General features: G+C 70.5%; 115 protein-coding genes, 1 tRNA gene, 2 rRNA genes and 5 pseudogenes. 62 read left to right on the top strand and 61 right to left on the bottom strand.

The window, feature by feature from the left end; genetic code table 11:
* Positions 1–422 precede the first annotated feature (422 nt).
* Both BMW88_RS44480 and BMW88_RS21910 read right to left on the bottom strand, forming a co-directional pair.
* Positions 423–578 (bottom strand): AraC family transcriptional regulator, encoded by a 156-nt coding sequence (locus tag BMW88_RS44480; RefSeq protein WP_143116200.1) that lies wholly within the window; start codon positions 576–578, stop codon positions 423–425.
* Between the two features lie 146 nt (positions 579–724).
* Complete coding sequence (locus tag BMW88_RS21910) at positions 725–955, bottom strand: AraC family transcriptional regulator ligand-binding domain-containing protein (RefSeq protein ID WP_089953425.1); 231 nt, start codon at positions 953–955, stop codon at positions 725–727.
* Between the two features lie 322 nt (positions 956–1277).
* Here BMW88_RS21910 and BMW88_RS21905 point away from each other — a divergent pair, with 322 nt between their 5' ends.
* A complete protein-coding gene (locus BMW88_RS21905; RefSeq protein ID WP_089953423.1) occupies positions 1278–4034 on the top strand; it encodes an ATP-binding protein in 2757 nt (918 codons plus the stop codon).
* On the opposite strand, the gene BMW88_RS21900 is transcribed toward BMW88_RS21905, so the two are convergent.
* Positions 3988–4407 carry a ferritin-like domain-containing protein gene (locus BMW88_RS21900; RefSeq protein WP_177221226.1) on the bottom strand — a complete coding sequence of 140 codons (420 nt, stop codon included), beginning with the start codon at positions 4405–4407 and terminating at the stop codon, positions 3988–3990. The two genes, BMW88_RS21905 and BMW88_RS21900, sit on opposite strands and share 47 nt — an antisense overlap.
* 429 nt (positions 4408–4836) lie before the next feature.
* Here BMW88_RS21900 and BMW88_RS21895 point away from each other — a divergent pair, with 429 nt between their 5' ends.
* The 4 genes from BMW88_RS21895 (at position 4837) to BMW88_RS41030 (ending at position 7343) form a co-directional block, all read left to right on the top strand.
* On the top strand, positions 4837–5142 hold the full coding sequence (locus BMW88_RS21895; RefSeq protein WP_089953420.1) for a putative quinol monooxygenase: 306 nt from the start codon (positions 4837–4839) through the stop codon (positions 5140–5142).
* Positions 5143–5220: 78 nt separating this feature from the next.
* Positions 5221–6159 carry an alpha/beta hydrolase gene (locus BMW88_RS21890; RefSeq protein WP_245777964.1) on the top strand — a complete coding sequence of 313 codons (939 nt, stop codon included), beginning with the start codon at positions 5221–5223 and terminating at the stop codon, positions 6157–6159.
* Entirely contained in the window at positions 6156–6779 is a 624-nt protein-coding gene (locus BMW88_RS21885; protein ID WP_089953417.1) for a class I SAM-dependent methyltransferase, read from the top strand. Before BMW88_RS21890 ends, BMW88_RS21885 begins: the two co-directional genes overlap by 4 nt.
* 204 nt (positions 6780–6983) lie before the next feature.
* Positions 6984–7343, top strand: a complete 360-nt coding sequence (locus BMW88_RS41030) for a hypothetical protein (RefSeq protein ID WP_143116182.1) — start codon at positions 6984–6986, stop codon at positions 7341–7343.
* Between the two features lie 418 nt (positions 7344–7761).
* Here BMW88_RS41030 and BMW88_RS41990 read toward each other — a convergent pair whose 3' ends face one another.
* The 3 genes and pseudogenes from BMW88_RS41990 to BMW88_RS44470 all read right to left on the bottom strand — a co-directional run.
* Entirely contained in the window at positions 7762–8211 is a 450-nt protein-coding gene (locus BMW88_RS41990; RefSeq protein WP_177221225.1) for an HAD family hydrolase, read from the bottom strand.
* Between the two features lie 119 nt (positions 8212–8330).
* A pseudogene (locus tag BMW88_RS44475) lies at positions 8331–8471 on the bottom strand (LppA family lipoprotein); the annotation flags it as partial.
* A 32-nt stretch (positions 8472–8503) separates the two neighbouring features.
* A pseudogene (locus BMW88_RS44470) lies at positions 8504–8644 on the bottom strand (LppA family lipoprotein); the annotation flags it as partial.
* Positions 8645–8747: 103 nt separating this feature from the next.
* Here BMW88_RS44470 and BMW88_RS42840 point away from each other — a divergent pair.
* Together BMW88_RS42840 and BMW88_RS21865 are read left to right on the top strand one after the other, a co-directional pair.
* Entirely contained in the window at positions 8748–9368 is a 621-nt protein-coding gene (locus BMW88_RS42840) for a hypothetical protein (RefSeq protein WP_218148161.1), read from the top strand.
* Positions 9369–9518: 150 nt separating this feature from the next.
* A complete protein-coding gene (locus BMW88_RS21865; RefSeq protein WP_218148160.1) occupies positions 9519–10394 on the top strand; it encodes a tyrosine-type recombinase/integrase in 876 nt (291 codons plus the stop codon).
* 118 nt (positions 10395–10512) lie between these two features.
* On the opposite strand, the gene BMW88_RS21860 is transcribed toward BMW88_RS21865, so the two are convergent.
* The 8 genes from BMW88_RS21860 to BMW88_RS21825 form a co-directional block, all read right to left on the bottom strand.
* Positions 10513–10586, bottom strand: a tRNA-Pro gene (locus tag BMW88_RS21860).
* A 174-nt stretch (positions 10587–10760) separates the two neighbouring features.
* Complete coding sequence (locus tag BMW88_RS21855) at positions 10761–11876, bottom strand: sensor histidine kinase (RefSeq protein ID WP_245777963.1); 1116 nt, start codon at positions 11874–11876, stop codon at positions 10761–10763.
* A complete protein-coding gene (locus BMW88_RS21850; protein ID WP_245777962.1) occupies positions 11870–12502 on the bottom strand; it encodes a response regulator in 633 nt (210 codons plus the stop codon). Before BMW88_RS21850 ends, BMW88_RS21855 begins: the two co-directional genes overlap by 7 nt.
* A 62-nt stretch (positions 12503–12564) precedes the next feature.
* Positions 12565–13986 (bottom strand): ribosome biogenesis GTPase Der, encoded by a 1422-nt coding sequence (der, locus tag BMW88_RS21845; protein ID WP_089953413.1) that lies wholly within the window; start codon positions 13984–13986, stop codon positions 12565–12567.
* Entirely contained in the window at positions 13983–14615 is a 633-nt protein-coding gene (locus BMW88_RS21840) for a lysophospholipid acyltransferase family protein (protein WP_089953411.1), read from the bottom strand. Before BMW88_RS21840 ends, der begins: the two co-directional genes overlap by 4 nt.
* Positions 14612–15298 (bottom strand): (d)CMP kinase, encoded by a 687-nt coding sequence (cmk, locus tag BMW88_RS21835; protein ID WP_245777979.1) that lies wholly within the window; start codon positions 15296–15298, stop codon positions 14612–14614. Before cmk ends, BMW88_RS21840 begins: the two co-directional genes overlap by 4 nt.
* A gap of 131 nt (positions 15299–15429) precedes the next feature.
* Complete coding sequence (aroH, locus tag BMW88_RS21830) at positions 15430–15792, bottom strand: chorismate mutase (RefSeq protein WP_089953408.1); 363 nt, start codon at positions 15790–15792, stop codon at positions 15430–15432.
* 21 nt (positions 15793–15813) lie between these two features.
* Complete coding sequence (locus BMW88_RS21825; protein WP_089953406.1) at positions 15814–16935, bottom strand: DUF1015 family protein; 1122 nt, start codon at positions 16933–16935, stop codon at positions 15814–15816.
* Between the two features lie 18 nt (positions 16936–16953).
* On the opposite strand from BMW88_RS21825, the gene BMW88_RS21820 reads away from it, so the two are divergent.
* The 5 genes from BMW88_RS21820 (at position 16954) to BMW88_RS21800 (ending at position 20621) form a co-directional block, all read left to right on the top strand.
* The gene (locus BMW88_RS21820; protein WP_089953405.1) at positions 16954–17427 is read left to right on the top strand and encodes a cation:proton antiporter regulatory subunit; all 474 of its coding nucleotides are present in this window, start codon (positions 16954–16956) and stop codon (positions 17425–17427) included.
* Between the two features lie 26 nt (positions 17428–17453).
* A complete protein-coding gene (locus BMW88_RS21815; protein WP_425434678.1) occupies positions 17454–18605 on the top strand; it encodes a cation:proton antiporter in 1152 nt (383 codons plus the stop codon).
* Between the two features lie 63 nt (positions 18606–18668).
* Entirely contained in the window at positions 18669–19832 is a 1164-nt protein-coding gene (locus BMW88_RS21810) for a S8 family peptidase (protein ID WP_089953402.1), read from the top strand.
* Complete coding sequence (locus tag BMW88_RS21805; RefSeq protein WP_245777961.1) at positions 19833–20054, top strand: hypothetical protein; 222 nt, start codon at positions 19833–19835, stop codon at positions 20052–20054. It begins immediately after the preceding gene.
* Between the two features lie 93 nt (positions 20055–20147).
* Positions 20148–20621, top strand: a complete 474-nt coding sequence (locus BMW88_RS21800; protein WP_089953400.1) for a DUF6319 family protein — start codon at positions 20148–20150, stop codon at positions 20619–20621.
* Between the two features lie 243 nt (positions 20622–20864).
* Here the strand turns inward: BMW88_RS21800 and BMW88_RS21795 are convergent, their stop codons facing one another.
* Positions 20865–21836 (bottom strand): quinone oxidoreductase family protein, encoded by a 972-nt coding sequence (locus BMW88_RS21795; RefSeq protein WP_089953399.1) that lies wholly within the window; start codon positions 21834–21836, stop codon positions 20865–20867.
* A gap of 1 nt (position 21837) precedes the next feature.
* Positions 21838–22638, bottom strand: a complete 801-nt coding sequence (locus BMW88_RS21790) for an SDR family NAD(P)-dependent oxidoreductase (RefSeq protein ID WP_089953397.1) — start codon at positions 22636–22638, stop codon at positions 21838–21840.
* Between the two features lie 129 nt (positions 22639–22767).
* On the opposite strand from BMW88_RS21790, the gene fabG reads away from it, so the two are divergent.
* Together fabG and BMW88_RS21780 are read left to right on the top strand one after the other, a co-directional pair.
* Positions 22768–23520 carry a 3-oxoacyl-ACP reductase FabG gene (gene fabG / locus BMW88_RS21785; RefSeq protein WP_245777960.1) on the top strand — a complete coding sequence of 251 codons (753 nt, stop codon included), beginning with the start codon at positions 22768–22770 and terminating at the stop codon, positions 23518–23520.
* A 3-nt stretch (positions 23521–23523) separates the two neighbouring features.
* On the top strand, positions 23524–23976 hold the full coding sequence (locus BMW88_RS21780; protein ID WP_089953394.1) for a MaoC family dehydratase: 453 nt from the start codon (positions 23524–23526) through the stop codon (positions 23974–23976).
* A gap of 15 nt (positions 23977–23991) precedes the next feature.
* On the opposite strand, the gene BMW88_RS21775 is transcribed toward BMW88_RS21780, so the two are convergent.
* Positions 23992–24558 carry a TetR/AcrR family transcriptional regulator gene (locus tag BMW88_RS21775; protein WP_245777959.1) on the bottom strand — a complete coding sequence of 189 codons (567 nt, stop codon included), beginning with the start codon at positions 24556–24558 and terminating at the stop codon, positions 23992–23994.
* Positions 24559–24596: 38 nt separating this feature from the next.
* On the opposite strand from BMW88_RS21775, the gene BMW88_RS21770 reads away from it, so the two are divergent.
* Positions 24597–25652, top strand: a complete 1056-nt coding sequence (locus BMW88_RS21770; protein ID WP_089953392.1) for a DUF2855 family protein — start codon at positions 24597–24599, stop codon at positions 25650–25652.
* Here the strand turns inward: BMW88_RS21770 and BMW88_RS21765 are convergent.
* Genes BMW88_RS21765 through BMW88_RS21750 form a run of 4 tightly spaced genes read right to left on the bottom strand, consistent with a single transcriptional unit; the run spans position 25642 to position 29312 of the window.
* A complete protein-coding gene (locus BMW88_RS21765) occupies positions 25642–26172 on the bottom strand; it encodes a 3'-5' exonuclease (RefSeq protein WP_089953391.1) in 531 nt (176 codons plus the stop codon). The two genes, BMW88_RS21770 and BMW88_RS21765, sit on opposite strands and share 11 nt — an antisense overlap.
* A 29-nt stretch (positions 26173–26201) precedes the next feature.
* Entirely contained in the window at positions 26202–26960 is a 759-nt protein-coding gene (locus BMW88_RS21760; protein ID WP_089953389.1) for an SDR family NAD(P)-dependent oxidoreductase, read from the bottom strand.
* Positions 26960–28156 carry an acetyl-CoA C-acetyltransferase gene (locus tag BMW88_RS21755; RefSeq protein WP_089953387.1) on the bottom strand — a complete coding sequence of 399 codons (1197 nt, stop codon included), beginning with the start codon at positions 28154–28156 and terminating at the stop codon, positions 26960–26962. The genes BMW88_RS21760 and BMW88_RS21755 overlap by 1 nt, the downstream gene beginning before the upstream one ends.
* Before the next feature lie 10 nt (positions 28157–28166).
* A complete protein-coding gene (locus tag BMW88_RS21750) occupies positions 28167–29312 on the bottom strand; it encodes an acyl-CoA dehydrogenase family protein (protein WP_089953386.1) in 1146 nt (381 codons plus the stop codon).
* Between the two features lie 92 nt (positions 29313–29404).
* Between BMW88_RS21750 and BMW88_RS21745 the strand changes: the two genes are divergently transcribed.
* The gene (locus tag BMW88_RS21745) at positions 29405–30028 is read left to right on the top strand and encodes a TetR/AcrR family transcriptional regulator (RefSeq protein WP_089953384.1); all 624 of its coding nucleotides are present in this window, start codon (positions 29405–29407) and stop codon (positions 30026–30028) included.
* 6 nt (positions 30029–30034) lie between these two features.
* Here BMW88_RS21745 and BMW88_RS21740 read toward each other — a convergent pair whose 3' ends face one another.
* Together BMW88_RS21740 and BMW88_RS21735 are read right to left on the bottom strand one after the other, a co-directional pair.
* Positions 30035–30310, bottom strand: coding sequence for a GlsB/YeaQ/YmgE family stress response membrane protein (locus tag BMW88_RS21740; RefSeq protein ID WP_089953383.1), 276 nt, complete (start codon positions 30308–30310; stop codon positions 30035–30037).
* Between the two features lie 86 nt (positions 30311–30396).
* Positions 30397–31176 carry a sporulation protein gene (locus BMW88_RS21735; RefSeq protein ID WP_089953381.1) on the bottom strand — a complete coding sequence of 260 codons (780 nt, stop codon included), beginning with the start codon at positions 31174–31176 and terminating at the stop codon, positions 30397–30399.
* Between the two features lie 179 nt (positions 31177–31355).
* Here BMW88_RS21735 and BMW88_RS21730 point away from each other — a divergent pair, with 179 nt between their 5' ends.
* From BMW88_RS21730 to secA2, 3 genes are all read left to right on the top strand, one after another.
* The gene (locus tag BMW88_RS21730) at positions 31356–34367 is read left to right on the top strand and encodes a carboxyl transferase domain-containing protein (protein ID WP_342715172.1); all 3012 of its coding nucleotides are present in this window, start codon (positions 31356–31358) and stop codon (positions 34365–34367) included.
* A 53-nt stretch (positions 34368–34420) separates the two neighbouring features.
* A complete protein-coding gene (locus BMW88_RS21725; protein ID WP_089953377.1) occupies positions 34421–35677 on the top strand; it encodes an MFS transporter in 1257 nt (418 codons plus the stop codon).
* A 95-nt stretch (positions 35678–35772) separates the two neighbouring features.
* On the top strand, positions 35773–38058 hold the full coding sequence (gene secA2, locus BMW88_RS21720; protein ID WP_089953376.1) for an accessory Sec system translocase SecA2: 2286 nt from the start codon (positions 35773–35775) through the stop codon (positions 38056–38058).
* Positions 38059–38061: 3 nt separating this feature from the next.
* Here secA2 and BMW88_RS21715 read toward each other — a convergent pair whose 3' ends face one another.
* Together BMW88_RS21715 and BMW88_RS43395 are read right to left on the bottom strand one after the other, a co-directional pair.
* Positions 38062–38358, bottom strand: coding sequence for a hypothetical protein (locus BMW88_RS21715; RefSeq protein WP_143116181.1), 297 nt, complete (start codon positions 38356–38358; stop codon positions 38062–38064).
* A 22-nt stretch (positions 38359–38380) separates the two neighbouring features.
* Positions 38381–38631 (bottom strand): annotated as a pseudogene (locus BMW88_RS43395) (aromatic ring-hydroxylating dioxygenase subunit alpha); the annotation flags it as partial.
* A gap of 139 nt (positions 38632–38770) precedes the next feature.
* On the opposite strand from BMW88_RS43395, the gene BMW88_RS21705 reads away from it, so the two are divergent.
* Positions 38771–39874 carry an NAD(P)/FAD-dependent oxidoreductase gene (locus BMW88_RS21705; RefSeq protein WP_089953373.1) on the top strand — a complete coding sequence of 368 codons (1104 nt, stop codon included), beginning with the start codon at positions 38771–38773 and terminating at the stop codon, positions 39872–39874.
* Positions 39875–40115: 241 nt separating this feature from the next.
* Here the strand turns inward: BMW88_RS21705 and BMW88_RS21700 are convergent, their stop codons facing one another.
* From BMW88_RS21700 to BMW88_RS21665, 8 genes are all read right to left on the bottom strand, one after another.
* Positions 40116–41663, bottom strand: a complete 1548-nt coding sequence (locus tag BMW88_RS21700; RefSeq protein WP_245777958.1) for a helix-turn-helix domain-containing protein — start codon at positions 41661–41663, stop codon at positions 40116–40118.
* Positions 41660–42973, bottom strand: a complete 1314-nt coding sequence (locus tag BMW88_RS21695; protein ID WP_089953371.1) for an MFS transporter — start codon at positions 42971–42973, stop codon at positions 41660–41662. Before BMW88_RS21695 ends, BMW88_RS21700 begins: the two co-directional genes overlap by 4 nt.
* 10 nt (positions 42974–42983) lie before the next feature.
* Entirely contained in the window at positions 42984–43715 is a 732-nt protein-coding gene (locus BMW88_RS21690) for a 3-hydroxybutyrate dehydrogenase (RefSeq protein WP_089953370.1), read from the bottom strand.
* Between the two features lie 291 nt (positions 43716–44006).
* Positions 44007–45026, bottom strand: coding sequence for an LCP family protein (locus BMW88_RS21685; protein WP_089953368.1), 1020 nt, complete (start codon positions 45024–45026; stop codon positions 44007–44009).
* A 76-nt stretch (positions 45027–45102) separates the two neighbouring features.
* Positions 45103–45489, bottom strand: coding sequence for a DUF3037 domain-containing protein (locus tag BMW88_RS21680; protein WP_089953367.1), 387 nt, complete (start codon positions 45487–45489; stop codon positions 45103–45105).
* Positions 45473–46240, bottom strand: a complete 768-nt coding sequence (locus tag BMW88_RS21675) for a HipA family kinase (RefSeq protein ID WP_089953365.1) — start codon at positions 46238–46240, stop codon at positions 45473–45475. Before BMW88_RS21675 ends, BMW88_RS21680 begins: the two co-directional genes overlap by 17 nt.
* Positions 46241–46309: 69 nt before the next feature.
* On the bottom strand, positions 46310–47365 hold the full coding sequence (locus BMW88_RS21670; RefSeq protein ID WP_245777957.1) for a lactonase family protein: 1056 nt from the start codon (positions 47363–47365) through the stop codon (positions 46310–46312).
* 149 nt (positions 47366–47514) lie between these two features.
* On the bottom strand, positions 47515–48345 hold the full coding sequence (locus BMW88_RS21665; RefSeq protein ID WP_089953364.1) for a PPK2 family polyphosphate kinase: 831 nt from the start codon (positions 48343–48345) through the stop codon (positions 47515–47517).
* A 141-nt stretch (positions 48346–48486) separates the two neighbouring features.
* Here BMW88_RS21665 and rocD point away from each other — a divergent pair, with 141 nt between their 5' ends.
* Entirely contained in the window at positions 48487–49737 is a 1251-nt protein-coding gene (rocD, locus tag BMW88_RS21660) for an ornithine--oxo-acid transaminase (protein ID WP_089953362.1), read from the top strand.
* Positions 49738–49811: 74 nt separating this feature from the next.
* Positions 49812–51191, top strand: a complete 1380-nt coding sequence (locus tag BMW88_RS21655) for a DUF2252 domain-containing protein (protein WP_089953361.1) — start codon at positions 49812–49814, stop codon at positions 51189–51191.
* Here BMW88_RS21655 and BMW88_RS21650 read toward each other — a convergent pair.
* Positions 51157–51765: a hypothetical protein gene (locus tag BMW88_RS21650; RefSeq protein ID WP_245777956.1), complete on the bottom strand. Its 609-nt coding sequence runs from the start codon at positions 51763–51765 to the stop codon at positions 51157–51159. The two genes, BMW88_RS21655 and BMW88_RS21650, sit on opposite strands and share 35 nt — an antisense overlap.
* Before the next feature lie 53 nt (positions 51766–51818).
* On the opposite strand from BMW88_RS21650, the gene BMW88_RS21645 reads away from it, so the two are divergent.
* Positions 51819–52223: a GNAT family N-acetyltransferase gene (locus tag BMW88_RS21645; RefSeq protein WP_089953358.1), complete on the top strand. Its 405-nt coding sequence runs from the start codon at positions 51819–51821 to the stop codon at positions 52221–52223.
* 42 nt (positions 52224–52265) lie between these two features.
* Here BMW88_RS21645 and BMW88_RS21640 read toward each other — a convergent pair.
* The 3 genes and pseudogenes from BMW88_RS21640 to zapE all read right to left on the bottom strand — a co-directional run bounded on the left by BMW88_RS21640 (position 52266) and on the right by zapE (position 55001).
* A pseudogene (locus BMW88_RS21640) lies at positions 52266–53633 on the bottom strand (ATP-binding cassette domain-containing protein).
* A 57-nt stretch (positions 53634–53690) separates the two neighbouring features.
* Positions 53691–53936 (bottom strand): DUF3040 domain-containing protein, encoded by a 246-nt coding sequence (locus BMW88_RS21635; protein WP_177221223.1) that lies wholly within the window; start codon positions 53934–53936, stop codon positions 53691–53693.
* A gap of 72 nt (positions 53937–54008) precedes the next feature.
* On the bottom strand, positions 54009–55001 hold the full coding sequence (zapE, locus tag BMW88_RS21630) for a cell division protein ZapE (RefSeq protein WP_089953355.1): 993 nt from the start codon (positions 54999–55001) through the stop codon (positions 54009–54011).
* Positions 55002–55067: 66 nt separating this feature from the next.
* On the opposite strand from zapE, the gene BMW88_RS21625 reads away from it, so the two are divergent.
* Together BMW88_RS21625 and BMW88_RS21620 are read left to right on the top strand one after the other, a co-directional pair.
* Positions 55068–55721 carry a dihydrofolate reductase family protein gene (locus BMW88_RS21625; RefSeq protein WP_245777955.1) on the top strand — a complete coding sequence of 218 codons (654 nt, stop codon included), beginning with the start codon at positions 55068–55070 and terminating at the stop codon, positions 55719–55721.
* Positions 55722–55738: 17 nt separating this feature from the next.
* The gene (locus BMW88_RS21620) at positions 55739–56803 is read left to right on the top strand and encodes an ATP-dependent DNA ligase (protein ID WP_089953652.1); all 1065 of its coding nucleotides are present in this window, start codon (positions 55739–55741) and stop codon (positions 56801–56803) included.
* Here BMW88_RS21620 and BMW88_RS21615 read toward each other — a convergent pair.
* Positions 56800–57669 (bottom strand): EamA family transporter, encoded by an 870-nt coding sequence (locus BMW88_RS21615; protein WP_245777954.1) that lies wholly within the window; start codon positions 57667–57669, stop codon positions 56800–56802. The genes BMW88_RS21620 and BMW88_RS21615 overlap by 4 nt on opposite strands.
* Positions 57670–57857: 188 nt before the next feature.
* On the opposite strand from BMW88_RS21615, the gene BMW88_RS21610 reads away from it, so the two are divergent.
* Positions 57858–59360 (top strand): alpha/beta fold hydrolase, encoded by a 1503-nt coding sequence (locus tag BMW88_RS21610; RefSeq protein ID WP_245777953.1) that lies wholly within the window; start codon positions 57858–57860, stop codon positions 59358–59360.
* Between the two features lie 268 nt (positions 59361–59628).
* Here BMW88_RS21610 and BMW88_RS21605 read toward each other — a convergent pair whose 3' ends face one another.
* The 5 genes from BMW88_RS21605 to BMW88_RS21585 all read right to left on the bottom strand — a co-directional run bounded on the left by BMW88_RS21605 (position 59629) and on the right by BMW88_RS21585 (position 65051).
* Positions 59629–60312, bottom strand: a complete 684-nt coding sequence (locus BMW88_RS21605) for a DUF6319 family protein (RefSeq protein WP_089953650.1) — start codon at positions 60310–60312, stop codon at positions 59629–59631.
* Positions 60313–60446: 134 nt separating this feature from the next.
* Positions 60447–60665, bottom strand: a complete 219-nt coding sequence (locus tag BMW88_RS21600) for a hypothetical protein (RefSeq protein WP_245777952.1) — start codon at positions 60663–60665, stop codon at positions 60447–60449.
* 187 nt (positions 60666–60852) lie between these two features.
* A complete protein-coding gene (locus BMW88_RS21595; RefSeq protein WP_089953349.1) occupies positions 60853–63402 on the bottom strand; it encodes an NACHT domain-containing protein in 2550 nt (849 codons plus the stop codon).
* A gap of 31 nt (positions 63403–63433) precedes the next feature.
* Complete coding sequence (gene ligD / locus BMW88_RS21590; protein WP_089953348.1) at positions 63434–64441, bottom strand: non-homologous end-joining DNA ligase; 1008 nt, start codon at positions 64439–64441, stop codon at positions 63434–63436.
* A 10-nt stretch (positions 64442–64451) separates the two neighbouring features.
* Positions 64452–65051, bottom strand: a complete 600-nt coding sequence (locus BMW88_RS21585) for a TetR family transcriptional regulator (RefSeq protein WP_089953346.1) — start codon at positions 65049–65051, stop codon at positions 64452–64454.
* A gap of 40 nt (positions 65052–65091) precedes the next feature.
* On the opposite strand from BMW88_RS21585, the gene BMW88_RS21580 reads away from it, so the two are divergent.
* The 4 genes from BMW88_RS21580 to BMW88_RS21565 all read left to right on the top strand — a co-directional run bounded on the left by BMW88_RS21580 (position 65092) and on the right by BMW88_RS21565 (position 68712).
* Complete coding sequence (locus BMW88_RS21580) at positions 65092–66237, top strand: acyl-CoA dehydrogenase family protein (RefSeq protein WP_089953345.1); 1146 nt, start codon at positions 65092–65094, stop codon at positions 66235–66237.
* Positions 66238–66247: 10 nt separating this feature from the next.
* Complete coding sequence (locus BMW88_RS21575) at positions 66248–67417, top strand: acyl-CoA dehydrogenase family protein (protein ID WP_089953343.1); 1170 nt, start codon at positions 66248–66250, stop codon at positions 67415–67417.
* 15 nt (positions 67418–67432) lie between these two features.
* Positions 67433–68155, top strand: a complete 723-nt coding sequence (locus BMW88_RS21570; RefSeq protein WP_089953341.1) for a MaoC/PaaZ C-terminal domain-containing protein — start codon at positions 67433–67435, stop codon at positions 68153–68155.
* A 176-nt stretch (positions 68156–68331) separates the two neighbouring features.
* Positions 68332–68712 (top strand): SsgA family sporulation/cell division regulator, encoded by a 381-nt coding sequence (locus tag BMW88_RS21565; RefSeq protein ID WP_089953339.1) that lies wholly within the window; start codon positions 68332–68334, stop codon positions 68710–68712.
* Positions 68713–68769: 57 nt separating this feature from the next.
* Here BMW88_RS21565 and BMW88_RS21560 read toward each other — a convergent pair whose 3' ends face one another.
* The gene (locus tag BMW88_RS21560) at positions 68770–69423 is read right to left on the bottom strand and encodes a GntR family transcriptional regulator (protein WP_089953337.1); all 654 of its coding nucleotides are present in this window, start codon (positions 69421–69423) and stop codon (positions 68770–68772) included.
* Between the two features lie 102 nt (positions 69424–69525).
* Between BMW88_RS21560 and BMW88_RS21555 the strand changes: the two genes are divergently transcribed.
* The 9 genes from BMW88_RS21555 to BMW88_RS21515 all read left to right on the top strand — a co-directional run bounded on the left by BMW88_RS21555 (position 69526) and on the right by BMW88_RS21515 (position 78544).
* Positions 69526–70479 carry an asparaginase gene (locus tag BMW88_RS21555; RefSeq protein WP_089953336.1) on the top strand — a complete coding sequence of 318 codons (954 nt, stop codon included), beginning with the start codon at positions 69526–69528 and terminating at the stop codon, positions 70477–70479.
* 67 nt (positions 70480–70546) lie between these two features.
* Entirely contained in the window at positions 70547–70837 is a 291-nt protein-coding gene (locus BMW88_RS21550; protein ID WP_089953334.1) for a hypothetical protein, read from the top strand.
* 80 nt (positions 70838–70917) lie between these two features.
* Positions 70918–71340, top strand: coding sequence for a peptide-methionine (R)-S-oxide reductase MsrB (gene msrB, locus BMW88_RS21545; protein ID WP_089953332.1), 423 nt, complete (start codon positions 70918–70920; stop codon positions 71338–71340).
* Positions 71341–71599: 259 nt separating this feature from the next.
* The gene (locus tag BMW88_RS21540) at positions 71600–72484 is read left to right on the top strand and encodes a TIGR04222 domain-containing membrane protein (RefSeq protein WP_089953330.1); all 885 of its coding nucleotides are present in this window, start codon (positions 71600–71602) and stop codon (positions 72482–72484) included.
* 89 nt (positions 72485–72573) lie between these two features.
* Positions 72574–73338 carry a TIGR04222 domain-containing membrane protein gene (locus tag BMW88_RS21535; RefSeq protein ID WP_143116180.1) on the top strand — a complete coding sequence of 255 codons (765 nt, stop codon included), beginning with the start codon at positions 72574–72576 and terminating at the stop codon, positions 73336–73338.
* Between the two features lie 11 nt (positions 73339–73349).
* Entirely contained in the window at positions 73350–74117 is a 768-nt protein-coding gene (locus tag BMW88_RS21530; RefSeq protein WP_089953327.1) for a TIGR04222 domain-containing membrane protein, read from the top strand.
* The gene (locus BMW88_RS21525; protein ID WP_177221222.1) at positions 74117–74935 is read left to right on the top strand and encodes an MbnB/TglH/ChrH family RiPP precursor modification enzyme; all 819 of its coding nucleotides are present in this window, start codon (positions 74117–74119) and stop codon (positions 74933–74935) included. Before BMW88_RS21530 ends, BMW88_RS21525 begins: the two co-directional genes overlap by 1 nt.
* A 1-nt stretch (position 74936) precedes the next feature.
* Positions 74937–75299 carry an SCO6045 C-terminal-like domain-containing protein gene (locus BMW88_RS21520; protein WP_089953325.1) on the top strand — a complete coding sequence of 121 codons (363 nt, stop codon included), beginning with the start codon at positions 74937–74939 and terminating at the stop codon, positions 75297–75299.
* 173 nt (positions 75300–75472) lie between these two features.
* Positions 75473–78544, top strand: coding sequence for a S8 family serine peptidase (locus BMW88_RS21515; RefSeq protein WP_089953323.1), 3072 nt, complete (start codon positions 75473–75475; stop codon positions 78542–78544).
* Positions 78545–78547: 3 nt separating this feature from the next.
* On the opposite strand, the gene hemQ is transcribed toward BMW88_RS21515, so the two are convergent.
* The 3 genes from hemQ to hemE are packed head-to-tail and all read right to left on the bottom strand — an operon-like array spanning position 78548 to position 81716.
* Positions 78548–79240: a hydrogen peroxide-dependent heme synthase gene (gene hemQ / locus BMW88_RS21510; protein WP_089953321.1), complete on the bottom strand. Its 693-nt coding sequence runs from the start codon at positions 79238–79240 to the stop codon at positions 78548–78550.
* A 23-nt stretch (positions 79241–79263) separates the two neighbouring features.
* On the bottom strand, positions 79264–80691 hold the full coding sequence (hemG, locus tag BMW88_RS21505; RefSeq protein ID WP_089953319.1) for a protoporphyrinogen oxidase: 1428 nt from the start codon (positions 80689–80691) through the stop codon (positions 79264–79266).
* Complete coding sequence (gene hemE, locus BMW88_RS21500; protein WP_089953317.1) at positions 80691–81716, bottom strand: uroporphyrinogen decarboxylase; 1026 nt, start codon at positions 81714–81716, stop codon at positions 80691–80693. Before hemE ends, hemG begins: the two co-directional genes overlap by 1 nt.
* Before the next feature lie 105 nt (positions 81717–81821).
* Here hemE and BMW88_RS21495 point away from each other — a divergent pair, with 105 nt between their 5' ends.
* On the top strand, positions 81822–82367 hold the full coding sequence (locus BMW88_RS21495; RefSeq protein ID WP_245777951.1) for a DUF3000 domain-containing protein: 546 nt from the start codon (positions 81822–81824) through the stop codon (positions 82365–82367).
* Between the two features lie 13 nt (positions 82368–82380).
* Here BMW88_RS21495 and BMW88_RS21490 read toward each other — a convergent pair whose 3' ends face one another.
* On the bottom strand, positions 82381–83523 hold the full coding sequence (locus BMW88_RS21490) for a dipeptidase (protein ID WP_089953313.1): 1143 nt from the start codon (positions 83521–83523) through the stop codon (positions 82381–82383).
* Positions 83524–83777: 254 nt separating this feature from the next.
* On the opposite strand from BMW88_RS21490, the gene BMW88_RS21485 reads away from it, so the two are divergent.
* Both BMW88_RS21485 and BMW88_RS21480 read left to right on the top strand, forming a co-directional pair.
* Entirely contained in the window at positions 83778–84494 is a 717-nt protein-coding gene (locus tag BMW88_RS21485) for a response regulator (RefSeq protein ID WP_015099292.1), read from the top strand.
* A 70-nt stretch (positions 84495–84564) separates the two neighbouring features.
* Complete coding sequence (locus BMW88_RS21480; RefSeq protein ID WP_089953311.1) at positions 84565–85821, top strand: ribonuclease D; 1257 nt, start codon at positions 84565–84567, stop codon at positions 85819–85821.
* Positions 85822–85907: 86 nt separating this feature from the next.
* On the opposite strand, the gene BMW88_RS43390 is transcribed toward BMW88_RS21480, so the two are convergent.
* Positions 85908–86138, bottom strand: coding sequence for an O-methyltransferase (locus tag BMW88_RS43390; RefSeq protein ID WP_245777950.1), 231 nt, complete (start codon positions 86136–86138; stop codon positions 85908–85910).
* 25 nt (positions 86139–86163) lie between these two features.
* Between BMW88_RS43390 and BMW88_RS21470 the strand changes: the two genes are divergently transcribed.
* The gene (locus BMW88_RS21470; RefSeq protein ID WP_245777949.1) at positions 86164–86655 is read left to right on the top strand and encodes a GNAT family N-acetyltransferase; all 492 of its coding nucleotides are present in this window, start codon (positions 86164–86166) and stop codon (positions 86653–86655) included.
* A gap of 103 nt (positions 86656–86758) precedes the next feature.
* Here BMW88_RS21470 and BMW88_RS21465 read toward each other — a convergent pair whose 3' ends face one another.
* A complete protein-coding gene (locus tag BMW88_RS21465) occupies positions 86759–87406 on the bottom strand; it encodes a MerR family transcriptional regulator (RefSeq protein WP_089953307.1) in 648 nt (215 codons plus the stop codon).
* Between the two features lie 58 nt (positions 87407–87464).
* On the opposite strand from BMW88_RS21465, the gene BMW88_RS21460 reads away from it, so the two are divergent.
* The 4 genes from BMW88_RS21460 (at position 87465) to BMW88_RS21445 (ending at position 92221) form a co-directional block, all read left to right on the top strand.
* Positions 87465–88346, top strand: a complete 882-nt coding sequence (locus BMW88_RS21460; protein WP_143116179.1) for a hypothetical protein — start codon at positions 87465–87467, stop codon at positions 88344–88346.
* Entirely contained in the window at positions 88343–88792 is a 450-nt protein-coding gene (locus BMW88_RS21455; protein WP_089953304.1) for an ABA4-like family protein, read from the top strand. The genes BMW88_RS21460 and BMW88_RS21455 overlap by 4 nt, the downstream gene beginning before the upstream one ends.
* Positions 88793–88883: 91 nt before the next feature.
* Entirely contained in the window at positions 88884–90116 is a 1233-nt protein-coding gene (locus BMW88_RS21450) for a thiolase family protein (RefSeq protein WP_089953302.1), read from the top strand.
* Positions 90113–92221, top strand: a complete 2109-nt coding sequence (locus BMW88_RS21445) for a 3-hydroxyacyl-CoA dehydrogenase NAD-binding domain-containing protein (protein WP_089953300.1) — start codon at positions 90113–90115, stop codon at positions 92219–92221. Before BMW88_RS21450 ends, BMW88_RS21445 begins: the two co-directional genes overlap by 4 nt.
* A gap of 45 nt (positions 92222–92266) precedes the next feature.
* On the opposite strand, the gene BMW88_RS21440 is transcribed toward BMW88_RS21445, so the two are convergent.
* The gene (locus BMW88_RS21440) at positions 92267–92584 is read right to left on the bottom strand and encodes a hypothetical protein (protein ID WP_089953298.1); all 318 of its coding nucleotides are present in this window, start codon (positions 92582–92584) and stop codon (positions 92267–92269) included.
* A gap of 222 nt (positions 92585–92806) precedes the next feature.
* On the opposite strand from BMW88_RS21440, the gene BMW88_RS21435 reads away from it, so the two are divergent.
* Positions 92807–93454 (top strand): CPBP family intramembrane glutamic endopeptidase, encoded by a 648-nt coding sequence (locus BMW88_RS21435; RefSeq protein ID WP_218148158.1) that lies wholly within the window; start codon positions 92807–92809, stop codon positions 93452–93454.
* Here the strand turns inward: BMW88_RS21435 and BMW88_RS21430 are convergent.
* Positions 93445–93852: a type II toxin-antitoxin system VapC family toxin gene (locus BMW88_RS21430; RefSeq protein WP_245777948.1), complete on the bottom strand. Its 408-nt coding sequence runs from the start codon at positions 93850–93852 to the stop codon at positions 93445–93447. The genes BMW88_RS21435 and BMW88_RS21430 overlap by 10 nt on opposite strands.
* On the bottom strand, positions 93840–94127 hold the full coding sequence (locus tag BMW88_RS21425) for a type II toxin-antitoxin system Phd/YefM family antitoxin (RefSeq protein WP_089953296.1): 288 nt from the start codon (positions 94125–94127) through the stop codon (positions 93840–93842). The genes BMW88_RS21430 and BMW88_RS21425 overlap by 13 nt, the downstream gene beginning before the upstream one ends.
* Positions 94128–94199: 72 nt before the next feature.
* On the opposite strand from BMW88_RS21425, the gene BMW88_RS21420 reads away from it, so the two are divergent.
* Positions 94200–94913, top strand: a complete 714-nt coding sequence (locus BMW88_RS21420) for a DUF72 domain-containing protein (protein ID WP_245777947.1) — start codon at positions 94200–94202, stop codon at positions 94911–94913.
* Here the strand turns inward: BMW88_RS21420 and BMW88_RS44335 are convergent.
* The 3 genes and pseudogenes from BMW88_RS44335 to BMW88_RS21410 all read right to left on the bottom strand — a co-directional run bounded on the left by BMW88_RS44335 (position 94879) and on the right by BMW88_RS21410 (position 96722).
* Positions 94879–94965, bottom strand: a complete 87-nt coding sequence (locus BMW88_RS44335; RefSeq protein WP_342715175.1) for an aromatic-ring hydroxylase C-terminal domain-containing protein — start codon at positions 94963–94965, stop codon at positions 94879–94881. The genes BMW88_RS21420 and BMW88_RS44335 overlap by 35 nt on opposite strands.
* 312 nt (positions 94966–95277) lie before the next feature.
* A pseudogene (locus BMW88_RS43385) lies at positions 95278–96126 on the bottom strand (FAD-dependent monooxygenase); the annotation flags it as partial.
* A gap of 35 nt (positions 96127–96161) precedes the next feature.
* Positions 96162–96722, bottom strand: a complete 561-nt coding sequence (locus tag BMW88_RS21410) for a PadR family transcriptional regulator (protein ID WP_089953291.1) — start codon at positions 96720–96722, stop codon at positions 96162–96164.
* Positions 96723–96810: 88 nt separating this feature from the next.
* Between BMW88_RS21410 and BMW88_RS21405 the strand changes: the two genes are divergently transcribed.
* A complete protein-coding gene (locus tag BMW88_RS21405; RefSeq protein WP_342715169.1) occupies positions 96811–98511 on the top strand; it encodes a glycoside hydrolase family 5 protein in 1701 nt (566 codons plus the stop codon).
* On the opposite strand, the gene BMW88_RS21400 is transcribed toward BMW88_RS21405, so the two are convergent.
* A complete protein-coding gene (locus tag BMW88_RS21400) occupies positions 98466–99200 on the bottom strand; it encodes an arylamine N-acetyltransferase family protein (protein ID WP_089953288.1) in 735 nt (244 codons plus the stop codon). The genes BMW88_RS21405 and BMW88_RS21400 overlap by 46 nt on opposite strands.
* A gap of 17 nt (positions 99201–99217) precedes the next feature.
* On the opposite strand from BMW88_RS21400, the gene BMW88_RS21395 reads away from it, so the two are divergent.
* The 9 genes from BMW88_RS21395 to BMW88_RS21355 all read left to right on the top strand — a co-directional run bounded on the left by BMW88_RS21395 (position 99218) and on the right by BMW88_RS21355 (position 109972).
* Positions 99218–100027: a DUF72 domain-containing protein gene (locus BMW88_RS21395; RefSeq protein WP_089953286.1), complete on the top strand. Its 810-nt coding sequence runs from the start codon at positions 99218–99220 to the stop codon at positions 100025–100027.
* Positions 100028–100066: 39 nt separating this feature from the next.
* Positions 100067–100423, top strand: coding sequence for a peptidase inhibitor family I36 protein (locus BMW88_RS21390; RefSeq protein WP_089953283.1), 357 nt, complete (start codon positions 100067–100069; stop codon positions 100421–100423).
* A gap of 155 nt (positions 100424–100578) precedes the next feature.
* Positions 100579–102945 carry an AAA family ATPase gene (locus BMW88_RS21385; RefSeq protein ID WP_143116178.1) on the top strand — a complete coding sequence of 789 codons (2367 nt, stop codon included), beginning with the start codon at positions 100579–100581 and terminating at the stop codon, positions 102943–102945.
* The gene (locus tag BMW88_RS21380; RefSeq protein WP_143116177.1) at positions 102942–103328 is read left to right on the top strand and encodes a hypothetical protein; all 387 of its coding nucleotides are present in this window, start codon (positions 102942–102944) and stop codon (positions 103326–103328) included. Before BMW88_RS21385 ends, BMW88_RS21380 begins: the two co-directional genes overlap by 4 nt.
* A gap of 8 nt (positions 103329–103336) precedes the next feature.
* Entirely contained in the window at positions 103337–104167 is an 831-nt protein-coding gene (locus BMW88_RS21375) for a metallophosphoesterase family protein (RefSeq protein WP_089953277.1), read from the top strand.
* Positions 104164–106794: an ATP-binding protein gene (locus tag BMW88_RS21370; protein ID WP_089953275.1), complete on the top strand. Its 2631-nt coding sequence runs from the start codon at positions 104164–104166 to the stop codon at positions 106792–106794. Before BMW88_RS21375 ends, BMW88_RS21370 begins: the two co-directional genes overlap by 4 nt.
* 326 nt (positions 106795–107120) lie before the next feature.
* Positions 107121–107753, top strand: coding sequence for a hypothetical protein (locus BMW88_RS21365; RefSeq protein WP_089953273.1), 633 nt, complete (start codon positions 107121–107123; stop codon positions 107751–107753).
* Between the two features lie 82 nt (positions 107754–107835).
* Positions 107836–108747: an XRE family transcriptional regulator gene (locus tag BMW88_RS21360; protein WP_089953271.1), complete on the top strand. Its 912-nt coding sequence runs from the start codon at positions 107836–107838 to the stop codon at positions 108745–108747.
* 298 nt (positions 108748–109045) lie between these two features.
* On the top strand, positions 109046–109972 hold the full coding sequence (locus tag BMW88_RS21355) for a hypothetical protein (protein ID WP_089953269.1): 927 nt from the start codon (positions 109046–109048) through the stop codon (positions 109970–109972).
* Here BMW88_RS21355 and BMW88_RS21350 read toward each other — a convergent pair.
* Positions 109945–110745 carry an NAD(P)H-binding protein gene (locus tag BMW88_RS21350; protein ID WP_089953268.1) on the bottom strand — a complete coding sequence of 267 codons (801 nt, stop codon included), beginning with the start codon at positions 110743–110745 and terminating at the stop codon, positions 109945–109947. The two genes, BMW88_RS21355 and BMW88_RS21350, sit on opposite strands and share 28 nt — an antisense overlap.
* An 88-nt stretch (positions 110746–110833) precedes the next feature.
* On the opposite strand from BMW88_RS21350, the gene BMW88_RS21345 reads away from it, so the two are divergent.
* From BMW88_RS21345 to BMW88_RS43375, 3 genes are all read left to right on the top strand, one after another.
* Positions 110834–111193: a nucleotide pyrophosphohydrolase gene (locus BMW88_RS21345; RefSeq protein WP_089953266.1), complete on the top strand. Its 360-nt coding sequence runs from the start codon at positions 110834–110836 to the stop codon at positions 111191–111193.
* A complete protein-coding gene (locus BMW88_RS43380) occupies positions 111190–111477 on the top strand; it encodes an LURP-one-related/scramblase family protein (protein WP_245777946.1) in 288 nt (95 codons plus the stop codon). Before BMW88_RS21345 ends, BMW88_RS43380 begins: the two co-directional genes overlap by 4 nt.
* 114 nt (positions 111478–111591) lie before the next feature.
* Positions 111592–111780 (top strand): LURP-one-related family protein, encoded by a 189-nt coding sequence (locus tag BMW88_RS43375; protein WP_245777945.1) that lies wholly within the window; start codon positions 111592–111594, stop codon positions 111778–111780.
* Here the strand turns inward: BMW88_RS43375 and BMW88_RS41985 are convergent.
* The 3 genes from BMW88_RS41985 to BMW88_RS21325 all read right to left on the bottom strand — a co-directional run.
* Positions 111777–111941, bottom strand: a complete 165-nt coding sequence (locus BMW88_RS41985; RefSeq protein ID WP_177221221.1) for a hypothetical protein — start codon at positions 111939–111941, stop codon at positions 111777–111779. The genes BMW88_RS43375 and BMW88_RS41985 overlap by 4 nt on opposite strands.
* Before the next feature lie 152 nt (positions 111942–112093).
* Positions 112094–112210, bottom strand: a 5S ribosomal RNA gene (gene rrf, locus BMW88_RS21330).
* A gap of 102 nt (positions 112211–112312) precedes the next feature.
* Positions 112313–112434 (bottom strand): 23S ribosomal RNA (locus BMW88_RS21325); the annotation flags it as partial.

The following is a 112434-nucleotide window of genomic DNA, read 5'->3' as shown; positions in this document are numbered from 1 at the left end:
TGCTGGCCGGTTGTTGTGGCGCGATGCCGCAGAGTTTGCGAAGGCGGCTTCACCGTGGATGCGTTCGGCATTGCCGCCCGCGGTCACGAGGAACTGCCCGGCGAGCTCGACACCGACCACGTGGAGCTTCACCAGGCCGGAGCGGCGGCTCGCACGAGTGCCCCGGTCTGCTTGCTGAGGATCGGATCTCGTCGTCGAGGGTCTTTCAGCGTCGGGCCGGGTCACGCAGTGCGGTCTTGACTCCCGCCAGGAGCAGCCGCTCGGCGTCACCGGTCAAGGACAACAGATCATCGGTTCCGGGACGCAACCGCGGACATCGGTTGATCAGGGTTCGAGGGCGCTCTGATCATGACGCCCATAGGGTCTTGAACGCCTGCGCGGGACTTGACCGCACTGGTGCGGGTGACTCGCAGGGGTGCGGATCACCTCAACGCTCGTGGCGGTATTGCGCGGGCTCGTCGTGTCGTGGTCGGCGTCTGGCCCGTCCAGCGGATGCAGGAATGGCGGAACCCGCAGGCATCGCTGAAGCCCGTTTCGTGCGCGATCGCCGCGATCGTCGGCGTCGACTCCCGCGGCAGGAACTGCGCGTGCTGGCTCGCACCCGGTCGCGAATGGAGTTGAAGCGCTCACCCGGCCTCGGTCAGCTGCCGACGCAGAGTCCGTTCGGTGACGTGGAGCTCCGCCGTGGCGGCCGCCATGATCAGCGGCGTGCGGAGGTCCCGGTTCAGCAGCGTCTCGACGGCACGACGATCTCCGGCCGGGTGGCGCCGACGGTGAGGAGGCGCCGGCACGCGTCGACCGCGACCGCGCGGGTCGGTTCACGGCGGGTCGCGATGGGCAGCGCGAGAGACCAGGCGGGGAAGACCACGCAGTCGGCCGCGGCACCGAACGTGACGGGGCAGCCGAAGACGAGCTGCAGTCGTCGGCGTTGCAGAGAGTCGTGTGCGGCATCCACTCACCAATCCCCCCGGCCTCTGCGCTCGTGGGACGGGTGGCTGAATGCTGCGCCGAGGTGAGAAGCGAGGCCCGACCGGCACGATCGCGGTCGAGCGCCACTCTTCGAGTTCATCACGCAGTTCGACGACCTTGGTCCGATTTGTCAACCACCTGCGCGAGATTGCTCGATAAGCCATGCTCTCGTGCCCGATGACACCAGCTTCCCGATCCGCTCCCTCGAATCAAGCGTACTGCTCCTAGTCTATTTGGGACGACGGCGACGGTCTGCCTGCGACGGTTCGACGTTCAGCCAGTCGACAACGAGAGCGTGAGGGACAAGGATGGCCGGTTGCGGGCTGTTCGGGCGCCACGACGAGTTGGCGTGGATCTCGGAGTTCCTGGACGGGGTGCGACGGTCCGGCGGGGTCCGGCTGATCCGCGGCGAGCCCGGAGTCGGCAAGTCCTCCCTGATGGGCGCTGCGGCGGAACTCGCCGTTTCAAAGGGGATACGCACCTTGCGGGCGTCCGGATCGGAGTTCGAGGCGGACGTCAGCTACGCCTGCCTCAACCAGTTGCTGTTGCCTGTCTACTCGATGCTCGAACGTCTGCCGGCCGGTCCGCGTGAGGCGCTGTCGGTAGCGCTCGGCTTCGGTTCCGGTGAGCCGGCCGACGTCCTCCTGGTCTGCAATGCCGTCCTCTTGCTCATCAGGGAGCTCGAAGGCGAAACGCCGGTGGTACTGGTGGTCGACGACGTGCACTGGATCGACCGTGCCAGCGCCGTCGTCCTCGGCTTCGTCGCTCGGCGACTGGACGGCTGCAGAGCAGGACTGCTGGCGTCGTTGAGAACGGACTCGGCGAGCTTCCTCGACCTGCGAGGACTCTCCGAGCACGTTCTGGCGCCGCTCGACGACGAGGCGGCCGGTCAGCTGATCGACTCCAGGCAGCCGCAGATGCCCGCACGCATACGGCGTCGACTGCTCGATCTCGCACAGGGCAATCCGCTCGCGCTGATGGAACTGCCGACCACCTTGCTGGGTTCCGCGCAGAGCGCGGCAACGCCGTCCGAGATCGTCCCTCTCAGCGACCGCTTGCAAGCTGTCTTCGCCGCACGCCTCACCACACTGCCCGAAGCCACCCGGCAGGTGCTGTTGCTCGCGACCTTCGAGGGCACAGGCGACGTCCGGGTGCTCCGAGCCGCGCTGACCGACCGGCCCAGCCCAGCCGATTTGGCTCCTGCGGAACGCGCGCGGCTGGTTCGGGTGGACGATGCGACGGCCCGAATCGCGTTCCGGCATCCGCTCATCCGCTCGGCGATCGTGGCGATGTCCACCCATGAGGAGCGTCGTGATGCGCACATCGCCCTCGCTGGCGCACTCGTCACCGACCCCGAGCGCCGCGCTTGGCACCTCGCGGCCGCAGCCACCGGCCCGGATGAGGCAGTAGCTTCACTCCTGGACGATGCTGCACATCGTGTGATGCGCCGCGGCGATGGAGTCGCGGCCATAGCGGCCCTGGTCCGCGCGGCCGAGTTGAGCACCACGAACGCGGAACGGGGACGACGGCTCGCCGAAGCCGCCTACATCGGCGCAGAAGCGATCGGCTCCATCGACGACGCCAAGGTCCTGCTGACCGACGCACGAGATGCGGACGTGGGCTCCTTGCACGCGGCCGGCGCGGCTGCCTTCCTCATGATCAACGGAGACGGCGACGTGAGCACTGCACACCGTCTCCTCGTAGGTGCCATCGAGACCGGCGACCACGGCTACCGGACCGACAACCCCGCACTCATCGAGGCGCTGCACACGCTGCTGTTGCTGTGCTGGTACGGAAGCACGCCCGAATACTGGAAACCGTTCTTCGCGGTGCTGCGGCGGCTTCAACCGCGGCCGACGGATCTTCTCGCGCTGGCGAGCGATAGCTTCGCAGACCCGGTCCGCACCGGAAAGGCCGCTCTGCCGCAGATCGACGCGGTTCTGCAGACACTGACCGACGACGTCGACCCGACCCGTGTCGTACGGATCGGCACAGCTTCGGTGTACCTCGATCGTCTCGGCGACTGCAGGGCGTCGTCGTGGCGCCTGGTACACCACGGACGTGACGGTGGGCCACCGCGCCGGCACCTCGGGGCGCTGATGCACCTGTGCCTCGATGACTTCTTGACGGGGCGATGGGACGAGGGCGAGGAACTCGCCGCAGAAGGACAGCAGATCAGTGACACCGGCGGGTTCTCGTTCTTCGCCTGGTACTTCCAGTACAACCGCGCGATCCTCGCCGCAGGCCGGGGACGGTTCGAGGAGGCGTACGCGCTCGCCGACGAGATCACGCACTGGGCGTTGCCGCGCGGGGTGGCTGCCGCCGCACTCTTCGCTCACCACCCACGAGTCCTCGCCGCAGCGGGGCAGGGCAACTACGACGCCGCCTTCGAGCACGCCGCCGCGATGAGCCCGCCCGGCATGCTCGCACCTCACGTCCCGCACTGCACATGGGTCATGTTCGACCTGGTCGAAGCAGCTGTTCGAACCGGACGCACGGCCGAAGCCAAGGCACACGTCGCGGCGATGCGGAAGGCCGGGGTAGGAGACCTGTCGTCACGGATGGCATTGCTCCAGGCCGGCGCCGAAGCCCTCGTCTTCAACGACGCGGATGCGGTGTCCCGGTTGGAACTCGTACTGGAGAAAACTGAAGGAGACCGATGGCTGCTCGACCTTTCACGGGTACGGCTCGCGCTCGGTGAGCAACTGCGCCGCACCCGGTCAGCTACGCGTGCCCGCCGGCATCTCATAGCCGCGCGCGATGGGTTCGCCGCCATGGTGGCGCAACCGTGGCTCTCCAGAGCGGAGACGGAACTACGTGCCACCGGACACCGATTGCCCCACAAGCGGCAAGACGAACCGGCTCCGCTGACCACGCAGGAAGCCGAGATCGCACAGCTGGCGGCGAGCGGCCTGACCAACAAGCAGATCGCTGAGCGCCTCTACCTGTCGCATCGGACGGTCGGTGCGCACCTTTACCGGATCTTCCCCAAACTCGGTGTCACCTCGAGAGCGGGGCTCAGGGACGCGCTCTCTCCGCCTGCTGAACGGCAGCCTGGGCGCTGAGTGCTTCGGCCTGCGTCTCCTTCTCCTCCAGCAGCCGTTCCAGCAGTCGCCGAGTGGTGGGATCGGCGTCGCCGATCCAGCGCACCGCTTCCTGCAAGGTCTGCACCAAGATCCGCGCCCCGATGAGGTTCTGCTTCACGATGCCGGCCAGGTCTCCATCAGGGAAGGCTCGGAAGGGAATTCTGGTCCGCGCACTGAGGTGCTCCGGATCGTACTCGCCGGTCGAACCTAGCTGCCGCAGCCGGACTGCGACCAACCTGGCGCCACCACGATCGCGTTCGGCTCCGGAGAAGAGGAACTCGGCGAGTGACCGGCCCGACGGGGCGCGAATGTCAAGCGCGTGCTGCTCGTACTGCAACGAGGACACGACCATGCTCGCCAGCAAAGCGTTGAGCAGCCGGGCGGTCGTGGACAGGTCAGCACGATTCGACGGAGTGACCGGTCCGTCATCCAGGTCGAACAGAGCACGATCATGGACCTCGCGGGTGCCCGGCGCCGAGGACCGCGCCGCAGGGTGTTCCCGTCCTGATGACATCACACCCTCGATGGTGCGGCGTGTGGCGGGACCAGCGCATCAGTCAGATTACCTAACCACGGCCGCTACGGGACCGGAGTGGTCGTCGACATTCCTCGCACTGGGTCTCCAGCGCCCATCAAGGAACCCCGGGATTCCTTCATGACCATTAGGTCATCAGCCGCCGGCGCCCCGGTTGCGCAGAGTCGGATGACAGATGCGCCACCGCACCGGAGCAGCCGAGAGTGGCTTCACCACAAGCGATTCCGCTTCCAAGGAGAGTGCCAGATGACCATCGGCCACGGCTTCCACGCCACCATGACCGCACACCCCGGCAAGGGCGGCGAAGTGGTGGACTTCCTGCTCGCGTCGCCGTCACTGACCAATGAGGACTGCGTCGTCTTCCTCGTCAGCCGTTCCGCGTCCAATCCCGACGTCATCCACGTCACCGAAGGCTGGACGAGCGAGGAGACACACCACAGCTTCTTCGCCACCGCGGAGGCGCAGGAACTGGTGGCGCAACTGGGAGAGCTGATCGACGGCGAGTCCGAGTACGTCGACGCGGTCCCGGTCGGAGGGAAGGCCGCCATCTGAGCTCGGGCAACAGCGATCGCACCCCCACAACCCGACGGAGTTCCGATGACATTGGCACGTCCCCCCTTCGATCCCGAGTTGGGCGCACTCCTCGCCGAGTTGCCGTCGGCACCCCAGCTCAACTCCGAGGTGCTCGACCAGATCCGGCCGTACTCGTGGTCGCCGGTGGAACCGCTGCTCGCCGGCAAGGCCATCGACCGGCGTGACTTCGACATCGACAGGCATGACGGCACCAGCCTTCCGATCTCGGTCCTCAGCCCCACGGGTCCGCACCGTCCACACCCCGCACCGTGCGTTTACTGGATGCACGGCGGCGGAATGGTCATGGGTGACCGCTTCTCCCAGATCGACATCCCACTGGAGTGGCTAGACCTCTTCAACGCCACCGTTGTCAGCGTGGAGTACCGGCTGGCACCGGAGTTCACGGGTACTGACCCGGTTCACGACTGCTACCGCGGCCTGCTCTGGGTGGCCGAGCACGCCACCGAACTGGGCATCGACCCGAACCGGATCATCATCGCGGGCATCAGCGCAGGTGGCGGCCTCACGGCAGGAGTCGCCCAGATGGCACGCGATCTCGGCGGGCCGTCGCTCGCAGCCCAGGTGCTGGTCTGCCCCATGCTCGACCATCGCAACGACAGCACGTCCAGCCTCCAGTACGCCGGAGGGCCCGGCACCTGGACACGAGAGCAGAACGAGTTCGGCTGGCAGTCGCTGCTCGGCGGGCTGGAGGACGACGCCGTACCCGGCTACGTCTCCCCGGCCTTGGCCGCAGACCTGTCCGGCCTGCCTCCGACCTATGTGGACGCGGGCACCGCGGAGGTGTTCCGCGACGAGGCCGTGGCCTACGCCACGCGCATCTGGGCGGCGGGTGGCGACGCCGAGCTGCACCTCTGGGCGGGCGGCTTCCACGGGTTCGACGCGCTGTACCCGAAGGCGCGGCTCTCGGCGCAGGCACGCCTCACCCGGACCGAGTGGCTGTCCAGGGTGCTGGCCGAACAGCAGGCAGCGCGATGACGAACGGACATCGGGCGGCATTCCTGCGAGAGTTCCTCCGCGCTCCACTCGGTGTCGCGGCGGTCACCCCCAGTGGCGCGCAACTGGCTGAGCTCATCACCACACCCGTGCCGTGCGAAGGCGACCCCTTGGTCGTGGAACTCGGCCCCGGCACCGGCGCGTTCACCGCCGCTGTCCAGCACCGGCTCGCGGGCCGGGGTCACCACGTCGCGGTCGAGGTCAACGGCCGCTTCGCCGAACTGCTGGCAGCCAAGTACCCGGCGGTCGACATCGCCGTGGCCGACGCTCTCGACCTCGGCGAGGTACTGGCGCAGCGAGGTCACCGGCGAGCCGATGTGATCGTGAGCGGATTGCCGTGGGCAGCGTTCACCGAAAGCCGGCAGGACCGGCTCATGGACGCGGTCACCGGCGCGCTTGCGCCCGACGGGGTCTTCACGACGTTCGGCTACACGTTCGCACGCTGGGCCTCGCCCGCCAGACGGCTGCAGGGGTTGCTGGCGGACCGGTTCGAAGAGGTCGTGACCGGACGGACGGTGTGGGCGAACCTCCCGCCGGCGTTCGTCCACTTCTGCCGCAGGCCCAGGGTGCCGGCGTGGACGCACGTACTCAGGTCCGCATGACACCCGCTGTCGTGACCGCACCGGGCACGGGTTGACCGTCGGCAACGGAGAAGGCTCTCGTTGCGTGCGAGAGGGCCTGAAGCACATCGAGCTGTTGATGCCCGCCCTCTCACGCAACGACTTCGTCAGCACGGAATTCCGTGCTGACGAAGTCGTTCGCCTCGTGCCCGTCGAAGGACGCTCCGCCGCAGAGCCGTCACCCACGTGGGCGTTGCCGAGGATGATCAGGTCGTACAGCAGGTCGTCGCTGCCTCCCGAACGCAGGTGGTGTTCGTAGGCCGTCGCCGCCGCGCTGACGGCCTCTTCGTGGTGACCGGCCTGCAGGTGGCAGGAAGCGGCGAGCTTGACCAGCAGGATTTCGAGGTCGGTCTTGCCTTCTCCGCGCATGAGTGCGCGTATCCACTCGATCCTGTCGGAGGCCGCGTCATCCCTGCCGGCCCAGATCACCCGGCCTGGCCCGGCGAGGCGCCGTCTCGGGCACCGGGAACGCGGCCATCCGCGCAGATTTGCGCGGCCCGTCGCCGCCGGGAGGTGCTGGGCCGTCACGAAAGCGTGCTCTCGTGAGCCTCTCTCCCGCACCATCTCCCTCGACGCCCAGCTCGATCTCGAAGCCAACTCCCGATCGGATCCGCTAGCGCGGACCGCGCTCGACCTCTCTGCTCCACCGTCAGCGGAGATGACAGTGATGACCAACGCCGTGCAACACCCGAAGAAGTAGCCCGCATCAAATCCGTGCGAACCGACACCAGCACCGGATGGATCGTTCACCGCCGACCGTCGGGGACCTGCACAGAGCGAATACCACCAGCAGGCTCGCCAACTGGATACCACCACACCGCACCTTCTGGAACTCGAGTTCGACCCCTTGGGTGCCGACAGGTGTTTGACCGAGCCTGGTCGCCATAGTGTGACACGACAGATTGGCCGAAGCCGGGCTGAAATAACACCTCGACTCCGTGGTCAAGGGTTCGCACGCAACCATTCAAATCGACCCCTTCCCAGCCTGGGATGCGACTGAAGATCGCCTGAGGATGTACGGCAGGTGCAGGCCGCCACCGGTCCAGCGAATGCCGCGCATGTCGCGCACGACGACAGGCGCGGCGGTGCGCAGGGCGGCAATGCCGACACCGATCAGGTGCGCGGGATTGGCTGCGAGACCAGCACTCACTCCGATGATGCCGCCCTCGAAAACAGCGCATTCGCTGATTGGCAGGCCGAGCGCAGCCGCGCCGCGGAGGTAGCCCTCACAACCGGGCTTGCCACGGGCCATGTCCTTGCGCGTCATGACATGGACTGCAGATGGGTTGAGCGTGAAGGCGTACCGTTCGTCGAGTTCAGCTGGGATGGGGACGACGAAGGCGATCAGGTGTGCGGGCGAGGCTGGGCCGCCCAGGCCCTGGACGGCACCCTCTCTGGACGACTGTTCTTCCACATGGGTGACGATTCGAACTTCCGCGCGTCACCGTTCCCCGAAGGCGTCACCTGGGATAGCCGCTGAACGAATGTCCAGTACCGCGCCTGATCGGGTGTGCGCTCCAGGTGAGCGACAGCTCAAGACTTCCGCGATGGCGTTCCGCGCTGGTGCACCTGCGCCTTCAAGTGGCAGCCGGTCCGGACGTCCAGCGGCGTGTTGGCCGCGGTGCCGAAGCTGATCTGCGCCCCATCAGGTTTCTTGTAGGCGACTTCATGATCGCTCGGCGGTTGACGATGATCACCGGTTGCCTGTCAAAGCCGTAATCTTCCGCGATTTCGCCGACGATCGCCTCGGCGCAAGGCCACTGGTCATCTGGCAGGTTGCCCTTCGAGCTCCACCGAGGTAGGTGCCGTACGTCGATGTCACCGCTGAGGTCGGGGAACTCGCTGCCACACCCTGATGCAGGGTTGCAATCCTCCCCTTCCGAGGAGCAGTACCCGTCCGATCACGATGCCTGCCACGATGGCCCCGGTCACACTCGGGAGGCAGGACCAGTGTCCACGGCAAACGATCAGCTGCGGCGGGCGCGGGAACGCACCGCCTCGCCCACCCAGCCTGACGAGTGCCTGTCCCGGCAGGAACTCGCGGACCTGGTCAACGCCTACGTCTGGCACCACCACCAACGCAAGGTGGAGCTGGACGCCAACTACATCGGCAAGCTCGAACGCGGCAACATCCGCTGGCCGAGCGCGCTCTACCAAGAGGCCCTGCGCGTCACCCTGGGTGCATCCGGCGACGCCGCACTGGGCTTTAGCAATCGCCGTCGCACGGTGGTAAAGCTGGCGACCGTGGACCGAAAGCAGTTTCTGCGCACCGCCGCCCTCGGCGTCAGCTCCCTTGCGCTCGCCCCGGTCGCCGCCCTGCTGGAAGGCGCCCAGCCCACCGTGGCCCCCGCCCGCGTCGGCCAGAACGAGATCGAGCAGATCCACACCGCGGCACGCGTGTTCGCCGGGTGGGACCACACCTACGGCGGCGGCCTGGCCCGCGAAGCCGTCCTCGCCCAACTCCGCTTCTCCGCCGACCTGCTCGGCGCCAACTACGTCGGGCGTGATCCAGACGGCAAGCGCAAGCAGCTGACCAAGACCTACGACACTCGGAAGGAAGCCCGCGCCTAGTACGCGAAGATCAAGCACCAGACCGACGAGGGAACGTTCGTCGGGCCGGACAAGATAACCGTCGCGGAGTGGCTCGACACCTGGCTGACGTCGGCGACGATCGATGTCGAGAAAGCCACGGCCTCGAACTACGCCGACGCGCTTCTGCCGGTGCGGGAACGGCTCGGCCATCGGCGCCTTCAGCAGCTCAGCGAAGAAGACGTGGACGGCTTGGTGAGCTGGATGCTCACTTCCGGTCGCAAGCGCGGCGGCAAAGTCGGCAGCGGACTCGACGTCCGGTCGGTACAGCTGACTCTCGGCCGCTTCAGGGCCGCGCTGAACGTCGCGGTGCGACGGAAGTTGGTCGTGCGGAACGTCGCCCAGTACACCCAGATTCCCCGCGAGGCACGCCGGAAGGCAGCAGCGGCTGCAGCTGAGCGAGTGCCCTGGAGTGAGACGGAGGTGAGACAGTTCCTCGCCGCGATCCGGGACCACAGACTGCACGCCCCGGTCCTGCTTTCGCTGATCGGGATGCGCCCGGCCCAGGTGTGCGGACTCCGCTGGTCAGCCGTCGATCTCGAAGCCGAGACGTTGTCCGTGGAACTCACCCGGACGCTCGTCGACGGCGAAGTCGAGGAGAAAGGGCCGAAGTCCGAGAAGGGCAAGCGCAGATTGCCGCTACCCAAGCCGCTGCACGCCGCTTTGAAAGCCCTCAAAGCCCGCCAAGCGCGCGAGGCGATGAAGGCAGGTGACGCCTACGACCGTTCAGGGTTCGTGCTCGTCGACGAACTGGGCGCGGCGTGGAAGACGGACAAGTTCAGACGGGCGATCTACAAGCTGATGGCCCAGGCGAAGGTCCGGAAGGTTCGCCCCTACGACGCCCGGCACGCCTGCCTGACCTATCTGGCCACCTCCGGCGTCCCGGACGTCATTGTCAGCGCTTGGGCGGGACACGCTGATCTGAGCTTCACCAAGCGGGTTTACATCCACCCCAACGCCGAGCACCTGAAAGAAGCCGCGAACCAACTGGACGAGTTGCTCGGCTAACAAGCAGTACAAGCGTTCGTGAGAAATTGTGAGATGACGGCCCTCAAAACGCAGTCAGGGCCTTGTCTCACCGTAGTGATCCAAGGCCCTGACCTAGGCTTTCGCCATACTTCGACCGTCGGGACGACAGGATTTGAACCTGCGACCCCTTGACCCCCAGTCAAGTGCGCTACCAAACTGCGCCACGTCCCGGCCACACTCCCGGTCTCCCGGCGTGCAGAAAGAATCCTACAACACCGGAGACAGAGATCAAAAACGGACCCCCGAAACCGGCCCTGAGCTGCGGAGATGTTGCGGGGACCCGAAGTTCGGGTCCCCGCGTCCCTCGGTCCGACCGATCCCCCGATCCTCGACCGACGCCCGCAACTATGCGGTGGCCGTGTCGCGGGCGCCACCGCCGAAAGTCGAGTCTTGTCCGTCAACCTTCGACTTACCGGACGGTAGGACGGCGCTGACGCTGAAGCCCCCGTCGGCGCGGTAGGAGGTGGTGAGGGCGCCTCCGGCCAGGCGTACTCGTTCGGACAGGCCGTGCAGGCCCGTGCCGCCGCGGTCGTCCAGTGACGGGAGTTCGCTGGGGCCGTTCACCACGGAGACCCGTACGGGTGAGGCTCTGTCCACGGTGACTGTCACGGCGGCGCCTGGGGCGTGTTTCGTCACGTTCGTCAGGGCTTCTTGGACCACTCGGAACAGTGCTCTGGAGACCGCGGGCGAGAGGGGTGCGTCGCCTGTTTCGGAGAGGGTCACGGACACGCCGGCCACGCGGGCTCGGTCCACCAGTTCCTGCACTGTCGGGTAGGACGTGCCGGAGTTCAGCAGGCCCAGGGCCGCTCGCATCTCCGACAGGGATTCCTTTGCCAGGGAACGCAAGCGCAGGGCGGTCTCGCGGACTGCCGGGTCTGTCGCGGTGGCGGCCAGGGCGGCGGACTCCACGGCTATCAGGGTGGCGTGGTGGCCCACGGAGTCGTGGATCTCGCGGGCTATCCGGGCCCGTTCCGCGGCACGGGCGGAGGTTTCCTGCGCTTCCAGTTCCGCGGCTCGGGCTCTGCGGGTTTCGTAGAGCGAGCGGGTCAGTTCCTTGCGGGTGGTGACGAGGGCGCCGAGGGCTGTGGGGGCGGCGGCCAGGCCGAAGGCGAACGCGGTCGCGAGGAGGAAGGGGCCCAGGGGGATGGACTCGGTCAGCACCACCGGGGCGATGGAGGCGACGGTCAGCGAGCCGCCCCAGAAGACCTGGACCGGGATGGACTTCTCCTTGCGGCCCAGGTGGTACTGGGCGACCAGGGCCGGGACCCAGCCCGGTCCGCCTGCCACGGCGGGGATGCACAGCAGCGATGCGAGCCACGGCCAGCGCAGGCGCACGGGTAACAGCAGGGCTGCCGCCACGGCGGTCCACAGGGACCACGGGAACGGGCGGTCCTGGGTCAGCAGGACCACTCCCGTGGTCACGCCGACGGTGAGGACTTCGCGCAGGAGCGGTTTCACCACACACCGACCTGGTGGGCGACCAGGGCCGCCTGGACGCGGTTCTCCACGCCCAGCTTGGTCAGGACGGTGGAGACGTAGCTCTTCACGGTGGCCTCGGAGAGGCAGAGCTCCTCGGCTATCGAGTGGTTCGAACGGCCGCCGGCGACCAGCTCCAGCACCTGGCGCTCGCGGGCCGACAACGAGTCGAGCTGGCGGTTCGCCCGGAAGCCGCGCAGGCGTGGGAGGAGGCGGACGGTGATGCGCGGGTCGAGGACCGCGCCGCCGGCCGCCAGGTCGACCACGGCTCTGACGAGGGCCTCGGGTTCGGCGTCTTTCAGCAGGAAGCCCTGGGCGCCCAGGTCCAGTGCCGTCGCCACGTAATCGTCCAGGTCGAACGTGGTCAGCACGGCGATGGCGGGCGGGGTGGCCCACGTGCGCAGGCGGCGCACGGCCTCCAGGCCGTCGACGCCGGGCATCTGCACGTCGACCAGCACCACGTCGGGCAGGTGGGCCAGGACTACTTCGACCAGTTCGGCGCCGTCGGACGCCTCGCCGACCACCTCCACCCGCCCGTCGGCTTCCAGGAGGACCTTGAGGCCCCGCCGCAGCAGGGCCTCGTCGTCGGCTAGCACCACTCGTACGGCCACCGGACCAACCAACCGCACGCCGTGCCCAAGGGCAAATAGGTCATCCAGGTGGTGCCGAAGAACTACTTTTTGGCAGTGCCTGACTTCTTCTTCTCGCGCACGCGCACGGAGATGCGGACCGGGCTGCCTTCGAAGCCGAACTCCTCGCGCAGCTTGCGCTCGATGAACCGGCGGTAGCCCGCCTCCAGGAAACCGGTCGTGAACAGCACGAACGTCGGCGGGCGGGTCGAGGCCTGGGTCGCGAACAGCACCTTGGGCTGCTTGCCGCCGCGCACCGGCGGCGGGGTCGCGGAGATCAGGTCCGACAGCCACTGGTTGAGGCGGCCGGTCGGGACTCGGGTGTCCCACGAGTTCAGCGCGGTGCGCAGGGCCGGTGCGAGCTTGTGCACGGCGCGGCCGGTCAGGGCGGAGATGTTGACCTTGTCCGCCCACGGCACGCGCACCAGGCCGCGTTCGAGCTCGCGGACCATCTCGTTGCGGCGGTCCTCGTCGACGAGGTCCCACTTGTTGAACGCGAGCACGCACGCGCGGCCCGACTCGACCACCATCGTGAGCACGCGGAGGTCCTGCTCGGACAACGGCTCGTGCGCGTCCAGCAGGACGACCGCGACCTCGGCGGTCTCGATCGCGGACTTGGTGCGCAGCGAGGCGTAGTACTCGGCGCCGCTCTCGAACTTGACGCGCTTGCGCAGGCCGGCGGTGTCGACGAACCGCCAGATCTCGCCGTCGAGCTCCACCAGCGAGTCGACCGGGTCGACGGTGGTGCCCGCGACCGAGTCGACGACCGAGCGCTGTTCGCCGGTCAGGCGGTTGAGCAGCGACGACTTGCCGACGTTCGGCTTGCCGACGAGTGCGACGCGGCGCGGGCCGCCGTTGCGGGCCCCGAAGTCGTCGCGCGGGGTGGCCGGCAGCTTCGCCAGGATCACGTCGAGCAGGTCGCCGGAGCCGCGGCCGTGCAGGCCGGACACCGGGATCGGCTCGCCGAGGCCCAGCGACCACAGCGACGCGACGTCGGCCATCAGGCGGTCGTCGTCCACCTTGGACGCGCAGAGGATCACCGGCTTCTTGGAGCGGCGCAGGACCTTCGCGACGGCCTCCTCGGTGGTCGTCGCGCCCACGGACGCGTCCACCACCACGAGGATCACGTCGGCGGTCGCCATCGCGAGCTCCGCCTGCGCGGCCACGGCGGCCTGCAGGCCCTGCGCGTCCGGTTCCCAGCCGCCCGTGTCGACCACGGTGAACTTGCGGCCGTTCCACAGCGCGTCGTAGGCCACGCGGTCGCGGGTCACGCCGGGCACGTCCTGCACCACGGCCTCCCGGCGGCCGATGATGCGGTTGACCAGCGTGGACTTGCCGACGTTCGGCCGTCCGACCACCGCGAGCACCGGCTGCGGTGGCGACGCCTCGTCGCCGTCGGAGCCGTCGAGGTCGTCGAAGGCTGACCAGTCGGCCTCGTCCTCCCAGGTGCCGTCCAGGTCCGTCATCGTCTTCCCTCACTCACACGAAGTCCATCGAGTTCGGCGACCAGTGTCGCCAGGCGATCGCGCACCTGCTCGGTGGCAACGCCCAGGGCCGCTCGCCCCTTCCCCTCGGGGAGGTGGAACGGCTCACCGATCAGCACGTCGACCTCGGGTCGCCAGCCCTTGGCCTGGTAGGTCCCGCGGCAGGCGACCGGCAGCACCATCGCGCCGGACGTCTTCGCGAGCCACGCCGCGCCATTCTGCGCGTTCGCCACGCTGCCCTCGCCGCGCGTGCCCTCGGGGAAGACCCCGATCACACCGCCGGCCTTGAGCACGGACAACGCGCTGGTCAGCGCGGTTCGGTCGGCTTCGCCCCGCTTGACGGGGAGCTGACCGATCTTGCCCAGGAGGTGGCCCACGACGCCTCGGAACATCTCCTGCTTGATCAGGAACGTCACGCGCCGGGGCAACGCACCGAACAGGATCGGCCCATCAGCCATCGAGCTGTGGTTGGCGACGACGACCACGCCGCCGCTCAAGGGTACGCGGTCGCGCCCGTGCACCCGAATCCGGAACCGCCAGGCGTACGGTCCGCGCGCGATCCACCTGCCGAGATCGGTGAGCCACGGCAGGCTCCCGGCGGGAAGGCTCACCCGGTCACCCTCAGCCCGCGCCGGTGCACCAGGTCGAGCAGGGCGTCCACGGTGCCCGCGAGGTCCAGCTCGGTGGTGTCGACCTCGACCGCGTCGGCGGCGGGCCGCAACGGCGACACCGCGCGCGAGGAGTCGTAGTTGTCGCGGCGCTGCACGTCCTTCAGCACGGCGTCCACAGTGGACGAACGACCGGCTGCGTTGTCCTGCTTGGTCCTGCGCGCCGCGCGCGCGTCCGCCGACGCCGTCAGGTAGACCTTCAGCGGGGCGTCGGGCGACACTACCGTGCCGATGTCGCGGCCCTCGACCACGATGCCGCCGACGTGGTCGACGGCGTCGGCGATGATCGCCCGCTGCTGCGCGACCAGCAGGTCGCGCACGTGCCTGGCCGCGGACACCGGCGAGACCGCCAGCGTCACCTCGGGCCCGCGGATCTCGGCGGACACGTCGTCGCCGTCGAGCGTGATGCCCGGCTTGCCGGGGTCGGTGCCGACCACGAGCACGGCGTTGTCCGCGACCTCGGCGACCTTGGCCTCGTCGGCCGGGTCGACGCCGGCGCGCAGCACCGCCACCGTGACGGCCCGGTACATCGAGCCGGTGTCGAGGTAACGCGCGTCCAGCGCCATCGCGAGGCGCTTCGCGACGGTGGACTTGCCGGTGCCGGACGGTCCGTCGAGTGCCACCACGCCGCGCAACTGACCCTGGCCCACCACAGCTCCCTCCGAGACGCCCACGCCGCTCATTGTGCCTGGTGCGGACGCTCACACCGCAGGCGGGACGGCCACGGCGGCGGGTGCCGGCCGGCTGCCGCCCGCGTTCAGTGGTTGAGGTCGGTGCGCAGGGCCGCCGCCCCGCGCAGGTAGACGTGTTTGACCGACGACCGCGGCAGGTCCGTCTCGACGTGGGCCAGCAGGCGGATCACGCGCGGCATCGAGCCCGGCACCGCGATCTCCGTCGCGGACAGCAGCGGCACGTCCTGCAGCCCCGCCAGGCGCGCGGCGTAGGCGGGGAACTCGGACACGAGGTCCGGTGTGGCGGTGAGGACGACACTGATCAGGTCGTCCGGGGACAGGGCGTTGCGGGACAGGACCTCCCGCACCAGCTCGGCCGTGGCTTCCAGCACCAGGTCGCGCGAGTCCGCGTCGATCTGCGTGGCTCCCCTGATCGCTCGCACCGCCATGCGACCGACATTAGCGCGTCCTCATAGGACGTCGCCGCTCCACGACGAGGTCAGGTCGGCCAGCAGCAGCCCGCTGCGCGGCTTGGGGGTGAAGTACGTGCTCTTGCGCGGCATCCTGGTGCCCGCCAGCACCTCCCGCAGCGGCACCGGCGCGATGAGCAGCACCGCCTCGGCCTCGACGGCGGGGTCCACGACCGCTCGCACGCACGGGCTCTCCGGGTTCAGCCCCAGCGCCTCGTCCAGCAGCAACGACTCCACGACGGCGTGGTCGGCACCGCGCCCGGAGGGCAGCTCCACCCGCAGCACCTCGTCGGGACACCGCACCACGACCACGCCCGGTTCCGGGTCGACGACGTACCGCAGGGCCGACACCGCCAGTCCCGCCCGTTCCCACGCGGCCACCAGGTCGGACGTGGTCAGCCCGGTGCCCGTGACCGCGCGGTGGATCGGCCCGACCCGCAGCCCTGGCCCGGACGTGACGAGCGCCAGCAACCCGGTCAGCCCGGCCGCCCTGGCCGCCGCCACGCGGTGGTTGCCGTCCGCCACGAGCAACGGGTGCGCGCCCGCGGCCGCCAGGAACGCGTCCTGCCGCGCGCCCGGTTCGACGAGCCAGACCCAGTGCCGCCGCCCGCCGGAGTCCACGAGCGACACGGCGGGCTCCTCGGTCATGCCGAGCACCAGGCCGGTGAGCACGTCGTCAGGCGTGACGGGGATGAGCATCGCCGCGCTCGTGGCGACGCCCAGCGAGGCGAGCACCTCTCCGCGTTCGGCGACCACGTCCGGGTAGACGTCCTCGGTGTGCGCGATGCCGTCCGGGTCGACCATGCACAGCAGCCCGCACGCCGTCCCGTCCGGTCCGTCCACCCGGTAGGGCGCGACGACGTCGGTGACCTCGCGGTACGCCCGCCGGATCAACGCCGAGAGCTCGGCGCGGGCGTGCGGCAGCGCCTCGAGCAGGCCGGTGCCCGCGGCCAGCGCGGCGGGCGTGCGATGGGGGTGCTGGACGGCCAGCAACGTGCCGTGCGGGGCTCTGGCGAGCGCCGCGACCACCTGGGCGGGTTCGGCGAACTCGTCGACGTCGGGGCCGGGCACGCGCTCGCGCACCACCCACCCGCGCCGCACGGGACTTACGAGCGATGACATCCACGTATCATCATCTGTGTGAACGTAGAGATCACGCCCCTGCCGGGCATCGGTACGCGCCAGGACTTCACGATCCGCGCCGGGCGCCGCGTCGGCGTGATCACCTACCGGGACGGCCGGTTCGAGCTCATCCTCTCCAAGGCGTCGGATCCCGACTCCTGCGCGGCCTCGATACCGCTCTCACCGGAGGAGGCGAACACGCTCGCGGGCCTGCTCGGCGCGCCGCAGCTCGTCGCCCACCTGCGCGAGGAGCACCGCGACATCACGGGCATCACGACCCGCCAGCTGCCGGTGACGGCGTTCGCGAACCGCTCGCTCGGTGAGACCGCCCTGCGCACGAGGACGGGCGCGTCCGTCGTCGCCGTCGTGCGCTCGGGCAACGCGCACCCGTCGCCCGGTCCCGACTTCCTCTTCGAGAACGGCGACCTCGCGGTCGTCGTCGGCACCGCGGAAGGCCTCGACGCCGCCGCCGAGATCCTCCACGGCGGTTAAGCACTGTGCATGAGACAACCCTGGCCATGATCCAGCTCGGCGCGGTGTTCTTCGGCCTCGGCCTGCTCGGCCGCGTCGCCTGGAAGATGGGCATCTCGCCGATCCCGCTCTACCTGATCGGCGGTCTGTGCTTCGGCGTGGGCGGCTTCGTGCCGCTGCACGGCATCGAGGAGTTCACCCGCATCGCCAGCGAGATCGGCGTGGTGCTGCTGCTCCTGCTGCTCGGCCTCGAGTACTCGGCGTCCGAGCTCACCACGGGCCTGAAGCGCTCGTGGATGGCGGGCGTGCTCGACCTCGTGCTGAACGCGGCGCCGGGCGCGATCGCGGCGCTGCTGCTGGGCTGGGGCCCGGTCGGCGCGCTCGCGATGGCGGGCGTCACCTACATCTCGTCGTCGGGCATCGTCGCGAAGGTCCTCGGCGACCTCGGCCGGCTGGGCAACCGGGAGACGCCGGTCGTGCTGTCCGTGCTCGTCTTCGAAGACCTCGCGATGGCCGTGTACCTGCCGGTGCTGACCGCCGTGCTGTCGGGCGTGAGCTTCCTGGGCGGGCTCACGTCGGTGGGCATCTCGTTGCTCGCGATCACCGTGGTCCTGGTGGTGGCGTTGAAGTACGGCCGGTTCATCTCGGCCATTGTGGACAGTCCGGACCACGAGGTGTTCCTGCTCAAGCTGCTCGGCTCGGCGTTGCTCGTGGCCGGTGTCGCCTCCGAGCTGCAGGTGTCGGCGGCGGTCGGCGCGTTCCTGCTCGGCATCGCGATCTCCGGCTCGACGGCGGAGAACGCGACGCGGTTGCTGGAGCCGTTGCGCGACCTGTTCGCCGCGATGTTCTTCGTCGTGTTCGGGCTCAACACCGACCCGCGCTCGATTCCACCCGTCCTGGGAATCGCCGTGGCACTGGCGGCCGTCACGACGGCGACGAAGGTCGTCACGGGCTGGTGGGCGGCCAGGAGGCAGGGCATCGGCAAGATGGGCCGCATGCGTGCGGGCGCGGCACTGGTGGCGCGCGGTGAGTTCTCCATCGTCATCGCCGGTCTGGCCGTGGCGTCCGGTCAGGTGGCCGGCGAACTGGCGGCGCTCGCGACCGCCTACGTGCTCTTGATGGCGATCCTGGGGCCGATCGCGGCCAAGTACGTTGAGCCGATCGGGGAATTCTTCCAGCGGAGAAGGCAAATGGCCTGAAACGACCGCCTCGGTGTGACGACTCTCTAGTAGGGCTTGGACGGAGAGTAGGGGCGAATCGTCATGACCGAACCCGCGGAAGTGGAGACCACAGGCCGGTTCCTGGTGCTGTTGCAGGAAGACGCCATCGAGGAAGGACTGGCCGAGCTCGGTGCGATCGCCGGGTTCGACCCGAACACCGGCGAGATCGGGTCGGACACCCTGCAGGTGTTCCCCCAGCTCGGCGTCGCCGTCGTGTCCGGCGACCCGGCCCTGCTGGCCGGGCTGAACGGCGCCGCCGAGCGTCCCGGCCCGGTGCAGATCGTCGAACCGGAACGCGTCGTGCACGCCTTCGACGCCGCACCGGCGGAGGAGCCGGAGGAACCTGGCCAGGCCGCCGACGAGTCCGTGCTGACCTGGGGGTTGCAGGCGGTCGGCGCGGACGTCAGCACGGCCACCGGCAAGGGCGTCAAGATCGCGGTCCTCGACACCGGCTGGGAGAAGGACCACCCGGACTTCACCGGCCGCGCGATCACCACGAAGTCGTTCATCGCCGGCGAGGACGTGCAGGACGGCCACGGCCACGGCACGCACTGCATCGGCACGGCAGCGGGCCCGCGCAAGCCCGCCACCCCGCCCGGCTACGGCGTGGCCCACGAGGCGGAGATCTTCGCGGGCAAGGTGCTCTCGAACGCGGGCTCCGGTTCCGACGGCGGCATCCTCGGCGGCATCGACTGGGCGGTCGCGAACGGCTGCGCGATCATCTCGATGTCCCTGGGCGCCGACGTCCCCGCGGGCACGCCGTACTCGCAGATCTACGAGACCGTCGCCCAGCGCGCGATGGCGAAGGGCACCCTGATCATCGCCGCGGCGGGCAACGCCTCCTCGCGCCCGGCGCGGATCGCCCCGGTGGGCCACCCCGCGCGCTGCCCCAGCATCATCGCCGTGGCGGCGATCGACGTGAACCGCGCGATCGCCTCGTTCTCCTCGGGCTCGGCCGACAAGATCGGTCAGATCGACATCTGCGCGCCGGGCGTGGACGTCCACTCGTCGTTCAAGCTCCCGGAGAAGTACCGCCGCCTGCGCGGAACCTCGATGGCCACCCCGCACGTGGCCGGCGTGGCGGTGCTGATCGCGGAGAAGACGGGCGCCAGGGGCTACGAGCTGTGGGCCCGCCTGGCGGGCACGGCCCAGCGCCTCCCGCTGCCGTCCACCGACATCGGCACCGGACTCGTCCAGGCTCCGTAGATGCCTTCCGCGGTGGACCAGGTGATGGTCTCCGTGGCCGGGGACAGCCTCCCGCAGGTGCTCGACGACCTGCGGGAGGCGGGCCTGGTCGTCGACACGGTCCTGGAGGCCCTGGGCGTGGTGACCGGCACCGTGCAGGTCCGCGCCATCCCGGCGCTGCTCTCCGTCCCCGGCGTCCTCGACGTCGAACGGCAGTGGCGCGTGCAGCTCCCTCCCTACTGACTAGGCTCTGCGCTGACCCCGTTCACGTCTGATCGAACACGTGTTCTAGTCTGTGCGCGGGGTCACGTCGTTGCGGAGAGAGGAAACCTGATCGTGTCGGACACGCTCACCGAGGTGCAGGCAGTCGAGGAGACCGTCGTGGAGGAGACTCCGGCGAAGGCCCCCGAGGCCGAGGCTCCCAAGCCGGCCGAGGCGCCGAAGGCCGAGACGCCCGCGCCCAAGCCCGAGATGCCCAAGGCGGAGACGCCCAAGGCGGAGAAGCCGAAGCCCGCCCGCGCCAAGAGCACGGCGAAGAAGACCCGCACCGTCGAGCTCACGCTCACGGTGACCGGCACCGCCGAGGGCGAGTGGCAGGCCGACCTGGTCCACGGCACGCAGCGAGTCGTGTCGGGCCTGGTCATTCCCGCCATCGCCGTGGCGAAGGCGGCCAAGGAGCTGCACGAGGACATCGCGGACGGCATCGAGTCGGTGCTCGAGGCGGCACGCGACCAGCACCGCACCCGCATGGAGGAGCTGGAGGCCGAGCTGGCCAGGGTGAAGGCCCAGCTCGCCGAGCTCTCCGAGTAAGACCGCTGCACGCCGAAGGGGCGGCCCGCGACGACGCGGGCCGCCCCTTCGGCGTGTACCTACAAGCTCCCGCAGGGGTCCCCTTGGATTTCGGCTCCCCCGCGACCCAACGTACAAGGCGGGTCTGACACTTCCGCGAGGTCGGAGGGAGCGGCAAGGCGCGAGGCACCGGCAAAGCCGCAAGACGCGCGGCGCCGGCCGGTCCTGGATCAGATTGGCGGGGTCCGGGGCGGAGCCCCGAAATCACCGAGACGGGTCGAGCACCAGCTTCCCGGCAGTCCGGCGAGACCGGAGATCCTCATGGGCCTGCCGAATCTCGCCCATCCCGTACTCCCCACCGGGAACAGCCTTCAACTTCCCGTCGACCACGAGCGAGAACAGCTCGGCCATGGCCCGATGAGCCAGCGTCCCGTGCTCGGCGTCACGGATCTTCAACGCGTGGGGCAGCCACATACCCGCAACGGCCGTGGAGTGCACCAGCAGCGACCCGAGGTCAACCGGCTTCGGCCTTTCCCGCGAGGCCATGCCATAAAACGCAAGCCGCCCGAACGGAGCCAGCGCCACCAGCGACTGATCAGTGGTCGTCCCTCCGGTCATGTCCAGGACGACGTCGACCCGCCGTCCGGAGTTGGCTTCGATCAACGCGGCGGTCATGTCCTCGGCGCGCGAGTCCACGGCCACGTCCGCGCCGAGGTCCAGGGCCAGCTTCCGCTTGTCCTCGGACGAGGCGGTGGCGATCACGCGACCGGCGCCCCACAGCTTGGCGAGCTGGACGGCGATCGTTCCCACGCCACCGGCGGCGGCGTGCACGACGACCGACTCGCCGGGTTCCATGTGCGTCGACTTCCGCAGCAGCAACCAGGCCGTGGCGCCCTGCACGACCATCGAGAGCGCGGTCAGGTCGTCGACGCCGTCGGGCACGTCGAAGGTCGTCAGCGCGGGCGCGACGGCTTTCTCCGCATAGCCGCCGGAGTTCTTGGTCAGCGCGACGACGCGGCGGCCGTCCGGGGTGGTGCCGGCGACCTCACCGCCCGGCACCAGCGGCAGGGTCATGCGGGCGAGGTAGGAGTTCTCCGCCTGGTGCGTGTCGGCGTAGTTGAGGCCGGCGCGGGACACGGTGATCAGCACCTCGCCCTCACCCGCCACCGGGTCGGGCAGCTCCACCTGCTGGAGCACCTCGGGTCCACCGAACTCGGTGATCTGGATGGCACGCACGTCAGCTCTCCTTGAGCGCGATCGAAACGGGGTCCTTGCACGCGGCGTCGAGACGGGAACCGTCGGCGGCGCGCGGACCGGGCGGGTTGCGGAAGCCGAACGGCTCGGACGGGCGGCCGGACTGGACGAACCACGCCTCCCCGGTCCCCGAACCTTCCACAATGGACATGAACGTGTCCACCACGGCCGACACCGGCAGGATCGGCATGCCGATGTCCTCCAGCGTCGAGCGCAGCGGCGTGATGATGTTCGTGTCGGCGAACGCGGGGCAGAGCGCGTTGACCCGGACGTCCGGGTAGGCGCCGCCGAGCGCGCGGACCAGGGCGACGACGGCGGCCTTGTTGGCGCCGTAGATCGGGTCGCCGGGCATCGGCATGAGACCGGCCATCGAGGCCGTGGCGATGATCTGCCCGCCACGCTCCCGCACCGCCGGCAACGCGTAGTGCGCGCCGTAGACCACACCGTCGAGGTTGATGGCCATCGCGCGGCGGTACGTCTCGACGTCGAAGTCCTCGCCCAGCGAACAGCCGGTGCCGATGCCCGCGTTGAGGAACGCGATGTCGAGCCCGCCGAACTCGCGGACGGCGACCTCCACAGCCGAGGCCGAGTCCGCGGGCACCGTCACGTCGCAGCGCACGAACACGCCACCGACCTCGTCGGCGACGACCTTGCCCTGGTCGGCGTCGACGTCGGCCACGACGACGCGCACGCCGAGCGAGGCCAGCCGCCGGGCGGCCGCGGCGCCGATGCCGTTGGAGCCGCCGGTGACGATCGCGACCTTGCCGGTGAGTTCCACGGGCACCTGCCTCCTCGAATAGCCACATTCCGACCAGTCGGTATGGTCGTCCGCACAGCGCTGGACGTCAAGCGGACTGATGGGTACGTTACTAAGCGCTTGCTTAGCTCACCATCCCCCAACGAAGGAGGACCCGTGGCCGACAGGGTTGCCATCGTCACCGGCGCGGCTCGCGGAATCGGTGCCGCCGTCGCGCAGCGCCTCGCCGCGGACGGCTTGGCCGTCGCGTTGCTCGACCTCGATGAGCAGGGTGTGCTCGAGGGCGCCGACAAGATCGTCGCGGGCGGTGGGCGCGCCGTCGGCCTCAAGGTCGACGTGGCCGACGAGGAGCAGGTCAACGCCGCGGTGGCGAAGGTCGCCGAGGAGCTCGGCGCGCCGACCGTGCTGGTCAACAACGCCGGCGTGCTGCGGGACAACCTGCTGTTCAAGATGTCCGCGAGCGACTGGGACACGGTCATGAACGTGCACCTGCGCGGCGCGTTCCTGATGAGCAAGGCCGTGCAGGCCTACCAGACGAAGGAAGGCTTCGGCCGCATCGTCAACCTCAGCTCCACCTCCGCGCTCGGCAACCGCGGCCAGGCCAACTACTCCGCCGCCAAGGCCGGTCTGCAGGGCTTCACCAAGACCCTCGCGATCGAGCTCGGCAAGTTCGGCGTCACGGTCAACGCGATCGCGCCCGGCTTCATCGCCACCGAGATGACCAAGGCGACCGCCGAGCGCATGAAGATCTCGTTCGAGGACCTCGTCAACGGTGCCGCGCAGACGATCCCGGTCGCGCGCGTCGGCCAGCCGGAGGACATCGCGCACACCGCGTCGTTCCTCGTCAGCGAGGGCGCCGGGTTCGTGTCCGGCCAGGTCATCTACGTCGCCGGCGGACCGAAGGACTGACGCATGCGCACCTTCGAGAACATCGACGAGCTGGTCGCGGCCAAGGGCGAGCACCTCGGTTTCGGCGAGTGGCACGAGATCACGCAGGAGCAGGTCAACCTGTTCGCCGACGCGACGCTGGACCACCAGTGGATCCACATCGACGTCGAGAAGGCGAAGCAGGGGCCGTTCGGCGGACCGGTGGCGCACGGCTACCTGACGCTGTCGCTCGTGCCGTACCTGGTGCGCGACGTCTACACCGTCAAGAACATCAAGATGGGCGTGAACTACGGCAGCAACAAGGTCCGCTTCCCGCAGCCGGTGCTCGTGGGCGCCAGGGTGCGCGGTGGGGTCGAGCTGCTCGACGTCTCCGACATCGCGCTGGGCAAGCAGCTCGTGACCAAGGTCGTCATCGAGATCGAGGGCAGCGAGAAGCCGGCGTGCGTGGCCGAGATCGTCAGCGTCATCGTCCCCTGACGATGACGCTGACGATCAGGCCTTGAGGCTGTGGATCAGCAGGTCCGCGTAGTGCTCAGCCAGCCGCCCGGCCGGGATGTCCCCGTCCGGGCGGTACCAGGTGCCCAGCTGGTGCAACGACCCGAAGAAGTAGTACGTGGCCACGTCGGCCGGCACGTCGGCGCGGAAGGTGCCGTCCCGCTGCCCCTCCTCGACCAGGCCGCGGAACTTCTCGTGGTAGCGCCGCCGCTCCGCCCGCACCTCCCTCTGCTTGTCGGCCGAGAGGTGGTTCATCGAGCGGAAGAACACCTTGGCGGCGTCGAAGTCCTCGATGCTCGTGACGATCACGTCGATCGCCGCTTCGCGCAGCCGCTTGACGACCGGCCCGTCCGCCGCGGCGATCTTCTCCAGGTGTTCGGTCTGCAAGCGCAGCAACCGCCCGTAGATCTCGTGCAGCAGATCGTCCTTCGACCCGAAGTAGTGGTACATAGCGCCTTTGGTGACACCGGCGCTCTCCACGATCTCCTGCACGGCGACCCGCTCGTAGCCCTTTTCCGCGAACAGGCGGGTGGCGGCGTCGATCAGTCTTTCAGGCACGGTCACGACCGGAGCGTACCTCCCGACCGAGGGGATCCCAGGCAATGAACAGCCGCTGGACCGTCGTCGTCGACCGCGACGACCTCGCCCGAACCGAAGTCCTGCACGACCGGCTGCCCGAGCTGTCCGAGCTGTCCGACTGCGAGGTGCTGCTGCGCGTGCACCGCGTCGGCCTCACCGCCAACAACGTCACCTACGGCGTGATCGGCGATCAGTTCGGCTACTGGGACTTCTTCCCCGCCGGCGGCCCTCGCCAGGGCGTGATCCCGCTGTGGGGCTTCGCCGACGTCATCGGCTCCACTGTGGACGCTCTGCCCGCCGGCACCCGCGTCTACGGCTACCTGCCGATGGCGAGCCACCTCGTCGTGCGCGCCAGGCTGACCTCGGCCGGCTTCGCCGACACCGCGGACCACCGCGCCGACCTGCCGGCCGCGTACAACAGCTACCTCGTCACGGGCGGCGACCCCGCCTACGACCCGGACCTGGAAGACCTCCAGGTGCTGTACCGGCCGCTGTTCCTGACGTCGTTCCTGCTCGCCGACCAACTGGTGGACAACGGGTTCCACGGCGCCCGCACCGTGGTGATCTCCTCCGCCTCCAGCAAGACGGCGTTCGGCACGGCGCAGTGCCTGCGCGGGAGCGGCGTCCGGCTGGTGGGCCTGACCTCGCCCCGCAACGTGGAGTTCACGACCGGCCTGGGCCTCTACGACACCGTGCTGCCCCATGACGCCGCCGTGGACGTCGAACCGAGCGTGTACCTGGACTTCAGCGGTTCCCAGGAGGTGCGTTCGGCGCTGCACGACCGCCTCGGCGCGGACCTGGTCGCGGACATCTCGGTCGGCCTCACCCACCAGGCGGCCCCGTCCGACCCGCGGACCGAGTTCTTCTCCGCGCCCCGGCGGCTGCGCGAGCGGACCGCCGACTGGGGGTCCGACGGCCTGGCCCGGCGGTTCGGCGAGGCCTGGCGGGATTTCACCGCGCAGGCCCGCGACCGGGTGGCCATCGCCGAGCACCGGGGCCCGGACGAGCTGGTGGCCGTGTGGCGGGCCGTGCTGCGGGGCGAGGCGAGCCCCGGCACCGCCGACGTGATCACTTTCTGAGCAGCCCGGCGATGGTGAACGCGTCGTCGTGGCCGCGGTGGTGCGTGCCGTCGAGCTCCTGCCCGGTGAGCCGCACCGCTTCGGCCATGCCGATCTCGCGCGGCAGCGCGTGCACCAAGGCGAACAGCGTCTTGACGTTGATGTGCCGCGGCCCGAACGGGTACTTCACGCCGAAGTCCGCGCACTGCCGTTCGAACATCCTGCGGTCGTAGTCGCCGTACGAGGCCCACACCCGGCGATCCGAGCGGAACTCCTTGCGCAGCAAGGCGCAGGCCTCGGCGAATGGGATGCCGCCGTCGACGTCGGCCTGCGTCAAGGTCGTCAGCCGAGTGCAAAAAGGACTGACCGACGGCCGCGCGGGCCGCACCAGGACGCTGCGCCGCTCACCGCGGCGGCCGGAGCCCACCTCGAGCGGGCAGACGCCGATCTCGATGATCTCCGAGACCTCTCCCGGCGGCGGCGATCCCTCCCGGCACGTCGACTCGACGTCGACGACCAGCACGTGGTCCAGCGTTGTCACGTGCTGGCCGTCTCCACCACGTCCAGCGGTCAAACGATGACCGCGCCGCCATCGACGACCAGCGTCTCGCCCGTGACGTACCCGCCGGCGGGGGAGGCCAGGAAGACCACGGCGGCGGCGAGCTCCTCGGGGTCGCCGACGCGTCCGGCCGGCAGCGCCGCCCGCATCTTCTCCAGGTACCCCGGCGGGTACTGGTCGGTCATCTCCGAGGCGAAGAAGCCGGGGCAGATCGCGTTGACGCGGATGCCCTTGCGGCCGGTCCACTGCTGCGCCAGGTCCCGCGTGAGGCCGAGCAGGCCCGCCTTGGACGCCGAGTACGCGGCCTGCGGGATACCGCCGGTCACGAGGCCCAGCACGCTGGAGATGTTGATGATCGAGCCGCCGGACTTCATGACCGAGGCCGCGGCCTGCGCCATCCAGTACGCGCCGTTGAGGTTCACGTCCATGACGCCGAGGAACTCCTCGGGCGTCTCCCGCGAGGCCGGCACCGCCGAGGCGACCCCCGCGTTGTTCACCAGCACCGAGACCGTGCCGAACTCGGCGGCGGCCCGCGCGACCTCGCGGCAGTCCTCGGGCTTCGACACGTCGGCCTGCACGACCAGGGCCCGCCGGCCGGCGGCTTCGACCAGCGACGCCGTGTCCTTCAGCCGGTCCGCGCGGCGGGCCGCGAGGACGACGTCCGCGCCGGCCTCCGCGAGCCCTTTCGCGAACGCCACGCCGAGGCCGGAGGACGCCCCGGTCACGATCGCGACCTTCCCGTCCAGGCGGAACTTGTCGAGGATGCCCACTAGGAAAGCCTTTCCAGGATGATCGCCATGCCCTGACCGCCGCCGACGCACATCGTCTCGAGCCCGAACTGGGCGTCGCGCGCCCGCATGCCGTTGATCAGCGTCGTCATGATCCGCGCGCCGGTCGAGCCGAACGGGTGCCCCAGGGCGATGGCGCCGCCGTGCACGTTCAGCCGGTCCATGTCGATGCCCAGCTCGCGCTGGCTGCCGAGCACCTGCACCGCGAACGCCTCGTTGATCTCCACCAGGTCGATGTCCGAAATGGACATGCCGGCGTGCGCCAGCGCCTGCCGGGTGGCCTCGACCGGGCCCAGGCCCATGATCTCCGGCGACAGCCCGGACACCCCCGTCGACACGATGCGCGCCAGCGGGGTCAGTCCCAGCTCCCGCGCCCGCACGTCGCTCATGATCACCACGGCGGCAGCGCCGTCGTTCAACGGGCAGCAGTTGCCGGGCGTGACCGTTCCCCCCGGCCGGAACGACGGCTTCAGCGCCGAGACGGCCTCGTAGGTGACGCCGGCGCGCGGGCCGTCGTCGGCGGACACCACGGAACCGTCGGGCAGCACCACCGGCGTGATCTCGCGGGCGAAGAACCCGTCCGCGATCGCCTTCTCCGCGAGGTTCTGCGACCGCACGCCGAACTCGTCCTGGTCGTGCCGCGAGATGCCGAGCCGCGTCGCGACGTTCTCGGCGGTCTGGCCCATCGAGATGTAGTAGTCCGGTAGCTTGCCGTCCAGCCGCGGGTCGGTCCACGGCGCGTTGGACGCCGCCGTGTCCGCGGTGCGCTGCTGCGCCTCGTCGAACAGCGGGTTGAACGAGGGCGTGCCGGAGTGCAGGTAGCGGGACACGCACTCGACACCGGCGGAGATGAACGCGTGGCCCTCCCCCGCCTTGATGGCGTGGAACGCCATCCGCGCGGTCTGCACGGACGACGCGCAGAACCGGTTGACCGTCGTGCCCGGCAGCGTGTCGTAGCCGAGCTGCACGGCCACGCGGCGCGCGATGTTCTGGCCGTGCTCGTCCTGCGGCTCGGCACATCCCAGGTGCAGGTCGGTGATCCCGGTGTCCGGGAGGTCCTTCAGCGCCGCCGAGATCACCTGCGCGGCGAGGTCGTCCGGGCGCAGCGAGACCAGGGAACCCTTGCGGGCACGGCCGATCGGCGACCGGGCGGTGGAGACGACGACGGCTTCAACCACAGCACACCCCTTACAGGCCGAGATCGCGGCCGATGAGTTCCTTCATGATCTCGTTGGAGCCCGCCCAGATCTTCGTGACGCGGGCGTCCATCCACGCGCGCGCGACGCGGTACTCGGTCATGTAGCCGTAGCCGCCGTGCAGCTGCACGCAGGCGTCGATGACCTCGTTCTCGATGTCGGCGCTCCAGTACTTCGCCTGCGCCGCCTCGACCGCGGTCAGTTCGCCCTTGACGTGCTGCATGGTCAGGTTGTCGACGAACGCCTGGGTGACGTCGAGCTTCGTGCGCAGCTCGGACAGCAGGAACTTGTTGTGCTGGAACTTGCCGATCGCCTGGCCGAAGGCCTTGCGCTCCTTCACGTACTCGAGCGTCTCGTCGAAGATGCCCTGCGCGTGCGCCAGGTTCGAGATGGCGGCGCCGATCCGCTCCTGCGGCAGGCGCTCCATCATGTAGATGAAGCCCTGGCCCTCGTCGCCGATCATGTTCGCGGCGGGCAGCCGGACGTCGGAGAAGAAGAGCTCCGCGGTGTCGGACGGGTGCTGGCCGACCTTGTCGAGCTTGCGGCCGCGCTCGAAGCCGGGCATGCCGGTCTCGACGGCGAACAGCGTGATGCCGCGCGCCCCCTTGGAGGGGTCGGTGCGCGCCGCGACGACGATCAGGTCGGCGGTGTAGCCGTTGGTGATGAACGTCTTGGAGCCGTTGAGGATCCAGTCGTCGCCGTCGCGGACGGCGGTGGTCTTCAGCGCCGCGAGGTCGGAGCCGCCGGAGGGCTCGGTCATCGCGATGCCGGTCTTGATCTCGCCGGTGCACATGCCGGGCAGCCAGCGCTGCTTCTGATCCTCGGTGCACAGGTCGACGAGGTAGGGCGCCACGACGTCGCCGTGGATGCCGAGGCTCGACGCGACGGCCGCGTTGACCCGGCACAGCTCCTCGGCGAACACCGTGTTGAACCGGTAGTCGTTCGCGCCGCTGCCGCCGTACTCCTCCGGGATCTCGAGGCCGAGGAGCCCCTGGCGGCCCGCTTCGAGCCACACGTCCCGGTCGATCACCCGCTGCTCGATGAACTTCTCGACGTTCGGCGTGATCGTGCGCTCGACGAACGCCTTCGCCGACTCCCGGAACGCGACGTGATCCTCGGTGAACAGCGTCCGCTGCACGACTACCTCCATACTAAGCGGTTGCTTAGCGCTAAGCGCCCGCTTAGCGTGCAGTACGATCCATCACCTGTCAACACGCGAGGAGCGCTCCGATGACGACGACCGGACTGGACGAGTTCGCGCTGCTCGACGAGACCTGGCGCGCGGTCACCCCGGACGCCGCCCGCCGCATGCTCATCGCGGCCGCCCACGCGTTCGCGGAAAAGGGATACCACGCGACGACGACCCGTGACATCGCTTCGCTCGCGGGAATGTCCCCCGCGGCCGTCTACATCCACTACCGGTCGAAGGAAGAGCTGCTCTTCAACATCTCGCTGCTCGGCCACGAGACGTCGCTCGCGCTGCTCAACGGCATCGAGGGCGGTGACGCGGCGCAGCGGTTGCGGACCGCGGTGTCGGCGTTCGCGGGCTGGCACGCCGAGTTCCACACGACGGCGCGGGTGGTGCAGTACGAGCTGGGCGCACTGACCCCCGAGCACCACGCGGAGGTCGCCGAGCTGCGCCGGCAGATCGAGCAGCGGATGCGGTCGTTCATCGCGGACGGCGTCGCCGAGGGCGTGTTCGACGTCGGCGACCTCAAGGGCGCGACGCTGGCCGTCCTGTCGCTGTGCATCGACGTCGCCCGCTGGTACCAGCCGGGCGGCAGGCGGACCCCGGACGAGATCGGCGCGCTGTACGCCGACCTCGTCCTCAGGATGGTCCGCCCGGCGGGCTAGCCGGGTCTAGCGGACCGACCTGCGGCCGTACATGCCGGCCACGACCGACACGCCGACCGCGGCCAGCACGATCTGGAAGAGCAGCTCCCACCAGTCGAACCAGCCGGTGGTCTCCTGCACGCCGAACCAGCCGGCGACGAGGGAGCCGAGGAACGCCGCCACGACGCCGACGACGAGCGTCAGCCACAGCGGGATGTTCTGCCTGCCCGGCGCGACCAGCTTGCCGAGCAGGCCGATGACCAGGCCGATGACGAGTGCGCCGAGAATGCTCTCGATGGTCACGGACGCCTCCTCCGCTACTCCCCGATGCGCTCGGGGATCTCAGCGGACATCATCCCGTCACCCGGCGTGATCCGCAGCCCGGGGACCTACCAGCGGCTACCGCTCACCTGGCTCATCCACTGGTTGATCGTCGCGGTCCAGTCGGTGCCGGCCGCCTGGTGGTGCGACACGGCGAACCGGCCGTAGGCGTCGCCACCCGCGCGGAGCAGCCCGGCGCGCTTGTCGGCCTCCAGGACCACGTGCAGCTCGCCGGGCGTCGTGACGAACGTCAGCTCGACCTGCTTGACGCGGCCGGCGAACTGCGGCGGCGGGTAGAACTCGATCTCCTGGTAGAACGGTAGCTGCTGCGGCACGCCGTGGATGCGGCCGCGCTCGTTGTCGGCCTTGGTGAAGCGGAAGCCCATCTGCCCGAACGCCTGCAGCACCGCGTCCTGCGACGGCAGCGGGTGCACCCAGATCGGGTCGAGGTCACCGGGGTCGACCGCGCCGCGCACCTCGAGCTCGGTGCGCAGGCCGAGCTGCATGCCGGCGAGCTGCACACCGCCGACCACGTTGAGCGGGCACTCGAACGGCACGGGTAGCTGGAACGGCAGCGAGAGGTTCTGGCGGGGCTGCACCAGGATCCGCTGCCCGACGGAGAACTTGTGGAACTCCACCGTGGTGTTGTACTCGTTGTCGCCGCTCTCGACCTCGACGCGGGTGAGCAGCGCCAGCGTGACGTGGTCGATCTCGGCCGGGTGCTCGCCGCCCGCGATCCGCACCTCACCGGAGAGCGCCTCGCCGGGCCGGACGTTCGGGTTCGCCAGCACCGTGTCGACCGTCGGCCCGCCCACGCCGAACGCGCGCAACATCCTCTTGAACACCACTGCGGCCTCCTGGAGCCTTCGCGTCTTTGCGGGGAGTCTGCCCACTTCATCGCCGGTTCGCGCCGACGCGTTCCGTTGACGTCCCACCTCCCCGATCGGTTCCGTATGGACTTCCGTTGACCTGAGATGGCAACATGCGACGGCCGTCACATACTAAGCGGTCGCTCAGGAGGATTGCCGTGCTGCTCGTCGCCAACCGGGGTGAGGTCGCCGTTCGCGTGCTGCGCGAGGCCGCCGACCTGGGCATCCGCACCGTGGCGGTGTACGCGGAGGACGACGCCTCCTCGCTGCACGTGACGCTCGCGGACCGTGCCGTCGCCCTGCGCGGGGACTCGCCGTACCTGGACGCCGAGCAGCTCCTGGACGCGGCCGAGGGGTGCCGGGCGGTGCACCCCGGCTGGGGGTTCCTGGCGGAGAACGCCTCGTTCGCGCGGGCGTGCGCCGAGCGCGGGCTGACGTTCGTGGGCCCCTCGCCCGAGGTCCTGGACCTGCTCGGCGACAAGGTGCGGGCCCGCGCGCTGGCAGCGTCGCTGGGCGTGCCGGTGCTGGAGGCGGCACCCGGCGAGTTCCCGGTGATGGTGAAGGCGGTCGCCGGCGGCGGGGGCAAGGGCATGCGGGCGGTCCACGCGCCCGAGGACCTCGACAGCGCCGTCGAGGCGTGCCGGGCGGAGGCGCTGGCGGCGTTCGGGGTGGGCGAGGTCTACCTCGAGCGGTTGCTGCCCTCCGCCCGGCACATCGAGGTGCAGCTCGTCGGCACGACCGTGATCGGCGACCGCGACTGCTCGCTGCAGGTGCGGCACCAGAAGGTCGTGGAGATCGCGCCCGCTCCCCTGCTGGAACCGCCGTTGCGCAAGGCGTTGCACGAGGCGGCCGCCGCCATCGCGTCCGCCGCCGGCTACACCGGCGTCGGCACGGTGGAGTTCCTGGTGGCCGGCGACTCGTTCGCGTTCCTGGAGGTCAACCCGCGGTTGCAGGTCGAGCACACCGTGACCGAGATGGTGTCCGGCGTGGACCTCGTGCGCACCCAGCTCCTGCTCGCCTGGGGCGGCGACGTCGACTTCACGCCCCACGACCGCGGGTCCGCGGTGCAGGTGCGGGTGAACCAGACCTCCGGCGGCGTCCTGTCGGCGTTCGCGATCCCCTCCGGGCCCGGCGTCCGGGTCGACACGCACGGGTACGCGGGCTACCGGGTCGGCACCCGCTACGACGGGCTGCTCGCGAAGCTCGTGGTCCACGGCGAGGACCTGGACGTCGCCCTGAACCGGGCCCGGCGGGCGTTGCGGGAGTTCCGCGTCGAGGGCGTCTCCACGAACCTCGACTTCCTGAAGTCGTTGCTGGAACGCGACATCATCGGCGCGACCACCGACTTCGCGGCCGAGGAGCCGGCCAGCGGGATGCGGGCTCCGCTGGCCGGCACCGTCGTGGCCGTCTCGTCCGGCTCCGTGGTGCTGGAAGCGATGAAGATGCAGCACGTCGTGCGGGTGTCCGGTGACGTGCTGGTGGCGGTGGGCGACACGGTGGCAGAGGGGCAGCTGCTCGCCTCCGGCGCCGGTGAGGCCGCCGAGGAGGAGGCCGGGGCAGACCCCGGGCACGTCCGCCCGGACCTGGCCGAGGTGCTCGCGCGGCACGACTTCGACCGTCCCGAGGCGGCCGCGCGCCGGCACGCCGCCGGTGGCCGGACCGCGCGGGAGAACATCGCGGACCTCTGCTCCGAGTTCGTCGAGTACGGCGGGCTGGCCATCGCCGCGCAACGCCGGCGCCGTCCGGTGGAGGAGCTGATCGAACGCACGCCCGCCGACGGCATGGTGGCCGGTATCGGTGTCGTGAACGGCCAACGGATCGTGGCGATGTCCTACGACTACGCCGTGCTCGCCGGCACGCAGGGCATGCGCAACCACCAGAAGAAGGACAGGTTGTTCGCCCTGGCGCGGCAGGAGAACCTGCCGGTGGTGCTGTTCGCGGAGGGCGGCGGCGGCCGTCCCGGCGACACCGACCACAGCATGGTCAGCGGCCTGGACTGCGGCTCGTTCCACGCGTTCGCGTCGTTGAGCGGCCAAGTCCCGCTCGTCGGCGTGGTCGCGGGCCGCTGCTTCGCGGGCAACGCGGTACTGCTCGGCACGTGCGACGTGATCATCGCCGTCGAGGGCGCGAACATCGGCGTGGGCGGCCCGGCGATGATCGAGGGCGGCGGCCTGGGCGTGTTCCGCCCCGAGGACATCGGCCCGCTGGACGTGCAGGTGCCCAACGGCGTGGTGGACGTCGTGGTGGCCTCCGAGGAGGAGGCCGTGGCCGTCGCGAAGAAGTACCTCTCCTACTTCCACGCTCCCGCAGGCGTCCCCCGCGCGAGCGCGCAGCCTTCGCCCGCGCCGTCGGGGGAACCCCTTGACACAATTCTCCCAGACAGCACCGACAATTCCGTATCGTGGAAGTGCGCGGACCAGCGGCTGCTCCGCCACGCCGTCCCCGAAAACCGCCTTCGCGCCTATGACATCCGCGCGGTCATCGAGACCCTCGCCGACACCGGTTCGGTCCTCGAGCTCCGCGAGGGCTTCGGCAAGGCGATCGTCACGGCGCTGGTCCGCGTCGAGGGCCGTCCCCTCGCCCTGATCGCCAACGACCCCACCGTCCTGGGCGGCGCGATCGACGCCGACGCCGCCGACAAGTGCGCGCGCTTCCTGCAACTGGCCGACGCGTTCGACCTCCCCGTCGTCTCCCTGTGCGACACGCCGGGGTTCATGGTCGGTCCCGACGCCGAACGCACCGCCACCGTCCGCCACCTCACCCGCATGGTCGTGACGGGCGCCAACCTCACCGTCCCCTTCGGACTCGTCGTCCTGCGCAAGGCGTACGGCCTCGGCGCGCAGGCGATGGCCGCGGGCTCGCTGAAGGTCCCGCAGTTCGCCATCTCCTGGCCCACCGGCGAGTTCGGGCCGATGGGCCTCGAAGGCGCCGTGAAGCTCGGCTTCAAACGGGAGCTCGACGCGATCGAGGACCCCGCGGAACGCAAGGAGCGCTACGACCGGATGGTCGCGATGGCTTACGAACACGGCAAAGCGCTGAACGTCGCCTCGGTCTTCGAGATCGACGACGTGGTCGACCCCGCCGACACCCGTCGCTGGATCGCCACGGCGCTCGCCCCCGCAGCTTCCCGGTCCCAAGGGAAGAAACGCCCGTTCATCGACACCTGGTAGGAGAAGTTGTGGTCAGTGTCGCCCCGACTGAACAGAAGACCTTGCGCAGGCTCATGGCAGCCGGACTCGTCGGTTCGTCCCTCGAGTGGTACGACTTCTTCATCTACGCGACCGCCGCGGCCCTGGTGTTCCCGAAGCTGTTCTTCCCCGAGGCAACGCCCCTCGTGGCGCTGCTGCTGTCGTTCAGCACGTTCTGGGCGGGCTTCATCGCCCGCCCGGTCGGCGGCCTGGTCTTCGGCCACGTCGGCGACAAGTTCGGCCGCAAGCCCGCTCTGGTCATCTGCCTGGCGATGATGGCGGCCGCGACGTTCCTGATCGGCGTGCTGCCCACCACGGCGGCGTTCGGCGTCGGCGCGCCGCTCCTGCTGGTCGTGCTGCGCTTCCTGCAGGGCATCGCCGTCGGCGGCCAGTGGGGTGGCGTGGTCCTGCTGCTCACCGAGACGGCGGGACCGCGCAAGCGCGGCTTCGCGGGCACGTTCGGGCAGGCCGGCGTCCCGATCGGCGTGCTGCTGGGCAACGTCGCGTTCATCTCGGCCACGACGTCGCTGTCCCCGGAGGCGTTCGCCTCGTGGGGCTGGCGCGTGCCGTTCCTCGCGTCGGCGCTGCTCTTCCCGGTGGTGCTCTTCATCCAGCTCAAGGTCGAGGACAGCCCGGTCTTCCGCGAGCTGCAGCAGCGCCGCGCCTCCGCCCCGCCCGTCGCCAGGACGCCGCTGACGGAGGTCATGCGGACCCACCGCAAGCCGATCCTGTTCGGCGCGGGCCTGATGTTCGCCTCCAACGCGATCTTCTACATCTCGATCGCGGGCGTGTTGTCCTACGCCACCACCACGCTCGGTCTCGCCCGCGAGTCCGTGCTGGTCGTCAGCCTGCTGTCGTCCGCGGTGAGCATCCCGGTCATCCTGTGGGCGGGGCACGCGTCGGACCGGCTCGGGCGCCGCCCGCTGATCGTCGCGGGCACGATCGGCATGATCGTGTGGGCGTTCCCGTACTTCCTGCTGGTCGACACCGGGTCGCTGGTGTGGATGTTCGTGGCGACGACCGTCGGCGGCATCGCCTCGTCGCTCGTCTACGGGCCGATCGCCGCGTACCTGGGCGAGCTGTTCGAGCCGCACGTGCGGTACTCGGGCGCCTCGCTCGCCTACCAGCTCGCGTCGATCCTGGTCAGCGGTGGCACGCCGTTCATCATGACGGCGCTGCTCGGCGCGACCGGGACGTCGATGTCGGTGTCGGCGTTCCTGTTGCTCATGGGCGTGGTGACGCTGGTGTCGGTGTTGCGGCTCCCGGAGACCCACCAGCCGGAACGGGCCTGATCAGAGGCTGGGGAGGCCCGACGCAAGGGACGAATCGGGCCTTCACAGTCAAGACCTCTGCGGAACCCGGAGCCGATGCCGTACGTTCCTGCGTCGTGACCACTCTCATGGCGCGCTTCAAGCAGCGGATGCGTCGGTTCGCGCAGAAACCGGCGTCGGTTGACCTCGCCCCGTTCCAGGCACTGCTCAAGGACGTGCAGAAACACGCTGACACGTTCGCGGCGTTCAGCGACGAGGAGCTGACGGCGCACGCCGCCAAGCTGCGCGAGGGGTGCACCGACACCGAGCTCGTGGCGCTCACCCGCGAGGCCGCCGAGCGCGCGATCGGGCAGCGCCCGTTCGACGTGCAGGTGCTGGGCGCGCTGGGCATGCTCAGCGGGCTCGTCGTCGAGATGGCCACCGGTGAGGGCAAGACGCTCGCGGGCGCGATGGCCGCCGCCGGGTTCGCGATCAAGGGCAAGCGCGTCCACGTGGTCAGCGTCAACGACTACCTCGCCCAGCGCGACGCGGAGTGGATGGGACCGCTGTACCGGCTGCTCGGCGTCACCGTCGGGTGGATCAACGGCAGCTCGAAGGCCGAGGAGCGCCGCGAGGCCTACCGGTGCGAGGTCACGTACGCGCCGGTCAGCGAGATCGGCTTCGACGTGCTGCGCGACCGGATCGTCACGAGCCCCGACGACCTGATCGTGCCGGAGCCGGAGGTCGCGCTGATCGACGAGGCCGACTCGGTGCTCGTCGACGAGGCCCGCGTGCCGCTCGTGCTCGCCGGCTCGACCAGCGCGGAGGCCGCCGACCCCGTCATCGCGGACCTGGTGAAGCGCCTGCGGCAGAACCTGCACTACGAGATCGACGACGAGGAGCGCAACGTCTTCCTCACCGGCGCGGGCTCCGAGGCCGTCGAGCGCGCGCTCGGCGAGATCGACCTGTACTCGCAGGAGCACGTCACCTCCACGCTGTCGAAGGTGAACGTCGCCCTGCACGCGCAGGTGCTGCTGCACCGCGACGTCGACTACATCGTGCGCGACGGCAAGGTGCACCTGATCAACGACACCCGCGGCCGCGTCGCGAAGCTGCAGCGGTGGCCGGACGGCCTGCAGGCCGCGGTCGAGGCCAAGGAGAACGTGCAGACGACCGAGTCGGGCGAGATCCTCGACTCGATGACGGTGCAGGCGCTGCTGTCGCGCTACCCGACGCGCTGCGGCATGACCGGCACCGCCGTCGCCGTGGCGGAGACCCTGCGCGAGTTCTACGAGCTCGAGGTGCTCGTGATCCCGCCGAACAAGGAGAACATCCGCTCCGACGAGCACTTCCGCCTCTACGCCACGCTGGAGCAGAAGGAAGACGCGATCGTCGAGGAGATCAAGACCGTCCACGAGACCGGGCGGCCGATCCTCGTCGGCACGCTCGACGTCGCGGAGTCCGAGCGGATCTCCTCCAAGCTGCGCGACGCTGGCCTCGAGTGCGTGGTGCTGAACGCGAAGAACGACGCCGAGGAGGCGTCGATCATCGCCGACGCCGGCTCCTACCGGCGCATCACCGTCTCCACGCAGATGGCCGGCCGCGGCACGGACATCCGCCTCGGCGGCCACGAGGGCGAGGACCACGACCGGATCGCCGAGCTGGGCGGCCTGTACGTGATCGGCACCGGGCGCCACTCGTCGTCGCGGCTGGACGACCAGCTGCGCGGCCGCGCGGGACGCCAGGGCGACCCCGGCGGTTCGGTGTTCTTCTCCTCGATGCACGACGAGCTGATCACCCAGTACGCGCCCGACGCCGAGGACCCGTCCGAAGTGGACTCCGACGGCCGGGTGCGGGACAAGGGCCTGCTGCACACCTTCGAGCACGCGCAGCGCGTCGCCGAGGGCGTGAACCTGGAGATCCACCGCAACACGTGGCGGTACAACAAGCTGATCGAGCACCAGCGCGACCTGCTGCTCCGGCACCGCGACGTCGTGCTGCGCACGGACGCGGCGTTCGAGAAGCTCGGGAAGAAGGAGGGCGTGTCCGACGAGGTGGCCGCCGACGCCGCCCGCAAGATCACGCTGTTCTTCCTCGACGACCTGTGGACGCACCACCTGACGTTCCTGTCGGACCTGCGCGAGGGCATCCACCTGCGCGCCCTGGCGCGGCAGAACCCGTTGGACGAGTTCCACCGCGAGGCCATCCCGGCGTTCAACAAGATCGTGCCGGAGTCGTGGGAGCTGGCCGCGGAGAAGTACGAGACGGCCAAGATCACCGACGACGGCTACGACCTCGCTGACGCCGGGGTGAAGCGTCCGAGCTCGACGTGGACCTACCTGGTGCACGACAACCCGTTCGGCTCCGGGCTGGAGGAGTCGATGAAGGGTCTGGTCAAGATGGTGCGCGGGCAGCGCCGCTGACCGTCATCCGTTGGGGATGAGGTCGTCGGCGGGTCTGGCGGGCCGGGGCAACGCCTCGGCCCGCCTGTCCGCCCGGTCCGCACCGGTCGACTTCGCCGTCGTCATCTCCTCGGTGAGCGCCCTGAGCTCGGCGAGGATGTCCAGGTGCTCCTGCGAGGGCGGCGGTCCCACGAAGTTGGACCTGTTGTGCGCCGTCCGTTCCGCGCGCTCGGCAAGCTGCCGGATGCGCCGGAGGAGATCGTGCTCCCCGTCAGGGAGCAAGAAGTCCGTCTGCTCCATCATCCGTGCAAGCTTTCGCATGCGGGGGTGGTGCGTCGATCCCCTAGTCGGCTGATTCCGGTTTCCGGACGAGGCATTCGTGAAAACCGCTGATGTGGTGCTCGGACGGCACCGGCACCCCGCCCTGCGCGCAGGCATGTGACGCCGCCGCGGGCCGCATCGCTCACGGGCTTCGAAGTCCTGTTCGTTCACCCGGTGGGACAGCTCGACCGAGCGGGTGACGTCACGGCCCGTTCCGACCACCGGCACGAGGTTCACGAAGACCTGCGGCTTGATGGTGGTCGCGTGGACTCTCGTCGGGCCGCGTTCGACGCGCTCGACGCGCTCGGCGTCTTGCCGGCGCGAAGGCGGCCGAAAGACCGGTGAAGACCTACCCCGTCCTCGTGGAGGATGGAGTGGTCGATGTCGATGTCGAGGCGAACAAGGACGTGGCGTGAGGACGATCGCGATCATCGGCGCATCACTGGCCGGCCTGAGGTCGGCGCAAGCACTGCGCCAGCAGGGGTACGACGGACGGCTCGTCGTCATCGGAGACGAGATCCATCTCCCCTACGACCGGCCTCCTCTCTCGAAGGACTTCCTCCTCGGCAAGGTCGAGGCGGTACCTCTCGCGAACCAGGAGGACCTCGACGCACTCGACGTCGAGTGGCGGCTGCACACCCAGGCGACCGGGCTGCTCTCCACGCGGGAGATCGCGCTCGGCGACGGCACGACGGTCGAAGCGGACGGCGTCGTCATCGCGACGGGCGGCATCCCGCGCACGATTCCCGGCGCGCACGTCCTGCGCACGCTCGACGACGCGATCACCCTCCGAGAGGCGTTCGCCGGCGCTCAGACCGTCGGCGTCATCGGCGCCGGGTTCATCGGCGCCGAGATCGCGTCGAGCGCGCGCGCTCTGGGCAAGGACGTCACCGTCGTCGAGGCACTCCCGGCGCCACTCATGCGCGTGCTCGGCGCGGAGATGGGTGCCGCGTGCGGACAGCTGCACAGCGACCATGGATCAACGTTGATCACGGGCGTCAATGTTGACTCGATCAACGTTGACGGTGGGATCAACCTCGCGGACGGGCGTCGTGTCGACGCCGACGTCGTCGTCGCGGGCATCGGCGTGCGACCCGCGACGGACTGGCTCGCCGGTGGACCGGTCAAGGTCGACAACGGCGTCGTGTGCGACGCGGGCGGCGTGACGAACGTGAAGAACATCGTCGCCGTCGGCGACGTCGCGAACTGCGCGGGGATCCGCGCCGAGCACTGGACCTCGGCGACCGAGCAGGCGCTCGTGGCCACGCGCAACCTGCTCGCGGGCGAGACCGTCGCGACGCACACCAACGGCGGCTACGTCTGGTCGGACCAGTACGGCGTGCGGATCCAGTTCATCGGACGGGCGACGGACGACGTCCGGATCGAGGACGGGTCCGTCGAGGACAGGAAGTTCGTCGCGACCTACCGGGACGGGGACGACGGCGAGGACGTCGTCGGCATCGTCGCCATGAGCAACGCCCGGCTCTTCACGCGGATGCGCAGGAACTTGAAGTAGGGGCGGTCGTGACGGTCTGCCGCCACCGGCGGCACCCGGAAGTCCTCCGCTGGCGGACGAACGGGGAGGCCCGGGGCGGCAGCCTCCGGCCACGTGCGCGATCGGGCCGGGGTGGACGGTGTCCCGGAGCTGATCGGGCTGGAAGGCGCCGGGCCACCGACGCGTTCGTGCCGCGAGCATGCCCGCGGTGTCCACGGGCCCCTGAACGGGAACGCGCCGCCGACCTCGTACGGGCGCGGTCCTACCCCTGCAGGCGGAGCAGGCGCAGGGCGAGCTGCACCTCCAGCACGCGGTCCGGCGACTGCCAGTCGCCGAGCAGCGACGAGACCCGGTCGAGCCGTTGCGTGACCGTGTTGACGTGGAGGTGCAGCTCCGCCTTGGCACGGCTCAGGTTGGCACCGCAGCGGAAGTACACCTCCAGCGTGCGCACCAGCTCCGTGCCCCGCTCCGAGTCGTAGTCCAGCACCGGCCCGAGCACCGACCGCACGTACCCGGACACGTCCGCGCGGTCGCCCAGCAGCACGCCGACGAACCCGAGGTCGTCCATCGTCGCGGCGTCCTTCTCCCGCCCGAGCTGCCGCAACGCCTTCAGGCACCGCCGCGCCTGTTCGTAGGCCGCCGCGATCGCCACCGGTCCCGCGACCGGGCCGCTGGCGCCGACCGTCGCGTCCAGCGCCTTCGCCACCTCCCGGGCGACGCTCGTGGACGACGACGGCAACGCCAGCACGACGTCGCGGCCCCGCGACCCGGCGAGTCCTCTGTGGACAGAGGCGTAGTGCGTCGCCCCTGGCAGGTTGCCGTCCGCCACCAGGACCACGTGCGGCTCGGACAGCTCCACCCCGACCCGCCGCGCCCGCGCGAGCAGCCCGGTGGCGTCCCGGCCGTCGAGGATGTCGGTGATCAGCTCGCCGCGGACCTTGTTCTCCGCCTCCGCCACGGTCCGGCGCAGCAGCAACAGCAACGCCGTCACCGCCGCCGACCGCTCGAACAGCCGCCGGTCCACGTCGGACAGGTCGGGGCGGCCGGCGAGCGTGATGCCGCCCAGCAGCTCGGACCCGGCCAGCACCGCGCACATCCACACGTCGTCGAGCAGCACGGCGCGCCCGTTGGCCCGCACCGCCTGCGTCGGCACGGTCTCCAGCACCTCGACCGGCCCGCCGAGCAGCTCGCCCACGGCCGCCGCCACCTCGGCCGCGGACCCGCCGCGCAGCACCAGGTCGGTGAGCCGGTCGTGCGCCTCCTCTGCCCGTTTCATGGCCTCGTTGTGCGACTGGATCGTCGCGAACAACGACGCCGTGTCGATCGCGATGGCCGCGTGGTCGGCGAGCGACGACAGCAGCGCGACCTCCTCCGGCGGGAACTCCCGCGAGGTCCGGTCGGCCGCGTACAGCACGCCGATGACCTTCGAGTCGAGCTTCAGCGGCACGCCCAGGATCGCCACCAGACCCTCGTCGCGCACCGCCGAGTCGATCGGCCTGGTGTGGTTGAACCGCGCGTCGCCGAAGTAGTCCGACGTCGCGTACGGCCGCGCGGTCTGCGCCACCAGGCCGCCCAGTCCCTCGCCGAGCCCGAGCCGCACCTTCTGGAACAGCGGCGAGAACGACCCGTCCGTCACCCTCATGTAGGTGCCGGCCGGGTCGTTCATCGACAGGTAGGACACGTCGGTGCCGAGCAGCGTCCGCGCCCTGCGCACGATCGAGCGGAGGACCGCGTCCGGGTCGCGCATGCCCGCGAGCTCGGACGCGGTCTCGAACAAGGCCGCCAGCTCGGCCTCACGCCGTCGGGTCACACCCCAACCCTGTCACGGTCCTCCAGGTCCGCACCACGGGTCTCGCGCGACAGCAGGACCGCGACCACGGTGATCACGCACGTGATCACGACGTACGCGGAGATCGGGAAGGACGTCCCGTACGCCTTCAGCAGGGCCGTCGCGATCAACGGGGCGAGCGCTCCCGCCGCGATCGAGGCGAGCTGGTAGCCGATCGACGCGCCGGAGTACCGCACCCGCGTGCCGAACAGCTCCGAGAAGAACGCCGCCTGCGGCCCGTACATCGCGCCGTGCAGCACGAGGCCGACCGTCGTCCCCAGCGTGATCAGCACGGGGTCCCTGGTGTCGAGCAGCGCGAAGAAGGCGAAGATCCACCCGCCCATGCCGACCGCGCCGACGAGGTAGATCGACCGCCGCCCGAACCTGTCCGACAGATGGCCCCACACCGGGATCGTCACCAGGTGCACGGCCGACGCGATCAGCACCGCGTTGAGCCCCACCGACTTCGACAACCCCAGCCCGGTCGTCAGGTACACCAGGATGAACGCGGTGATCACGTAGTACGACACGTTCTCGGCGAACCGCGCGCCCATCGCGATGAGCACCTCGCGCCAGTTGTGCTTGAGCAGCACCAGAACAGGGGGCTTCTCCTGCTCCTGGCTCCTCCCCTGGGCCGCCATCTCCTCAGCCGCCTTCTTCTGGGCGGCGAGGAAGACCGGCGACTCGGACACGGTGAGCCGGATCCACAGGCCGATCACCACGAGCAGGCCCGAGAGCAGGAACGGGATCCGCCAGCCCCACGCGAGGAAGTCCTCGTCCGACTGGACCGCCGCGAGGACCGCGAGCACCGCGGTCGCCAGCAGGTTGCCGCAGGGCACACCGGCCTGCGGCCACGACGCCCAGAACCCGCGCCGCGCCGGGTCGCCGTGCTCCGACACGATCAGCACGGCACCGCCCCACTCGCCGCCGAGCGCGAAGCCCTGCACCAGCCGCAGGAACGTGAGCAGCAGCGGCGCCGCGACACCGACCGCCGCGTACGTCGGCAGCACACCCATCAGCATCGTCGCGCCGCCCATCAGCAGCAACGACAGCACCAGCAGCTTCTTGCGCCCCAGCCGGTCCCCGTAGTGGCCGAAGACCAGGCCGCCGAGCGGCCGTGCCAGGAACCCGATCGCGTACGTGGTGAACGCGAGCAGGGTGCCCGTCAGCGGGTCCGCGGTCGGGAAGAACAGCTTGTTGAACACCAGCGCCGCGGCCGACCCGTAAAGGAAGAAGTCGTACCACTCGACCGTTGTCCCGATGAGCGAGGCGCCCACCACTTTCTTGATCATCGACAACTCCTCATTGAGCTGACCAGCCGCCGTCGACGGCCAACGACGTACCTGTGACAAAACTGTTGTCGCACAGCCACACCACGGCGTCGGCGACCTCCGAGGGCTCGATCAGCCGTTTGACGGCGCTGCGCTGGAGGAAGATCTGCGACGAGACGTCGTCCTCGGAGATGCCGTGCACCCGCGCCTGGTCCGCGATCTGCTTCTCCACCAACGGGGTGCGCACGTAGCCGGGCGCCACGCAGTTGGACGTCACGCCGTGCGGCGCGCCTTCGAGGGCGGCGACCTTGGAGAACCCCTCCAGGCCGTGCTTCGCGGCGACGTAGGCCGACTTGAACGCGGACGCGCGCAGCCCGTGCACGCTGGAGATGTGGACCAGCCGGCCCCAGCCGCGGTCGTACATGTGCGGCAGCACGTGCCGGGTCAGCCGGAACGCGGCCCCCAGCATCAGCTCGACCATCGCCGAGAAGCGCTCGGCGGGGAACTCGTGGATGGGCGCGACGTGCTGCACGCCGGCGTTGTTGACGAGGACGTCGACCTCGGTGGGCAACGCGTCGACCGGAGCGGTCAGGTCGAGGACGTGCCCGACGCCGCCGAGCTCCTCGGCGAGCGGGACGACGCGGGGGTCGCGGTCGACGAGGTGGACCTTCGCGCCCCGCGCGGCCAGCGCGCGGGCGCAGGCCAGTCCGATGCCGCTCGCGGCTCCGGTGACCAGCGCGGTGTGACCCGTGACACTCGACATGACCGGAAACGGTAGGCGTCACGGATCGCGACCGACATGTGGCGGCGCCACACAACGCCTGGTCAGCCGGTGGCTTTAGCCAACATTTAGTGTCTCGCGCGCATATGGCGCGAGAAGAGTGGGTATAGGGGCGTAAGCTCCCGTCACCTGAACGGGGGAAGATCAGTACAAGGGGGCACCACCATGTCTGCAACACCCATCTACGACGGCCTCCTGCGCGAGCTCGGGGAGATCGCACAGGAGGCCGGGCTGACCGGTTCGGAGCCCGCCGCCGAGCCCGTCAAGTCCTAGCTACTTCGGCGGGGCGATCAGCTCTGCCGGCACCGGCTGGTCCTTGCTGATCAGGTCGAACAGCTGCGAGGCCTTCTCCTTGTTCCACTGCACGACCGAGCCCGCACCGGGCACCGTCGGCGTGGAACCGACCGGCACCGTGCCGCTCGTCGCGTCACCCATGCCGAGCGCGACGCTCGCCAGGTGCCAGACGTGGTCGTCCTCGTTGACCGACACCGCGCCGGACGCCGCGTTCATCAGCGGGATGACGCGGAACGGGTTCGCGAGCGTGGCCGGGCTCTTGACCTTGGTGAAGAGTGCCGACAGGAACTGCCGCTGGTTCTGCACGCGCTGCAGGTCGGCGGTCGCGAACGCGCGGGTCCGCACGAACCCGAGCGCCTGCGGCCCGTCGAGCTCCTGGCATCCCGCGGGCAGGTCGATGCCCGCCAGCGGGTCCTTGATCGGCTGCTCCAGGCAGACGTCGACGCCACCGACCGCGTCGACCATGTCGGAGAACCCGCCGAAGCCGATCTCCATGTAGTGGTCGATCCGCACACCGGTCGCGCCCTCGACGGTCCTCGCGAGCAACTGCGGCCCGCCGAACGCGTACGCCGCATTGACCTTGTTCCGGCCGTTGTCCGGAATCGGGACGTACGAGTCGCGCGGGATCGACACCAGCACCGGCTTCGCGGCGCTGTTGTCCGGCAGGTGCAGCATCATGATGGTGTCGGTGCGCCGGCCTGCCGCGTCACCGGTGGCGAGCGCGTCCTTCTGCTCCTGCGTGAGGCCTTCGCGCGCGTCCGAACCGACGAGCAGCCACGTCGTGCCCGGTGTCTCGGCGGGCCGGCCCTCGTAGTCCGACAGCGCGCTGATCCGGGTCAGCGTCGAGTCGACGTAGAACCCGAACCCGACGGCACCCAGCACCAGGACGAGCAGCAACACGAGGATGACACGTCCGGGACGCCTCTTCTTCCTCATCGGCCGCTGCGGCGGCATGGGCCGCCGCGGCTGCTGGTAGCCGTGGTGATACCCAGCGCTCATGTGTCGCCAACCCCGATCGCATCAGTTTCGCTTTGCACCTAGGGACGCGACGCGTCCCGTCAGGTTGCGAGGAAACCTACCGGGGCGGCAGCACCAGTGCCTCGAACAGGCGGTTGACCTCGGCCGACGGATCCTCGGTCCAGCCCGTGTGCGCGGGCGAAGTCTGCACGATGGTGCTGCGCGGCGCCGTGAGCCAGCGGAACCGCTGCCCGGCCGTCGTCCTGCTGACCGGGCCGGCGCCGACGGCACCGGCGCAGGAGCTCGCGAGGTGTTCGAGCGAGCTCTCCAGCACCTCGACGTCGAGCCGCGGGTCCAGCGCCCGCAGCCGGTCACCGTCCACATGGGTCCTGGCGGCCAGGAAACCGAGCGCGGAGCAGTAGACGATGACGCCGACGTTCATGAACTCGCCCCGCTCCTGCCGCGGCACCGCCCGCAGCAGCGCGTACTCAAACACGTGCGGCACGCGCGGCCTCCAGCGAGTCGACCCAGGCCCGGTTGGCGAGGCGGTGGGTGAAGAAGTCCTTGTAGCGCTGCCGCAGCTCGGCCGGGTCGCCCTCCAGCCACTCGTCGGGAACGAGCGCGAGCACCTCGTCGAGCAGCTCCGGCGTCACCCTCGCCGCCAGTGGTCCGTCCACTTCGGACAAGGGGCCCGCGCTGGGCAGCATCGCGTGGTCGGAGGCGTCGTAGCGGTAGTCCTTGGTGGCCGGGCGTTCCTCGCTCCACGAGTAGTGGAAGTAGAGCGCGGCGCCGTGGTCGATCAGCCACGGTTCGCGGTGCCACAGCAACATGTTCGGGTTGCGCCAGCTCCGGTCCACGTTGAGCACCAGCGCGTCCAGCCACAGCAGCCTCGTCGCGAGCTCCGCGCCGGGGTCGCGCACGACCGGGTTGAAGTCGAACGAGCCGGGCAGGTAGTCGAGTCCGAGGTTGAGGCCGCCGCTGGCCCGCAGCAGCTCCTGGACCTCCTGGTCGGGTTCGGCGCGCGCCAGCTCGGGGTCGAGGTGGACCAGGACGATCTCCGGTACCCGGAAGCCCAGCCGCCGCGCGAGCTCGCCCACGACGACCTCGGCGACCAGCACCTTCACGCCCTGTCCTGCGCCGCGGAACTTGACCACGTACATACCCAGGTCGTCGGCCTCGACCAGACCCGGCATCGACCCGCCCTCGCGGAACGGCGTCACGTACCGGGTGGCCGTGACCTCCCTCAGAGAACTCACCCGCGCATGATCACACGAGCGCCCACCGGAAGCCGAGCGGGATTCCGGTGGGGGCGCACCCAGGCGGCGTCAGCGCGACCGGACGGGCAGCACGCAGACCGGGATCTCGGTCCGCAGCGGCGTCCCGGACGGCGTGAGCCTGCCCGTGGCGGCGTCCACCGCGAACGACGTCACCAGGTTCGAGTTCTGGTTGGCCGCGAACAACCACCGGCCGGACGGGTCGAACGTGATGTGCCGCGGGTACTTGCCGCCGACCGGCGTGTGGCCGACGAGCGCCAGCCCGGCGCCGTCCACCGCGAACTGCGCCACGCTGTCGTGGCCGCGGTTCGACAGGTAGACGAACCTGCCGTCACCCGAGACCACCACCTCGGCCGGGTAGTTGCGCACGGCCGAGGGCGGAGCGGTCTCGAGGACCTGGCCCGGCGTGAGCCGGCCGTCCGCGTAGGCGCAGGCGACGATCGTCGAGTCCAGCTCGTTCGCCACGTACGCCCTCTTGCCGTCCGGGTGGAAGGCGATGTGCCGCGGCCCGGCGCCGGGCGCGAGCTTCGCCGTGGAGACGAGGTCGAGCCGCCCGCCGGTGAACGAGTACCCGAACACCGCGTCGGCGCCCAGGTCGACCGCCAGCGCGTACCTGCCGGCCGGGTCGAAGACGATGTGGTGGGCGTGCGGGCCCTCCTGGCGTTCCGGGTCCGGCCCCGAGCCCTCGTGCTGCACCTTCTGCGTGCGCGCGCCGATGCCGCCGTCCCGCCTGAGCGGGAACACGCTGAGCGACCCCGACGAGTAGTCGGCGGTGATCAGGTGCTTGCCGGCCAGGTCGAGCGTGAGGTGGCACGGGTCCGCGCCGCCGGTCGGCTGCTTGTTGATCACCTTGAGCGTGCTCGCGTCGATCGCGGTGACCTCGCCGTCGCTGGTCTCGTTGACCGCGTACAGGAACCGGCCGTCCCGCGACTCGATGACGAAGGACGGGTTGACCACGCCCTTGATGACGCCGGTCGTCGCCAACTGGCCGTTCGCGGTGTCGTAGGTGCCGACGCCGATGCCCTGCGCGCCGCCGCTCCACGTCGTGTAAGCGCCGAAGAAGACTCTCCGCGTCGCGGCAGCCGCCTCGGCGGTTCCTCCGGTCATCAGCAGTCCCGCTCCCACACCCATGGCTCCGAGAAAACGTCGCCGGTCCACACCCACGTCCGCACCTCCGTGATCTTCTTGCGACGGCGGCGCGGTCCACACTGGCTCAGATCATGACAGCCAGGCAATAGGCGCGATCAAGATTGCGCTCAGCGCAACGGGTCGTTGCTGATCAACCGGGCCTTCTCGGCTTCGAGGTCGAAGCCCGGCGGCGGGAACTTCGGGTTCATGTCGCGCAAGGTCTCCAGCAGCAGCCGGCTCACCGCCCAGTTGCGGTACCACTTGCGGTCGGACGGCACCGCGTACCACGGCGTGTCGGAGCAGTTCTTCAACGCCTGCGTGTACGCGTCCTGGTACTTGGACCACTTCGACCGCACGTCGATGTCGGCCGGGTTGTACTTCCAGTTCTTCCTCGGGTCGTCCAGCCGGGCCAGCAGCCGTTCCTTCTGCACCTCCGGCGAGATGTGCAGGAAGCACTTGATGAGAGCGACTCCGCTGTCGGCCAGCTTCCGCTCGAAGGCGTTGATCTCCTTGTAGCGCTCGCGGAGCTGCGCGGCGGTCAGCAGCCGTTCGACGCGCGGCACCAGCACGTCCTCGTAGTGGGAGCGGTCGAACGTGCCGATCCGGCCCTTCGCGGGCAGCGCCTTCTCGATCCGCCACAGGAAGTGCCGGCGCCGTTCGGCGGCGGTCGGTTTCTTGAACGACGCGATGTGCACGCCCTGCGGGTTCACCAGGCCGACGACGTGGCGGACCACACCGCCCTTGCCCGAGGTGTCCATGCCCTGCAGCACGAGCAGCACCGAGCGGGTGTTCTCCGCGTAGAGCGCCTCCTGCAACGCGTCCAGCTCGGTCCCGGTGGCGGCGAGGTCCTCGGCCGCCTCACGCTTGTCCCCAGGCCCGATCGGACGACCGGCGGGGTCGAGGGTGGAGAGGTCCACCTCATCGAGTCGCAGAGCATCACGAACCGACTTCTTCGCCATTCATCAGACCGTAGCGATTCTCCGCGGGGTCCGCCGGTTGTGCACAAAACCTCCGCTGGCTGAGCGATCTACGCAACGAACTGACGTTCCACGCAACGGTTGACGGCTGAATTCGCTTGTCCACGCACCTAGCCTTGGAGGATGACCGCCATCGCTGCCCACCACACCGCGGGACCCAGGAAGCTCACCGGCGCCGACTACGTCGCCCTGGACGAAGAGTGGAGCACCCACAACTACCACCCGCTGCCGGTGGTCATCTCGCACGGCGAGGGCGCGTGGGTCACCGACGTCGAAGGCCGTCGCTACCTGGACTTCCTGTCGGGCTACTCGTCGCTCAACTTCGGGCACCGCCACCCCGCCCTCGTGGCCGCCGCCGTCGAGCAGCTCGGCCGTGTGACGCTGACCAGCCGCGCGTTCCACCACGACCAGTTCGGCCTGTTCTGCCGCGAGCTGGCGGCGCTGACCGGCACCGAGGTGGTGCTCGCGATGAACTCCGGCGCCGAGGCCGTGGAGTCCGCGATCAAGGTCGCCCGCAAGTGGGCCTACCGGGTCAAGGGCGTGCCGGAGGGCACGGCCGAGATCATCGTGGCCGGATCGAACTTCCACGGCCGCACCACCACGATCGTGTCCTTCTCGACCGACGAGACCGCGCGCAACGACTTCGGCCCGTTCACCCCCGGATTCAAGGTCGTGAAGTACGGCCGCCTCGACGAGGTCGAGTCCGCGCTCTCGGCGCGCACGGCCGCCGTGCTGATCGAGCCGATCCAGGGCGAGGCCGGCGTCGTCGTGCCGCCCGCCGGGTACCTGGCCGGGATCCGCCGCCTGTGCGACGAGCACAACGTCCTGATGATCGCTGACGAGATCCAGTCCGGTCTCGGGCGCACCGGCGAGCTGTTCGCGCTCGACCACGAGGGTGTGCGCGCCGACCTCTACACGCTGGGCAAGGCGCTGGGCGGCGGCATCCTGCCGGTGTCCGCCGTGGTCGGCTCACGCGCGGTGCTGGGCGTGCTGAAGCCGGGCGAGCACGGGTCGACGTTCGGCGGCAACCCGCTGGCGTGCGCCGTCGGCCGCGCGGTCGTGCGGCTGCTGGAGACCGGCGAGTTCCAGGAGCGCTCCCGCGAACTGGGCGCCCACCTGCACGCCGAGCTGAACAACCTCGTCGGGGCCGGTGTGGCCGAGGTGCGCGGACGCGGGCTGTGGGCCGGCGTCGAGATCGCACCCGGCGGCCCGGTGGGTCGTGCCGCCTCCGAGGCGCTCTCGGCCCGCGGGGTGCTGTGCAAGGAGACGCACGCGTCCACGCTGCGCGTCGCTCCCCCGCTGGTCATCACCCGGGACGAGATCGACCTGGGCGTGCGGGCGATCGCGGAGGTCGTTCGTCCCGGTTTGGGGTGATTTCCGCATCGACCCAGGTCACAAATGCGGCGGACGAGCCCCTTGGTTCGTCCGCCGCGGGCATCATGACCCCTATGGGTGAACGGGTGCGAGCTGAAGCCGCCGCGGCGCTGGGCAGGTGGACCGCGCCGGAGGAGGTCTACGCGCGGGGGCGTGCCCTGCGGTCCTCGGTGGACTTCAAGGCGCACCGGGCCGTCTCGCTCGCGCAGGACCGGCCGTCGGTCGAGCAGTACGTGCACGCGAGCAACGAGGACAGGCTCGAGCACCTGGTCCCGTTGCGGATCGGGCGGATGCTCGCCAACCCGTTCGCGTTCTTCCGCGGCGCCGCCGGCCTCCAGGCGGGCGATCTCGCCGCCGGGTGCGCGACCGGCCTGCACGCCCAGCTCTGCGGTGACGCGCACGCGGCGAACTTCGGTCTCTACGGCACGGCCGAGGGCCAGATCGTCATGGACATCAACGACTTCGACGAGACGCTGCCCGGACCGTGGGAGTGGGACCTCAAGCGGCTCGTCGCCTCGCTGGTGCTCGCCGGCCGGGTCGGCGGCGTGTCGGACAAGGGGTGCCGTGACGCCGCCGAGGACGCCGTGCGGGCGTACCGCACCGTGATCCAGCACCTCGCCGAGATCCCGTTCATGGACTCGTGGTCCGCGCTGGGCGACGAGTCCACGCTCTCGCAGGTCAAGGCCGACGACCTGCTCAACGACTTCTCCAAGGCCGCGGAGAAGTCGCGCAAGAACACCAGCGCCCGCTTCGCCGCGAAGTGGACCACGCACGACGGCGAGAAGTGGCGGTTCATCACCAACCCGCCGACCTTCACGGACGTCACGCAGGAGACCCAGGAGGCGGTGATCTCCGCGCTGCCGTCCTACGTGGACAGCCTGCGCGAGTCGCGGCGCAACCTGATCATGCGCTACGGCGTCTCGGACGTGGCGTTCCGCGTGGTCGGCACCGGCAGCGTCGGCCTGCGCAACTACCTGGTCCTGCTGCACGGCAACGGTGACGAGGCGCTGGTGCTGCAGGCCAAGCAAGCGCGCGCGTCGGCGCTGCAGCCGTTCCTGGACGTCGACCCGCCCAAGCACGATGGCAAGCGGATCGTGCACGGCGCGCGGCTCGTGCAGGCGGAGACGGACATCCTGCTGGGCTGGACGACGATCGAGGGCCGTCCGTTCATCGTGCGGCAGTTCCGCAACCGCAAGGGCCAGATCGACCCGACCACGCTCAAGCGCGACGACCTCGACGACTACGGCCGGTTCGCGGGCGCGCTGCTGGCCCGCGCCCACACCCGGTCACTCGACCCGCGCCTGCTCGCGGGCTACTTCCAGAACGGCTGCGGCGAGGACCTCGACGAGGCGTTCGCCAAGTACGCGTTCGGCTACGCCGACCGGACCGAGGCCGACCACGCCGAGCTCGTCCGCCTCGTCAAGAACGGGAAGCTGCCCGCGCACGTCGAATGACCGCCTCCGACACGAGCCACAGCGTGACGGCGTTGAGGACGTGCCAGAGGAAGTGCGTGCCGCTCGGGATGCTGCCGCACAGCGGTTCGTCGAGCGTCCTGAGCGTGAGCGAGACGGCGAACACCCCGGCCGCGCCCGCGAACCACGCCCAGTCGCGGCCGGCGAGCGGCGCGAGGACCAGCAGGGCGAGCAGCGCGGGCAGGTAGATGCCCGGACCGACCCGCACGAGCAGCCCCACCGCGACGGCGGACACGACGAACGCCGGTGCCGCCAGCCAGGCCCGTGACCAGCGGATCCCCCGGTAGTGGTGCGCGAACACCACCACGTAGTACAGGACGAACACCGCGATGAACGCGCTGTCGAGGGCACCGGTCAGCGCCGTCGCGAACGTGTGGAAGCTCAGGCTCGCGAGGCCGACCAGCGCCAGCAGGACCGGGAGCGCTCTCAGGCTGGCCGGGGTCTGCCTCCTGAGCAGCAGCAACGCCGCGACGAGGAACGCGAGGTTCGTCAGCGCGTTGAGCGGCTCGGCCCACAGGCCCGGTCCGAGGCGTTCGCAGTAGGCGTCGACCGACACGCCAGTGGTTCTAGCGCACGAAGATGAACAGCGGGATTGCATAGCCTGACGTCGTGAAGATCCGCCGCGCCTCCTCCCCCGACGACGTGTTCGCCGCCGCGCACCTGTTCGACGTGCCGCCGCGGCCCGACGCGACGTCCCGGTTCCTGGCGCAGGACCACAGCCACCTGCTGATCGCCTACGTCGGCGACCGGCCGGCCGGGTTCGTGTCCGGGGTGGAGACCACGCACCCGGACAAGGGCACGGAGATGTTCCTCTACGAGCTGGGCGTGGACGACGCGTTCCTGCGCCGCGGCATCGGCACGGCGCTGGTGGAGGCGCTGAAGGCCCTCGCGGCGGAACGGGGCTGCTACGCGATGTGGACCGGCACCGCCGCGGGTGACGTGCCGGCCCAGGCCACCTACCGCAAGGCGGGCGGATCGGTCGACGACGGCGCCTTCGTGTCCTGGGAGCTCTAGGCACGCGGATGCTCGCGTCCACTTCGGACGCTTTGCCGCCTGCTAGGTCCAGACCGGTTCGTCCACTTCGGACACCATTCCGTCCGCGCCGAAGTGCAGGAACCGGTCGAACGACCTGGCGAACCACCTGTCGTGCGTGACCGCGACGACGGTGCCCTCGAAGTCGTCCAGCGCGTCCTGCAACGCCTCCGCCGAGGTGAGGTCGAAGTTGTCCGTCGGCTCGTCGAGCAGCAGCAGCGTCGCCCCCGACAGCTCCAGCAGCAGGATCTGGAACCTCGCCTGCTGCCCGCCGGAGAGGTTCTCGAACCGCTGGTCGCCCGCCTGGTCGAGGCCGTAGCGGCTCAGCACGGACATCGCGGCGCCCCGGTCCTTGCCGCCCGTCCGCCCTCGCCGTGCCAGAGGACGTCCACGAGCGTGCGGCCGATCCACTCCGGGTGCTCGTGCGTCTGCGCGAACAGGCCGGGCACCACGCGGGCGCCGAGCTTCCACGCGCCGGTGGTGCGCACGTCGTCACCGCCCAGCAGCCGCAGGAAGTGGCTCTTGCCGGAGCCGTTCGAGCCCAGCACCGCGACCCGGTCCCCGAAGAAGATCTCCCGCGAGAACGGCTTCATCAACCCGGTCAGCTCCAGCTCCTCGCACGTGATCGCGCGCACGCCGGTGCGGCCGCCCTGAGCCGCGGGGTGACCTTCTCGTCGACGGGGATCTCCGGCGGCGGACCGGCTTCCTCGAACCGTTGGAGCCGGGCGGCCATCACGCGGTACTTCGGCGCCATCGACTCGTAGTACTTCGCCTGCTGCTGGAGGGTGCGGACCAGTTCCTTGAGGCGTTCGTGCTCCTCGTCCCAGCGGCGGTGTTCTTCGCGCAGCTTCTCGACGCGCTTGGCGCGGGCGGCGTGCCAGGTCGCGAACGAGCCGGGATGCGTCCACGCGGAGTGCACCTCGACGGTGACGACGTGCGTGGCGTGCCGGGGACGTCGAGGTAGTTGTCCGGCTCGTCGAGCAGCAGGACCTGCTCGTGGCCGCGCAGCAGGGCCTCGATGACGAGCCGCTTCTGCTCACCGCCGGAGAGCGTGCGCACCTCGCGGAACCGCGCCCGGTCGTAGGGCAGGCCGAGCGCGGCGACGGTGACGGTGTCCCAGAGCACCTCGACGCGTACCCGCCCGCCTCGCCGTAGCCGGTCAGGGCGTTGGCGTAGCGCATCTGGGCGGCTTCGTCGGTGTCCATCAGCGCGAGCTCGGCGTCGTCGAGCTCACGCGCGGCCTCGCGCAGCGCCGCGGGAGCGACGGAGAGCAGCAGGTCGCGCACGAGCGCCGACCAGCGCGACCACGGACCCGCCGCTCACCTTGAACGAGACGTCGCGGAACAGCTCCCTGCCGTCGGGCAGGGAGTACGCGAGCCCGTTCGCTCCCAAAACCCCACGCCGGAGATGCTCGGGGGTCTCCGGTTCCGGCGCCAGTGAGTTTCCGGGCTACCGCAGCCGCAGCGGGTACTTGCGCACGAGCAGGACGCCGGCGGTGACCAGCATGCACTGGAAGGCGGGGCCGAACGCTCCGATCACCGTCAGCAGGACCGTGAGGCCGCCGAAGACGAGCAGGAGGGCGTAGAACAGCCAGGGTCGCACCCGGCGGTTCATCGTGCGGGCGAGTCTCGGTTCGTCCGCCAACAACCGCTGCTCGATCTCCTCGAGCGAGCGGCGCTCGGCTTCACTCAGCATGGGGGCCTCCGGGAGACGTCGGGACGTCATCATTCCCACTCGTCACCAGTGGATACTCGAACGCCGCCGGAGTCAAACCCGCGACAGCGCGACCAATCGGCTGACAGCGCGCAGGTACTTCTTCCGGTACCCGCCCCGGAGCATCTCCTCGGTGAACAGCTCCGCGAGCGGCCGCCCCGACACGGCGACCGGGATGTCGCGGTCGTAGAGGCGGTCGCCGAACGCCACGAGCCGCAGCGCGACCGACTGGTCCGGCGCCGGCTTGACGTCCCTGAGGTGCACCGCGGTGACGCCGTCGACGAGCCGGCCGTACTTCGACGGGTGGATGCGGGCGAGCGCCTTGCACAGCTCGTCGAAGTCGTCGAGGGTCGAGCCCGGGGTGTCCGCGGCCTTGGCTTCGAGCTCCTCCGCCGACATCGGCGCCGGCGCGTCGGGCAGGCCGCGGTGGCGGTAGTCCGGGCCGTCGACGCGCACGACGTCGAACTTCGAGGACATCGACTGGATCTCGCGCAGGAAGTCGGCGGCGGCGAACCGGCCCTCGCCGAGCTTGTCCGGCAGCGTGTTGGACGTGGCCGCGACGTGCACGCCCCGCGCGGTCAGCTCCTTGATCAGGCGGGTGACCAGCATGGTGTCGCCGGGGTCGTCGAGCTCGAACTCGTCGATGGCGAGCAGCTTGTGACCGCTCAGGCGCTGCACGGCCTCCGGGAACGTCAGGACGCCGACGAGGTTGGTCAGCTCGACGAACGTGCCGTACGCCTTGGGACCGGGCACGGCGTGCCAGAGCGAGGCGAGCAGGTGGGTCTTGCCGACGCCGAAGCCGCCGTCGAGGTAGAGGCCGGGTTTGCCCTCGTCCTCGGTCCGCGAGCCGAACAGCGACCACTTCCTGCGCTGCACGCCGACCCGCTCGGCGAACAGGCGGCCCGCCCGCACCGCGGCGGCCTGGCTCGGCTCGTCCGGGTTGGGCACGTAGCTGTCGAAGCTGACGTGGTCGAACCTCGGTGGCGGCACCAGGCCCTCGACCAGTTCGTCCGCACCGATCTGGGGATCCCGGTCCGACAAGCGCATGCCCGCACCCTATCGGCGTGATGGGATGTGCTCGTGCAGATGTTGTGGCCCTCACCGGGCGTTGAGATGACCGACACAGCCCTGGAGTCGCTCTACGCGTACCCGGAGGACCGCACCTGGGTGACGGCGAACTTCGTGTCCAGCGTGGACGGTGCGGTGTCGGTCGACGGCCGGTCCGCCGGCCTGGGCTCCGAGGCGGACAAGCGGATCTACACGCTCGGCCGCGAGCTCGCCGACGTCGTGGTGGTGGGTGCGGCGACAGTGCTGATCGAGGGCTACCGGGGTGCGCGGCGCGAACGACCGTTGCCGATCGCCGTCGTGACGGCGCGGGGGTCGCTGACGCCGGACCTGCCGCTGTTCACCGACACGGAGGTGCCGCCGATCGTGATCACCTGCGCGGCCGCCCCGCTGCCGCCGCTGCCCGCCGAGGTGGTGATCGCCGGGGACACCGAGGTCGACCTGGGGATCGCGGTGGCCGAGCTCGCGGCGCGCGGGCTGCGGCGGATCAACCTCGAGGGCGGGCCGCGCCTGTTCGGCGCGATGGTCGCCGAAGGCCTGGTCGACGGGCTGAACCTGACGGTGTCGCCGATGCTCGCGGTCGGTGACTCGTCGCGGATCGCCCACGGCCCGGTGGTGCCGCCGGTGGACCTGGCACTCGCGTCGGTGCTGCGCGCGGAGGACGTGCTGTTGTTGCGGTACCTGCGGCGCAATTCCAGCTGAGAGGGCAGTATGTGCCCGTGGACCTCCCGCTGACACCGCCACTGCAGCCGATGCTCGCGACCGCGGTGGACGGCATACCGGACACGGGCGACCTGCTGTTCGAGCCGAAGTGGGACGGTTTCCGCTGCGTGGTGTTCCGCTCCGGCGCCGAGGTGCTGCTGCAGTCGCGCAGCGGCAAGCCGCTCAACCGCTACTTCCCCGAGGTCGCCGCCTCGATGCTCGACGTGCTGCCGGACCGCGTCGTCGTCGACGGCGAGCTCGTGGTGGCCAAGAACGACGAGCTGGACTTCGACGCGCTGGCCGAGCGCATCCACCCGGCCGCCTCGCGGGTCGCGCTGCTGTCGGAGTCGACGCCCGCCACGTTCGTCGCCTTCGACCTGCTGGCGCTGGGGTCCGAGGTGCTGCTGGAGTCGCCGACCCTCGCGCGGCGCGAGGCCCTGCTGCGGCTCGCCGGGCTGAACGTGACGCCCGCGACGACCTCCGCCGAGACGGCCGGGGAGTGGTTCACGCTGTTCGAGGGCGCGGGCCTGGACGGCGTGGTGGGCAAGCCGGCGGACGGCCCGTACACGCCGGGCAAGCGCTCGATGGTCAAGGTCAAGCACGCCCGCACCGCCGACGTGGTCGTGGCGGGCCTGCGCTGGCACAAGGACACCGAGCCCGGCACGGCCGTCGGCTCGTTGCTGCTCGGTGTCTACGACTCGGACGACCTGCTGCACCACATCGGCGTCTGCGGCTCGTTCAAGGCGGCCGAGCGCCGGGAGCTGGCCACCGAGCTGGCCGGGCTGATCACCGACTCCGGCGACCACCCGTGGGCGAACCCCCGGCCTGGCCAGCGGATCCCCGGCGAGATCAACCGGTGGCGCGGCAAGCAGGCCGAGTACGTGGCACTGCGCCCCGAACGCGTGCTGGAGATCCACTACACCCAGACCGAGGGCGAGCAGCCCGTGCGGCTGCGGCACAACGGCCAGTTCGCGCGGTGGCGCCCGGACCGCGAGCCGCTGTCGTGCCGCTACGACCAGCTGGAGGTCCCGGCCCGCTACGACGTGGCGTCGGTGCTCAGGGGTGAGCTGCGGCCGCGCTAGACGTCGGGCCGGGCCGACCGGGTCGCGCCGACGGAGGCGATGACCACGCAGCACACGGCGACCCACTGCGCCGGCGCGAGGTGCTCGCCGAGCAGCACCAGACCGGCCACCGCGGCCACCGCCGGTTCCAGTGACATGAGGATGCCGAACACGCGTGGCGGCATCCGGCGCAGCGCCTCCAGCTCCAGCGAGTACGGGATCACCGACGACATCAGCGCCACCGCGAACCCGGCGGCGAGCACGACGGGGTCGAAGATCGCGGTGCCGGCCGAGGAGACGCCGAACGGCAGCGCGATCACCGCGCCGACGACCATCGCGAGCGCGAGCCCCTTGCCGTCGTTCGTCCGGCTGCCGAGCTTGGCCGTGACCAGGATGTACGCCGCCCAGCACGCGCCGGCGGCCAGCGCGAACAGCACACCCGTCCACAGCAGACCACCCTGCACGCGCGTGAGCAGCACGACCCCGGCGCCCGCGAGCAGCACCCACACGCCGTCGAGCCAGCGCCGCGAGCCCGCGACGGCCACCGCCAGCGGGCCGAGGAACTCGATCGTCACGGCCGCGCCGAGCGGGATGCGGTCGAGCGCGGCGTAGAAGCAGAGGTTCATCGTCGCGAGCACCGCTCCGTAGGTCAGCACGACCAGCAGCGTGCGGCGGTCCAGCCGCAGCGACGGACGCCAGAGCGCGACCAGCACGACCGCCGCGACCACCAGCCGCAACGTCACCGTGCCCGCCGCGCCCACCACCGCGAAGAGCTGCTTCGCGACGGCCGCGCCCACCTGCACGCTCACGATGCCGAGCAGGACGAGCGCCGTCGGCGGGATGCCGCCCAGGAGCCTCGCGACGGGGAGCCGATCAGCGTGAGCCATGGTCCTCATCCTGACCCAGGGCCTCCGGCACCGGCACCGGGTCCTGGCAGTGAGCCAGGGCACAGCACCGGTGGCCCGACGGGCACCTTCTCACCTTGTTCTCACCTTGCGCGTGCGAGTCTCAGCATCCCGGAGTGTGAACGAGAGCGAGGAATTCTGTGCGTCGCGCTGCCTTGGCCCTACTGGCAGTGAGCGTGCTGACGGCGTGCAGCGCGGGGCCTTCGACCCGGCCGGTGATCGCGGTCAGGGGCGAGGAGAACCAGCCCGTCGACCAGAGCGCGCTCGCAGGGCCGCAGCCAGTGCCACCGCTGAGCGAGTACCGCAAGGACTCGCTGGCCTGGTCGGCGTGCAACGAGCAGATGAAGGACCGCCTCGGCGACGGCGTTCCCCAGGGTGACCTGACCTACGAGTGCTCGCGCATGACCGCCGTGCTCGACCCGCCGGGACGGCCGGGGCGCGGCACGATCGGCATCGCGCTGATGCGCGTCGGCACGGGCAAGAGCGCGCTGGTCGTGGTCAACGACCCCGGCGGCGAGCCGGGCACGATGAAGGCGGCCCGCCTCGCGGCGACGTTGCCGAAGGACGTCCTGAGCACGTACACGATCATCGGCGTGGACCGGCGCGGCACGGGCCGTTCGGACGGCATGTCGTGCGTGCCGCAGACGACGCGGGCGCAGCTCGTCGAGCACGACCCGGCCGAGACCGAGCAGTCGAACCTCGTCGTCGCGGCCGGTGAGGCGTCGCAGGAGTGCGTGCTCGACCTCGAAGGCAGGCTGACCGCGTTCGACTCGTGGCGCGCCGCCGCCGACCTCGAACGGCTCCGCGACTACCTCGGCGTCGACCGCCTCAACGCCATCGGCCTGGGCGAGGGCTCCCGCGTCATCACCACCTACGCCCAGCGCTACCCGGCCCGCATCGGCCGCATCGTCCTCGACGGCGCCCCGGACCCGGCGCTCGACCAGGTCGGCGTCCTGGAGTCCCGCGCCACGGCGGCCGAGGCGACCTTCGAGGCGTTCGCCCGCGACTGCAAGCTCCGCGGCTGTGCGCTCGCGAACCCCCGCGAGGACGTGCAGGCGCTCCTGCAGCAACTGCGCACGACCCGCATCCGCGGTGACTACGTGGACCTCACCCCGGGCTCCGCCCTGAACGCCATCCTGGCGGGCCTGGCCGACCGCCCGCGCTGGCCCGCGCTCGCCGACGCCGTCGTGAAGGCGCGCGCCGGCGACGGCGCGGGACTGTTCGCCCTGATCGACCCGCTGGTGAACGACCTCGACGAGAACCCGCCGCGCTTCGACGCGGGGCTGGTGATCGGCTGCAACGACACCGCCACCCGCATCCCGCCGGACCGGGTGAAGGCGCTGAGCGCCGACTGGCGGGGCAAGTACGCGATGTTCGGCGCCCTGTTCGCCCGCCGGCTGCTGCACTGCAACCCGTTCCCGCCCCCCAAGGACGAGAAGCTGGACGCGCTCAAGAGCGCACCGCCGATCGTGGTCCTGAGCACCGCCAACGACCCCTCGACGCCCGCACCGGGCACGGAGCACACGGCGCAGCGGCTGCCGGGGTCCGCGTTGATCGGGTGGCAGGGCAGCGGGCACGGGGCCCTGGGCCTGTCCGGTTGTGCGACCACGGCGGTGCGCGACTACCTGATCGACGCCAAGGTGCCGTCGAACGGCACCGTCTGCCCGCCCTGACCCGATGCGCGGCGTGGGGAGCTACGCGTGGTGACCACGCGAGGCTCCCCACCCGAATCCGGTGTCAGCAGCTCGAACAGCAGCCGCAGCCGGGACCCGTGCACCCGGAACAGCACCCACACGTACCCATCAGGGCCTCCCGTACTTCAAACCGGACCTGCGCGGGACCTCCGCGCATCCCACGGTCCGCCCCGGCACCAGACCTGGGAAGCCCCCTCACCCGAACGCGCAGCCACAACCACCCGAGGCGTCGCGGTCGGTGACCTCGTTACACACCCAGCTCTTCCAAGGCCTTCTGCGCTGCCTCCAGTTCGGCGCGCAACTGCTCCACCCGGGCCAGCTGCTGAGCACGCGCCGCGTTCAGCACGCCCTCGACGATCTCGGCGACCTCCGGGGCGAGCAGCTTCGCGGCCTGCGCCACGGCGGCCGGCGGCACCGGCGTCGGGCGGACCGTCTTGCGGGTGCCCTGCAGGACCTCGACGACCCACTCGCCCTCGCCCGTCGTCACGAGCGTGACGGTGACCTCGGGTGCCGTGTTCTTCGCCGACGGCTTGCGCGCGGGCTTGGCGGCGGCCGCCGGCTCGGCCGCGGCGGGTTTCGGCTTGGGGGCCACGGGCTTCACCGGCGCCTCCGGGACGTAGGGGTGGATGATCTCGGTCTCGCGCGGCGGCTCCGGCGGTGCGGGCGGCGGCGTCGCCGGCTTCTTGCGCGGCGGCGGCTTCTCGAGCGTCAGCTCGGCCGGGCCGAACGACATCTCGTCCTTCGAGCCGGTCGGGCGGACCTGGATGAAGTCGCCCTCCTCCGGGTCGGTGAACGCCAGCAGCTTCGCCGACCTCCCGGCCTCCATGCCCACCGCGGCCGCCGTGAACCACACCAGCGGCTGGGTGCCTCCGTCCAGCTGCGAGCGCAGGTTGTCGACGTCCTCCGCCGACAGCCCGCTCTTCTTCGCCATCGCGCTGCCTCCCCACCGTTCGAACACCTGTGCCCCAGCATGCCCTACACCCCCGACATTTACGGGCACCGGGTGGTCAGCAAGATCATCAGCACGGTCGAACCGCCATGAGAGCGCTCTCACGCTCCTCGCGGTCAGATCTCGTCGGCGCGCAACCGGTATTCACACCCGTACTCGACCGCGTACGACAGGTCGTAGATGTGCACGATCTTCGGCCCGCTGTGCAGGTGCACGTACGTCACGGTCTGCCGCGGATCCTCCGGCGTGGCCGGCAACGAGTCGACCCGGCCGTCGAGGGGACCGCCGACGTACCGCACGACATAGGGCTGGGCCATGGCGACCTCCTCTCGCACCTCCCCCATTCTACGAGGTCGGCAGCCCGATCCGGTCCCGGTCCAGCCGGTTGGCTCACTCACCGGCCCGGTGGAGGCGCGGTTCGCCGAGCACGCCCCGTCCAGCCACCGGCGCGGGTCGCCGCAGAAGTGCGACGCGCACGGCTCCCGACCGGCGCTCCACTTCGGCACCCGTCGCACCACCAAGTCAGCGGGTGAGGTCGACGAACGACATCTCCTCGGCCGTCCAGCGCCGCAGGCAACCGCGCAGCGCCTCCAGACCGCCACTGTCCGGACACGCTGCCAGCAGGTACTCGCCGAGCCGCTGACGAGAACCGGTCGGCGGGTCGAACAACCCGCCGGACACCCGGCAACCGAGTCCCACCTCGAACGCCGCGGCGGCGATGACGCAGAACAGGCCGGTGAACCAGTCGATCGGCATCGGTGTGACGAGGTTCGCCACGAGCTTCGGCACGACCGAGGCGGGGATGGGGAGCAGATCGGTCAACCCCACGACGAGGTAAGGGCCGAAGGCGATCATGGCGAGGCGCCCGCCCTCTCCGCACGCCCGCATGAGCGGGCCGGCCACGTACTCGGTGCCGTCTCCGGGAAGAAGGGCGTAGACCAGCGTGCGCCTGCGGTGCCGCAGGACGAAGCGTGCCGGGTCCGCCAGGTTGTGCCGTGCTTCCCCCAACGCGACCTCGTACGCCACAGCGGGTTCTCGCACGACCAGACCAGCCCCGAGCCGGATGTCGGCGAACTCGTCCCGGCGGTCCGCCGTGCGCGCGATGACAGCCCGCGCCGCCGACGCGACACGAGCTTTCCTCCACCCTCTGAGCTTGACCAGCACCGCCCTCAGCTCGAGCGAGCCCGTCGCACCGAGCAGTGCGAAGGCGTGTTCCAGCAACGCCTCGACGGTCGCGTGGTGAGCGGTGTTGTGCTCCAGGAAGCCCAGGCAGAACATGATCAACGCGACTTCGGCCGATCGGCCGAGCCCGTTCTCCGCCGCATCGAGGAACAGCCGCAGGCAGGTGTCTCCGCCGTCGGCCCGGTTCATGTCGTAGACCTGCAACGCGACCAAGGGCACGACGTGGCTCTTGCCCGACGTGATCATCGGCAGCAGGCAGGCCACGAGCTCTTCGGCGCTCTCGTGCGTGCGCAGAACGTGGCAGGCTGTGTAGTACTCCATGAAAGTCCGATGGGTGAAGCCGAAGAGCCGCTCACCGTCGGGCGTCGTGTCGACCTGGGTGAGCACCCATGCCCGCTCGGCGCAGTAGTCGAGGAAGTCCTGCGCTTGCTGGTGGTACGTGCGGGTGACCTCTTCCTCCCGCGCTTCCAGGTGTGCGACCACGAGGCGCCGCAACGTCTTCTCCGTAGCGGCTTCCCTGCCGTCGAGCTCGAAGAAGAAGTAGCGGGCAAGCTCCTGCACGAGGATCTTCGCGAGTTTGACCGATGACTTGATCAGCGACGGCACGTGGGAGACGGCGTCCCACCGCACCAGCATCAGCTCGGCACATTCCCGGTAGACGTCCGCTGTGTTCTCCGGAATGTATCCCTCGTTCTGATAGAGCATGCATAACAACGACAACATCAACGGGTTGGATCTCAAGTCGTGGACGTGCTCGCTGTCGTGCAGGAACGCCGTCGCCCGCGACTGCGAACTCAGCGCGTGGTGCGGAACCAGCTCGAACCACGTGTGCACGTACAGCCCCACCTGCGCCTGGTCGAAGTCAGGCAGCCGGTAGACGGGAAACGTCTCGCCATCGAGCCTCGCGACCGGATAGCTCTCCTCGCGGCAAGTGACCACTATGCGCGCCAACGGGAAGCGGGCCGCGAACGCTTCGATGGCGGCGACCGCGGTCCGGCGCTCGTTCGCATCGCCCACTTCGTCGAGCCCGTCGAACACGACGAGCCCCGCACCGGAGTCGAACAGGTCCGCGATCTCCTGCCTTCGCACTTCGCGCTGCACCAAGGGCCGCAGCTCCCGCGCAAGGGTCGTGGCGAAGTCCTCCCGCAACGCCTGGTGCTGTTTCAGCAGCAAGACCATCGGCACCACGCGGTCGTCATCGCCGGCGACCCGGTGCACGAGACGCCGGATGAACGTGCTTTTGCCGGCGCCGGGATTGCCCACCACCACGAACCTGCGCGCCGTCAGCGCGGTCTCGTGGATCCGGGTTTCCCGCAGACCGCGCGGACCGGTCGCCTGGACCACGCGCGGCACGTAGATCTGCTCCATCAAGAACCGGTAGTCCGCCTTGGAGTGCGGCATGATCATGCGCTCGTGCGCGGCAGCCGTCGCCTGCCGGATCACCACCCCGATGTCGAGTGCCACGCGGTGCCGAGCCTCGTCGATGGCGAGCGCGAGCCGTTCCCGCACCGGCCGCTCCGGCCCGGTCGCCCTGATCACGATCTTGTCGCTGCCGGGCACCTTCCCCGCGAGCTCGCGCACCACGCGCTCGGCTTCCGCCCACAGGCCGGCGGCGAACTCGCGCGACTCCGCCACGTCGATCCGGACGGCACGGACGAACTCCTCGCGGAAGGCCTCGCGCAGCTGCCGACGATCCGCGAGCCGGGGGTTGTCCGCCTGTGACGAGTGCTCCACGTTGCAGAGGAGCTCGATCAGGCTGACGCAGTCGCTGCTGCGCAGGTAGCCCACCAGGCGCCGGCGCACCGAGGCCGACATCTGCTGTTCCGACCCGGCGACCCGCTCTTCCATCGCCGTCCGCACCCGCGCGCTGACGACCGAGATCCCCACCATGCCGGGAAGATCGAAGCCGGACGGGCCGCTGTTACTGCTTGCGGGCGCGCGACGGCTGCACCCGCACCGGCTCGCCCGGCATCTTCGGGTAGTCCGGCGGGTACGGCATCTCCCCGCGCGGATCGGCCGCGTACCACTCCAGCAACGTCTCGATCCCGAACGCCTCGGAGTCCAGGCCCGCGTGCGGGTCGCCCCGCTCCCGCAGGTACTCCGGCACGGTCAGCACGTCGAAGTCGTCAGGGTCCACAGTGGACAGATCGTCCCACGTCACCGGGGTCGACACGGTCGCGCGCGGGGTTCCCCGCACCGACCACGCCGAGGCGATCGTGCGGTCGCGGGCGGCCTGGTTGAAGTCGATGAAGACCCGGGAACCGCGTTCTTCCTTCCACCAGGCCGAGGTGGCGAGCGACGGCGCCCGCTTCTCCACCTCGCGGGCCAGGGCGATCACCGCGTGCCGGACGTCGACGAAGTCCCAGGAGGGGCGGATCCTGACCGCGACGTGGATGCCGCGGCCGCCGGAGGTCTTGGGGTAGCCGACCAGGCCCGCGTCGGCGAGCACCTCGCGCAGCACCCCGGCGACGCGGGCCGCGTCGGAGAAGTCCGTGCCCGGCTGCGGGTCGAGGTCGATGCGCAGCTCGTCCGGGTGGTCGACGTCGGGACGCCGCACCGGCCAGGGGTGGAAGTCGAACGTGCCGAGGTTCGCGGCCCACACGACGACCGCCTCGGAGGTCGGGCAGATCTCGTCGGCGGGGCGGCCGGATGGGAAGCGCACCTGCACGGTCTCCACGTACGGAGGAGCGCCCTTGGGCACGCGCTTCTGGTAGAACGCCTCGCCCTCGACGCCGTCGACGAACCGCTTCAGCACCACCGGGCGGTCGCGCAGCACCGTCAGCAGGACAGGCGCCACCGTGCGGTAGTACTCGACCACCTGGCCCTTGGTGATGCCCCGCGCGGGGAAGTACGGCTTGTCCGGGTTGGACACCCGCACGAGCTGGTCACCGACCTCGAGCTCGATCGCTTTCGACTTCGCAGCAGCCACGCGGCGAACACTAGAGGCCGCGGACGAACGCCGCGAGCGCCAGCTCGAAGCTGTCGCGGTCCAGCTCGCGGGCGACGCCGGGCAGCAGGTGGGCGCGGTCGAGGTGCGGGTAGCGGCCGGTGTAGTCGGCGGGATCGGACGAGAAGCCGCTGGAGAACGAGCTCAATGCCGACCCGAACACGATGTACATCAACCCCGCGGCGATCATCGTGGCCTCGCGGCGCGACCAGCCGGCGTCGACCAGCGCGCCGTGCAGGATGTCCAGCCGCCGCAGGGACTCCTCCCGGCCGGCCGGGCCGTAGGCGAGGAACGGGACGATGTTCGGGTGCGACGAGAGCGCTTCCCGGTAGGAGCGGGCGCACCGGATCAGGCCCTCGCGCCAGCCTGAGGAGAAGCCGGACACGTCGACCGACGACAGGATCGTCGCGGCGACGTCGTTGAGCAGCTGGTCCTTGGTGCGGACGTGCCCGTAGAGCGACGCGGCCTGCACGCCGAGCTCGGCGGCGAGCTTGCGCATGGACAGGCCGTCGAGCCCGTCGCGGTCGATGATGGCCAGGGCGACCGACCTGATGCGGTCGGGGCTCAGCAGAGGGGTGCTCGGCCGCGGCATGTGAGTTAACCTAACACTGTTCGGTTAATGGGGAGGATCGGTGGATCTGACGCTTTCGGACGAGCACCGGCAGCTCAGGGAGCTGGCGCGGCGCTTCACCGACGACCGCGTGGTCCCGCACGCCACGCGCTGGGACCGCGAGGAGGCGATCGACCGGGACCTGGTCCCGGCGCTCGGCGAGGTCGGGTTCCTCGGGCTGGGCGTCGACGAGCGCTACGGCGGGTCCGGCGGCGACAACCTCGCCTACTGCCTGGTGCTCGAGGAGATCGCCCGCGGTGACTCCGCCGTCCGGGGGATCATCTCGGTCTCGCTCGGCCTGGTCGCCAAGTCGATCGCCGCGCACGGCACCGAGGAGCAGAAGCAGCGCTGGCTGCCGGGCCTGACCAGCGGCGAGCAGATCGGCTGCTTCGCCCTCACCGAACCCGGCACCGGCAGCGACGCCGGCAGTCTCGTCACCAGGGCCACCAGGACGGCCGGCGGCTACCGCATCAACGGCCGCAAGGTCTTCATCACCAACGGCACGTGGGCGGACGTCGCGCTGGTCTTCGCCCGCACCGGAGGGCCGGGGCCGAAGGGCGTCAGCGCGTTCCTGGTCCCGACCGGCAGCGAGGGCTTCACCGCCACCGAGATCAAGGGCAAGCTCGGCATGCGCGGCCAGGCCACCGCCGAGATCACCCTCGACGACGTCGAGGTGCCGCAGGAGGCCCTGCTGAGCGACGAGGGCTTCAAGCTCGCCATGAGCGCACTGGACAAGGGTCGCATGTCCGTCGCGGCGGGCTGCGTCGGCGCCGCGCGGGGCGCGCTCGAGGCCGCGCTGCGGTACGCCGGGGAACGCGAGCAGTTCGGCAAGCCCATCGCGGGGTTCCAGCTCGTCCAGGAGCTCCTCGCGGACATGGCCGTGGAGACCGACGCCGCGCGCCTGCTCACCTGGCGCGTGGCCGACCTCGCCGACCGGGGCCTGCCGTTCCGCACCGAGGCGTCGATGGCGAAGCTCTACGCCAGCGAGGCCGCGGTCAGGGTCGCCAACAACGCCATCCAGGTCTTCGGCGGCTACGGCTACATCGACGAGTACCCGGTGGGCAAGTACCTCCGGGACGCCCGCGTCACCACCCTCTACGAGGGCACCAGCCAGATTCAGAAACTGCTCATCGGTCGCGCGCTGACGGGCATCAACGCGTTCGTCTGAAGGGAAAGCAATGGACTTCACGCTCGACGCAGAGCAGAAGGAGATCCGCGACTGGGTGCGGACCTTCGTGCGCAAGGAGATCGTCCCGCTGGAGCCGGAGGTGCTGCGCCGCGAGCGCGCGGGCCAGCCGGGGCTGCCCAAGGACGAGCTCAAGGCGTTGCAGGACAAGGCCAAGCAGGCCGGCTTCTTCGGTGTGCTGACGCCGCAGGAGTACGGCGGCATGGGGCTGAGCGCGGTGATGGCCGCCCTCCTCGAGGTCGAGCTGGGGCGCAGCTTCGTGCCGTTCCGGTTCGGCGGCTACGCGGACAACATCCTCTTCCACGGCAACGAGGAGCAGAAGCAGCGCTACCTGCTGCCGACGATCTCCGGCGACCGCGTCTCGTGCTTCGCGATCACCGAGCCCGGCGCCGGCAGCGACGCCAAGGCCATCCGCACGTCCGCCGTCAAGGACGGTGCCGAGTGGGTCATCAACGGTGAGAAGACGTTCATCACGCAGGGCAACGAGGCCGACTTCGTGATGGTGTTCGCGGTGACCGACAAGGAGAAGGGCGCCGACGGCGGCGTCACGTGCTTCCTCGTCGACCGCGACATGGGCTGGAAGTCCGAGCCCATCCCGACGATGGGCCAGTGGGGTCCCGCGGCGCTCGTGTTCGACAACGTGCGGGTGCCGGAGGAGAACGTCCTCGGTGAGGTCGGCAAGGGCTTCCACCTCGCGATGCAGTGGATCGGCCAGGGCCGCTACCTGCTGCCCGCCCGCGCGCTCGGCAGCGTCGAGCGGCTGGTCGAGATGGCGATCGAGCAGGCCCGCAACCGCGTCACGTTCGGCCAGCCCATCGCCGAGTACCAGGCCATCCAGTGGATGATCGCCGACTCTGCGGTCGAGATCGAGGCGCTGCGCTGGCTCGTGCTGCACGCCGCGTGGCTCGTCGACCAGAAGCAGGACTCGCGGCAGGCCCAGTCGATCGCGAAGCTCTACGGCGGCGTCAAGGCCAACGAGATCGTCGACCGGGTCCTGCAGATCCACGGCGGCATGGGCTACACCCGCGAGCTGCCGATCGAGCGCTGGTACCGCGAGCTGCGGCTGCTGCGCATCTACGAGGGCACCGACGAGATCCAGCGCCGCACCATTGCGCGCAACCTGCTCAAGGGCCACGCCAACGTCCGCGGCACGCTCGGCTAGTCCTATCGTGGAGCAATGCTGCACCACGACATCCTCGGCGTCGTCGAACGACAGGTCCGCACCTGGTCGGCCGGCGACGCCGAGGTGTACGCGGCGGCGGTCGGCGGCCACTCCCCCGCGTTCGCCATCCCGGTGCTGCAGCACGGCGGCCCGCAGCTCGGCCTGACCGGCGCCGACATGACGCAGGTGCTGCACGCCGAGCAGTCGCTGTGGCTGCACCGCGAGTTCCCGGTCGCGGGCTCCGCGGTCGTCACCAGGACCGTCACCGACATCCACGACAAGGGCTCCGGCGCCCTGGTCGTCAGCACCTGGGAGTCGGAGTTCGCGCGCACCCGCTCGTCGTGCTTCGTCAAGGGCGAGGGCGGCTTCGGCGGTGACCGCGGTGGGACGCGCGAGTTCACCGTTCCCGCGACGGCCCCCGAGGTCGGCCACTTCCTGACCGCGCAGGACCAGGCGCTGCGCTACCGCGAGACCGGCGACGTGAACCCGATGCACCACGACCCGGAGTTCGCGAGGAGGGCGGGGTTCGCCCGCCCGATCCTGCACGGCCTGTGCACGCTCGGGATCACCGTGCGCGGCAAGCGCTTCACCGAGCTGCACGTCCGGTTCACCGCACCGGTGCTGCCCGGCGACGAGCTGCGGATCGAGCACTGGCCCACGGGGGAGTTCCGCACGAGCGCGGGCGGCAGGCAGGTGCTCGTCGGACGGCTCCGGTGGTCCGGAGCGGGCAGCCGCTGAAATCCGCACACCCACGCCGGTCCGCCCCCGTCGACGCCCGCTGCCCGAGCACCGGCCGCGTTCGCACAGCGCCCGCCAGAGCCGGTCACCCGGCCGCCGCGACAAGCCGCGATGAACCGATCAGCCGTCCGGCACGTCAGAACAGGTGAAGGCAAGCGAACACTCAGGGAGTCCCGATGCGGGTCGCAACACGCACCGTCCTCGACTTCGTCCGTCCGGACGGCGCCACCGCCCCGGTGGAGACCGAGTTCATCTACCAGGCCGACGACCCGTTCGCGGTGACGATGAGGTTCCACTCCGGCGGCGCGGTGGCGACCTGGGTCGTGGGCAGGGCGCTGCTGGCCGAGGGCCTGTCGTCGCCCGCGGGGGACGGCGACGTGCGGTTGCGCCCCGTGGGCCGCTCGCTGCTGCTGGAGCTGATCTCCGACCAGCACGTGACGGTCTTCCGGCTGCCGGCGAGCAAGCTGCGCAAGTTCCTCGACGCCACCTACCGGCTCGTGGCGCCCGGCACCGAGCGGTTCGACGCGGACGCGTTCCTCAGCACCGTCCTGCGCTGACGGGGCCGAGCACCCCGCCGCAACGCTTTCCGGCAGCCGGGGCGCCGACCGACGCAGCTAGTGGTTCAGGCTCGTCAGCATCTGCGCGCACACCCTGGAGAGGTGCCGGCGCATCACGGTCGACGCCCTGGCCGCGTCACCGTCCTCGACCGCCTTGACGAGCTCGTCGTGGTCGTCCATCGACGCGTGCTGGTGCGGCGGGTCGTCCTCCAGCGCACTGCGCAACAGGACCACGCGCTGCTGCACGAGCCGCACCTGCTCGGCGATGTGCGGGCTGCGGGCCGCGGTGATGAGCGCCTGGTGGAACGCGAGGTCCAGCCGGTACGGGAACGGCTGCCCGCTCCTGTAGTTGCGCCGGCTCTCCGCGCAGACCTCGTGCAACCGCACCAGGTCGACGTCGGTGCGGCGGGACGCCGCCAGCTCCGCCGCCGCGCACTCCAGGGCGGTGCGCAGCTCGAACAGCGCCTTCACGTCACCGGGGTCGGCACCGGGGACGAACGCGCCCCGGTGCGGCACGAGCGTCAGCAGCCCCTCGGAGGCCAGGTGCCGGATCGCCTCGCGCAGCGGGCCGCGGCTGATGCCGAGCTTGTGCGCCACCTCGACCTCGTTCACCCGCGAGCCCGCGGGGATCTCCCCGGTGAGCACCTGTTCGCGCAGGACGTCCACGGCTTGTCCGGCCAGGCTGAGGTGCAGCGGGGTCGGAGGTGTCACCTTCGTCTCCTGATCTGGACGGCACAGGCCGTCCCTCCGTTAAACTACCGAACATGTCAACTGTCGACAGTTGGCAGTCTTGGTGATCCGCGGGAGGGCGACATGGGGCACGAGGTTGTGGCAGAGGTCTGGCGCGGCGACTTCCTGGAGTCCGTGCACCACGGCTCGGTCGTGGCCACCGACCCCTCCGGCGCCGCCGTGCTGTCCTTCGGCCGGCCGGACGACGTCGCGTTCCCCCGCTCCTCGAACAAGCCGCTCCAGGCCCTCGCGATGCTCCGCGCCGGCCTCGACCTCGACGGCGAGCTGCTCGCCCTGGCCTGCGCCTCGCACTCGGGCGAGGACTTCCACGTCGAAGGCGCTCTGCGCATCCTCGCGTCGGCGGGCCTGACCGAGGACGCCCTGCAGTGCACCCCGGACCTGCCGCTCGGCGAGGAGCCCCGCGCCCGGCACCTCGCCGGCGGGCTGGCCCCCGCCCCGAAGTACATGAACTGCTCCGGCAAGCACGCCGCCATGCTCGCCACCTGCGTCGTCAACGGCTGGCCGACCGCCGGCTACCTCGACCCGGCGCACCCGTTGCAGGTCGCCACCCGCCGGACCGTCGAGGACGTGGCCGGCGAGCCGGTCGCCCAGGTCGGCGTCGACGGCTGCGGCGCCCCGATCTTCGCCATCAGCCTCACCGGCCTCGCCAGGGCGTTCGGCCGCCTGGCCGCCGCCGCGGAGGGCACGCTGGAGCACCGCGTGGCCGCCGCGATGAACGCCCACCCGCGGTGGGTGGGCGGCACCGGGCGCGACGTCACCGCGCTGATGGACGCCCTGCCCGGCGTCATCGCCAAGGACGGCGCCGAGGGCGTCTACGCCGTCGGCCTGCCCACCGGGGAGGGCGTGGCCCTGAAGATCGCCGACGGCTCGTCGCGCGCCCGTGCCGTCGTCGTCATCGCGGTGCTCAAGCGGCTCGGGGTGGACGTGAGCAAGGTCGAACACCTCGCCACGGTGCCGGTGCTCGGACACGGCCGCGCGGTGGGCGCCGTCAGGCCCGCGCTCGCGCTGGCCGGGTGACTTCGCGCCCCGCCGCCGGGGCACGGCGAGCCTGGATCCGCCCGCCACAGCCACTAAGCTGGGGGTTATGGGCGAACCGAAGGACGAGCGCGAGCAGTTCGAGGAGGAACTGATCGGCCTCGACCCGCACGACCCCGAGACGAAGGCGTTCGCCGAGCACCTCGACCGGATGAAGCGCCAGCGCCCCGGCTACACCGTCGAGGGCTACCTGGAGGGCGTGCAGGACTTCGCCGACTCGGCGAACCGCACCACCGGGCACCAGCGGCTCGTCGCCGTCATCGTCGTGGGCCTGATCCTGCTCGGCGTGCTCCTCACGATCTGGTTCGCGCTCGGCGACATCATCGCCGTCATCTTCTGACCGGGACCACTTCTCACCGAAGTCTTACGGCCGCCGCGCCGCCGGGAAGCCCCACGGCGCCGCCGGCGTTATAAAGAGACATGGAACCTGTTGTCGGCGCCACCCCCAAAGTCGTGCGTTCCGAAGAGGAATGGCGCGCCCAGCTGAACCCCGCCGAGTACGCGGTGCTGCGGCAGGCAGGCACCGAGCGCCCGTGGACGGGCGAGTACACCGAGACCAAGACCGAGGGCGTCTACGAGTGCCGCGCCTGCGGAGCCGAGCTCTTCCGCAGCGACACCAAGTTCGACTCGCACTGCGGCTGGCCGTCGTTCTTCTCGCCCCTGGCCGGTGACTCGGTCATCCTGCGCGAGGACCGCACCCTCGGCATGACCCGCGTCGAAGTGCTCTGCGCCACATGCCACAGCCACCTCGGGCACGTTTTCGAAGGTGAGGGGTACCCCACCCCGACGGACCAGCGGTACTGCATCAACTCGGTCTCCTTGAAACTCGTTCCGTCCGAATAGGAGACTGGTCCCCGAGTCCGGCCGGCAGGGCCGGAACTACCTGGGAGGCCTAATGATCTTCCGCAAGGGCACTGACGGTGAAGGCTCCGGCGGAGTCGACGGTGGCTCGTCCAGCTAGCCACCGAGAGTGAGCGAATCGTCACGAAGTGACAGGTGAAGGACAACCCTAAGGCTTCGTCAACAAGCCTTGTGGCCCTGTGGCCCGGACCACACCATTGACGCCACCGAAGCATTTCGGGGCAGTCAGGGGGTGGGTCGCATGCAGAGGCCTTGGGGGTTGTCCGGACCGGAGTTCCTTCAGCTGTACTGGATCGGGCTGGCACTGGCCGTGCTGGTCGCGATCGTCGTCCGGGTCCGCGCACGGGCTGGGCACAGCGCCCAGCCCGTGCGCTCCCTGGACATGGACGAGCTCGCGTTCCTCGCGGGCGGTCCGCGGCGCGTGGTCGAGACGTCGATCGCACGCCTGCTCACCGCGGGTGAGCTGCGCACCTCCCGGCGCGGCACCGTTCAGGTCACGTCCACCGCGCACTCGCCGAACCCGGTGGACCGCGCCGTCATCGCCGACGGCCAGCGCTACACCAACCGCACCGTCAGCCTGATGATCCCCGCTCTCGCCGCGGACGAGGCCGTCACGGCGATCGGCCGGCGGCTTGAGGACATGGGCCTGGTGGTCAACCCGGACGTCGCGAAAAGCGCGCTGCGCAAAGGTTCTCTCGCGCTGTGGGTGCTGCTCGCGATCGGGGTCTCCCGCTGGGTCAACGGGATCGCGATCGGCGCGGCCATCGGCTGGCTGTCGGTGCAGCTCGTCCTCACGGGGGCGCTGATCTTCCTGCTCATGCGGCGCGGCAAGCACATCCGCACCGGCAAGGGCAACCGCGTCCTCGACGAGGCCCGCGGCTCCCGCGGCCGGTCGGCCGCGCCGGACGAGGCGGCGTACGCGGGCGCGGCCGGGCTGGTCCTCTTCGGAGGGCTCGCCGTCTACCCGGACCTGGCGGTGCGCAGCTCGTTGCTCGCCTCCTCCCCCGGCGCCGCCGGCTACAGCGGGACCGGTTACGGCGCGGGGGCGACGAGCTCCTCGTGCTCGAGCGGGAGCAGCTGCGGCGGAGGCGGCGGCTGCGGTGGCGGGTGCGGCGGCGGCAGCTGACCGTCGTCCGGTTCTTTTCCGGTAACACCAGGAACCCGGGGGTAGATCTCCCACGTCGAAGGCGCACTGGCTCAGTGAGGGGAGTGCTGATGGCCACGGCTTCGACACCGCACCAGGTCGTCTGGTCAGCGGAGGAGATCGGGTTCCTGGCAGGGGGACCGGGCAGGGCGGTGGAAGCCGCTCTCGCCCGGCTGGCGGACGGCGGTCTCGTGCGACTGTCCCGCGAGGGACTCGTGACCGCCGTCCACCAGAACGGCCACGGTGCCACGACCCCGCTCGAGGCGGTGGTCCTGGCGGCGCTGCGGGGCGCGGCCCGCCCGGTCCGGCAGCTCGTCGGGCTGGCGGCCGGGAGCCAGGAGATGGCCGCGTTGCACCACAGCCTGATCGTGCGCGGGGTGGTGCGCCATCAGTGGGGACGGCCCCGCGGCGGCGTCACCGCGCTGCGGGTCCTGCTGGTGCTGCTGGCCGTCGCCTCGGCGGTCGCGGCGATCGTGCTCGACGGGTGGGTGCTCCTGCTGTCGCTCGCGTTGCTGGTCGTCTCGTTCCTGCTGCGGGACCGGGGACGGCTCACGGCGCCCGGCAAGGCCGTGGTGCGCCACGCGTGGCGGAACCGGCGGGGCGGCGCGGAAGCGGTGGCGCTGCGGGGTTTTCGCCCCACCGGAAGCCGCCCGGCACGAGGGTCCACTTCGCACAGTGGGGCGTGCGGCTCCTCGCTCGACTACGGCCACCACTGCGCGAGTTCGTCGAGTTGTTCCAGTAGCAGCAGTTGTTCGAGCAGCAGTTGCAGTTCCAGCAGCAGCAGTAGCAGTTGCAGCAGTTCGAGCAGCAGCAGCTGCGGCAGTTCCAGCAGCTGAGGGGGAGATCGATGACAACACCGGCGACCGGGCGGGGACCGCGGCTGTCCCCGGAACAGCTCGGCTACCTGGCGGCGGGACCGGGCAGGGCCGCCGAGACCGCGCTCGCCCGGCTGATCGACCGCGGTCTGGTGCGGGTGTCCCGCGACGGGCTCGTCACCGCCGTGCACCGCGACGGCCAGGGCGCGGCCACCGGCGTCGAGAGGTCCGTTCTCGAGCACGTGCGGACAGCGGTCCGGTTCGGCACGGTCGTGGAGACCGCCGCGCACGACTCGGAGATGCGGCTGCTGCGCACCCTGCTGGTGAGCCTCGGGCTGATGCGCCTGCCCCGCCGCCGCAGCGCGTCGTGGTGGGTCTACCTCGTGGTGGCGGCACTGCTGGCGGTGCTCGGCATCGCCGTGCCCGCGCTGCTCATCGGCACGGTGTTCTTCGTGCTGGTCTCCCTCCGGCTCCTCGGCAGGAACGCGCTCACGACGGCGGGCAAGGAGGAGCTGGCGCGGGCGGCGGCGAGCGACCGGGTGCTCGCGGTGGCGTTGCACGGCTTCCGCGGCGAGGTGGCGGGCACCCCCGTGGGCGACCTCTTCGAGCTGCCCCGGAGCGTGGTCAGGACGATCCAGCTCAAGAAGGACCGGAAGTCCACTTCGGACGGCGCGGGGGCGGCGGTGTCGAGCTGCAGCAGCTGCGGCAGCGGATGTGGTAGCAGTGGCAGCAGTTGTTCGTCCGGCGGCAGCAGCTGCGGTGGCGGCGGAGGCTGTGGCGGCGGAGGAGGAGGCGACTGATGGCGGGAATCGCGGAGCTGGGTGTCGGTATCGGCTGGCGCCCGGAGATCGACCTGACCGTGGAACGGTTGCCCGGCGTCGACTTCGTCGAGGTCGTCGCCGAGAACCTCCACGCCGGCCACCTGCCGGAATCGGTGGTGCTGCTGCGGGAGCGGGGCATCCCGGTGCTCCCCCACGCCGTGTCGCTGTCATTGGGCGGCGCGGAACCGGTCGACCTCGGCCGGGTCGAGCACCTCGGTGAGGTCGCCGAGGCGGTCGGCGCGCCGATGGTCAGCGACCACGTGTGCTTCGTCCGGGCGGGCGGGCTCGACTCCGGCCACCTGATGCCGGTACCGCGCACCAGGGACGCGCTCGACGTGCTCGTCGCGAACGTCAAGCTGGCGCAGCGGAACCTGCCGGTGCCGCTCGCGCTGGAGAACGTCGCCGCGCTGCTCGAGTGGCCGGACGGCGAGCTGTCCGAGGGCGAGTTCCTCGCCGAGCTCGTCGAGCGCACGGACTGCTGGCTGCTCGTCGACGTCGCGAACCTCTACGCCAACGCCCGCAACATCGGCACGGACCCGGAGCGGTTCCTCGACGAGATCCCGCTGGAGCGCCTGGCCTACGTGCACGTGGCCGGCGGCGTCGACCACGGCGACGTCTACCACGACACCCACGCGCACGCCGTGCTGCCGGAGGTGCTCGGAGTGCTCGGCGAGCTGTGCTCGCGCGTCACGCCTCCCGGCGTTCTGCTGGAACGCGACGACAACTACCCGTCCGACGCCGAAATCGCGTCCGAGCTGGCCGCGATCCGCGCTGTCGTGACCGGTCGGCAAGGCTGAAATGATCGACGAGAATGAGGTGTCGGCCGCCCGCGAAAGGCTGGCCGAGAAGCAGGCGGAACTGTTGCACGCATTGCTCGCGAACGGGCCGGCGCCGGCGGGGTTCGACGAACAACGCCTCGGCGTCGAAAAACGCGCGTTGCTGTCGAAACGCCGTGGCATCGTCCGGGTGCTCGGCCCCGCAGTGGCCGACGAGCTCGGCGACCGGTTCCGGCCGCTCTTCGACGCTTACGCCGTCGAACACCCACGTCGCGCGGGTTCACGTGCCCGCGAGGACGCCGCCGCGTTCGCCGAGTGGTGCCGCGCCGCCGGAGAGCTGCCGACGCACCGCAAGGCGCGCTGGAAGTTTTGGCGGTCGCACTGACGGGCGAACGACCGACTGGCCGAAATCCCCCGTTCAGCCCTGTGTGACCCCGGACACCCTCGATACGTTCGAATGCGTCGGGGGATTTTTCGCATTGCTCTCGCATTGCCGCGGAGGGCCTTCCGGCCTGCGCGGACCACAGCGCGCAGAATTCGAACCACGAGGGGATTCGAATGCGCGGAAAATCCGGAGTGCTGTGCGCTCTCACGGCGCTCGCCCTGACCGCGGCACCGTCGGCGGTCGCGACGGCCGCCCCACCGGGCCCACCGCGGGAGGCGGTCGACGAGGTCACCCTCGTCACCGGCGACAAGGTCCTGCTCGGACCGGGTGAGCTGGTCCTCGCGATCCGGCCCGGCGAGGGCCGCGAGGGCATGGCGTTCAAGACGCACCGCGGCGCCGACAGGCACACCACGGTCGTCCCCGAGGACGCGTTCGGGCCCCTGGCGGCGGGCCGGCTCGACCGCAGGCTCTTCGACGTCACCACGTTGCTCGAGTTCGGCTACCGGGACCGGATGCCGTTGATCGTCGACGGCCGGGCCAGGCTCGGCGCGCGGACCTCGGCCGACTGGACCGCTCTGCGCGGCTCCGAGGACAAGGTCTGGCTCGACGGCATCCGCAGGCCGAGCCTCGACCGCAGCGTCGCCCAGATCGGCGCACCCGCCGCCCACCGGCGCGGCATCACCGGCGAGGGCGTGAAGGTCGCCATCGTCGACACGGGCGTGGACGAGAAGCACCCCGACCTCGCCGGCCGGCAGATCGCGGAGAAGAACTTCACCGACGACCCGGACGCCACCGACAAGGTCGGCCACGGCACGCACGTCGGCTCCACCGTCGCGAGCCGCGGCCCCGTCTACGGCGGCGTCGCACCGGGCGTGCAGCTGATCGACGCCAAGGTCTGCGTCGAGTTCGGCTGCCAGGAGTCGTGGATCCTCGACGGCATGCGGTGGGCCGCCGAGCAGGGCGCACAGGTCGTCAACCTCAGTCTCGGCGGCCGCGACACCCCGGAGATCGACCCGCTGGAGCAGGCGGTCAACGACCTGACGGCGCAGTACGGCGCGTTGTTCGTCGTCGCGGCGGGCAACGCCGGTCTGAAGGGCTCGGTCAGCTCGCCCAGCACGGCCGAGGCGGCGCTGTCGGTCGGCGCCGTGGACCGCGACGACGAGATGGCTCCGTTCTCCAGCAAGGGTCCTCGTGTGGGAGACAGCGGGCTCAAGCCCGAGGTGACCGCACCGGGCGTGGACATCGTCGCCGCCGCAACGGGCACGAACGGCGAGCACATCGCGGCAAGCGGCACGTCCATGGCGGCACCGCACGTGGCTGGCGCCGCGGCTCTGCTGCGCCAGCAGCACCCGGAGTGGACACCGGCGCAGCTCAAGTCGGCGCTCGCGACCACGGCCAAGCCCGCGGCGGGGGTGAGCGCGTTCGACCAGGGCGCCGGGCGCATCGACGTGGCCAAGGCGATCGACCAGGTGCTGACCGCCGACGTCGTCGCCGTCAACCTCGGCGTCCACGAGTGGCCGCACGACGACGACAAGCCGGTGACCAAGCCGATCACCTACTCGAACCCGACCGACGCGGCGATCACGCTCGACGTGCGGCTCACCGGCGGCGCGCCGCAGGGCATGTTCTCGCTGAGCGCCTCGAAGGTCACGGTCCCCGCCAAGGGCAGCGCGTCGGTCGGCGTCACGGGCGACACGCGCGTCGGCACGCGGGACGTCGCCTACACCGGTGAGGTCGTCGCGACGTCCGGCCCGCACACCGTGCGCACGCTCGTCGGCATCGACCGCGAGGTGGAGAGCTACACCCTCACCATCGACCTGACCGGCCGCGACGGGCAGGACCCGCCGAACTCGCTGTCGTTCGTCGACGGCCTCGACAACGACACCTTCCAGGTGGTGCCCGCCACGGGCGACGTGAAGGTCCGCGCACCCAAGGGCACCTACGTGCTCGACTCGGCGATCAGCACGCCCGACGGCATCGACCTGCTGGTGCGGCCGACCGTGGAGCTGACCGGCGACCTGACGGTCAGCCAGGACGCCCGGCTGGCGCGGCCGGTGTCGGTGCTGGCGCCGGAGCCGACCGGTGACTTCGTGGTCGGCGAGGTGCTGTGGCGCCGCACGCGCGGTACCCAGACGGTCACCTCCGGGTTGATCATGTTCGGCGGCTTCGACGGCGTCGGCGTGGCCCAGACCGGCGGACCGCTCCCGCCGGAGGAGATGTCGTCGCTCACGACGCTGAACGCCGGCTCCGCGGCCGAGGCCGGCACCTACTACCGGCTCTCCTACCCGATCGCCGGCAGCCTGCCGAGCGGTCTGTCCCGTGCACCGAGCAGGGACGAGCTGGCCCGCGTCGAGGCCACCATCGACGGCCTGGAGCCGGGCAGCACGTCCATGAAGGGAGAGTTCCCGACGTCGGTGCACGGCCTGGACGGCGGAACGGCGCTCTACCCGGTGCCGGCGAACGGCAAGGTCGTCGACTACGTGACGACCGAGGGCATGCGCTGGCAGTCGAACGTCCGGATCACCCACCCCCACGGCGCCCAGGCGCAGATCATCTCCGGGTACCGCGCCTACGCGGCGGGGAGGACCTACCGGGAGCGGGAGAACAGGCCGGTGTTCTCACCGGCGTTGCCCGAAGCGCCCTACCCGTACGCGCAGCGCCACGGCTCGCAGCTCTACCTCGGCGTCCCGCTGGTGAGCGATGCGAGCGGCGGTCAGGGCGACTCCACCGCGGACAGCGCGCGCACGGCCCTGTACCGCAACGGGGTGCTGCTCGGCGAGCTGGCCACGCCGGGCGGCAGGTTCCAGGACGTGCCGCTGCCGCCGGGCGACTTCCGCGCCGAGATGAGCCTCGACCGGAGCTCGCAGTTCGCGTTCAGCACCAAGGTGTCGGCGGTGTGGACGTTCCGGTCCGAGGGCAAGCCCGACCAGGTGGAGGCCCTGCCGCTGTCGGTGGTGCGGTTCGCGCCGAAGCTCGACGACGACGGCACGGTGCCCGCGGGCACGTTGCAGCGCGTCGGGTTGCTCACGCAGTCCCAGGGCGACACGGGCGAGGTGCGCGTCACCGGCGTCGAGTACTCGTACGACGACGGCAAGTCGTGGCGCCGTGCGGGTGTCGTCGGCACCAGCGCGCTGATCTACACCCCGGCGAACGCGCAGTGGGCTTCGCTGAAGGCCACCGCGACGGACGCCAGGGGCAACACCGTCGAGGTGACCGTGATCCGGGCCTACCGGGTCGGCGCCTGACCGCTAGGGCAGGTTGGTGACGAGTTCGGCCGCCGGGACGCGGGTGCCCGTGTAGAAGGGGATTTCCTCTCGCACGTGCAGCCGCGCCTCGGTGCCGCGCAGGTGCCGCATGAGGTCGACGATGCGGTGCAGCTCGTCCGCCTCGAACGCGAGCAGCCACTCGTAGTCGCCGAGCGCGAACGACGCGACGGTGTTCGCGCGCACGTCCGGGAAGTCGCGGGCTTCCTTGCCGTGGTCCGCCAGCATCTTGCGGCGGTCCTCCTCCGGCAGCAGGTACCACTCGTAGGACCGCACGAACGGGTAGACGCACACGTACTTGCGCGCCTCCTCACCCGCGAGGAACGCGGGGATGTGGCTGCGGTTGAACTCCGCCGGGCGGTGCAGGGCGACCTGCGACCAGACCGGCGTCGAGACCTTGCCGAGCGGGGTGCGGCGGAAACCGGTGTAGGCGGCCTGCACCTGCTCGATCTCCTCGGCGTGCCACCAGATCATGAAGTCCGCGTCGGCGCGCAGACCGGCCAGGTCGTAGACACCGCGGACGACGACGCCCTTGCCCTCCAACGCGTCCAGGTAGTCCTGGGTCTCGGCGGCCGCGGCCGACCGGTCCTCCGGCAGCTTGCCGGGCTCGACCCGGAACACCGACCACATCGTGTAGCGGATGGTGTCGTTGAGCTCGTTGTAGTTCAGGCGTGCCATGCGTCCATCTTGGCACGGGCGCTCTAGCGGCGAACGCGGCCCAGCAGGTGTGCTGCGACACGGGCGGCGGCCGCGTCGGCGGTGGCGATGCACGCGGGCACGCCCACACCGTGCAGCGTCGCGCCCGCCACGGCGAGGCCGGGCACGTCGCCGATGCCGCGTTCGATCGCGTCGACGAGGTCGACGTGGCCCACGCCGTACTGCGGCAGGCCACCACCCCAGCGCTGCACCACGTGGTCGATCGGCGCGGCCTTGATCCCCGTCAGCTCGTGCAGGTCGTTGCGCACGGCTTTGACGAGATCGGCGTCGCTGCGCTGCAGGAGCGCCGTCTCGCCGTGCCGCCCGACCGAGCCGCGCAGGATGACCGGTTCGCCGTAGTGCGACCACTTGCGGGTGGAGAAGGTGAACGCCTTGGCGGTGAACGGGGTGATGCGGTCGCTGTACCGCTCCCCCTCCGCGATGAGGATGCCGGAGCGCTCCGGCAGCGCGGTGCCCGGCGGCAGCGCGAGCGCGACGACGGCCATCGAGGCGACCTCGACCTTGCCGTACGCGGCGGACACCTGCGGCGCGATCTCGGCCAGCAGCCTGCGCGCGGACGGGGCGGGGACGGCGAGCACGACGCCGTCGCACTCCAGGTACTCCGGCGTCGCGGCGGAGCCGATCTCCAGCCGCCAGCCGCCACCCTGCCAGGACAGCACCCGCACCGGCAGGCCCAGCCGCACGACCGGCTTCGCGACCTCGGCGAGCCGGTCGACGAGCGAGGAGACACCGTTGCGCAGGCTCGCGAACACCGGCGGTCGCGTGGCGCGGGCCTGCGGCGGCGCGGGCATCATCGTCGCGGCGGCCGCGAGCAGCGAGCCGGCGCCCTTGTCCAGCAGCGTCGCGATCTGCGGCATCGTGGCGCGCAGGCCGAGCTCGTCCGCGCGGCCCGCGTAGACGCCGCCCAGCAGCGGGCCGACCAGGCGGTCGGCGACCTCGGGACCGAACCTGTCCTTCACCAGCGCGCCGACGGCGACGTCACCGCCCGCGAGGTCGATCGGCGGCAGCGTCGGTTCCATCTCGACCCGCAGCGCGCCCTCCGACGACAGCAGGTGCCGCACGGCCTCGACGCTCGCCGGAACTCCCATGAAGGTGTGCGCGGGTAGCTGGTGCGTGCGCCCGGCCGCGTGCACCGAGGCCTTCACGCCCGTCGGGTGCACGACCTCGTCGCTCAGGCCGATCTCGTCGATCAGCTCCTGCGCCTCGGGCTTGCGGTGCAGGAACGCCTCCGCGCCCACGTCGAACCGCGCGCCGGCGAGCTCGGTCGTGCGCAGCTTCCCGCCGAGGCGGTCGGACTGCTCGATCACGGTGATGGTCGCGCCGGGCCCGAGCAGCACCCGCAACCGGTGCGCGGCGGCCAGCCCGGAGATGCCTCCCCCGACAACTGCGACATGGGGCGCTCTGGCGTGCATTACAAGCTGTGGATCAGTTCGACGGTCCGGGTGATGATCTCCGGATCGGTGTCCGGCAGCACGCCGTGGCCGAGGTTGAAGATGTGCCCGGCGGCGGCCTTGCCCTCGGCGTGGATGCGGCGCACCTCGCGTTCGACGGCCTCGAAGCCCGCGAAGAACAGCGCCGGGTCGAGGTTGCCCTGCACGACCGGCTGCGGCAGATCCGGGTTCGCCCTCCGCAGGCGCTCGACCGCGACGTCGAGGGGGATCCGCCAGTCGACGCCGACGACGTCCGCGCCGGCCTCGCGCATCGCGGGCAGCAGCTCGCCGGTGCCGACGCCGAAGTGGATCCGCGGCACCGTCGTGATCGTCTCGAGCACGCGCCGGGAGTGCGGCAGGACGAACTCGCGGTAGTCGCGCTCGGACAGGGCACCCGCCCACGAGTCGAAGAGCTGGACCGCCTGCACGCCGGCGGCGAGCTGCGCGTGCAGGAAGGCGGCCGTGATGCCGGCGATCTTGGCGAGCAGCGCGTGCCACAGCTCCGGGTTGCCGTGCATGAGCGCCTTGGTGCGCTCGTGGTTCTTGCTCGGCCCGCCCTCGACGAGGTAGGAGGCGAGCGTGAACGGCGCCCCGGCGAACCCGATCAGCGCGACTTCCCGCGGGAGTTCCTTGAGCAGCAACCCGATCGCGTCCGCGACGGGCTGGACCTGCTCGGCGTGCAGCTCGGGCAGGGCGCGCACGTCGTCGAGCGTCCTGACCGGCTTCGCGACGACCGGACCGGTGCCCGCGACGATGTCGAGGTCGACACCGGCGGCCTTGAGCGGCACCACGATGTCGGAGAAGAGGATCGCGCCGTCGACGCCGTGCCGCCGGACGGGCTGCATGGTGATCTCGCAGACCATCTCCGGGTCCATGCACGCGTCGAGCATCGCGGTGCCCTGGCGCAGCGCCCGGTACTCGGGCAGCGACCGTCCCGCCTGCCGCATGAACCAGACGGGGGTGTGCGACGGGGTGCCGCCGGTCGCGGCTACGAGGAGGGGAGCCATAAATTCAGACACAGTGAAGTCATCTCTCTCTTTTCTCCATTCATGGTCCCACGTCCCGGCGTGCCGCCGTCACTCGGTCGGTTTGCGAGGCATACAGTCAGTTGTGTGACCGAGCCGGAAATCTTCCGCCGGGCGGTGGGGACGCTCAAGTCGGTTCGCCACAGGCCCGAGATCGAACTCACCGAGGTTCGCCCGCCGCAGCGGCTCGCGCCGTGGGCGTACGCGCTGACAGCGGAGGTCACCGGCCCGTCGGACGAGCTGTCGACCGGGAGGCTCGTGCTGCTGCACGACCCGGACGGCGACGAGGCGTGGGGCGGTGTGCTGCGCGTCGTGGCGTACGTCCGCGTCGAACTGGACCACGAGCTCGCCTCGGACCCGCTGCTGCCCGAGGTCGGGTGGTCGTGGCTGACGGAGGCGCTGGAGCAGTCGGCCGCCCGGTTCACCGCGCTGGGCGGCACCGTGACGCAGACGTCGTCGGCGCGGTTCGGCGACATCGCCGGCCCCGCCCGCACGGACGACCTGGAGCTGCGCGCGTCGTGGACCGCGCTCGACGGGGAGCTCGCCGAGCACGGCACCGCCTTCTACGAGCTGATGGCGACCGCCGTGGGGCTGCCCCCGGTCGGCGTCACCCTGTTCGGCCAGCGCTCCTGACCACCGGCGCGGGTCAGCCGTCCGCGTCGCGCAGGACGCGCAGGACGTTCGCGCCGGCGAGCTTGGTGCAGTCGTCCTCCGACCAGCCCCGGTCCAGCAGCGCGCCGATCAGGTTCGGGTAGGTCGAGACGTCCTCGAGCCCCCGCGGGAGCTCCTTCACGCCGTCGTAGTCGCCGCCGAGACCGAGGTGGTCGATGCCGACGACCTCGCGGGCGTGCTCCAGGTGGGTGACGACGTCGTCGATCGTGACGGCGGGCTTCGGCTCGCCGGTCCACGACTCGACGAACTTCGCGCGGGCGTCGAGGTCGGCGTGCTTCTGGCCGGCGGCGGTCATCGCGTCACGAAGGGCTGCGTCCCATCGAGCGACACGGGGTGACACGAAGTCCGGGACGAATGTGATCATGGCCACACCGCCGTTGGCCTTCAGCTTGACCAGGACGTCGTCCGGGATGTTGCGCGGGTGGTCCGCGACGTGGCGGCACGACGAGTGGCTGAAGATGACCGGCTTGACACTCGTGTCGAGCGCGGCGTGCATCGTGCTCGGCGCGACGTGGCTCAGGTCCACGAGCATGCCGATCCGGTTCATCTCGCGGACGACCTCGCGGCCGAACTCGGTCAGGCCACCGTGTTCTGGCTGGTCAGTGGCACTGTCCGCCCACGGCGTGTTGTCGTTGTGGGTGAGCGTCATGTACCGGACGCCCAGGCGGCGCAGGGCGCGCAGGACCCCGAGCGAGGAGTTGATGGAGTGCCCGCCCTCGGCGCCGATGAGGGAGGCGACACGCCCGGACGCGAAAACTTCTTCCGCTTCAGCCGCGGTGGTCGCGATGCCGAGGTGCCCGGGGTACCGCTCGGCCAGCTCGTGGACCAGCTCGACCTGCTCCAGCACGGCGGTCACCGCCGCGTCGCCGGCGAGCCGGCAGGGGATCCAGACGGACCAGAACTGCATCCCCAGACCGCCCTCGCGCATCTTCACGATGTCGGTGTGCAGGCTGGGATGACGTTCGGTGAGATCGGTCTTCGCAGCCGTCTCGCGGACGTCCCCGCCCGTTCCGCCGCCGAGCTCCCGCAGCGCCCACGGCAGGTCGTTGTGGCCGTCGACGAGGGGGACGCGCCGCAGCAACGCCCTGGCGCGCTCGTGGCCGGAACTGCTCGACACAACCAACTCCTAGATGTCGTTCTGGGAAGGGTCCGCGTTACGCCCCCTATCCAGTTGTCATCCGATCGTGTGACAGATGAGTCCATCTGTCACAACTCAATAGGGATAGATACCCGATTGATCGTCCCGTAGACCCGCTTGGGCGGCTACGCTGCCCCAGACGACACCACTTTCGGTCGATCAGTGGCGCGGCTGATTGGGCGAAAGTCCCGGTGCCGGTCGGGGGGCACGACCGACTCCAGGGAGGTAGTGACGTGGCTGCCGTCGGCTTAGGTCAGGCCGTTCGTACCACGCCAGCCGGCTCGTTGCCGGCGAACATGGTCCCGCACCCGCGGGAAGAGCTTTTTTCAGTGCTGGTGGTCGACGACCACCCACTGCTGAGGGAGGCGATATCAGCTCGGCTCACCCAGATGGGAGCCGGGACAGTGCATGAGGCCGCATCGGTGGCAGAGGCTCGGGCGCGGGCACTTGCAACCGGACCCTGCGACCTCGCGATCCTCGATCTGGGCCTGCCGGATGGCACCGGCATCGACCTGGTCACGGAACTCCGTGCCCAGGGCTGGCCCCGCATCGTGGTCCTCGCATCCTCCGACGACCCCTACGCGGTCAGGTCGGCCTTCCAGGCGGGCGCCCAGGCGTACCTCCTGAAGTCCGCCTCTCCGATGGTGGTCACCGACGGGGTGCGCCGGGTTCTCGATGGCGGCGTTTACGCAGATCCGAGCGTGGCACCAGTACTCGCAGCGGGTACTCGGGTGCCGGGCACCGACAACACGCCGCGGGAACTCTCCGCACGTGAGGTCGAGGTGCTCCAGCTGGTCGCCGATGGCCAGAGCAACAAGGAAATCGGCGAGGCTCTGAGCCTGTCCGCGTTGACGGTGAAGTCTCACCTGTCGCGGATCGGCCGGAAGCTGGGCACCGGGGATCGCGCTCAGATGGTCGCGCTGGCCATGCGTGCCGGCGTGATCCGTTAGATACCGGTTTGAAGCACTGAACCGGCCGAGAACACCTGTGGGTGGTGCGATCGTCGTAGGGTGATCCGCTGTGGATGTACCCGCCGACGAGCCAACCGCACCAACCGGACCAGATCCGGTACCGCTGACGGAACCTGCTGATGGGGTCCCGCCCGTGGTCGCCGATCCTGCTGCGCTCCGGCGAGCCGCTGACGCGCTCGCCGGGGCGAAGGGCCCGGTCGCGGTGGACACCGAGCGAGCCTCGGGCTACCGCTACTCACAGCGTGCCTATCTGGTGCAACTGCGCCGGGAGGGCGCCGGCACGTGGTTGGTCGACCCGATCGCTCTAGGCGGACGGCTCGACCCGCTGGTGCAGGCGCTGGACGGCACCGAGTGGGTGTTGCACGCAGCGTCTCAGGACCTGCCGTGCCTCGCCGAGCTCGGGCTGCGACCCGGCGTGCTGTTCGACACCGAGCTGGCGGGCAGGCTGGCTGGGTTCGAACGCGTGGCACTGGGCACGCTGGTCGAGCGACTGCTCGGCTATCGGCTGGAGAAGGGGCACGGCGCGGCCGACTGGTCGCGCCGCCCCCTTCCTGCCGACTGGCTGACGTACGCCGCTCTGGACGTGGAGCTGCTCGTGCAGCTGCGCGACGTTCTCGAAGCCGAGCTGGAGCGCCAGGGCAAGCTCGCCTGGGCGCTCGAGGAGTTCGAGGCGGTGCGGACGGCGCCGTTGCCGCGCCCCCGCACCGACCCCTGGCGGCGCACGTCAGGTATCCACCGCGTGCGCAACCAGCGGCAACTGGCCCTCGTGCGATCGCTGTGGGAAGCCCGCGACGCCGTGGCCCGCGAACGCGACATCGCCCCCGGCCGAGTCCTCCCGGACTCCGCCCTGATGGAGGCAGCAGCCCGCAACCCCGCCTCGGAGGCGGAACTGCTCTCGCTGCCCGTCTTCCGCGGACGAGCCCAGCGCCGCATGGTGGGTGTCTGGATGAACGCCCTGCGCAAGGCCGCCGCCCTCGGCAAGTCGGAGCTCCCCGAGCCCGCCGGCCAGCACGACGGTCCTCCCCCACCCAACCGGTGGGCGGACAAGGACCCGGACGCCGCGGCCCGGCTGGCAGCGGCCCGCACGGCACTGGCGGCCATCGCCGAGGCCAACACCCTCCCGGTGGAGAACCTGCTGCTGCCCGACCTCGTGCGCCGCACCTGCTGGCAGCCGCCCGCCGACCTCTCGCTCGAGTCCGTGGCCGCGGTGCTGCGCGAGGGCGGGGCCCGGTCGTGGCAGATCGAGCTGACCCTCGAAGCGCTGGCCAAGGCGCTCACCGCGACCGCACCACCACCCGCCGCCTGACCACGACCCACCGCTGAGCCGCCCTTTGCAACGAGTCTTTGGACTTCGTCCGCAAAAGACCTGTTGCAAAGGGCGGCGGCGCCTGATCAGGCACGAAAGCTGATCTCCATGCCGTCCTCGACCGAGAACGCGACGCTGACGTACCCGTTCGCCGGGTCGCGCACGTAGGCGAGGTAGCCGGCCATCGAGTCCTGGTCGATGTCGTCGACGACGACGAGCGCGCCCAGGGTGAGCCGGGGTTCGAGGGCGCGCAGCACCGGCAGGCAGAGCTCCTTCCACCCGCCGAGCAGCAATGAGACTTTGGACTTCGTCCGCAAAAGACCCATTGCAAGGGGCCGATTCGTGATCATCAGCACCGATCGGCTGGACCTGGTCCCGCTGAGCGCCGAGCACGCCGGGGAGATGGCCGGTGTGCTCTCGGACCCCGCTCTGCACACCTTCACCGGCGGCGCGCCGCTGTCCCCCGATGCACTCCTCGCCCGCTACGAACGGCTCGCGGCGGGCTCCCCCGACCCGGCCGTCCGCTGGCTGAACTGGGTGATCAGGCTGCGGGCCGAGGACCGCCTCACCGGCACCGTGCAGGCGACCGTCACCGACCGGGTCGCCGAGATCGCCTGGGTCGTCGGCACGCCGTGGCAGGGCCGCGGCATCGCCCGCGAGGCGGCACGAGGTCTGGTCGGCTGGCTGCGAACCCAGCCGGTCCGGGCCGTGCTCGCGCACATCCGCCCCGGCCACCACGCGTCCGCCGCCGTCGCCGCCTCCGCCGGTCTCACACCCAGCGACGAGTGGCACGACGGTGAGGTCCGCTGGCTGCTGCACCTGCCTTTGCAATGAGTGGTTTGCGGACGAAGTCAAAAGAGCTGTTGCTAAAGCGCAGGTCAAGGGCAGCGATGAACAGCTACGACCAACGCATCAGCGGCGACGTGGAGACCGGCATTCAGCCCTCGTCCGGGACGACGCTGTCGCCGATCACCTTGCGCGACACCTGGGCGTGCGCGAGCCGTCGCACCGCCTTGATGACGGTGTCGCCGATGAGGGTGCCGACGACCATCGCCTCGATGACGTCGTCGCGCGATCCCCGGCTCGCGATGTAGTCGAGGTCGGCCTGCGCGATGATCTTCAGCCCTTCCAGGTAGGGGTCGAGGAGGTCCTGGAAGTGGTCGTGGCCGACCGAGCGGGCCGCGGACAGGGCGGCGGCGAGCAGGTGGGTCACGTTGCTCTCGGTGACGTCGGCGCACTCCTCCTCGCCCTGCCGCCGGAGGAAGCCCTGGACGTCCTCGACGGCGAGCGGGTCGAGCTCGACCGAGCCCGGCTGGCTGATGGCCTCCTGCACCGCGCCGAGCTTGCTGTGCAGTGAGTCGTCGCGGGTGTCGATGGTGGCCAGGACCTCGCGCACCGACGCGATGGAGAGGCCGCCGACCTCCATCAGAGCGCGCACCAGCCGGAGCCTGCGCAGGTGCTCGTCGTCGTAGTGGGCCTGGTTCGGGCTGGTCAGCACGCCGGCGGGCAGCAAGCCCTCGCGCAGGTAGTACTTGATCGTCGGCACCGGGACGCCGCTTCGCTTCGCAAGCTCGCCAACACGCATACGGATAGTGTAACTTCCGGATAGTAGAGAGTACCGCTATCCATTTAGGGGTTCAGAGATGCTTCGCACGTGGCACCGGCCGTTAGTCGTCTTCGGCTGGTCGATGGTCGTGCTGATCCCGGTCGCGCTCATCGGGTTGCTGGTCGACGACCGGACGGTGGTCAACTCGCCGATCTGGCTCAAGCCGTTCAAGTTCGCCGTGTCGCTCGCGGTCTACGCGTTCACGCTGGCGTGGCTGCTCACGTACCTGAAGAGGTTCCAGCGGCTCGGCTGGTGGGCAGGCACCGTCCTCACGGCGGCCGGCGCGCTGGAGATGGTCGTGATCGTCGGTCAGGTTCTGCGCGGCAAGCGCAGCCACTTCAACTTCGAGACGCCGCTCGACACGGCGCTGTTCTCGATCATGGGCTCGACGATCGTCGTGCTGTGGGTGACCCACGCGATCGTCGCGGTCCTGCTGTGGCGCACGAAGATCGAGAACGACGCGCTGACGTGGTCGATCCGGCTCGGGCTCGTCATCTCGTTCCTGGGTCTCGGCGTCGGATTCCTGATGACGCGGCCGAAGCCCGGCCAGGCGCTCGACGGCGACACCCTCGGTTCGCACACCGTCGGCGCGGCCGACGGCGGCGCCTACATGGCGCTCACCGGGTGGAGCACCGAGCACGGCGACCTGCGGGTCGGGCACTTCGTGGGCATGCACGCGCTGCAGGTGCTGCCAGTGCTGATCGCACTGCTCGGCCGGCGCGCGAACACCAGGCTCGCCTGGGTGCTCAGCGGGTCGTTCCTGGGGATCTTCCTGCTCGTGACCTGGCAGGCGTTGCGCGGCCAGTCCCTCGTCCAGCCGGACAGCACGACGTTGCTCGCGCTGACCGGGATCGTCGTCGCGACCGCACTGGGCCTGGTGTGGGCGCGTGAACCGAAGAAGGAGCTCGTTCCCGCATGACCGCCACCCTGTTCGACCTGACGTTCCTGGTCGCCGCGCCGTTCTGGGCGCTCATGATCTTCGCGCCGAAGTGGTCGTGGACGAGGAGGATCGCCGAGTCCTATCTGATCGTCCTGCCGCCTGCCTTGATCTACGTCGTGCTGCTGGTCCCGGAGCTGTTCGAGGTGCTGCCGCTGGTGACCAGGCCCGAGCTCGGCCCGCTGGCGGAGTACCTGGCCACGGACTCCGGCACGGCGCTGGTGTGGGCGCACATGCTCGCGTGGGACCTGTTCGTCGGCCGCTGGATCTACCTGGAGGGGCGCCGGCTGGACATCCACCCGCTGGTGGTGGCACCCGTTCTGGTGATCACCATCCTGCTGGCACCCGTCGCGTTGCCGCTGTTCCTCGTGATCCGCAAGCTGTGTGACACAACCAACAGGGGTGCCACTGTGGTTACCGGCCAGTAACTAGGGCTAGAGTTGGCATTACCGACCGGTAGGGACGTCGCGCTCCCCTGCCGGAGTGGACAGAGTTGTCACCACAAGTGGAGGAGACGCCGTGGCCGCACCAGCAGCGCCGGCACGCGTTCGGAACGTGGTCTTCGTCGACGGCGTCCGCACGCCGTTCGGCAAGGCCGGCCCCAAGGGGATTTTCGCCGAGACCCGTGCCGACGACCTCGTCGTGAAGGTCATCCGTGAGCTGCTGCGCAGGCATCCCGAGCTGCCGCCGGAGCGCGTTGACGAGGTCGCCATCGCCGCGACCACGCAGACCGGTGACCAGGGCCTGACGATCGGCCGGACCGCGGCGCTGCTCGCGGGCCTGCCGAAGTCGGTGCCCGGCTACGCGATCGACCGCATGTGCGCGGGCGCGATGACCGCCGTCACCACGGCGGCGAGCGGCATCGCGTTCGGCGCGTACGACGTCGTGATCGCGGGCGGTGTCGAGCACATGGGCCGCCACCCGATGGGCGAGGGCGTCGACCCGAACCCGCGCTTCCTGTCGGACAAGATCGTCGACCCGAGCGCGCTGGTCATGGGCCAGACCGCGGAGAACCTGCACGACAGGTTCCCGGAGATCACCAAGGAGCGCGCGGACGCGTACGCCGCGGCCTCGCAGGCCAAGTACGCGGCCGCGCTGGCCGCGGGCAAGATCGGGCCCGAGCTGGTGCCGGTCGCGACCCGGTCCGCCGAGCACGGCTGGGGTCTCGCGACGGCCGACGAGCCGCCGCGTCCCGGCACCACGGTCGAGGACCTCGCCAAGCTCAAGACGCCGTTCCGCCCGCACGGCCGGGTCACCGCGGGCAACGCGGCCGGTCTGAACGACGGCGCGACCGGCGCGATCCTGGCCGAGGAGGAGACCGCCCGCGAGCTGGGCCTGCCGATCGGCATGCGCCTGGTGGGCTACGCGTTCCAGGGCGTCGACCCGTCGGTCATGGGCGTCGGCCCGGTGCCCGCCACCGAGCGCGCGCTGTCCCGCGCGGGCCTGTCCATCGAGGACATCGGCCTGTTCGAGATCAACGAGGCGTTCGCCGTGCAGGTGCTGGCGTTCCTCGACCACTTCAAGATCGCCGACGACGACCCGCGCGTGAACCAGTGGGGCGGCGCCATCGCGACCGGTCACCCGCTGGCCTCGAGCGGCGTGCGGCTGATGACGCAGCTCTCGCGTCAGTTCGCCGAGCGTCCGGACGTCCGTTACGGCCTCACCACCATGTGCATCGGCATCGGCATGGGCGGGACCGTTATCTGGGAGAACCCACTGTGGTCTTCGAAGCAGGGGAGTGGCGAGAAGTGACCATCACCGCTGAGGAAGCAAAGGCGATCTTCCCCGACGAGGTCGTCACCCACGCCAAGACGCGTCTGATCGACGTCCCCGGCCTCGACAAGCCGGTCGCGTTCATCACGATCGACAACGGCCTGGACCACACCCGCCCGTCGACGTTCGGCCCGCAGTCGCTCGTCTCGCTCGGCGCGGCGTTCGACGAGGCCTACGCGGCGAAGCCCGCCGCCATCGCGGTGACCGGCAAGCCGTTCATCTTCGCCGTCGGCGCGGACCTGACCGCCGTGGAGAAGGCTTCCGACCGCGCGCAGGGCGTGGCGATCGGCAAGCTGGGCCACGACGTCTTCAAGAAGTTCACCGACTCGGACATCCCGACCTTCGCCTTCGTCAACGGCGCGGTCATGGGCGGCGGCCTCGAGCTCGCGCTGTCGTGCCACTACCGCACGCTCGCGTCGAACGCGGCCGCGATCGCGCTGCCCGAGGTGTTCCTGGGCCTGTTCCCCGGCTGGGGCGGCACGCAGCTCCTGCCGAACCTGATCGGCGCCAACGACGCCGTGACGGTGATCTTCGAGAACGCGTTGAACCAGAACAAGATGCTCAAGCCGAAGGAAGCTCTGGCGCTGGGCATCGCGGACGTGCTGTTCGACTCCGCCGACTACCTGGAGCAGTCGCTGCTGTGGCTCTCCGGTGTGGTGCGCGGTGAGATCGCGGTGCCGCGCAAGGAGATCGACCGCGGCGAGGCGTGGGACGCCGCCGTCGCGCGCGCCAAGGCGATCGTGCACGGCAAGACCAAGGGCGCGGCGCCCGGCGCGGCGAAGGCGCTGGAGCTGCTGGAGCTGGCGCGCGAGAACGACCTCGAGAAGGGCTACGCCGCCGAGACCGAGGGCCTCGCGGACCTCGTGATGAGCGACGAGCTGCGCGCGGGCCTGTACTCGTTCAACCTGGTGCAGAAGCGCGCGAAGCGCCCGGCCGGCGCGCCGGACAAGTCGCTGGCGCGCAAGGTCACCAAGGTGGGTGTCGTCGGCGCCGGCCTGATGGCCTCGCAGATGGCGTTGCTGTTCCTCCGCCGCCTGCACGTGCCGGTCGTGCTGACCGACATCGACCAGGCGCGCGTGGACAAGGGCGTCGGCTACGTGCACGCCGAGGTCGACAAGCTCGCGGGCAAGGGCCGGATCTCGCCGGACGAGGCCAACCGCCTCAAGGCGCTCGTGTCCGGTTCCCTGGACAAGGCCGCCTTCGCCGACGCCGACTTCGTCATCGAGGCCGTGTTCGAGGACCTGGGCGTGAAGCAGCAGGTGTTCGCCGAGGTCGAGGAGCACGTCTCCGCCGAGGCGATCCTCGCCACGAACACGTCGTCGCTGTCCATCACGGACATGGCGTCGAAGCTCAAGCACCCCGAACGGGTCGTGGGCTTCCACTTCTTCAACCCGGTCGCGGTCATGCCGCTGCTGGAGATCGTGCGCGCCGAGCAGACCGACGACGCCACGCTGGCGACGGCGTTCGCGATCGGCAAGCAGCTCAAGAAGTCCTCGGTGCTGGTGAAGGACGCGCCCGCGTTCGTCGTGAACCGCCTGCTGACCCGCTTCATGGGCGAGGTCATCAAGTCGGTCGACGAGGGCACGCCGTTCGAGGTCGCCGACAAGGCCACCGAGCCGCTGGGCCTGCCGATGTCGCCGATGATCCTGCTGCAGCTGGTCGGCTCCGCCGTCGCGCTGCACGTGTCGGAGACGATGCACGGCGCGTTCCCGGACCGCTTCTCGGTGTCGGAGAACATGAAGAAGTTCGTGGCCGCCGGCAAGGGCGCGGTCTGGCAGTGGGACGCGTCCGGCAACCAGACCGTCGACCCCGAGGTCCAGGCGCTGTGGGAGTTCGGCTCCTCGCCCCTGACCGGTGAAGAGGTCAAGACGCGCGCGCTGGAGGCGTTGGCCGAGGAGATCCGGATCATGCTCGACGAGGGCGTGGTCGCGGAGGCGCAGGACATCGACCTGTGCATGCTCCTGGGCGCCGGGTGGCCGTTCTGGCTGGGCGGCATCACGCCGTACCTGGACCGCACCGGCATCTCGGAGAAGGTGACCGGCAAGCGGTTCCTCGCGCCCGGCGTGGCGTCCGTGCCCGCCTGATCGCTGGTGTCACGAAGCCCCGGCTCCCTCGGCGGAGCCGGGGCTTCACTCCGCTTCCGGCCGGTACTGCTCCGCCGAGCCGTCCTGGCGGATGAAGTAGGCCTCGATGTTCGTGGCCCGCAGCGTCACCTCGGAGCCGGCCACCAGGTCGCGGTAGCGCAGCAGGTCCGGCAGGCCGAGCGCGACGACGTCGAACGGGTGCTTCTGGCGCAGCATCAACGACCGGCGCAACGCCTCGCTGAACGCCCAGCGGGGTGCTTCGTCGTCTTTCGGGACCTCTACCAGCGCGCCTTCGAGCTGACGTTCGAGTGCGGCCCGCACGTGGTCAGCCGTGCCCCACGTCGCGATGTCCGTGACAGTCATGTGTCCCGTATCGGCATCCGAGCCCGAATCATTAGCAGTCGCGCTGTCTCGATCGGGTCATCTCGGCCGTGACGCCCTCACGCCGCGCCACCGCGAGCGGGACGTCTGCCGTGCGGAAGAAACCGCAGCAGCGCCCTCGGAAGATCATGAGCGGCAGCCAGGAGGGCTGATGGTGATCTGGAAGGCGGTTTCGGTTCACCTTCGCCGCCTACCCTCGCCGCCGTGCCACCCGTCGCGATCACCACGAAGCGCAAGGCCCGCCTGACGGCCGAGTACGTCGTCGTCTTCTTCGGCCTCGCCCTGGTCTACAACCTCCTGGCCCGCGGCACGAACCCGATCCCGGTGCTGCTGGTGCTGGGCGGCGCGAGCGTGGTGTACCTCCTGCGCTCCACCACGTTCGACCGCCGCTCGCTCTGGCGGCCGGAGGGCGTCCGGATGCGGCCGATCCTGGCCCTGTGGGCCGTCACCGCCGTGGCGGCCGTCATCGCGGTGGTGGTCCTGCTCCCCGACCGGCTGTTCGTGCTGCCGAAGGAACAACCGCTGCTGTGGCTCGCGATCATGGTGTTCTACCCGCTGCTCAGCGTCTACCCGCAGGAACTGGTGTTCCGCGCGTTCCTGTTCGAGCGCTACGGCCAGGCGTTCGGCGGCTGGACGGTGGCGGCGAGCGCGGCGGCGTTCGGGTTCGTGCACATCGTCTTCGGCAGCTGGGTGTCGGTGGTGCTGTCCGCGGCGGGCGGCTGGATCTTCGCCACCCGGTACCGCCGCACGCGGTCGTTGCTGGCCGCGTCGGTCGAGCACGCGCTGTACGGGGTGCTCGTGTTCACCGTCGGGCTCGGGCAGTTCTTCTTCCACGGCGCCGTTCAGGCCTGACGGATCGGCACGACCTCCACGAGCCGTTCGACGTCCCTGAAGTCCTTGACGTTCATCGTCAGCACCGGGATGTGCGCGACCGCCGCCGTGGCCGCGATCTGCAGGTCCATCCGGCGCGGGCGGGGTGACCGGCCCGCTCGCCGCACCAGCGAGGCCATCTGCCCGTAGACCTTCGCCTCCTCCACGCCGAACGGCAGCACCTCGAACGTCTGCAGCGCCGCGTACATGCGCTCCGAGCGGGCGAAGCGCTCGACGGGGTCCTCCGTGTCGAGCCCGAACGCGAGCTCCGCGATCGTGACAGCGCTCAGGAACGGCCTGGCGTTGACGTACTCGCCGAGGTTCGCCCGTTCGAGCCTGATCAGGACGCAGGTGTCGAGCAGGCAGCTCAGCTCCGCCACGGGTCTTCCACCGGGTCGTCCGCGCCGAAGACCTCGTCGGCCGCGGCCCGGTCGGCGTCCCACCTGTCCGCGTCGACCGACGGCAGGGTGCCGAACAGCACCTGCACGTCACCGAGCGACGGCTTGGTGACGGCCTCGGCGCGGTACGGGGAGAGCTGCGCGACCGGCTTGTTGTTGCGGGTCACGACGAAGCTCTCACCGGCCTCGACGCGCCGCATGATCTCCGCGTTGTCGTTGCGGAGCTCGCGCTGTCCGATGGCTTTGAGCCGCTGCATACCACCAAGGTAGCTCAATCCACCTAAATGTGCTACGGAGTAGCTACAGCCCCTCGTGGCTACCCCCGGGGCGTGATCAGAATCGGCACGTCGGGCTGGCGCTACCCCGAGTGGCGCGACGGTTTCTACCGGGGCGTCCCGCAACGGCTCTGGCTCAGCCACCTCGCCTCGCACGTCGGCACGATCGAGATCAACAGCTCGTTCTACCGGCTCCAGCCGCCCGCCTACTACCGGAAGTGGGCCGCCGAGACGCCGGAAGGCTTCGTCTTCGCCGTCAAGGGGCCGAAGCTGGTCACCCACAACAAGCGCCTGCGCCACGTCGAGGACGTGCTCAAGACCTTCACCGACACGCTGGCGCTCGGCTCGAAGCAGGGGCCGGTCATCTGGCAGCTACCGCCGAGCCTGCGGTTCGACGCGGCCCTGGTCGGGGACTTCCTCGCCATGCTCCCGCCGGGCAGACACGCCTTCGAGCCACGCCACGAGTCGTTCCGCACCGACGCCTACTTCGACCTGCTGCGCGCGCACAACGTCGCTCATGTCGTGTCGGACGCGCCGACGTTCCCGTGCATCGAGGCTGTGACGGCCGATTTCGCCTACATCCGCCTGCACGGCCACGACGAGCTCTACATCAGCTCGTACGACGACGAGCAGATCGACGAGTGGGCGCGGAAGATCCACGACTGGGACCGCGACACCTACGTCTACTTCGACAACACCATGCACGGCGCCGCACCGCGCAACGCGTTGAGCCTCATGGCCCGGTCCACGTCTCCAGCGCGGCGGTGAGGGTCTCCGGGTCCGCCACCCACGCGACGTGACCGTCCGGCCGGATGAGCATCCCGCCGAAGTCCGGGACGAGCACCGGCCGTCCGGGACGCAGCAGCTCCGCGACCGTCGTGGACGTGCCGTCGACCACCACCGGGAGGTTCGGCGCGAGCTTGCCGAGCAACGGGTGGTCGCCGGGGATGCGCGGGTCGTACCGGGTGTCGACGCCGGTGACGAGCTCGGCGAGCTGTTGGCCGGCCAGGTCCGCGAGCAGGTCCCGCACCGGCGCGAGCTCTTCGCGTCCCAGCAACGACTGTGCGCGCGTCGTCCGCAACACGCGTGCTCCCACCGGATGCCGTTCGTCGTGGTACGTCTGCAGAAGGCCCTCGGGAGCCCGGCCGCGCACGGTCGCGGCCAGCTTCCAGCCGAGGTTCATCGCGTCCGCCAGCGCCACGTTGACGCCGACCGCCCCCGCCGGCGGGTGGACGTGCGCGGCGTCGCCCGCCAGTACCACCCTGCCGTGGACGTACCGCTCCGCCTACCGCGCGGCGTCGGAGAACCTGCTGAGCCACAACGGTTTCCCCAGCGGCACCTCCCGGCCGAACCGGGAGTTCACCAGCTCCCGGACGTACTCGATCGTGACGGGACCGGGCCGCGGCTCCGGCTCTTCCAGCACGATCCGCACGTACCCCGGCCGCGGCAGCACGAACACCTCACCGGTCGCGAGCGCGTCGTAGTCGGCCTCGACGTCCGCGACCAGCCCGTACGAAGTCGCGTCCACACCGGGAAAAGCGATCCCGGCGCGCTTGCGGACGTGGCTGCGGCTGCCATCGCACCCGACCAGGTACGAGACGCGGCGCCGCTCGTCCCCCACGAGGACGTCGACGCCGTCCTGGTCCTGTGCGAAGTCGACGACCTCGCACCCCCAGCGGACCCGCACGCCGAGTTCCGCGAGCCACTCCTCCAGCAGTTCCTCGACCCGGTTCTGCGCGATGCCGAGCGTGTACGGGTGATCGGTGTCCATAGTGGACAGATCGAGAAACACCCCCGGCAGGAACATCCCGTACGGCACAACGGGTCCCTCGGCGAGGAACCGCTCGGCGAGCCCGCGCCGGTCGAGGATCTCCAGGCTGCGCGCGGACAGCGTGAACCCGCGGGGGTGCGACGACCGGCGCGCGGCCGCGTCGACGATCGTGACCTCCACGCCGGCCAGCGCGAGCTCGGCCGCCACCATCAGCCCGGCCGGTCCCGCACCGGCCACCAGCACGCTCATCGCCCCTCCTCCGGCCACGCGAGCCCACCGGCCTCGATCTCGCCGGCGACCTCCTCCACCCACGCCAGTTCCGCCTCGGTCATCCGGGCCGCGTACTCGGCCTCGATCACGAACAACCGCGGCACCTCCCCGAGCGCCGCGGCGTGCGAGCGGCGGATCTCCTCCACCGACGCCCGCAGCCGGTCCGCCCTCTCCCGCAACGCCTCCACCGCGCCGGCAGGTCCGAGCGCGCCGAGGTAGCTGACCGCGGACAGGAACTTCGGGAACTCCGCCTGCGGCTCGCGCACCAGCCGGTCGACCCAGCGGGTGAACTCCTCCTGCCCCGCCGCGGTGAGCCCGTAGATCGTCCGCTCCGGACGCGCACCCACCTTCACCGTCTCGCGCGCCTCGATCCATCCCTCACGCACGAGCGCGCGCACCACGTCGTACAGCGATCCCGTCGTCACCTTGAAGGCGCGGTCCATCCCACGATCGCGCAACGTCGCGGCCATCGCATGCGGGTGCAAGGGCGACTCCAGCAACAACCCCAGCACCGCCATCCCCAGCGGATTCTTCATCACTCGGCTCCGATCGCTCGGATCCGAGTATTTGAGGTACGGCCCTGCTCGTCAACTAGCCTGCTCGGATATGAGAACGATTCGCGTCTTGGCTCCCCTGCTCCTGGCCGCGAGTGTCGTGGCTCCCGCGCAAGCCCATGCGGAGGAGGCGACCTGGACCGGCCCCTTGAGCACCCGAGGCCGGTGGGTGGTCGACGCCCACGGCGACCGCTTCAAGCTCAAGTCCGGCAACTGGCACGGTGCGAGCGGCACCTGGACCGGTTCCGGTGACATCACCGACCCCGCCACCCACCACGCCGGCGAGAAGGCCGACCAGGTTCCCCTGGGCCTCGACCGCGCGACGACGGCCACGATCATCAGCGGCTTCCGGGAGATCGGCGTCAACAGCGTCCGGTTGCCGTTCTCCAACCAGATGATCAAGGACACCACCCCGGTCACCGGGTTGAAGGACGCACACCTCAACGGCAAGCGCCCGCTGGAGGTCTACGACGCCGTCGTGGCGGAACTGACGCGCAACGGCCTCGCCGTCATCCTCAACAACCACACCACCACCTCGCGCTGGTGCTGCGGCGTCGACGGCAACGAGCGGTGGAACACCAGCCAGAGCACCGACCAGTGGATCACCGACTGGGCGTTCATGGCCGACCGCTACAAGTCGAACAAGCGCGTGGTCGGCGCCGACCTGTACAACGAGGTGCGCCGCACCGTCTGGGACGACCCGAACTGGGGCCGGGGCAACGACCACGACTGGCACAAGGCGTCCCAGCAGGCCGCCGACCGCATTCAGCGGACCGCGCCGGACCTGCTGGTCATCGTCGAGGGCATCAACTGGACCGGCATTCCCGTCGACGGCTTCGCGCACGGGCGGCCGACGCTGGAACCGGCGCGCTTCCTCAGCCACACGCTCGCCAACCCCGGCAAACTCGTGTACTCGGCCCACTTCTACGGCTACACCGGGCCGAACCACAGCGGTGCCACGGGAATCGGCGAGACGAGCGACCCGCGCTACCAGGACCTGACGCCCCAGCAGCTCACGGACGTCCTCCAACGCCAGGCCTTCTTCATCACCGAGGCGCAGAAGCACTTCACCGCGCCGTTGTGGGTCAGCGAGTTCGGCGTCGGCGGCATCGACGAGTCGAACCAGAAGGCGCGCGACTGGTTCGAGCGCTTCGTCGACCAGCTGATCGCCAACGACACCGACTTCGCCTACTGGCCGCTCGTCGGCTTCCACACCAACCGCTCCGGCAACAGCTGGGCGTTGCTGCGCTGGGACGCCGCCGGGAACCGCGTCGGCGTCAACGACGGTGACGACTGGCGGGCCGGCGCGTGGAACCGCCTGATCTCCGCACCGGGCCGCACCGGTCAGGTCCCGCACGAGACCCGGTGGAACATGCTCCTCAAGGAGTCGTGCCCGCAGAACGAGAAGCTCGTCGGCATCAGCCACACGGGCAACCGCGGGCTGTGCGTCAGCGGTCCGCAGTGGAGCGGCGCCACGAGGGTCACCAACGAACAGCACGTGACCCACGACTGGGCCTCCGGCTACACGAAGCTCCAGTGCCCCAGCGGAAACGCCGCAGTGGGGTACGCGAGCTTCACGCTGGTCTGCGCGCCCGTCGCGACGGGAACCAGCACGCGGGTCCTGTGGTTCGACCGGGGTGACAACCGGCCGGACCAGGGCGGCGACTGGGCCAACGGGCACTACAAGGGCCAATGCGCGCAGGACGAGCACATCGCCGGCGTCGCCTACAACTGGCGCAGGACGCCGGACGCGTTGCTCTGCCGGAAGTGAACCCCGAAGTGCTCCAGGAGGGCGGCCGCGGGATCGTCGACGTCAGTCGAGGTCTTGCGGCCGTTCTCCGTCACCACGAGCTTCGCACCGGCCACGGTGATCCGCCCGTCCGGCAGCGCGCGGGTGGCCATCGGCCCCTTGCGGAAGTGCGACTCCGGCGCGGTCTGCTGCCACCAGCAGGCCGGTACGAACTCCGCCAGCTCACGGGGCCTGCGTTCGAGCCGGTACGCGGGTGAACCGTCGTGCAGCACGTCCACGTCGTCGCCGTGGTCGCGCAGCCGGAACACACCGCACGGGTCCTGCTGGTCCTCCCGCGACGTCCACGACAGCGGGTGCAGCGAGAACGACCCGAACCCGACGTCCGCCAGCCACTCACCGTCCACGAGCAACGCCATGTGGTCGAACGGCGGCCCGAGGCGCTGCTCCTCGCCGTACACCCGCGCCGCGAGCAGGTCCACCTCGTACCCCAGGTCCCGCAACAACTCCGCGAACAACCCGTTGAGCTCGTAGCAGAACCCGCCCCGCCGCCGTTCGACGATCTTGTCGTGCAGCCACGGGACCTCCAGCACGATCCGGGTGTCCATGTGGGTGTCGAGGTTCTCGAACGGGACACTCAGCAGATGCCGTTCGTGCAGCTCGGCCAACGACGACGTGCGCGAGGCACCGATGCGCTGTAGGTAGGTGTCCACCGTGCCACGATAGCCACATGGGTGAGGTCAGGATCGGCACTTCGGGATGGGTGTACCCGCCCTGGCGCGGCAAGTTCTACCCCGAGGGGCTCACGCAGAAGCGCGAGCTGTCCTACCTGAGCCGGCAACTCGGCTCGGTCGAGATCAACGGCTCGTTCTACTCGCTGCAACGCCCGTCGAGCTACGAGAGGTGGGCGGCGGAGACGCCGGACGACTTCGTCTTCGCGGTCAAGGGCAGCCGCTTCATCACGCACATGAAGCGCCTCAAGGACGGCGACGAGCTGCTTTCGAACTACCTGGCGTCCGGCGTGCTCGCCCTGGGCCCGAAGCTCGGCCCGATCCTCTGGCAGCTCCCGCCCACGCTGAAGTACGACCCGGAGCTGCTCACCGGCTTCTTCGAGCACCTGCCCCGCACCACCACCGAGGCCGCGAAGATCGCCGAGCGCCACGACCACCGCGTCGACCCGGCCCACACCACCACGGACGCCGAACGGCCGATGCGCCACGCCCTCGAGATCCGCCACGACAGCTACCGGACACCGGAGTTCCTCGACCTGCTCAAGCGCCACGACATCGCGCTCGTGGTCGCGGACGCCGCCGGCAAGTACCCGCTGATCGAAGAGGTCACCAGCGACTTCGTCTACGTGCGCCTGCACGGGCACGACGAGCTCTACGTCAGCGGCTACACCGACGAGGGCCTCGACATGTGGGCGGAGAAGGTCCGCGGCTGGGCGGAGCAGGGCGACGTGTTCGTCTACTTCGACAACGACGCGAAGGCCTACGCCCCGCGCGACGCGAAGGCGCTCCAAGATCGTCTGGCCGAGTGAGCCGAATGGCCGCACACTCGTCGCGACGGAGGTGCGCCCATGCCGACGAAGAGCCTTATCGCCGCCCTGGTGGTCACCGCGGGCGCGGTCGCCTCCAGTGGGATCGCCGTGGCGCAGAGTGACAAGTCCTGCGACAAGGGCGAGTTCTGCGTGTGGGCCGGACCGGACTACACGGGAGCCGTGCAGCGCCTCGACCTGGAGTCCGCGAACCCGGACGAGTGCATCCCGCTGAGCGTCGTCGGCAGGTCCTTCGTCAACCGCCTGAGCAGGGACGCGACCGTCTACCAGCGCGAGACCTGCTCGACGGAGGCCGAGTTCACCACCTACCCCAAGCACGGCACCTACGTGCCGGACGCCTACTTCGTGGTCAGGGCCTTGCAGGTGTGGGGGCCATAACGACGGCGAACTACTTCGGTCACACTAGGTAACACCACTCGATCGTGTGAGTACTCGCCAGTAGGTCACTTTTGCTGCCTAGGTTGCCGCCCTATCGAGTGGTGGCAGCTGGAGGAAATGTGACCGTGGCGGGTGAAGCCGGGTTACTCGAACTGATGGCCGGGCGACTGGCCGAAGACGATCTCAGCCCACGAGCGGCCGACCTGGTGCTCGCGGCGTGCCTGGGCGAAGCGGCGCTGGAGCGCGCGCTCGCCGGCGCGCCCGCCCGCCACGACGCCCCGCGAGAACCGGTGGACTGCCCCGGCCAGGGGATCTTCGTGTCGGAGATCCGGGTGCGCGGGTTCCGGGGCATCGGTCCCGAGGCGCGCCTGCCGCTGGCGCCGGGGCCGGGACTGACCGTCGTCACCGGCCGCAACGGCTCGGGCAAGTCGAGCTTCGCCGAAGCCGCGGAACTGGCGCTGACCGGCCACAACGCCCGCTGGACCCGCGCGCGGCACGACGTGTGGCGGCAGGGCTGGCGCAACCTGCACCACCGGGACACCGCCGTCGAGCTGGAGCTCGTGCAGGCAGCGCTGCCGGACCGGACGACGATCCGAAGACGCTGGGCGCCCGAGGACGAGCTGTCCCAGGGCGAGTGGACGCAGGACGGCGAACCGTTCGACGAGCACAGGTGGCGCGACGCGCTGGAGACCTACCGGCCGTTCCTGCCCTACAGCGAGCTGGGCACCGTTCTCGACGCCCAGCCGGAGGACCTCTACGAGGCGTTGCACCGCCTCCTCGGGCTGGAGGCGATCACCGAGGCGCAGCAGTCCCTCGCCGAGCACCGCAAACACCTCGCCGAGGTCGTCGCCCGCCCCCACGACCGGCGGGAACGGGTGCGCGCGGAGCTGGCGGCGGCACCGGACGACCGCGCCCGCCGCGCCGCGGAGCTGCTCGGCAGCGACTCCCCCGACCTCGACGCGATCGCGGACCTCGCGCTCGGCGCCGGCGTCGGCGGCGGGACGGGCCTGCTACACCGGGTCGTGGACTTGGTGCTGCCGCCCGGCGACGAGGTCGACCGGTGCCGCGAGCAGCTCGACCAGGCGCTCGGCGCGGTCACCGCGGTGGCGACGGACAACGCGCAGGACTCGTTGCGGTGCAGCGAGATCCTGCGGCTCGCGATCCAGCTCCAGGAGTCCGGCGGCGACGAGTCGTGCCCGGTGTGCGGGCTGGGCCGGCTCGACGGCCTGTGGCTCGCCAGGGCCGGGGAACGCGCCGAGCACCTCGCCAAGGCCGCCGGGGAGCTGCACGAGGCCGCGGACCGGCTGGACGTGGCGGTCGCCGCCGCGCGGGCGCTGTGCCAGCCGGCGCCGGAGGTGCTGCTGGAGACGCAGGACGTGCTCGACACCACGACCGCGCTGCAGGCGTGGCAGGCCTGGCAGGACTGCGCCTCGATCGACGACCCGGTGCGGCTGCGCCGGGAGCTGTTCGACCGCTTCGCCGAGCTGGCCGCGGCGGTGGACCAGCTGAAGTCCGTGGCGCGCGAGCAGATCGACCGGCTCGACCTCATGTGGCGGCCGATGGCGATCGCGTTGTTCGAGTGGCATTCCCAGGCGCAGCAGGCGCTCGCGGACGCCGAGGTGCTCGCGGACGTGACCGAGGCGGAGAACTGGATCCGCGGGACCGCGGCGACGCTGCGGTCCGAGCGCATCGCGCCGTTCGCGAAGGAGTCGCAGCGGATCTGGCAGCGGTTGCGGCAGCAGAGCAACGTCGAGTTCGGCGCGGTGCGGCTCGGCGGCACCCGCAACGTCGAGCTGGACGTGTCGGTCGACGGCGTCTCGAACTCGGCGCTCGCGGTGATGAGCCAGGGCGAGCTGCACTCGCTGGGCCTCGCGCTGTTCCTGCCGCGCGCGATGGTGGACGAGAGCCCGTTCCGGTTCGTGGTGGTCGACGACCCCGTGCAGGCGATGGACCCGTCCAAGGTGGACGGTCTCGCGCAGGTGCTCGCGGACGTCGCGCTGACGCGCCAGGTCGTGGTCTTCACGCACGACGAACGACTCGTGGAGGCGTTGCGGCGCTTGCGGTTGGCCGCGACGGTCCGGGAGGTCTGCCGCGGTGAGGGCTCCGTCGTGCGGGTGCGGACGTCCGACGACCCGGTCGGCCGGTGCCTCGACGACGCCCGCGCGGTGCGGGGTGACGAGGACCTGCCGGAGGCGTTGCGGGCCGAGCTGGTGGCGTCGTGCTGCCGGGCGGCGCTGGAAGCGGCCTCGCACGCCCGGTTCCGGCGCGAGCGGCTCGGCCGCGGCACGCCGCACGCCGAGGTCGAACGCGCGCTGGAGTGCGCGCTGACGACCAGGCAGAAGATCGCGCTGGCCGTGTTCGACGACCTCTCCGCGACGGCGGAGCTGGTGCCGCACCTGGAGGACGTCGTGGGCGGCTGGGCGGTCGAGCTGCTGCGGGCGTGCCGGGTCGGCGGTGACTGCGGCGACCTCGACGTGCTGATCCGCGACACCGAGCTGCTGGCGGGGTGGTTGCAGCGATGAGCCTCCCCTCGGACGTGCGGGACCGGCTGACCTGCGTGGCGGGCCTGCTGGCGCGCCCGGAGCAGCTCGACGGCGTGCGGATCCGGTGCTGCGCCGAGCTGCTGCGCACCGCGGTGGAACGGTCCGTCGCCGGCGCTTGCGGCGCGGAGAACACCGACCGGCCGGTGCACGCCCTGCTGATCAGCCTGCCGTCCCACGTGGACGCCGACGTGGCGCACGACGCCTCCCAGCTGTGGCACGCGCTGAGCCGCGCGATCCGGCACCACGGCTACGAGCTGAGCCCGACCGTCGCGGAGCTGCGCGGCTGGCACGCCGACACCGCGGCCGTCGCCGCGGCCCTGCGACCGACCCTGACCCTGTCCGGCACCATCGACCTCACCTGAAGGCACCGGTGAAACTGCTGCTGTTCGCGGACCTGCACCTGGACGCGCGCTTCCCGAGTGACGGTCCCGCGCGGCGCCGGGCGTTGCGCGACGCGCTGGGCCGCATCGTCGACCTCGCGCAGGAGTCGGACGCCGACGCGGTGCTGTGCGCCGGCGACCTCTACGAGCAGGACCGCTGCTCCCCTGCGACGGCCGCGTTCCTGCGGTCGGCGTTCGACTGCTCGCTGCCGGTGTTCCTGGCGCCGGGCAACGACGACCGGTACGGGCCGCAGTCGGTCTACCGGCAGGTCGACTGGACGCCGAACGTGCACGTGTTCTCCGCCGAGGCGCTGACGCCCGTGGAGCTGACCGACGGCGTCACGCTGTGGGGTGCCGCGAACGTCGGTCCCGGCCCGGCGCGCGACCTCCTCGACGGCTTCGCGGTGAACCGGGGCGGGGTGAACCTGGCCCTGTACCACGGTTCCGCACCGGCGGACGTCGCGATCACCGGCCTGGACCACGCGTTCCTGGGACACGTGCACACACCGGAGCACGCCGGCCGCCACACCTACCCCGGCAACCCGGCCCCGCTGACGCCCGGCGAGACCGGCGAGCGCGGAGCCGTCCTGTGCACGGTGTACGACGACGGCACGGTGTCGCGCGAGGTGTTCGACGTGTCTCGGTCATTGGGCTGGCGGGAGTCGGAAGCGGCGTTGTCGTTGCCGGACCTGAACTCCCTCACGGCGGAGCGGACCGTGCGCGGTCAGTTCGTGCGCGACGTGCTCGCGGACACTTCCTTGGACCCGGCGGTGCGCGACCGCGTGCTGTCCGCCGGCTTGCGGGCGTTGGAGGAGCGATGAGGATCGAATCCGTTACCGCGCACGCGTTCGGGCCGCTGCACGACCGGACGTTGCCCCTCGCCCCGGGACTGACGGTGGTGGCGGGCCTGAACGAGTCCGCGAAGTCGTCGTGGCACGCCGCCATCCACGCCGCGTTGTGCGGTGAACCGTCGTCGCGGCACCGCCCGTGGCACGGCGAGTCCTGGCGGGTGAAGGCGGTGGTGTCGCTCGCCTCCGGCGAGGTCGTGTCCGTGGACCGCGACCTGACCGACGACTCGGCGCCGGACCTCTCGCGCCGGATCGGGCTGGACCGCGCCTCGTTCGCCGCCACCGCCTGCGTGGACCAGGCACAGCTGCTGGCGGTCCTGGACGTGGCCGGCGGCCTGCAGGACCACCTGCGCCGGGCCGCCGCCACCGCGGGCACCGACGGCACGGTGGAGCAGGCGTTGCAGCGCCTCACCCCACCGGCCGACGCGGTCCGCGACGCCCGCAACCGCTTGCGCGAGGCCGAGACCGACCTCGCCGTGGCCCGCCGCGAACACGCCCGCTACCTGGACCTGGGCGCACGCGCCCGGCTGGCCGCCGCGGCCGAGGCCCGTCTCGCCGTGCAGGAGCACGCAGCGTCGCTCGAAGCGCTGTCCGCTCGCGTGGCACGGCTGACGGAGCTGAAGGAGCGCTTCGGCGACTCCGCCCCGTCCGGCCTCGCCGCGCAGGAGGAGCTCACCCACCTGGTCAACCGCGCGCTGGCCGCGTGGCGCGCCGCACCGACCCCGCGCGTGCTGACCGGCCCGTCGGCGTCGGCGCTGCGCGGCGAACTGGAAGCCCTGCCGGACTTCCCCGTCGGCGAGACCGCGGTGGACGACGAGCTGAGAGTGGTGGCAACGGCGTACGAGACCGCGTCCGCCATCGCCGCGGCGCACGACGAACGCCGCCCAGCGCCCGCGACGTCCGCCGAACCGTCGGTGCTGCGCGGCCTGGCCACCCGCCTGGACCCGGCCGCGGGCGCCCGCCTGACCACCGCCTCGATCGAGGTGGACACCGCCCGCCGGCAGCAGGACGAAGCCGCCGCCACCGCGGCCCGAGCGCGGGTGGAAGCCGACGTGGCGGCGGCGCACGTGCAGGAGATCGCGCCGCCGAACCCGTGGCTGCGCTCGGCACTGCTGGCCCTGAGCTGCCTCACGACGCTGGTGGGCCTGCTCCTCTTCCTGGCCGGCCAGCTGCTGCCCGCCGTCGGCGTCCTGCTGGCGGCGGTCGTGGCGGGCTTCGTCGGCGCTCTCGGCCGCGACAACGCCCCCGCCCGCGAGGCCGCCGTCACCTTCGCCGCCGACCGCGCCGCGGACGCCACGAGAGCCAGGGCCCGGCTGTTCGCGGCGGACCGCCGGCTGGCCGAGGCCGAGGGCCAGCGCGCCGTGGCGCTGGAGGCCGTCCGCGTCCACGACGCCGCCGCCGCGGAGTGCGCCTCGCTGTCCGTTCCGCCCGACCGCGAGACGTTGTGGCGCCTGGCCAACCGCGCCGCCTGGGAAGCCGGCCACGCGGACCTGCTCTGCGAGGTGGCGCGCACCGAGAAGGCCGTCCGGGTGGAACTGGCGGCCCGCGGCAGGACCGACCCCGGCATGCCGCTGCCGGACCTGCTCGTGGACTACGAGACGGACTGCAAGGTTCGCGCCCGCCAGGCGCTGCTGGCCGCCCGACGCCCCCTGCTGGCCCAAGCCCTCTCCGACCGCCTGCTGGCCGAGGCCACCGTCGCCGAGGCCGCCGCCGCTCGGGCGCGGGCCGTCGACCTCCTGCGCGAGGCGGTGACCGCGATCGGCGGCACCGGCGAACGCCCGGAAGACCTGCTGCGCGCGATCGCCGAGTGGCAACGCGGCTGGGACCGCCTGCTGCGCGAGGCGGAGGACGAGCGCAACGCGTGGGCCGAACTGCAGACCCTGCAGGCCGCAGGCACGTTGGACGACCTGGAGGCCACGCTCTCCGCGGCGCAGACCCACCACGCGACGCTGCTGGAGGCCGCCTCCCGCCACACCGCCTGCGGCCCGGTGGACCCGGCACTGGCCGCGTCCCGCGACGCACTGGCCGCCACCGTCGCCGAACTGTCGCGCTGCCTGCCCAGCGTCCCGGACGCGGAGGAGGCCGTGCAGGCCGCCGCCGCGGCCCTGGCCGAGGTGACCGCCGAGGCCGAGGCCGTCGACCTGGCGTCGAGGTACCTGACCGCCGCCCGTGAGAAGGTGCACAGCACCATCGCTCCGGCGCTGGAAGACACCCTCCGGACGTGGCTGCCTCTCGTGACCGATGGCCGCTATGTGGACGCTGCCGTGGACCCGGTGTCTTTGACCGTGCGGGTGTGCGCCTCCTCCGATACGTGGCACCAGGCTTCGCGGTTGTCGCTGGGGACCGCCGAGCAGGTTTACCTGCTGCTGCGTGTTGCGCTTGCTCAGCACCTCGCCACCGAATCCTGTCCGTTGTTGTTGGACGACGTCACCGTGCAGGCCGACGATGCGCGGACTCGGGCGGTGCTGGACCTGCTGCTGCGGTTGTCGGGAGATCGGCAGATCGTCCTGTTCGCCCAGGAGACCGCCGTGGTGGAGTGGGCACGGGAGCGGCTGGGTGAGCGGGACGTGCTACACCTGCTCACGCCGGTGGCGGCGTGAGCAGGCCAGCGGGCGGCTTCACCCGCCCCCGTTCCCGGTTCGCCTTCGTAGGCCTTCGGCAGCCGGCCTCGCTCGGGCATGAGTGCCAGGAGCTCCCGTCGACGAACAAGGCGATCTTCGTCCGGGAACCTCACCCCACGCCGGGTGCAGCGCCCGGCGAACCGCCGGCTCCGGCACGGCGGGGCCCCACGCATCACCTTGAAGGTCGCTCCAGAGGCGCTGGGCCCGGGCCGACGTAGCGGTACACGCCCGCAGTGTCCCGGAGTTGCCGTGTCCCGGAATGCGGTGTCCCGGAATTGTCAGACCCCGTCGCTACCGTCGGTCCCATGACCAACGCCGCATTCCGCAAGCTCACCCCCACCACCGGCGAGCGGCTCGCCGAGCTGGGCCTGCGCCTTTCCGTCCTGGACCGCGCGGTCGCCGCCGGCATCGACGCCCGCGCCGCCTCGCCACCGTTCGGGCCCACCAACGCGGCGGGGCTGCTCGACTGGATCCACCGGGTCGGCACCCTCCGCCAGCTCCTCGCCGACGAGGGCTGGCAGCGGCTCGACCACTGGAACGCCGGCCTGAGCCGGCACCCGTCACGGCCGATCCTGCTGGGCACCCTCCAGGGCAACAGGGCCACGGGCTCGCCGGAAGCGCCGTTGCGCAGCGACTACGCGAAGGGGCCCGCCATCGCGGCGATGATGCGCGACAACGACCACGACCAGTTCGCGCTGTTCGAGAACATGCGCAGCGAGGGGCTGAAGCTGTGGTTCCTCGTCACGTACCCGATGCAGCTCAAGGACCGGCTCGTGGTGCTGCGGGAGGTGTCGCAGCCGGAGCCCACCCCGCAAAACCAGGTGATCGAGCGGTGGGCGCACCGGATCCCACTGCCGTCGATGGAGTTCCCGCAGCTCAAAGGCCCCACTGCGGACGGTCCGGAGGAGGTGGACTTCCCGGTCGCCCTGCGTCGCTGACGACGAGGGGCGGAAAGCGCGGAGGCGAGCAGTCCCACCCCGCCTGGCATCGCGGCGCGGCAGCGGTGAGAATGACCGGATCATGCTCACGCCCTCGCGACTCACGCTCGCCCGCACCCGGCGCGGACTCAGCGCAGCCGAGCTGGCGCGCAAGGCGGGGGTGCAGGCGCGGGCCATCGGTGAGTACGAGCGCGGGCTGCGCAGTCCCCAGCCCGCCACCGTCGAGTCGCTGGCCGGGGCGCTCGGGTTCCCGGCTGCCTTCCTGACCGCGCCGGAACCGCCGAGGCCCCAGCTCGTGCCGCGGCACGCGCCGGAGAAGGTGCAGGCCACCGCGGCGGCTCAGCTGGCGATCGAGTTCAACGGCTGGCTGGAACGCCTGTTCGTGCTGCCGCAGCCCGACCTGCCGCCACCCAGGACGTCACCGGGTAAGACGCGCCAGGGCTGGCGGCTCGACCTGGGACCGGCGCCGAACATGGTGCAGTTGCTGGAGTCGCACGGCGTGCGGGTGTTCTCGCTGCCGGTGGACTGCGCCGAGCAAGCGGCGTTCTCGTGCTGGCACAACGGGACCCCGTACGTCTTCCTGAACCCGACGGCCACGCCGGAGCAGGCGAGGTTCGACGCGGCCGTTCAACTTGCCGTCCTGGTCGGACACGACGAACCGCACGGGTTCGCCGCCGAGTTCCTCATGCCGCAGAAGCAGCTGCACGGTACTGATCACCGGCATTGGCACGTGGCCAGGGAGCAGTTCGCGCTGAAGGCGAACCTGGACAGCCCCGCGCCGGGCGGGATGACCCGCCGGGAGACCTCCCGGCTGCTCACCAAGGTGTTCAAGGTCCTCCGCGAGAACGGCACGACACCGCTGCACGTGGCCAAGGAGCTCAACCTGGGCCTGGAGGAGCTCAACGGGCTGGTGTTCGGCCTCGTGCTGACCGCCCTGCCGGGCGGCGGCGAACCGGGCCCCCGAGGACGCGCGCGCCTCACCCTGGTCCACTGATCCGGCCTGGAGCACTGACGCTGCTGTCCCCGCGTCCTGCTGTCCGCGGCCCTGTGGATGGCCTTCGGCGGCATTTCCTGCGGCACCGCACGGGCATGGGCTTCTCCGGCACCACGCGGAAGCTCGCCGAAGAGAAACCGCGGCCGCCGTTGGCCCGACGACCCTGATTCGCGTCACCGTCCGATTACCGATCGCAATTTGCAGTCCATTTTGTAGCCCGAACGGGCGATTTCTGAAACGCATCGTCCGGCATGTCCGACACTGAGAGTGACGGGACGCCGAGTCGTGAGGACACCCCATGACGATGCAGCAACGAACCGAACCTTCGCCCGCCGCAGTCTTGATCTCCGTCGCCGTGCTCGCGCTGGTTCTGACCGTTGCTTTCGGCCCGCTGGGCTTCGTCATCGGTCTCGCGTTGTTCGCGTTGATGTTCGCCGGTGCGAAGCACAGAACGCCCGAACAGTTCACTCCGGTGCGCATCCGCTCTCGTCTCCGCCGGCTGTCCACGGCGGGCCGGGTCGCCGTCGTCGGCGAATCACAGCACCAGGACGCCATCGCCGAGATCGCGAGGCACTCGACGGTTCCCCTGCTCGAGGAGGGCGTGCCCGCGACGGCGGTGCTGGTGCCGGAGCCCACCGACCGGCACGACCGGCACGACCGCCGGGCCGTGCGGGTCGACCTGCTGCGCGCCGACGGCTCCGCGGTCACCGCCGGCTACCTGCGCGGCGACCAGGTTGCCGACTACCGGCCGCTCCTGCTCGAACTGGCCGAGCGCGGCGAGGTCGGTTCGTGCCCGGCCCGCATCATGGGCGCCGAGCAGGGCCATTACGGCGTACACCTGCACCTCGGCGCCCCTCGACTGCTGATGCTCGACCACGAGGCCCTCGGCACGGCGTCGACAATGCCCGCCGAGCAGCAGGTCACCGTCACGAGCGAAGAAGCGCATCAGCACGTGCTGCACCGCGTGGTGGACGGCCGCACGCCCGTCCACGTCATCGCCGAACTGAGGGAGTCCCGCATCACCAACGGGACTCACACGGGCGAACGCACTCTCGAGGTGCTGCTCGAAGGCGAAAGCGTCGGCCAGCTCAACTACGCGATGGGATTGCGCTATTACGACATCGCGCAAGAGTGGAGCGCCTACACGGGACGTGCGCTCTGCGAAGCGGTCATCACCAACAAGGGCACGCGCGGCCTTCAGGCGAACTTGCTGCTGCCCAGGTAGTCCGCGAACGTCCTCGGTTCCCGGCCGAGAACCCGCTGCACGCCGTCGGACAGGTGCGCCTCGGCTCCGGTGCGGATGCGCACTAGCAACTTAGTGACCAGGTCGGCGATCTCGTCCGGGTAGCCGAGCCCGCGCAACGAGGCGGAGAACTCGTCGGGGCTGATGTCGCGGTAGGCGACGGGGGTGCCGGTGACCGCGACGATCCGGGCCAGCATCTCGGCGAACGACAGCGATTCCGGTCCGCTCAGGTCGTAGGTCCGGCCGGCGTGGCCCGGACGGGTCAGCGCGGCGACGGCGACCTCGGCGATGTCGGCCACGTCGATGAACGGGTGGACGCCCTGACCGGCGGGCACGGCGAGTTCGCCCTGCCGCACGGGAGCCGCGAACAGGTCCTCGTCGAAGTTCTGCATGAACCAGGTCGGCCGCAGGATCGTCCATTCGACACCCGAGCCCTTGATCGCCGCCTCGGACGGGTCGTCGTCGGGTGCGCCGCGCATGGACAGCAGCACGAGCCGCGTGACACCGGACCGCACGGCCCGCAGCACGAACTCGGCGAGCAGCGCGGGGTTGTCCGGCGGCACCACGTACACGGCGGTGGCACCGGCGAGGGCCGGCTCCCAGGTCTCCGGGGCAGACCAGTCGAACCTCGTGGCCGACGACCGCGACGCCGGGCGGGCCGCGGACCCCAGGAGGTCGGTGACGCGGCGACCGGTCTTGCCGGTGGCACCGAGCACGAGGATGGTGGATGACTTGATTTCGCTCAACGTTGACATGACTCAAGCCAATCAACATTGACACGGACGATCCATGCCCGGACAGCCGCCATCCTTGCTCGTTCGTCCACGTGGTAGTCAGTGGAGCATGAGTGATCGTGACCTCGTGGACCTGAGGGATGCGCTGCGGGAGTTCGCCGCCGCCCGCGACTGGGACACCTACCACACGCCGAAGAACCTGGTGATGGCCTTGTCCGCGGAGGTCGGCGAGCTCACCGACCTCTTCCAGTGGCTCACGCCGGACGAGGCGAAGAACGCGATGGAAGACCCGCAACTGGCCTGGAACGTCCGGGACGAGCTCGCGGACGTGATGCACTACCTGACCAGGCTGGCGGACAAGCTCGGCGTCGACCTCGTCGAGGCCGCGTTCGCCAAGATCGAGCGCAACGAACGCCGGTTCCCCACGGGGGACCTGAAGCCCGTCCCCGTCGAGAAAGGCGAGCTGTGAGTCTGCAGAACGTGCACGTCTTCCACGTGCACCAGAAGGTCACGTTCATGGTCAACCGCTACGAGGTCTTCGTCGACGACAACGGCCGGCCGGGCCGGTTGGTCGGCTTCGCCGAGCAGAAGCGGCTCAAGATCAAGGAGCGGGTCACGATCTACACCGATCCGTCGAAGAACGAGGTGCTGTTCGAGTTCAACGCCCGCAAGGTGATCGACCTGGGCGGCGGCTACGACGTGACCGACGCCGGCGGTCAGCGGATCGGGTTGTTCCGCAAGGACTTCGCCTAGTCGCTGCTGCGGTCGACCTGGCACCTGGAGCAGCCGGGCTGGGGCGCGACGACCGGCGCGGAGCGCACCAAGTGGCTCGCGGGCTTCCGCCGGCTGTGGCAGTGGATCCCGGTCGTGGGAGACGCGCCGTTCCCCATGCGGTATCACTTCGACTTCGTCACGGAGAACGGCGCTCCCGTGTTCAGCGTCGACAAGAAGACCTGGCTCAGGGACCACTACCTGGTCACGATCCAGGATCCTGGCGTCGACCGCCGGCTCGTGATCGCTCAGGCCGTGGCGCTCGACGCGCTGCAGTCCCGCTAGAGGTACGTCAGCAGGAGGAGGATCAGGCACACCAGCAGCACGACGCCGAGCACTGCGGGCAGGAGCGACTGCGAGGACGGCGCGGGCTCGCGGGCGTGCCTGCCCCGCCTCCTGCGCGCTCGCCACCGCAAAGGTGCCTCCCCTGCCCACTGATCGTTCATGGCGATCACGGTAGGGACGAACGACCCGTGCCTGAGCTGCATCACCCGCTCGCCTCGGAGGCGTCACCCGGACGGCCGCTGCCGGGTGATCGGGCACATGCAAAAAGCCCTGCGGGGAGCGCTTGTGGCGCTCAACCCGCAGGGCAAATTATGTTCGGCGGCGACCTACTCTCCCACACCGTAACCAGTGCAGTACCATCGGCGCAGAAGGGCTTAACTACCGGGTTCGGAATGGGACCGGGTGTTTCCCCAACGCTATAACCACCGAAACACTATGGAATTCACAACCCAAACCCCGAACCGCCACAGCGGCAGGGCTCGATCGGTTCTGGTTGTTCTTCCAGAACCGCACAGTGGATGCGTAGCGTCTTCGTAACAAGTCCTCGGCCTATTAGTACCAGTCAGCTCCAACCGTTACCGGTCTTCCACCTCCGGCCTATCAACCCAGTGGTCTAGCTGGGGGCCTTAACTCACGAAGAGTGGGATACCTCAT

This window comes from Lentzea xinjiangensis (assembly GCF_900110955.1).
Taxonomy (GTDB): domain Bacteria; phylum Actinomycetota; class Actinomycetes; order Mycobacteriales; family Pseudonocardiaceae; genus Lentzea; species Lentzea xinjiangensis.
This window is presented reverse-complemented; position numbering and strand designations above follow the sequence as displayed.

Coding starts and splice junctions, on each gene's coding strand:
- BMW88_RS21575 (WP_089953343.1), top strand. CDS start 66,248: ATGGACTTCACGCTCGACGCAGAGCAGAAGGAGATCCGCGACTGGGTG.
- hemE (WP_089953317.1), bottom strand. CDS start 81,716: ATGGCTCCCCTCCTCGTAGCCGCGACCGGCGGCACCCCGTCGCACACC.
- BMW88_RS21770 (WP_089953392.1), top strand. CDS start 24,597: ATGAACAGCCGCTGGACCGTCGTCGTCGACCGCGACGACCTCGCCCGA.
- BMW88_RS21670 (WP_245777957.1), bottom strand. CDS start 47,365: ATGACCGGAGGAACCGCCGAGGCGGCTGCCGCGACGCGGAGAGTCTTC.
- BMW88_RS21465 (WP_089953307.1), bottom strand. CDS start 87,406: ATGCGTGTTGGCGAGCTTGCGAAGCGAAGCGGCGTCCCGGTGCCGACG.
- BMW88_RS21425 (WP_089953296.1), bottom strand. CDS start 94,127: ATGCAGCGGCTCAAAGCCATCGGACAGCGCGAGCTCCGCAACGACAAC.
- BMW88_RS21370 (WP_089953275.1), top strand. CDS start 104,164: ATGAGGATCGAATCCGTTACCGCGCACGCGTTCGGGCCGCTGCACGAC.
- BMW88_RS21380 (WP_143116177.1), top strand. CDS start 102,942: ATGAGCCTCCCCTCGGACGTGCGGGACCGGCTGACCTGCGTGGCGGGC.
- BMW88_RS21535 (WP_143116180.1), top strand. CDS start 72,574: ATGGCCACGGCTTCGACACCGCACCAGGTCGTCTGGTCAGCGGAGGAG.
- BMW88_RS21540 (WP_089953330.1), top strand. CDS start 71,600: ATGCAGAGGCCTTGGGGGTTGTCCGGACCGGAGTTCCTTCAGCTGTAC.
- der (WP_089953413.1), bottom strand. CDS start 13,986: ATGACGGACCTGGACGGCACCTGGGAGGACGAGGCCGACTGGTCAGCC.
- BMW88_RS21595 (WP_089953349.1), bottom strand. CDS start 63,402: ATGGTGGGGATCTCGGTCGTCAGCGCGCGGGTGCGGACGGCGATGGAA.
- BMW88_RS21635 (WP_177221223.1), bottom strand. CDS start 53,936: ATGCTGAGTGAAGCCGAGCGCCGCTCGCTCGAGGAGATCGAGCAGCGG.
- BMW88_RS21350 (WP_089953268.1), bottom strand. CDS start 110,745: ATGTCAACGTTGAGCGAAATCAAGTCATCCACCATCCTCGTGCTCGGT.
- BMW88_RS21360 (WP_089953271.1), top strand. CDS start 107,836: ATGCTCACGCCCTCGCGACTCACGCTCGCCCGCACCCGGCGCGGACTC.
- zapE (WP_089953355.1), bottom strand. CDS start 55,001: ATGCGCTTGTCGGACCGGGATCCCCAGATCGGTGCGGACGAACTGGTC.
- BMW88_RS21885 (WP_089953417.1), top strand. CDS start 6,156: ATGACGAACGGACATCGGGCGGCATTCCTGCGAGAGTTCCTCCGCGCT.
- BMW88_RS21745 (WP_089953384.1), top strand. CDS start 29,405: ATGACGACGACCGGACTGGACGAGTTCGCGCTGCTCGACGAGACCTGG.
- msrB (WP_089953332.1), top strand. CDS start 70,918: ATGGAACCTGTTGTCGGCGCCACCCCCAAAGTCGTGCGTTCCGAAGAG.
- BMW88_RS21440 (WP_089953298.1), bottom strand. CDS start 92,584: ATGACTGTCACGGACATCGCGACGTGGGGCACGGCTGACCACGTGCGG.
- BMW88_RS21525 (WP_177221222.1), top strand. CDS start 74,117: ATGGCGGGAATCGCGGAGCTGGGTGTCGGTATCGGCTGGCGCCCGGAG.
- BMW88_RS21900 (WP_177221226.1), bottom strand. CDS start 4,407: ATGGTCGTGTCCTCGTTGCAGTACGAGCAGCACGCGCTTGACATTCGC.
- BMW88_RS21805 (WP_245777961.1), top strand. CDS start 19,833: ATGCCTTCCGCGGTGGACCAGGTGATGGTCTCCGTGGCCGGGGACAGC.
- BMW88_RS21530 (WP_089953327.1), top strand. CDS start 73,350: ATGACAACACCGGCGACCGGGCGGGGACCGCGGCTGTCCCCGGAACAG.
- BMW88_RS21515 (WP_089953323.1), top strand. CDS start 75,473: ATGCGCGGAAAATCCGGAGTGCTGTGCGCTCTCACGGCGCTCGCCCTG.
- BMW88_RS21555 (WP_089953336.1), top strand. CDS start 69,526: ATGGGGCACGAGGTTGTGGCAGAGGTCTGGCGCGGCGACTTCCTGGAG.
- BMW88_RS21410 (WP_089953291.1), bottom strand. CDS start 96,722: ATGAAGAATCCGCTGGGGATGGCGGTGCTGGGGTTGTTGCTGGAGTCG.
- rocD (WP_089953362.1), top strand. CDS start 48,487: ATGACCGCCATCGCTGCCCACCACACCGCGGGACCCAGGAAGCTCACC.
- BMW88_RS21395 (WP_089953286.1), top strand. CDS start 99,218: ATGGGTGAGGTCAGGATCGGCACTTCGGGATGGGTGTACCCGCCCTGG.
- BMW88_RS21725 (WP_089953377.1), top strand. CDS start 34,421: ATGGCAGCCGGACTCGTCGGTTCGTCCCTCGAGTGGTACGACTTCTTC.
- BMW88_RS41985 (WP_177221221.1), bottom strand. CDS start 111,941: ATGAACGATCAGTGGGCAGGGGAGGCACCTTTGCGGTGGCGAGCGCGC.
- BMW88_RS21615 (WP_245777954.1), bottom strand. CDS start 57,669: ATGGCTCACGCTGATCGGCTCCCCGTCGCGAGGCTCCTGGGCGGCATC.
- aroH (WP_089953408.1), bottom strand. CDS start 15,792: ATGGCGGTGCGAGCGATCAGGGGAGCCACGCAGATCGACGCGGACTCG.
- BMW88_RS21385 (WP_143116178.1), top strand. CDS start 100,579: ATGGCCGGGCGACTGGCCGAAGACGATCTCAGCCCACGAGCGGCCGAC.
- BMW88_RS21685 (WP_089953368.1), bottom strand. CDS start 45,026: ATGAGCGCTGGGTATCACCACGGCTACCAGCAGCCGCGGCGGCCCATG.
- BMW88_RS21565 (WP_089953339.1), top strand. CDS start 68,332: ATGCGGGTCGCAACACGCACCGTCCTCGACTTCGTCCGTCCGGACGGC.
- BMW88_RS21455 (WP_089953304.1), top strand. CDS start 88,343: ATGACCGCCACCCTGTTCGACCTGACGTTCCTGGTCGCCGCGCCGTTC.
- BMW88_RS21715 (WP_143116181.1), bottom strand. CDS start 38,358: ATGCGAAAGCTTGCACGGATGATGGAGCAGACGGACTTCTTGCTCCCT.
- BMW88_RS21825 (WP_089953406.1), bottom strand. CDS start 16,935: ATGTCATCGCTCGTAAGTCCCGTGCGGCGCGGGTGGGTGGTGCGCGAG.
- BMW88_RS21520 (WP_089953325.1), top strand. CDS start 74,937: ATGATCGACGAGAATGAGGTGTCGGCCGCCCGCGAAAGGCTGGCCGAG.
- BMW88_RS21355 (WP_089953269.1), top strand. CDS start 109,046: ATGACGATGCAGCAACGAACCGAACCTTCGCCCGCCGCAGTCTTGATC.
- BMW88_RS21605 (WP_089953650.1), bottom strand. CDS start 60,312: ATGGCGAAGAAGAGCGGGCTGTCGGCGGAGGACGTCGACAACCTGCGC.
- BMW88_RS21695 (WP_089953371.1), bottom strand. CDS start 42,973: ATGATCAAGAAAGTGGTGGGCGCCTCGCTCATCGGGACAACGGTCGAG.
- BMW88_RS21655 (WP_089953361.1), top strand. CDS start 49,812: ATGGGTGAACGGGTGCGAGCTGAAGCCGCCGCGGCGCTGGGCAGGTGG.
- BMW88_RS21905 (WP_089953423.1), top strand. CDS start 1,278: ATGGCCGGTTGCGGGCTGTTCGGGCGCCACGACGAGTTGGCGTGGATC.
- BMW88_RS21625 (WP_245777955.1), top strand. CDS start 55,068: ATGACCGACACAGCCCTGGAGTCGCTCTACGCGTACCCGGAGGACCGC.
- BMW88_RS21570 (WP_089953341.1), top strand. CDS start 67,433: ATGCTGCACCACGACATCCTCGGCGTCGTCGAACGACAGGTCCGCACC.
- BMW88_RS21390 (WP_089953283.1), top strand. CDS start 100,067: ATGCCGACGAAGAGCCTTATCGCCGCCCTGGTGGTCACCGCGGGCGCG.
- BMW88_RS21550 (WP_089953334.1), top strand. CDS start 70,547: ATGGGCGAACCGAAGGACGAGCGCGAGCAGTTCGAGGAGGAACTGATC.
- BMW88_RS21345 (WP_089953266.1), top strand. CDS start 110,834: ATGAGTGATCGTGACCTCGTGGACCTGAGGGATGCGCTGCGGGAGTTC.
- BMW88_RS21460 (WP_143116179.1), top strand. CDS start 87,465: ATGCTTCGCACGTGGCACCGGCCGTTAGTCGTCTTCGGCTGGTCGATG.
- hemG (WP_089953319.1), bottom strand. CDS start 80,691: ATGCACGCCAGAGCGCCCCATGTCGCAGTTGTCGGGGGAGGCATCTCC.
- BMW88_RS21895 (WP_089953420.1), top strand. CDS start 4,837: ATGACCATCGGCCACGGCTTCCACGCCACCATGACCGCACACCCCGGC.
- hemQ (WP_089953321.1), bottom strand. CDS start 79,240: ATGGCACGCCTGAACTACAACGAGCTCAACGACACCATCCGCTACACG.
- BMW88_RS21365 (WP_089953273.1), top strand. CDS start 107,121: ATGACCAACGCCGCATTCCGCAAGCTCACCCCCACCACCGGCGAGCGG.
- BMW88_RS21780 (WP_089953394.1), top strand. CDS start 23,524: ATGCGCACCTTCGAGAACATCGACGAGCTGGTCGCGGCCAAGGGCGAG.
- BMW88_RS21815 (WP_425434678.1), top strand. CDS start 17,454: ATGATCCAGCTCGGCGCGGTGTTCTTCGGCCTCGGCCTGCTCGGCCGC.
- BMW88_RS21585 (WP_089953346.1), bottom strand. CDS start 65,051: ATGCCGCGGCCGAGCACCCCTCTGCTGAGCCCCGACCGCATCAGGTCG.
- BMW88_RS21690 (WP_089953370.1), bottom strand. CDS start 43,715: ATGTCGAGTGTCACGGGTCACACCGCGCTGGTCACCGGAGCCGCGAGC.
- BMW88_RS44335 (WP_342715175.1), bottom strand. CDS start 94,965: ATGCTCATCCGGCCGGACGGTCACGTCGCGTGGGTGGCGGACCCGGAG.
- BMW88_RS21810 (WP_089953402.1), top strand. CDS start 18,669: ATGACCGAACCCGCGGAAGTGGAGACCACAGGCCGGTTCCTGGTGCTG.
- BMW88_RS21665 (WP_089953364.1), bottom strand. CDS start 48,345: ATGGCGAAGAAGTCGGTTCGTGATGCTCTGCGACTCGATGAGGTGGAC.